The following is a 103,442-nucleotide window of genomic DNA, read 5'->3' on the forward strand; positions in this document are numbered from 1 at the left end:
TTAGTTTGCTAATTACAGCTGCAAATATATCAATGATGAATAATGACACAGATAAAGCTATAGATTTTCTCGAAAAATACGTTGATACTGCTCTTAATCCTAATATGTTTCCTATAAAACTTAAAAGTAACGACTTTTTCGACTCTTTAGATGACCTTTTTAATTCACTTGATTTGGGAACAACCCCTCCAAGGAATGATAAAGTCATAAAAGAAGATATAAAAAAACTGCTAATTGAACCTATTTTTGAACCCTTAAAATCGAATGAAAACTATATTAGATTAGTTAAAAGAATAAATAGAATTTAACACTGGAGGTGTTAAGCATGGAAAATATTTCACAGTATATCCCTTTTTTAATACCCATAGCAATAATCGAAATAGGCCTGGCTCTTGCCGCTGTAATCCACATTTTAAAGCATAGAAGTTTTAAGTTTGGTAACACTGCCCTATGGCTAGTAATAGTTATTGTTTTCGGAATCATAGGTCCAATCTTATACTTTACTTTTGGCAGAGGTGATGATTAATGAATATTTTAGAAATTAAACATTTGTCAAAAAGCTTCGGAAATTTAAACGTATTAGATGATATTAATTTTTCTGTCAAAGAACACTCTGTATTAGGCTTCATAGGAAAAAATGGCGCAGGTAAAACCACTACCATGAATATGATACTTGGTTTTTTAAAACCTACTCTAGGTGAAATTTATGTGTGCAATGAAAAAGTTATTTATGGTAATTCAAAAACCAATAAATATCTAGGGTATCTTCCAGATGTACCTGAGTACTATGGATACATGAATCCTTATGAATATTTAAAATTATGTGGAAAGATTTCTGGAGTAAAAGCTTCCGAAATAAAATCAAAAACAGAAGAGCTTCTAAATCTAGTAGGCCTATACAGCAATAAAAGAAAAATACGAGGTTTTTCAAGAGGTATGAAGCAACGACTTGGTATAGCTCAAGCTCTAATTAATAATCCAAAGCTTTTAATCTTAGATGAGCCTACTTCGGCCTTAGATCCCAGCGGAAGAAAGGAATTTATGGATATACTTTTAAATATAAAAAATAAAACAACAATCATATTCTCTACTCATATACTTTCAGACGTAGAGAGAATAGCTGATAGTATAGGGGTTTTAGACCACGGCAAACTGGTTCTACAAGGTAATTTATCTAATATAAAAAGCAGATACAGACATGATACTATTCTTATAGAAACAATCGATGAAAATTCTTTAAACTTACTTCAAGAAAAACTAAAAAACTTTCCTTCTATATATGACATAAAAGCGAAAGATAACTCACTTATCTTAAATGTAAATAATGTAGCTGCTACTGGCACTCAAATTATAGATTTAGTATCTAAAGAACAAATAGTATTACTAAAATATGAGGTTATGGAACCATCCTTAGAAAATGTATTTCTGGAGGTAACAAAATGAAAAATTTTATTTGTTTCACGCAAAAAGAACTTATAGAATACTTTAGAACCTATAAGTTTTTAATATTACTTTCTGTTTTCTTATTCTTTGGTATGATAAGCTCCCTTTCTGCAAAGCTTCTTCCAGATATCATATCAAATCTAAGTACCTCTTCAATAAAGATTTCAATGCCTAAACCCACAAGCATAGACGCCTACACTCAATTTTTTAAAAATCTCTCTCAGATGGGGCTTATAATTGTAATCCTAATTTTCGGAAACACGCTATCTTCTGAATTATCAAGAGGAACTTTAGTAAATATGCTTTCAAAAGGGCTTTTAAGACGTACTGTTATTTTATCAAAATACACAGCTGCACTTGCACTTTGGACTATAAGCTACACCCTTTCTGCACTTTTAAACTACGGCTATACTATTTATCTATTTGATAACAAACCGATAAAGAATCTGTTTCCTTCTCTTTTCTTTTTATGGTTATTTGGCAGCTTTTTAATATCCATAATAATTTTTTGTAACACAATAAGTACTGGAAGTTATCCTCCAATTTTATTATGTACTATTTTTTTAGGCATTCTCATTATAATAAATGTAATTCCTAAAGCAAAAAGCTTCAATCCCATTTCACTTTCTTCTAATAATGTTGAACTTCTAAAAGGATCTTTAAAATTAAGCACACTAAACTCTGCTTCTATAGTATGTGTTTTAGCCACCTTATTTCTTTTAACTGCATCTATTTTTATATTTAATAGAAGGAAGCTGTAAACTATCCACAGCTTCTTATTTTTTATCCTTAATTTATCCACATTACGTGTGCATACTCTGGATATTACTCTTCCTAACTTTAATATTTCTCTGCTTTATAATTTTCATTACAGTATATATGGCAAAAATAACAGTATACGAAGTTACTTTTATATTATCAATTCTACCATTAAGTAATACTAACATAATATGTACGTATATCAATAAATAAAATACATACGACAATCTATGAAGCTTCTTCCATTTAGATCCTTTAAGTTTTCTTTTTGCAAACTTAAAGGATGTTATAAATAAAGGAATCATAATGATAAAAGCAACTATTCCAATTAATATATAAGCTAAATATAGTGGTGAATTCATTTTACCCTGGAGTATTTTAGGGAGCTTCAAAATTAAAAATCTAACAAAATATACGATTCCGTGAGGTAATATTAATATAGAAGCTATAATAGAAAGTTCTGTTCTTACAGTCATTAATTTTCTTCCTACTATCTGTTTTGTACTTAATGCTCCCGCAAACATAACTAAAATAAAAAATGATACACCCACACTACCTGTTATAAAAGCTCTTTCAAAATTTAGCATCAAACCATTAAGCTTAGGGTGTGAAACAATTCTTAATATTTCATAAATACTTACCGCAATTGAAATAACACTAGCAAAAGTATAATATATTTTATAATTCTTCTTAATACTAGCTGTAAATGCAATAGATAAAATTGCCACAAAAATCATTGAATAAACAAAGATCATAGTTTTCCTCCTTTGGGTTCTACTAATTGATATTGAATATCGTTATCAATTATAGGGCAAAAGGAGAATTCTGTCAAGTAACATATGGGACTTGTTTTTAATTTAATTATCGAGATAAAATTTCCTGGTATTCAAAGAGATTTTAACGACAAAGAGGAAAAGCACCCATCTGACCAAAAATAGGGTTTTTCCCCCAATTAACCCGTAATTTAATTTATTCTATTCTTTACATATATTTACTACATTGATATACTATAGTAAGAATATTTTATTACCGTACTTAAAGGAAGTGATACAGCCACATGACCACGAATATACTACCTGTTGGAATTAAGATAAAGAAGTTAAGAGAAAAGTACCAGTTAAACCAAGATGATATAGTAGGTACAGAACTAACACGTAACTTAATTAGTCAGATAGAACATGGAAAAGCCAACTTAACAAAATCCACAGCAGAGCTAATTATCAGAAATACAAAGAAAATACTAAATAGGCGGTCAATTCCGTTAGACCCTAAATATAGTGTTGATTATCTGTTAGAAACAGAGGAGTCACAGGCTAAAACTGTATTGACAGTTTATATAAAGGAATTAAAAGAAGTTAGTGTATATAAAGGTAATAGTAGTTTTGCTGAATGTCTAGAAAAAATTGAAACCCTGTTATCACAATGGGAATTTGGAGATTTAAAAATTGAGGTATGTGAGATAGCAGGAGATTATTACGCAAATAACAATGAATATCTGAAAGCCTATATTTATTACGAAAACGTAAAATACCTTATAGCCTGTCAAACTGATATGAGCAGAGTGATATCTGTTTTTCGTAAATTATCAACTATCTATGTTTACAATGGTAAGTACAAAGAAGGTGTCAATACCTGTAAATATGCTTTAAGTAGATTCAAAATGGACAACGCCTATAAAGCGATATTTATGTTTAACATGAGTATGTATTACAATTATCTGAAAGAATACGAAAAGTCATTGGATGTAATATTAGAATCAGAAAGCCATATAAAACAAGCCTTTCCAGACAGGATTAACGATTTGCTACTACTAAAGGCGTCAAGTCTACATGGTGTAAAACATTATGCAGACGCTTTACGTACTTATACAGAGATACTGAACAATGCTGAAAAGGACGATTATAACCGCCTATGCGTATACTATAATAATATGGCTGAAATATACTGCTCAATGGGAAATACTGATACTGCTAAAAATTATGTACAGACAGTAAATTCGTATTTAGTTAAGGTTTCAGATGACTTCAAATATTTACCCCAAATATATTTAGGTTTGGGCAGGGTTTACATTATGTTAAAAGAGCAGGACAAGGGACTGAAATTGCTGTTAAAGGCATTAGAAACTTCCAAGTCATTCAAATATCACAGTGTTACAAAAGATATAATTAATGAGTTTACTGGTTTTAATAATGAAGTTACTGGCATAGATTTAAAGGAAGAGTTTGTAATACTTACCCAAATTATGGGTTTTATTGATAATAAACTGGTGTATAATATAATGGAATACTTTTCTAGGTTAAATAAAAATGATGAGTTAATTTCCATTTGTAAGTTCTGTAAAAAGATGGCTTAAAGCCACAAATTTGAGTAAAGTGAAAGAGGGGATTTTGTATATGAAGTTTAAAAAGTTTAAGTTAAAAAAGGTAGTTTGTGTGACATTATTAGCTTGTGTTGTTATTGGGTATTTATCTGTGGGAGGACATGCTTCTATTTTAGCTAATTTCCCTGGATTAACTTGGTAAAAAGAGTACCAAGGACAGTGGAATTTTTCCCTGTCCTTTTCCTAATCCTACTTTATACTCTTATCATTCTCTTTGTTAATTAAGTATACGATACATTTCATTTTAATCTAGGAAACTAACATCAATTAAAAATGGAGTGCATCAAAATTTAGTTTTGTAATAGACCTATTTCTTATTTATATAATATCAATTTTCTTTAAAAAATAAATATTGAATTTTAGATTTTTCATAACATGCTAAAACTATACGTTGCCAACTAAATGCTTCTCCTTAAAAGCATCTGTGATAACAGAACTTAGCTTTCATTATTATTTATTATAACTTTATCATCTATGGTTTTTATTCTTTTACTATTAATCAATTCACTATAAGCTACTTTCATTGAATCTATAATTTTTGTCCCTGATCTATTAAATCCGAATACTTTTGCTGTTATGCTAAGTAAATCATTCACCTCAATTCCAAAGCTTCTATCTATAATTGTTATCATTGCCTCCGATAATTCTTCTTTAGCAATATATTGTATTGGTCGTATATTTTCATCCTTTTCAGATGGTATTCTTACACACACATCTTCATTTCCTTTTAACCAACAGAAATCACTCTTCATTTCAATTAAATTATTAAGCATATAGTCAATCGCATTTTTTACACCTTTTTTCACTTTTATTGTAACCTTTTGATTCCCAAAAAGTGCAGCTACCCTTTTACATAATAAATCAAAATGTATAGGATATTCATTATTAACAACATGAACAATAACATCTGATAAATACTTATTATAATTAAAACTTTTTTCAACTTCATAAATATTTGTTTCTTTGTAGAATGTAAATCCAAATGGATTATCCTTTTTCAAATTCTCTTGATCTGTTTCCACTAAATAATCTGAATTATCCGATACTTTTTCATTGTTATTTTTTGACATGTATATATCTTCAAAATTATTATCATATTGAGCTATTGCCTTATCAATTGCTTCAATTAATTTATTCCCTTCTGTAGTTCTATCCTTTACCCAATCAGTAGACCATATTCTATAAATTTTCCATCCTATATTCTCCAAAACAGATTGTCTTAATCTATCACGTTCTCTTGCAGTTCTTGCTGAGTGATATGCTGCACCATCACACTCAATTCCAATTACAAAAATTCCATTCAATGTAGGATGCTTCACTGCTAAATCGATACGATAACCTGAACATCCTACTTGTGTAATTACATTATATCCTTTCATAACTAAAAAATCATATACTGATTCTTCAAAAGGTGATTCTAAACATATACTTTCAGAAACTGTTATTTCATTTTCTAAAGCATTTACACCTTGTATTGCAAACTCCATATAATTTTTTAACATCCTAACACCTTTGGAATTAGTTCTATCCAAATCTATATCTGTAGGCAAAATAGAACCCACTAATTTTATATTATATTTAGCCCTAGTTATTGCAACATTTAATCTTCTATAACCACCATTTCTACTTAATGGTCCAAGATTCATATACATCCTTCCATTTATATCTTTAGCATATCCTATACTAAAAATAATTGTATCTCTCTCATCACCTTGAACATTTTCAAGATTTTTAATAAAAAATGCATCTTCTTTATCTTCATTAAAAAATTCTTCGTATTTAGAATTACTTATCCTTAAATCATTAATTGCAATTTCTATAGCATGTTGTTGTGATTGACTAAAAGTAACCACTCCAAGTGAACGATTTGGGAATTTATTAATATGTTCAAATACCATTTCAGCAACTTTCTTCGCCTCTATAGAATTGCACTTCTTACCATTTCTTTCATATATCCCATCTTTAACATATATATATTCGACACCATTATCTTTCACTTTATCTACATTTGATGGGAAGGTAATTAAATTTCCACCATATATTTTTATATTTGAAAATGCAATAAGATGTTCATGCTTACTTCGATAATGCCATAATAAAGTTCGCTCTGGTAAAGCGCTTAATGCCTCATCTAAGACTGATTCATACGAATTGACATCATCAACATCTTCCTCCTCATCATCAAAATCTTCGTCTGAAATATTGGAATTAAAAAAATTTGTTGGTGGCAGTTGTTCCTTATCTCCTGCAATAATTACTTGCTTTCCTCTATAAATTGCACCTATAGCATCTTCTGTACATACCTGTGAAGCTTCATCAAATATAACCACATCAAAGTTGTATTCATCTGATTCTAAAAACATACTAACAGATAGAGGTGACATCATTAAACATGGTTTTAATGTCAAAATTAGTTCTGGAATACTTTTAAATAAATTTCTTAATGACATAATTTTTCTTTGCTTGTTTGCCTCTCTTTTTAATATTCCAACCTCATCTCTAGAAGAAGTAATTAAATTTGCGTCTGGTAGACTGTTAATTAATCTCTCTTTAATTCTATATTTTGCAATATCAAGTTGCTTTATATCTAACCTTGAGAAATTGCTTATTCTATCTTTTTGAATTCTACTTCTAAATTCAATTATAGCTGGCTTATTAGTTATCGCAGTATCCAACCATAATCTATAAAATCTTTTTAAAAATACTGGTACAATCATATTACTTTTAAATTTAGCATTTTCAATTTTATCAATATATTCTTCTAACCCAATTTCTATACATTTTTCTCGAGAGTTTCTATAATCTATCCACATCTCAAGCAATGCAATATTACTTAAACATAACTCAATTCTTCCTATCAAATCATTTAACTCTGCACCTATTAATTCTTCTTTCTTTTCAAAAAGATTAACAAACCATTGAAAATCAGCTTTTATATCATTATACTTTTCACATAAATTATCATGTTCTTCTCTAACTTTTTCAATAAACTTCTTATTACCACAAACTAATTTATTAAAATTTTCAGGTAATTCAAATTCTATAACTTTCTTTTTAAAATTTTCGAACCATTCTAATTTGTTTAATATTCCAACCCAATCACTATTAATTCCCTGATATAAAAATTCAAATTTATTTTTTATATCGTTCGATTTTTCACTAATTTCTAAACTTATATTTTGAATTTTTATTAGACTTGTCAAATCATTAATAGAATCACTATATTTGATATTTTTTGTGCTATATGTTTTTAATTTATTATATGCCTTCTCCAAAATATTAAAATCACATAAAATCTCTTGCAAAAACTTAACTCCTGAAATAATATCTAATTTATATATTATCTTTTCTGATTGAAGTATCTTTCCTAATTCATCAATATCCTTATTATTGACAATACATTTTTGAAACTTGTTGTATATATTCTCTACTTCCGTCATATTACTATTTATTAAAAGCTTTTTAATTATATCTGGTATTCCTTCATTACCATAATATTCTTTAATCTTTCTATAATCCCCTAATGATTTTTTTAATTCTTCATAATTCGTATATTCTTTTTTGAAATAATTACCAAAGAAAGTAACAAATTTTTGCTCATTATTTTTAAAGTATTCCTTCAAGTCATTAATATCTTTTATTTGATTTAATACTTCTACGCATGTTTTATCATCAATCTTTTTAATAACTTTATTTGAATATGATTTTAATATATTTTTATCATTTCTGTAATTTTTATTTAATTGCTTAAAAAATGATGTATACTTCGTTTTAAATTTTGATAATATTCTTTCAAAATCAATATCAAGTATTTTAATATCATAATTCTTTCTCAATTCTTCAATTTTCTTAGTAAGTTCAAAATATTTATGTTCCATTTCTAAAAATACTTTCTCAATTATTTCAAATTTATCATCTTCAAACCAAACTGGAATTGGTTTTGGATTTAGCATTAAAAGACTTAATAATTCACATTTGGCTCTAATATATTCTATAGTTAAAAATTTACTGTCTACTCCTAATATGTCGGATGTTTTTCTACTTACCTCTTCAACTTCTTCAAAATTATTAATAGTATTCTCTATAATAATTTTTATATTTGAGCACTCATTGATTATTTGATCATCTTTATCTTTATACGTCTCATAATTCAAAAACTTTTTTACGTTATTCAAAAATAATTCTAAATCATCATATGTTTTTTTTGCATCAATTAAAAAATAGCTTTTATCATATTTTTCTTCAATTTCACTTACTAAATCCAAATATTCATTTTTAGTTTTATTTAATTCATGAGCATATTGAGACAATTCTTTTATGTCTGTTTGATTAAACCAATTAAAAGGAACTATAGGCGATTTCATAGAAATTTCCAATATTAAAGATAATTCTTTAATATTAGAGATAGATATTGATATTGGTAATTTATATTTAGCTATAATTTCAAAACAAAAATTATTTATTTCCTTAAGTTTAGGTAACAAATCTTTTAAGTGCTTTTCAATATCATATCTTAGTTCATTTGAAACAATATGAATATTACTATTTCTCCATGGGTTCAATAGTAAATCATCTTTGTTCTCTCTCAATGCTTTCGAAAATTTTTCTAAATAATATTTATACTCATTAAACCTCTCATTATCTATTTCTGCTACATTTTCAATATTAAAAATTACACTTTCAACATCTAATAATCTTGATAAATAACCATTCACTTCATATATGCTCTTCTTAAAAGGTTCACATTTCATATGTAATTCTCTATCATATTCATTTAATTTATCTCTTTCAAATTTTAATGCATCTAGCTCATATAATGCCTCATCTTGCAATTTAACTTTATTTACATTAAGCATTTTAACTAATTGCTTTATTATTTCCTTTTTATTTGCCCTATAACTATGCAGCGTTAAACAAAAATCTCCCAAACCTGCCGCATCTAATCTTTTATAAACTACTTCAATTGCTGCCATTTTTTCTGATACAAACAATATCTTTTTTCCATCTGCCAAAGATTCAGATATTATATTGGTAATTGTTTGACTTTTTCCTGTTCCAGGTGGTCCTTGAAGTACAAAGCTAATACCTTTTTTAGCATATAAAATTGCATCTTGCTGACTTGCATCTGCATCTAATACTTGAAATAATTCTGAAGGTTTTGTTTTATTATCATGATCATAATTATTTAATGAACTGGATGGCTCTAGCAGTTGATTATCCTCACCTGAAATTGCTGTTATTATAGGATTAAGTTCTATCTTATCTCTATTTTTTTCTAAATCCTTATACATATTTATCTTCAAAAAAGATAATAATGATAAACTTGAATTTCTATCTACACTCCAATTATTATTAACAACTATTTCCTCAATAGTTTTAAAATAATTATTTAAATCCCCTTCATCAGTATCAAATTCTGGTAATGCTATTCCAAAATCATTTTCCAATTTAAACGCCAAAGTAGGATTTACAACTATTTCATCATCGTCTAAGCTTAATATAAAAGGTTCTGTTAATGATTCTAAAGTAATCTTTACAGGAATTAATATTATAGGTGATACTAATATTTGAGTTGAATTAAAATTTTCTTTCCAATTAAGAAAGCCTAATGATAAGTATAAAGTATTTATTCCTTGTTCTTCTTTTGCTAACCTTGACTTATTTCTTAGATTTGATAGAGTTTTCTGTTGTTCATATATCGTCTGATTTGTTTCAATATCTCCCTTTACAATACTATTTGTTTCCTCTATATCACTATCCTCTAAATTTTCCATGTAACTAGGCTTACTAAATTTCAACTTTTTTTCTTCTACTACTAGCTCCTTATATAGTTCATCTATACAAGGAGTTACTATTTTTAAAGTAGATCTTTTGTTTTCCTTATAATTAATCAGTTTATTTCTTTTTCCTAAATCAAGCAATTTCTTCTTCCAATTGTCAATTTTAATGTCAAGAACAGACATGATTACTCCTCCCAATTAATAAACATCATATAAAATATACATTTTTTTTGTATTTACACTGAATTTAATAGCAAAGAAAAAAGCACATATATTATATCTATTAAAATTATTGACCTATAATAACTACTTTATATTAAGTTTTAGTTTTTAGAAAATTAGTGATAAAAATTTTTCTCTACTACATAGTTAAATAATTCGTATTGTTGAGGTTATTAAATAATGAATAGTTAAATCATATCTAAAGCAATGCTACTGTATATAATTTAACTATTCACTGCTCTCACTTTTAACTACTCCCCAAACAATTCTCCCTTAAAAGCTCTCTGCATCAATGAATTAAAGTTATTCTCCATTTCTTCTAAGCTTTTCTGAATTTCAAATTTCAATTTGTCGATTTGATTAACGAAAGCTGCAAATTTGTTTTGGAGTTCTATTGGAGGATTAAAAATCTTAAATTTTTTAATCTCTACTAAATGTAAATCTGGGACTCCTATTCCTTTTACTTGCCTATCTGCTTGCCTTTTAACATCAGTACTTCTCATAGCTTCCTTTATATAAATAGGATTTACGATTTCCTTCTTCAACTTTAGCAAAGCTACACTAACATATAAGCTAAATTCTTTATCAGTATCTACTACTGCTGGAATTCCATAAGTTGCTCCAACTTTAGTATATAATACATCTCCTTTCTCAGGTTTGCATCTTTTTGCATAATTCTTATGAGCTTCTTCTGAGATATATTTACAATCATCAAATATCAAATTTCCACTATTAATATCTTTTACTGAAATAAATGGCACCCCTTCTGATATGTACTCTGGTTTAGAATGAACACCATCTGTAATTTTATCTGTAAGTTCTTCTAATCTAACAATTTTAAAATTATTCTGATTAATATTTAAATCCCCAAACATCTCGATAAATCTCGATTTAACTAATTCATCTAAAGCTTCTATTTGAGCTTTTCTTTTATCTATTAATTCTTGAGCTTTATCTAAGACTTGAGATATTCTTTTTTGCACTCCAAACTCTTCTGGTATGAATATTGGCATATTTTCTATTACTGATTTATTAATAGCTTTAAATGTACTTCCAGTAGCTTGTTCCTCAAATCTTTGTTTTATATTTGTAAGATAGTAATATACATATTTATAATCTATTTCATCTTTACATCGAATTGCTGATAATCCTCTTCCTATGCAACATTTTATATTTGATATATTCACATCTCCAACTGGTGCTCTTACAGATATTAATATATCATTTTTATCTGCTAATTTTGTAGGTCTTGAACAATACATTCTAATTGCAGGATTTATTTTGCCAAAATCTGCTTTCCCTTGAAAAAAAGGTATTCCTTCTGAATTTTCATTATATGTCTCAGAACTTGGTGACTGCCCCATTATTATTTCTGCTATTTCTGAAAATTTTTTCAAATTCATAATTTATCCCTCAATCATTCTTTCCAATTCATCTAATCCTTCAACTATTTCCTTTTCAAGTTTCTTAACTTTACTCAATATAACCCCCGGCTCCTCATACACAACTTCCTCATACTCAATCACCTTATACTTATTTATCGACAAATCATAATCATTACCCACTATCTCTTCCTTATTAACCCAGAACCACTTATCTTCCTTAGCTGGCTCCAAAGTATTATCTTTCTTTACAGCTCTCCACTTTTCAATAATATCTGGAATATCACCATCATTTTCAAGCTTATTTCTCTTATCATCTAGAGAATATCCGTCGCTTTGCATATCGTAGAACCAAACCTTATTTGTTTCTCCACCCTTTGTAAATAAAAGCACTGCTGTTGATACTCCTGCGTATGGTTTAAAAACTCCTGAAGGCATGGAAATTACACCTTCTAATGCATTTTCTTCAACTAAATCTTTTCTTATTTCCTTGTGAGCCTTTGTTGAACCGAATAAAACACCATCTGGAACTATGACTGCACATCTTCCTCCTAAATCTAGAATTCTATTTATAAGCTTCATAAATAAAAGTTCTGTTTTAGTAGTTTTAGCTCCCTTTACCAAAGTAGGGTTTATATCGCCTGCATCTATACTGCCTTTAAAAGGTGGATTTGCAAGTACTAAGGTATACTTATTTTCCTCGTCATATGCCTTAGACATAGAGTCACTTTGTTTTACATTTGGATTGTCTAAGCTGTGAAGCATTAAATTCATTGAAGCTATTCTAACCATTGAGGCATCAAAATCAAAGCCATGAAACATCTCTGTTCTAAAATTCTCCCATTCATCATCACGCATCATGTCTCCAATTTTATTGTGAAGATGTCCTTCTTCGTCGGTAAATACACTTTCTGGTCTTGTATATTTTTCAAGTATATACTCTAATGAACTAACCAAGAAACCCGCGGTACCACAGGCTGGGTCGCATATTTTGTCTTCGGTTGTTGGATCCATAAGCTCAACCATCATTCTTATAATGTGCCTTGGAGTTCTAAACTGACCATTTACTCCTGAGGTTGCAAGCTTTGATAAAAGATACTCATACAAATCACCCTTTGTATCCGAATCATCCATGTTTATTCCATCAATAAGTCTAACGGATTCTTGAAGAAGAGATGCTTTAGGTATCATAAATACAGCATCCTTCATTTCGGCTGTAAAGCTTGAGTCCTCGCCTCCCATGTTCTTTATAAATGGAAAAACCTCTTGTGATACTATATCAAACATATCATTTACATCTAAATGTTTAAATTCACTCCACTTCATTATTTCTTTTGGTAAAATAGAAGTATACTTCTTTCCTATTCTATTTGCTCTTTTTTCATTAGAGTTATCTATATCATCTAACCTCTTTATGAATAAAAGATACGATATTTGCTCAATTACTGTTAAAGGATTTGATATACCACCTGACCAAAAATTATTCCACAACTTATCTATTTTACTCTTTATATCTGCACTTAACATTTCTTTTGTTTCCTCCTAATTTAAGATATAACACTTACTCTAAATGGTGCTATTAAATCAAAAACCTCATCTGCCATTCTTCCAAATATTCCATCTACCCCGTTTGGATTAAAGGAAGTGTATGGTGCTGAAAATAATGCTGCAAAAGATATACCTTTATTCTTTGCAATATCATTCTTTATTATTTCTAAGGTTTTAATTTGAGTTGCATTCATTTTATTGTGATGCTTTTGAACAAATTCTTCAAATCTTTTATTAAGTTCAATTTCATCTATTCCAATGAACTTTCTAATTATACCAACTATATCTTCTTTGTCTATATCCGTTTTGGATGATAATTCATCTATGCTGTAAACAAAATTATCACTAAACATTGAGTAAATACCCTCAAGTTCAGTTTCAGAAAGTTTTTCACCTTTTCTAATTTTATGAATTACTATTTGATCCTTTAATTTTTCTTCAATCGCCGACTTAACTCTTTTTTCATAGGGTTCCATATTAGAACCATATAAAACAGAACCAGCACTAACTTCCTTTAATGATTCACCAGTATCCCTTATATCAAATACTATGAAAGTCGTTGCAATATCTCCCTTAAATTTCATCAAATCTCTCAAATCTATTCTTATTTGTTCAAGCTTTTCATAGCTTAAGTTTTGCCAGCCTGATGGTTTAAGTAAAGACTTTACAAGTTCCCTTTTTCCGTCAAATTGATTTATATTTGTCTTAAGTCTTGCTAGCTTTTCCATTGTGAAATTAATTTCTTTAGCTTGTCCATCCTTATTATCTTTTTCAAGGTTTTCAAGTATTCTATAAATGGAGTTATCAAATAAAATAGCGTCTAAATTTTCTTTTGCCTCAATCCACTGCGTTAAAGGTGCTATTTCGAGCTTCAATTTTTTAATAAAATCCTCACTTAAATGATTCCAGTAATCTTCATTTTTAGCCTGTTCTATTTTCTTTCTATTTTTCTTTATTTCTATACTCTCTTGTGGAAGACAATCAATATCATTTTTTAACTTTTCTATGAATTCACTACATATACTATCTTTATTTTTCTTTTTATATATTTCTAAAAACCTACACATAATTTCAAATCTAACTTGAATAGATGTTTTTTGATGTTTAGGAACAAATCCCTTTGGCTTCATCTCAAAAAATTGGAAGTTTTTATAACAATCAAAAATAACAAACTCCTTTTTATCCATTCCATCACCAAATAAATTCTCACATCTCCTAGTGCCTCTCCCTATCATCTGCCAGAACTTAACTTTAGAGTAGATAGGTTTTGCAAAGACTAAATTAACAATCTCTGGTACATCTATTCCTGTATCTAGTAAGTCTACTGATATAGCTATTCTTGGATAATCATTATACTTAAACTTTTCTATAAGCTTGTCTTTTTCCTTGATTCCAGAATATATTACAGTTGTTAATTTTCCCTTGTATTGAGGATACATTGCATTGAACAAGGAATCTAACAGATTGGCGTGACTTTTATTTTTAGCAAATATAATTGTTTTTCCTAAGTAATCACCAACCTTAATTCCATTTTCCATTAACATCTTTAATATGTATCTATTAGTAGCTTTATTGGTTATCTTCTTTTCAAGTTCATCCTTATTAAACTCAATTTGACTTCCATCATAGCCCTCATCATCCACTTGCTGTTTTTGTTCCTCTGTCATTTGACTATACTTTATTCCTCTTCTTAAAAAATCAGTACTCGTATCCAGTACTCGTGGTTCTATAAGATAAGGTGGGACATGGTTCCAAGCATCGTCTACTGAAAAATTAAAAGTAGGATCCTCATTATCACAGTTAAATAGATCGAAGGTATTTCTTTCTATAAAGTCAACCGGGGTAGCTGTAAGTCCTATAATGTGAGTGTCAAAGTACTCCAATATATCCCTATATGTTCTGTAAATACTTCTATGCGATTCATCACATATTATAAGGTCAAAAAATCCAACACTAAACTTGCTATAATGGTTAATCATAGTTTGATAAGTAGCAAAATATATTGTAGATTCTCTATCATCTGAATTTTTTCCAGTAAATCTACAAGCTATTTGTTCTGGCATAAAAGTCTTAAAGCTGTTTTTGTCTTCTTTAGCCTGCCTTACAAGCTCATCCCTATCAGCCAAAAAAAGCACTCTTTTAGCCCAATTTGCTTCAAGCATTCCTTTAGTTAAAGCAATAACCGTTCTAGTTTTTCCTGTTCCTGTTGCCATTACTAAAAGCGCTTTTCTATAGCCGCTTTCATACTTCTCGTATACTCTTTTAATACCCTCTATTTGATAAGGCCTACCTGCAATATTTTTGTCTATTTCAATTTTGTTCAAATCTTTGCTATATTTATGTTTAAAAAATAGTTCTTCTAAATCCTCTAAAGTATAAAATCCCCAAATTTGTCTTGGTTCACTGTATTTATCATCCCACATATATATTTCATATCCATTAGTATAAAATACTATTGGACGAATTTTGTAATCTCTCTCAATAGTATTTGCATATTCTACTGCTTGGTCTCTTCCTATTATTGGATCAACAGAAGATTTTTTAGCCTCCACAACTGCAACTGGTTTACCTTTTTTATTGAATAAAACATAATCCGCAAAACCATTTTTACCTGTTTTTTTGTGGTCTTTTAAAGGAAACTCTAATTTAACTAACTCCTTATTATTAATATCCCAGCCAGCTTCTTTTAACATTACATCTATAAGTCTTTTTCTAGTTTCCGCCTCATTAATATTTAATAAACTTTCAACCTCTGTTTCAAACTTTTTATCTTCTTTAGATTCTAAACCTGTTTTTATTTGCTTTTTAAAATTATCCAATTCTTCATTATGTTTATTCTTAATTTCATTCTTTTCTTTAGCATAATCTTCAATATTATATTCTGGTGTTTTAACTGTACTTGATTTAGGAATTTTATATATTAATGGCTTTATGGATGTGTCTTTTGTAACTTTAATATAAAACCATGCAGAAATCTTATACATAGAAATCAAACATTCTTTTGCATCTTCTTTACTATCATAATTTTCATGATTAGCTTTATTTCCTAAACGCCTTACTATATCAAACAAATCTGGTATATAACTATTTATTCTTGTTTTTCTTAAAAGTTTTATTTTTTCATCTTGACTTAAAAATTTATTAGTTTCAATTTTTAATCCTTTTAATAAATAATCTATAATTTGTTCTCCAAACATTCTCATCTTCAGCATAGTAGCATTACTATCTATATTAAAATAATTCTCTGCCTGTGTACCTAGTTTTGCTAAAGATGGCCACTTTTTATTTAAAAACATAAAGTTACTCATAAAATCCCCTCTTCTCCCAAGTATAAACATAATTTCATTATACTATCTTGAAATACTATTTTCCACTCAATAGCTTATCTAAATACACTGACTTCAACTGCTTACTTGCCATAGCCTTTTTAACTGGCGATAGCTTTAAAATAGCGGATAAAACTGCAGCCATAGCCCTGTGACTAAAAAGTGCCTTGTTATCAAAAATAAGTTCTTGAAGTTTACCCTTTTCAATGGCTTGAAGCACAATTCTATGTGTTGTATTTGCAGGGGTTATTATCTTATTTCCTCTATTTTTAAGGTATATTGCCTTTTTAGGACAGTTTCTAACGCAAACTCCACAACCAAGACATATATCTTCGTCATTTTTAGCCTTGTGCGTTACAGGATCAACCTTCATAGCATCTATAGGACATGCTTTTGAACATTTTCCACAGCCAACGCAACTTTCCTCAATAACTTTTGGTATAAATGGTGTGGTTTGAATAGGCATTAAATATCCAAAATTCTTAATAGCCTGCATACCTTCACAACAACAACCACAGCAATTACATAAAAATACAGAACCACTTCTAACATTCTCACCACATTGAACTAAGTTGTAATCATAAGCCATATTTAATATATCTAAAGCTTCTGCCGCTTCTATAGCTCTACCATAACCATGTTTACTCAAAGTATAAGCACTATTTCCAAAAGTCATACAAGTTTCCATAGGTGCATAACAATCCTTTCCTAGATGATGCATCTTATGCCTACAAAAGCACATACTTACTGTAATAAACCTAGCTTCTTTAATCATATTACTAGCTCTATCATATTCCATTATCTCAAGCTCATTTTGTCTTGAAAGAATTCCTTCTTGCACAAAAACCTTTCCAAACCTAGTTTCAGTACCTAAAAACAAATCTTTAATAAAATCTTCTTCCACATTTAAATACTGGAAGTAAAGCTCTGATAAGGTCTTCTGGTCAATATCCTCTCGTGTCCGCATAAGAGAAAATTCAAAAAATCCAATCATTGGTGGTGGAAGACAATATTCCTTTTTGTCATCATAGTCTATATCCATAAGAATTGCCTTCGAAGCTAATTTTTGAAGTATATTTTCCGTTTTAACTTCATCCATCTTCCAAATTGTACTAGCAACCTTTACAGTAAAAGGTTTTATAGGAAGCATTGCTACTAATTCTGCTTCCTTTTCAGAAAAAAGCATACTTAATATTTTATACAGTGTTTTTGATGGCGGTGCACCTTGTGGAAATCTATTAATTCTTTCCTCTAATCTTTTGTAAGCTTCTTTGTTTGAAATATGCGACATAATTATATCCTCTCTTTAAATAAAAAAATATATTTTAATTATATCATTTACGTATATAAAAAAATAATCTGGTTATCATATATGGTGTTGAAGGATTTAAAGTTGTTGAGCGAAGAGTAATTAGGGTTCTAAAGAGAGCTCGAAGTTATTCGACCTGCGATATGTATAGGATCAAAAACAAATCTAATTACTATTTTTAGTAGTTATATTATATATGTGGTTTTATACATGTTAATGGACGATTATTACAAGTGTCCATCAAGCTTAATATAGGTTAAACTATATATGGGTTCTAAGATATTTATAATAGTCAAGCAAAGATTTTTTAATGTGCCGTATGTTTTACGTGGCATTGTACCACTATTACTAAAGGTTATATTAATTGAAATATTAATATAGTTTTTAAGGTATGTTAATAGGTCGAATGAAGATTTATAAGTGTAATGAGATGCTTAAATAAAATTATAAAAGGGTTATTTGGGTGTGTAACTATGTTTATGAGTCGTAATGAGATGACTTTAAGTTCTAAACAATAGTGGCTGTTATACTTTTAAGTGTAACAGCCACTTACTATTTTATGAAGCGATTTCTTCTTCTTCATCTTCTTCTTTATCCACAAGTATTTTTGTATTTATGAAACCTAATATTTTAGTTAAGAATTTAGCAATCATTCCTACAATTAAAGCAGCAACAACTGTACCTTCTCTAACACCTGCAACTCTTCTAAACATTATTAGTGAAATTATAATAGATAAAACCACCAATGTTACATCAAAACAAACTTTAGTTGGTCCAAACTCTTTTTTTAATTTAGTTGAAATTGCACTTACAAATGCCTCTCCTGAAAGCATAACCACGTTTGCAATTACTTCTATACTAACTCCTAGTGCAAGAATACAGCAACCTATCAATAAAAATACAACCTTTAAAAAATATGTTGTTGGATTTAAAATTGAAAGAAGTGACATGGTAAAATCAATAAAATACCCAAAAAGAAGTGAAATAGGTATTTGCATCAACTGAATCTTTTTAAAATCCTTCTTTAAAAAGATTATTTGTCCTACTATTAAAAACATATTCAATATAAAAGTAAAAGTCCCCATTGTAAGTGGAAATCCCATGCTAAGGGTATATGGCACACTCGAAATCGGTGATGTTCCCAGCTGTGCCTTTGTAATAAAACTAACGCCCAGGGCGTTTACAAATAATCCTATAAGAAAAAAAATATATCTTTTGAATAATTCCTTTTTTGACATATGCTATAAAGTCCTCTCCTATCTACTTTTCTTCTGTTATGTTAGTATAAATTCTAAAAAACTTTTCAATAAAATCCCTTTTTTCTTCTTCTGAAAAACCATCAAGGGCTTTTTCTTCAAGCATGTTAAACACAAAGCTAACCTTATCTAAAGCTTTTCTTCCCTTTTCAGTAAGAAATACATAAAGAGAACGCCTGTTACCATTGAGCATTCTTCTCTCAATTAAACCTTCTCTCTCCATTCGCATTAAAAGACTAGTCACTGTAGAGGTCTCTATTTCACAAGCTACAGCAATATCCTTTTGCACGCACCCATCATTGTATTTTAAATAATCAAGTACTTTAGGTTGTCCTTGTGTAAGAGTTGTATCACTTAAATTAGAAAATACCTGCTTAAAAAAAGCTGACTGTGTGCTTAATAATAAATTATGTAATGTTTTTCTCATAATTCCTTCCTTTCTTATTAATTATTTCATTTGCAATTATTTCAATTCTAATTATTAGAATTGAAACTATTTCTAGTTTAATATATTTTATCTTGAATTGTCAATAAAAAAATAAGACAGGAGAACTATAAATTAAACTTATAGCTTGCCTATCTTATTTTTATAATTTAAATCTTTTAAGCTTTATTTCTTTCAAATACAACTCTTCCCGGACAGACTTTTGATTGAGCAAACCATGCACAACTTTTGCAATTCAAACACTTTCCGGTATCTTTGCCTGCCTTCGCATCATTGGCCCAATTAGGGTTTATAAGTGTTCCTCTAGCTATATCCACAAGATCAACTTTTGTTTTTTCTAATATTTCTTCTGCTAAATCAGCTGAGTTTATTCTATCAACTGCAAATACTGGAACAGACACATGTTTTTTTATTTCTTCAGCTGCATACACTGCATTAGAGTATTTATAGTCTTTCTTCACATTAATATCCATTTCATTTAAAAATCCATAAGAAACATCTAGAAAATCTATGCCCTTCTCTTCAAATATTTTTGCATACTTTATTCCATCTTCTATTGTTGGTTCAAAGCCTCCTAAACGAATTCCAACAATAAATTCCTTTGGCACTATTTTTCTTATTTCTTGTAATATTTCTAGCACAAAAATTTCTGGATTTTTACCATATTCATCTGTTCTCTTATTTACTCTATTGTTTAAAAATTGTGATATTAAATAGCCATGACATCCATGAAGTTCTATACCATCGTATCCCGCTTCATAAGCTCTTCTTGCAGCTTCAATATAATCCTTTTGTATTTTTTTTATATCATCTTTAGTCATCTCACGTCCAATAACAGTTCTTCCAATGCCTTCATATTTATAAGGACTTGGGCATATTGGTTCTTCGGATATTCCAACAACACCAGCATGATGTATTTGAACAAATATAGGACATCCTTCTTCGTGAACTGCATTAACTATATTTTTAAGTCCTTCAATTTGGTCATCTTTCCATATTCCAAGCTGCTTTTTTGCTAAAAGTCCATCTTCATTAATACAGGTAGCTTCTTGAATTATTAAACCTGCTCCACCTTTAGCTAATTCTTTATATCTTTCTACATTTGCAGTTGTTACATACCCCTCTTCTGCTAGTGGTACTACCATTGGTGGAATACAAATGCGATTTTTTATCTTTAAGTTTTTAATGTTAAATTCCGTAAATAAATTTTTCAAAAATATCACTCCTTAATTAACCTTTCATTTACACTTAACCTCATATATGGTATGTTAATATTATATTTTATTAAGAAACATATTATCAAGTACGCACATTTTTGTGCCTTAGTTTTGGAGGATTATAATGAGCGAAAATCAAAAAGAAAAAAACTGCCCATCTCATGAAATTTGCCCTTTAATTCATACCTTTGATGTTATAGGTGGAAAGTGGAGGATACCAATTATATGGCAGCTATATATAAATAAAAACATGCGTTACAATGAACTAAAACGAAGTTTACCTGAAATAACAAATATAATGTTAACTCGTTCTCTTCAAGCTTTAGAAAATTATGGTCTTGTAAAGAGAGTTGAATATAACATAATACCACCTCATGTGGAGTACTCCTTAACTGATTTATGTAATGATTTACTCCCTGGTCTTGTAATTATGAATGAGTGGAGTAAAAAAATGTTATCATAAATTCAATAAATATTTAGGAGGATTTTAATGCAGTCAATATCTAGAAAAGAAAGAGAACGAAAAGCGAGAGAACAAGATATATTAAATGCCGCGGAAAAAGTATTTAATAAAAAATCTTACACTGATACTTCAATGGAGGAAATTGCAAGAGAATGTGACTTTAGTAGAAAAACCTTATATCAGTATTTTAAAGATAAAGAAAGCTTATGTTATGCTGTCATTACTAGAGGTCTTGAAAGACTTTTAACCTACCTTGAAATGGAAGAAAAAAATGGCAGTACAGGCTTTCAAAAGCTACATAACTTATCTATTGGTTACTATAAATTTTATAAAGCTTATCCTAGTACTCTTAGTCTTATGAACCATGTTGGCTCAATAAAATTAAATAAAGAAAACACTACTGCTAGTGAAAGTTTTGTTAAAAGTACAAATAAAATAGCCTCAAAAATTGCCAATATTATTGATGAAGGAAAAAAAGATGGCAGCATACGCACGGATATTGATACCATGAAATTAGCTGTATCTTCCGAATTTTTAATAACCAGCTTTTTTAATATGCTTTCTATCTCTGGTAAAACGTTTATGAATCATTTTTCACTTGATGAAGAAGCTTTCATAAGTTTTACTCTTACACTTTTAAATGACGCTATTCGTAAAAATAATTAATATAAGAGATTTATAATGTTAAGCGCTATAAATCTCTTGCCACCTGTCCTCTCTTTTTATAGGCTTTCCATGTGCTGGACACACCCATTTAAACGGTACATCAGCTATATTTTTAATAGACTCCATAAGTTTTATTTCATCCCAATTCATGTTAGGATACGGCCCTATTTTTTCATCTTTAACCTTTACTAAATCCCCCACAAATAGCACGTCCTTATAAAGAGCACAAACATGCCCCGGTGTATGTCCTGGTGTAGCTATTACTTTTATATCTTTAATTTTTATACCTTTATTATATGGGATTATATTTTCTGGCTTCTTAACTCTAAATATAAATGAAAAAAGCCTTTTTATACCTGGTCTCATTTTATCCCCTATTATATATGGAATATCCTCACTGGAAGCCCACAACTTTGCTTTCGTTAACTTTTGAAGCATTGCTGCATTGCCTACATGGTCTAAATCATGATGGGTTAATAATATATTTTTTATCTCTTCTGCTTTTACATTCATAGACTGAAGTTCCTTCAATATAGCTTCTCCCTGCCACATTTGTCCTGTATCAATAAGAATATTTTCCTCTCCCTTTATTAAATATGAATAAGACCCTCTAGTACTATCTAATGCATAAACTTCATCAGTTACCTTCATTTAAATACCCTCCCAAATCCATTTTTATGTTACACTTTGTAACTCAAGTATACGCTCTGTATACTAACTTTGTCAATGATTTCCTATTATTTACACATTATTAATAAATTCGAAACCTAATTTACACTTTTACCAAGTAATATTAAAATATAATTTTTGTATTAATAAACTTTCATACTATTTTATAAACAATTTACAATTATATACCGATTTTATTACGGCATATATAGAAAGGTGGAATAGATGGAAAGCAATTATAATTAAATATCACATGACCAATATATCTTATTAAATTTAATTAATATTGATATGTTTTATAGGCGTAAAACTAATTACATTAGAAATACTCAATAATCTTAGTGAGGTGAAATTAATTGAATAAAAAAATAGAACTGACACGAGAAAATATTTTTCTTTCTCTTATTCTTCTGCTATCAGCAGTATTAAATTTTGCAAACATTGGTATAGAAGGCTATGCCAACACTTTTTACGCTGCTGGTGTTAAAAGTATGCTTATGAACTTTAAAAATTTCTTTTTTGCATCCTTTGACCCTTCTGGCTTTGTAACCATTGATAAACCACCATTAGGCTTTTGGATACAAACAATATTCGCAAAAATATTTGGTTTTAGTGGCTGGAGCATAATTCTACCACAAGCTATTGCCGGTGTACTTTCAGTTTTTCTTTTATACCATCTTGTTAAAAGATCCTTTGGCAAAACTGCTGGTCTTATCGCTGCACTATGTCTTGCTACTACCCCTATATTTGTAGCTGCAAGTAGAAATAATACTATCGACAACTTACTTGTTTTAGCATTAGTTTTGTCTTGTTTTCCTCTTTTTAAAGCCGCTGAAAATGGAAAGCTAAAATATCTTTTATTGAGTTTAGTCCTTGTTGGTATAGGCTTTAATATAAAAATGGTTGAGGCCTACATGATAGCACCAGCTATATATATAACCTATTTTCTTTCTGCCGCTCTGCCCTTTAAGAAGAAATTTCAACATCTTGTTTTAGGTACTGTGGTTCTTTTAGTGGTGTCCTTATCCTGGGCTGTTGTTACGGATTTAGTACCTACAAAAGATAGACCTTATATAGGAAGTAGTACTGATAATTCTGTTATACAACTTATAGTAGGTCATAATGGACTACAAAGAGTAGGCGTAAATGTAAATAGTATAGGCAGAAGAACCCCAAAACATAATTCTTATAAAAATAAATTTAGCACCAATAATATGAGAGCTTGGAACCCACCTAAAGGCTTTAATGATAAATTCGCTAAACGTAATATGGGTAATCAAATTTCAAAGGCTGGCATAACAAGATTGTTTTCTAAAAATAATATGTCTGATCAAATATCTTGGCTTTTACCTTTTGCCTTAATAGGCTTTGTTGTTGCAGCAATTCAGGAGAAATTAAAACTACCATTTGATAACAAAAGAAAGCTAGCCTTATTATTTTGGTTCACTTGGCTGTTACCTGAGTTTATATATTTCAGTTTTTCAAAAAGTGTAACCCACACTTACTACATGACTACAATGGCACCCCCTATAGCTGCTTTAACTGGAATTGGCCTTGTTAGTATGTGTCGTGAATTTAAAAAAGAAGGTATAAAAAAATGGATACTACCAGCTTCACTTATTGTAAATTCACTTATTGAAATTTTGATGCTTTCTTATAATTCTAGCTCCTCAAACGGATATAAAATGGTTATGCTTTTAACTGGAGTACTCGGAATTGCAGCATCAATAATTTTGATTTTACTTAGAAATAATTCTTTAAAAGACAATAATTTATCTTTAAGTAAAAATGTAATTGCTATTGCCTTTGCAGGGATTTTAATAGCTCCAACAGTTTGGTCTATAAGTCCTATGTTCCATAAAATGAACGGAAGTAGTCCTTCTGCCGGTTTAGAGCTTTTTAAAGATGGGCGTATTAGTAACTCAATAAACTATGCAAGTTCTACTAATTCTTCTAAATTAATAAAATTTTTGGATGCTCATGATACAAATGAAAAGTATTTTGTTGAAGTTCCTTCTGCTATGACCTATGGTTCTGATCTGATACTTAACTCAGGAAAACCAGTATTAACTCTAGGTGGCTTTAGTGGATCTGATCCTATACTTACTTTAGATCAATTCAAAAAATTAGTTAATGATGGTGATATTAGATATGCTATGGCAAGCACTAACTCTAGAGGAGGAATGGGCTTTGGTGGCGGCAGAAACTCTAATACTGCAATTATGGATTGGATTAAAACTCACGGAAAAATTGTTCCCTCTTCAGAGTGGATGAGTTCAGGAAAGAATTCTAAAAAACTCAGTTCTAATAGTCGAGAAGGTGCAATTAGATTATATGATTTAAAAGCGGAGAGTACTGCTCTTAAATAGAATTTAAATTTAGAAAAATAACTATACATGCTCCCTTACAATGATAGAATAAAAATATGTTTATAATAAATGGAACTATTATTATATCTTTTCAATAAAAGCTTAATCAGTTTTTCTTATAATTTGACTTAATACTTAACCAAGTGTAACATTTATACCAAATTGTATTATTATAACATATACGAACAGGATGTGCTTTAATTGAAAAGATATTCAAAATGCTTAGCGCTTATATTCATAGTTTGCTTAGCAATATTTATAAAGTTTATTTATGTTAACTCTCCTGAAAAAGCTATGTTTTTTTATGACAAAATAAATAATTATAGTAACAATAAAATATTAAAAAAGACAACCCTAAATCAAAATTCAAAATTATTTATTTTGATGAACAAACAAACTATATACATTTATATTATAAATAAAAATAGCTTAAATCATTGCAAAGTAACTAATATGGTTGGTGTTAATGATATATATAATCAAAAGAACAATAGTTGTGCAGTAACTACTTTAAATTATAATAGAAATATAAAATACAGCTTCATTTATTGGGGAGTAACCAATTTCACTAACATAAAAAAAATAACTATAAATAATGAAAAATGCAAAGTAGAGAAATTCAAACCGAATCTATATGTATGGTATCATTTCAGTAATAAGAATAACGGTTTAAATTTAAAAATCATAAACTAAATTAAAATGAGGGAATATAGTAGACTTGTGTAATTAACCCTACTATATTCCCTTAATATGTTTAACGGCATATCTTTTATTTACTAATCTCCACTAATACTATACACACTTGCTGCTGGAGAGTTTTTTATAATCACAATATATTTAAAATAATCTGTAGTGCTTCCCTTTAATCCTTTATATTTCATAAAATACATTGACTTATTAAAAGGAGACTTGTCCCCATCTAGTTTAAATATATTAATATCTGATTTTACATAATTACTTACAGCTTTATCATCGATTAGATACTTTACTTTTTCAGAAAAATACGGTGGTTTTGATGCCATATCTTGCGAATTTTTATAATAATATTCTATGGATAATACCTTACCCTTTACAGGAGACCCATTACCATTTAAATACATTGCAAGTCTTGGATCCTCTTTCTTATAAACTTCATCACTAAAACTACTTTGATAAACATGCTCTCCTCCGAATTGCCCAAAGTACTTTCCTTTTGGCAACTGTGCATGCAATATTTTAAAATTATTATAAATACACAGCTCTCTCTTTTTCTCAAATTTTTTAAATTGTGTTGAATTTGCTGAATTTGAAAAACTCGAATATGCATCAAAAGCATTAATCATATTATTTACAATAAATTCAAAATCGAAATAGTTATTTCCTAAATACTCTTCATAACACTTTTTACTTTTTTTCATATCTTTTTGAAGCTTTAAAACATTATTTTTCAAATCAGTATTATAAATAACATCTTTGTTGGTGATACTTTCATTTTTAGCTTGCTTTTTAATTTCATCAATGTCTGTTGCTATTTCATCTGGTGCTTTATCCTTAACTTCTATAATAGAATCTAAATACCTTATTGATGTAGGAATTTGATGCTCAATATCAATTCCTACAACTTTTATTTTCTTATCTTTTTCACGTGTTAAATTATAGTTTCTCAACTTAACTAAAAAATTATAAAAATCATCGCTATAGGAAGCTGTCTCTTTGAAATCCTTAAATATGTTGCTTAAATTTTCTTTGTTGCCTGACTCAAGATAAGCATTAATATAACAGGTCTCACTATAAGAATATTCCATTAAAACATAATTTACATTATAATTTTTATTTAAATATTCAATCAAATTGTTTTCCAATTTGTAATTATATTTAATTGCATGTCCTTCACCACATAAAATTACATCATTATTTTTCACATCACTATCGAGTATTTTAAAATCTTTAGAATTACTATCAATACTCTCATGATTTTTATCTAAATATGTATCCATTTCTCTACTAGAAGCATACCTACTATATCCTAAAATAGAAGCTATTAATACACCTATCAAAAAAAACGAAAATATCATTTTTTTATTCATATCTACCATCCTTTCGATTAGCATTTTACATTATATTTCACTATATGTAAATTATATTTTAAATTTGTTAACAATTCTACAATATTGATACGGTTCCATTTAAACCTAAAAGGTACTGCATTAACAATTTATTCAATATGTTAATGCAGTACCTTTTTTATCCTCTAACTACTCTATCCTAAACACATCACTGTGCTCTTCAATTTTCATATTTTGAGTAACAAATAAAGCAGAACTAATTGCTATAATTAAAGTTATTAAAATCATACTAAAAATTATAATAATATTAGGCTTATAGTTAAAGTATAACACTTTATTCATTATAAAAGAGCTTATTACTTCTTCCATTAACTCCGCCAAAACTCCAGAAATGAAACCGACTATGATTCCTTCCAATATTACAATTTTTCTTATATCCTTATTTTTAGCACCTACTACTTTTAAAATAAGAAACTCTTTTATTCTTTCATAATTAATAACTATAAGTATGTTGGATATTAAACATATTGCTGCAAATATACTTACAAAACAAATTACAACCACAGCAAAAACTAACTTTTGAAGGTAGTCCTTTAATTGATTTAGCTCCTCTGATATACTAAAAACCTCAGCATTCTTTAACCTTTTACTAAGATAAAAAATAAAATTCTTCTTATCCTTTAAAGGTTCTTTTACTAAATACTCAAGATTACTTTCCTCATCATTTAGTAAGTTATTATCTTTCATAACCTTTAAACTCATATATAAGTTCTTACCACCAGTAATAATGTTCTTTTTCATTATACCAATGACCCTTAATTTTAAAATTTTATTACCTACCTTGAACTTGATTTCATCATTCACATTAATACCCATGCCTGAAAATTCATTGCCTAGAACTACAGAATTACTATTTTTATCACTTCCATTTAAGCCCCTACCCTCTACAACTTCATATTTCATAACATTGCTACTTAAGTCAATTCCGTAAGCACTTAAATTACTAAATGTATCTATATATTCCCTTCCCATACCTCCACTAATATTAATATCCTTTAAAATATCCTCAAAACTTCTATTGTTATCACTTAATATTTTTGCTGTAGCTACTGCTCTTTTTACACCTTCTAATTTATCTTGCTTTAATACTTCCTTTATTTCATTTTCATCTTTATAGGCACTTTCAATAATAAAATTATAGCCATTATTATTAATTACATATTGATTCATTATGCTTGGAATAACTCCATAACATAAGTTAGCTATAACACCACATAAAATCATTACAGTAGTTAGTGCTGTACACTCCATCGCAAACTTCAACTTCTGTCTTTTTAAATTTCTAATTGAAAGTAAAAGATACTTGTTCTTATTCCCTTTGATCTTCACAACTAAATTGATTATAAAATAATTTACTGCCAAAATAATTGATATAAATAAAATAATAAGAAAAACATAAGTGCAACTCATAGACAGTGATTTTATATACAATGCAAAGCTTACTATAATAAGCACACAAGTTTTTAAAAACGGGCTAGACAAATTCCTCTTAAATTCAATTCCGCTTTTTCTTTCACGAAGTATATCGGTAGGATTAACTTTTTGGCTTATTTCTATAGCAAATAAAGTAAATATAATGGTTTCTGCAATAATAAATAAAATAGTCTCAATGATCTTAAAACCAGACGCTGAAATTATGGATATAAGATTAAGCTTTCCCACTATGGATTTTTGTGTAATTCCTATTATAATAAAACTTATTATTATTCCAATTATACTACCTAAAGTACTTATTATAAAAGTTTCGTATAAAGTAAGTTTCTTTAATAAATCTTCACTCATACCATAAATATTTAAAATAATATAGTCCTTTTTTCTTTTTAAGTTAAGCAAAATAACTGTAGTAGCTATGCTAACTCCACTTATTAATATAACAATTATTTCAAGTATATTTAGCACCTTATTTTCACTGTCTAAGGTTTGTTTATTGTGCTCTATTACATCCTTATAAGTGTTTATTTCGCAATCATTTTTAAAGACTTTACTAATTTTATTCTGTACATCCTCTAGCTTGTATTTATCATTTACCTTAATAAGTACATTAGATGTCAAAGCCCCTTCTTCCTTATTAATTAAATTTTTATTTATTGTAATTACTCCTACAATACCTTCATCACTCACATTAGAATTAACAATATCCGATATCTTTAATTTTAAATTTCTCTCTTTACCTTTAATTTGAAGGGATATAATGCTTCCTTTTCTTAAATTAAACTTATTCGCTACCTGACTACTTATAACAGCACAATTATTTTTAAGCTTTGTCCTATAATTATAACTAGAATCTGCTATAGGATAGCTACTAGGATCCACAAATTTTAAAAATATTGTACCAGAAACCCCACTAAGTGCTAGATTATTTTGAATTTTATATATTGTTGTATAGTTAATATATCCTTTAGCTTTGAGTGTATTTAATTCTTTGAATTGATTATTTGTAAGACTCCCCTGAAGTAAATTAATATTAATATCTCCATCATTGGAATTAACTGCATTATTATTTATGTAGGTATTATTAAGAGATAACATAAGCTCTATCGATAATAATATGGCCACTGATATGGCAATGGCAATAATGCTTAAAAACATTTGAAATTTATTCTTTTTCCAAGTACTAAAATTATAAACTTTAAATAATTGTTTTGTATTTATCATATTTCCTCCGCACTTTTTAAAGTCCCATCCTGCATGTACAATATTCTATCTGCTCTCTCTGCAACTTTTCTATCATGAGTTATCATTATAATAGTCATATTGTATTTTTCCCTGAATTTATCAAAGATATCTAAAACAACTTTGCCATTTTTACTGTCTAATGCTCCTGTCGGCTCATCTGCCAGTAAAATTTTAGGTTCTCCTGCTAGTGCCCTTGCTATAGCAATCCTTTGTTGTTCCCCTCCGGATAATTGATTAGGCAAAGATTTCTTTTTATCCTTTAATCCCACAATATCTATTAGTTCATTAACTTTACTTTTAGCATCAATTCCCTTTTTAGAAAAAAATAAAGGTATTTCAACATTTTCCTCTGCATTTAAAGTTGAAATTAAATTAAAGGATTGAAATACTATACCTATATTTTCATTTCTAAATTCGGTTAATTTGTTTTGATTTAGTTTCTTTATATCCACGTAATTAATCATGATTTTTCCTTTGCTTGCCTTGTCTATACAAGCTAATATACCTAGCAGCGTGCTTTTACCACTTCCACTAGGACCCATTATAGCCACATATTCTCCTCTTTCCACTTTAAAATTTATATCTTTTAAAATTTCAATTTTTTCATTCTCTAATCCTACAGATTTACAGATATTTTCTGCTTGTATTATATAATCTGGCATATGCTCACCCTTTCCTTACTAGATGTTATCTACATTATGATGCATAATTACATATATGTAAATAGTTGTATATCTATTGTGCTAATTTTGAGTATAATATTAGAAGGGCAGTAATTTAACCACCCTTCTAATAATCATTTTAAATTATTTATTCCTTTAATCCCTAGTCCATACCCTTCTGTTAATGCTATATTGCTATTATCATAGCTTGCCCCACCTAAAACGTCATCTCTACTACAAAGTACAGGACCGTCTAAATCAATTTTTGTTATTACACTTTTAGCTGCTGCTAAATGAACTGCGGCTGTAACACTAACTTTACCCTCAAGCATACACCCTAGCATACACTCCATTCCATAAACTTCAGCTAAGGAACATACCTTAAGTGCATTATGTATTCCCCCTGTTTTCATAAGCTTTATATTTATTAAATCAGCTGCTCTCATTTCCATAACCTTTGCTGCATCCTTAGGAGAAAATACACTCTCATCTGCCATAACAGGAATACTAACATTATCAGTTACCAGCTTTAAACCTTCTAAATCCCATGCCTTAACAGGCTGTTCTACTAGCTCTACTCTTAAACCTTCCTCGTAAAGCTCATTTAAAGTTCTTATAGCTTCTTTAGGTTGCCAGCCTTGATTGGCATCTATTCTTAGGTTTACCTCATAACCAACCGCCTTCCTTATTGCCCTCATTCTGTCCATATCAAGTCTTGAATCCTTACCAACTTTTATTTTTAAAGTTTTATATCCAAGCTTTATAGCCTCTATACTATCTCTAGCCATTTCCTCTGGCGAATTTACGCTTATTGTAATATCAGTTTTGAGCTTCTTTCTAAAGCCTCCTAAAAGTTTGTACAAAGGTGCTTTATATGCCTGTCCGTATAAATCATAAAGTGCAATATCAACGGCGGCTTTGGCACTGGTATTTCCTACTATTGAGTTGTCCAACTTTATAAAAATAGCTTCAAGATTTTCAATGTCCATACCTACTATACTCTTTTTTATGTAATTTTCTATTGCACCTTTTATAGACTCTGTTGTATCACCTGTAACTAATGCTGTTGAAGCCGCACTTCCAAAGCCCACACTTCCTGTATCTGTTACTATTTTTACTATTACGTCATCTACACTATTTACGCTTCTCACTGCTGTCTTAAATGGCTTTTTTAATGGTACAGATAAATGTCCTATGACTATATCTTTAATTACCATAATACTACACTTCCTATCTACTTAATTCTCTTTCCCTTTGTTGACTTCCTTGTGTTTTCAAGAAACGTCTTAACATCTTTTAACATACGACCTGCAACAGAGGTAAAGAGTATATCTATAACATTTAACTGAGCTATTCTTGAGGACATAGCACCACTCCTAAAGGTGATTTCTGGAGATAAAACAAATAAGTTTATATCACACAAATCACTTATAGAATTACTTCCAAACTTAGTTATACTTATAGTAGTTGCACCAGCTTCTTTTGCCACTTTAATGGATTCAAAGGTATCTCTAGTTTCTCCTGAATAGGAAATTGCAACAGCTACATCTCCTTTTCTAAGATTAGAAGCACATTCCACTTGAAGATGGGTATCTGAAGTGGCTCTTACATTTTTATTTATTCTCATAAACTTTTGAAATGCATCTAACGCTACTATATAAGAAGCTCCTATGCCATAAAAATCAATCCTATCTGCCTTTGAAATTACATTTACCGCGGTTTCGATCTCTTTAGCGGATAGCACCTCCATAGTATTATCTATAGACTTTTTGTTATTGTAGCTTATATTTTTTATTATAGTATCTAAATCATCCTTTGGATTTATATCCGTATACCTACTATCGCCCTCAACCTTTGATGCAGTATCCTTAGCTATCATTATTCTGAATTCTTTATAACCCTTGTAATTTAAAATTTTGCAAAGCCTGACTACTGCTGATTGTGAAGAGCCACTTTTATCTGCAAGATCCTTTATGGATAAATCTGAAATTTCCTTAGGCTTATTTAAAATATATTCTGCTATTTTCTTTTCTGATGGATTTAAATCATTGATTATTTCTCGTATACGAATTAAACTTCCGTACATTAACTTATCCTCACTTTTTAAAATTATTTTTCAGTAAAATTGTACTATAAATGAAATATTTTTTCAACATACTTAAAAAAGCTTACCTCCTTAATTTTTATCCTTATACACTATACTTGAAATTATATCCATTTTATGATAATTTTTATGTAAAGGCTTTTATAAAAAATAAAGTAGGTGATAAATTTGTACGATCTTAAAGCTTTAGATAATGCTATTAAAAATATTCTAGCTTTACGCTGTGAAGACATTTCATTGGTTTTTTTAGATTTGAATAACACTTCAAACTATATATATATTAATGAAAATAAAATATTTCCTTCTGCCAGCACTATAAAAGTACTAATACTAGCAGAAGCCTTAAATGAAGTTCTTAATGGGAAGCTTTCTTTAGATGCACCAATTGAAGTAAAAACCTCAGATAAAGTACCTTACAGTATATTAACCTCCCTTACTAATAATAAATACCCTCTTATAGATCTTTTAACTCTCATGATTATATCCAGTGACAATACTGCTTCAAACATTTTAATAGACCTTTTAACAATGGATTCTATAAACAACTATGGACAAAGCATCGGTTTAAAAAATACTTCTTTAAAAAGAAAAATGATGGATTCTAAAGCTGTACAAAGAGGAATGGACAACCTAACCAGTGCCTTTGATATGTTAACTTTATTTAAAAAAATATATAATCATGAGCTTCTAAATCCTAAAATGTGTAATTTAATACTAAAAATTTTAGGTGCTAATACTGATCAGGAGGTTCTTTTAAGATATTTAGAGGCGGATATACGCTGTGCACACAAAACTGGTGACCTTTCCAATTTAAATCATGACATTGGGGTATTTAAAACAAAAACCTCAGAATATATACTAGGAGTATTTGTTCGAAATGCTGATTTTAATTATGTGGCTAAAGACCTTATAGGTAAGGTTTCTAAAATAGTTTATGATTTTTTAACTTGTATTTAAAAAAGTGAAGGTATGAAAGCTATAATTAATGGGAAAATAATTATTGAAAAGGTAAGTATATCAATTGATAAAATTTCAATGTAAAAACCATAATTATAGGAGGTAAAATATTTGAAAATAGTAACTGTTGATGATTATAGTGAGATGAGCAAATTTGCTGCTAAAATAGTTGCAAGCCAAGTAATCTTAAAGGATAACAGTGTCCTTGGTTTAGCAACTGGCGACACACCTCTTCAGATGTATAGAGAACTTATAAATTTATATAATGAAGAGGAACTAGACTTTTCAAAAATAACTACTTTTAATCTTGATGAATATTACGGTATTTCAGAAGATAACCCTCACAGTTATCACTACTACATGAAGAATAATTTTTTTAAATTTATAAACATAGCTGATTCTAATATAAACATACTTGATGGAAAGACTAAAAATATTGAGGACGAATGTAAAGCCTATGACAATAAAATAGCAGCTGCTGGTGGCATTGACCTTCAAGTTTTGGGCATTGGAGTAAATGGTCATATAGGCTTCAACGAGCCGGATGTGAACTTTGAAGCAGAAACTCATTTAGTAAAATTAGATAAAAAAACTGTAGAATCCAATGCAAGATTTTTTGCATCAAAAGAAGATGTACCCATTTCTGCTTTAAGTATGGGAATAAAAACAATAATGCAATCTAGAAAAATACTATTACTGGCAAGTGGTCCTAAAAAAGCTGAGGCAGTTTTTAAAATGCTTAAGGAAAAAATATCTCCAGAGCTTCCCGCTTCAATACTTCAACTTCATAATGATACTACTGTAATTGTTGATAAGGCTGCAAGTAGTATGTTGTAGCTTTATCATGGTGTATTTCCTTATTTATCTATGACCAACCTTATTTCTTGCTGAATCAACCTACATTCTACACGAAAGTTCTCTTAAGGATTATTACATGAAAAAACGTAATACTGGTAAGCATCATTTAACTGTTATTGGTACTTTAGCTCATAAACTTACTAACATTATTTTTACTATTATTAGACCTTTTATTGTAGTTAAAGTAATTGAAAATTTTTTATTATTTAATGTCCTAATTGTATTGTAAATTCAAACGATTACACTAAACTAATGTTTTTATAATTCTGTTATACCTCTTTAAAAAATCTATTTTATGAGATGAATTTCTTCCTAAAATCACTTTTTAATAAAAGTAAATAATAATTTTTCTTTCAAGCAACTTCATACTTATTATTATAAATCTTTAAGCACTTCATCACCAGATACTACTTTATTAAACTCAGCGGAATCAAATAACACAATTCCCACATTTATCTTTCCTGCAATTGATGTTGGTATATCAACTTTTTTCACCTTAAAATTCAACTCATTTGTTGAACTTTTGACTATTATATTTTTTCCAGTAATATCAAGACTATATAAAGGAAATTTGTTATCAACTCCTCCAATAATAATACATCCTCTTTTTTCATCTTTAATGGTTAAGCCTACATTCATTATTTTTTTATAAACCATAAAATGCTCCTATCTTTCAAGAATATCTAGTGAATTTCTAACATCATTTATCTTTAAATTTCCATTTTTCAATCGATTGACAGCATCCCGTAAAAGGGTATACCTTTCACTTGAAGTTAAATTTGACGTAAATCTTGCTACCCTAATGCTAGCCTGCGCCTCATCTAATGCAGTATTATATTCATTTCTAACTGTCACATTATTGATGTATTTGTACTGTTTACCTCATCTATAACAAATATCTTATCCTCAGGGAAACCTAATTTTTTTGAATACTTTTTCTCCTTGAGTTTTAGATCCAGTTTTATCTCCTGTAAGCCAATCTTCAAAATTATCAAAATATCTTCACTTTTTTACATATTTATTAATAACTGATAAAAAACAACGAATCTGCTTACTTAATTTTCAGCTGATTCATTATTTTAAAATTATCCTTATTTATTGAAATACTCATATACTATTCTATCTAGTTTTTCATTTCCTTTTTCAGTCTCCGCTAAATATTCGATAAAAAATTCATTTATACAATGACTTTTAAAGTGACTTAAATATAAAAATTCTGTTTCCATGTTTTTATTAAGAGTCCATTCACTAAATTGCTTTTGGCATAGCTTAATAACATTTTCTATAAAACAATCATCATTGGTTTCCAATAACATTTTTAGTATAAAGTCTCTTTCATCTTCTTTATCTCTTTTTATTATTTCGTACATCTCTTGTTTACCCATCTCTGACATATATATATCTTTTTTAGCATTCCCAAAATCTTCTATAGAAGAACCTGCTTCATCATATAACATTGACCAAAATTTATTATAAGAGATAAACTTATGAGTAAATCTATACGTATTCTCTGATATATTTTTTTCAATATAATTAGTATTTTTATTTGAAATTATCTCAAAATACTTTGATTCATATGGAATTACACTGCCATAATCATCTTCAATCTTAAACATATAGTATTGTTTTTCTCCAACACTTATTGTAACCTCACCTTCATATACTGTATATACTTTGTTTATTGTTATATTAGGTAACTTATTGCTATTATTTATACATTTTATTCTCATTATTTCACCTCATTTTAGTAGGAATAAAATTTTTATCTAAATCTATAATCCAAAATAGATCTTTTGGATTCGATCTCAAATTTTTAGGTTTGGGTATTTTTATTTTACTATCAAAAGAACTTACTTCACCAGTCTTAAAATTTTCATAGTAATGTATCTTTCCTTCTTCAAACTCTGTATTATATAAATACTTTCACTCCATTTTCCACCACTCATTTATATTAGATCCATCTTTAGTCAATATATCCACAGCTTTTTGATCCCACAAATCTGCCCTGTTAATAATTTTTTAGAATTATTTATAATATCTTCTTTCATTAATACTTTTCTATATTGCTGATATGCATATAAATCATTTGGAACTGTATCATATACTTTATAGTTACTCTTCCCATTCTTCCCCACATTAACCACTGGCATTTCTTCGCTGTTTTCCATAACTTCATTTATTCTGTCCATGCTAGCAAGACCTCTATCACCAATTTCAAATTCACTTTGAAGTTCCATAGCAAAATTTTGATTACTAAATGCCATTTCTGTGTACTGTGCGGCTATTACTTCTTCACCTTGAGTTTTAGATCCAGGTTTATCTCCTGTAAGCCAATCTGCAAACTTATCAAAAATACATTGTTTATAATTTGCTTTCTTAGATTTAAAGCATCCATTATGTTTTGGCACATAATAAGTGATGCGGCTGATATGTAGGATACTTGGAGTGAAACTAATATCTTATTTAACAATTAAAGTCAAAGCTGTTTCAAAACCTTAAAGTCTTAAAACAGCCTTAATTTACTATTCATTAATTTTCCACTAACCCATATATAGAGTATTTATTTTTTAATTTAATGAACGCACTGCCTTCATTTTTCAACCTTTTATATATTCATTATCTGTAATATATTATATAATTTAGTTGCACTAATTTTACTCTTAACATTATCAATCACAAACTCTACGTTCTTAATATTATCTTTCTTAACTATCCAATATGATTTATTCTAAAAGCTTCTTTAAATAATCCTTTATACTCTATATTATATATGAGTCTTAGCTTTTAGATTTCTTATCTTAGTATATTCTTTTAATAACTGCTTTAAATTAATGATCTTCTTTAATATTATAAACTACGGAACCTATTTCTATATTAAATATATTAATTGAATTTCCTATGCAAATATTAATACTGCACTTTTTTCCTACTATTGATATAGGTATATCAACGCCCGTAACATTGTAGGTACTATAATTACCATTTTTCATGCACACAAATATCCTTTTACCTATTAAGGTTCTAATTTCATTTGGTGTTAATGATTTAAGTTCATCATTGTTCCCAATAATAACTACTCCTAACTTAGGTAATTCAAATATATCCTTAATTTCTATAATCTTTTCCATTGAATTCCTCTTTTAACGCTTCTCTATATATAATATATCTTTTACATCGCGAATTTTAATTCCTGCATTATTTAATAGGTTGCTAATATCTCGTAGAAGGGTAATTCTTTATGTTGAAATCAAATCAATCCCAAACCTTGCAACTATTATACTATCCTAGCCTTTATCTATAGCACTTATATGCTAATACTGCCCTTTTACTCATAATGAACCGAGTATAAATTTAATTTCAATCTGAAAGAATATCTATTCCTATATTTATTGTAGCAATATCAACCCTATATGAATTATTATTAAAACATAAGATACTTGGGTTTTGCCCAATTTCAGTAAATTAATTAGCTAAGTGTTCCATATCCTCTATTTCATTTGTGATTTATGAATTTATAGTTTTAAAGTATATACTTAATTTAGATAATACCAAAATTATATTTACCTTCATAATGCTTGCTAAAATTCCCAATATTCCTTAAATGGTTATTTTTTTCATTTTCAAAGATTATACTTTAGGATAACTCATCTTTATTTTTATCTACTGCTTCTTTTATCTTTTGTCCTAAAATTTATTTATTGATAAAAAATGTTGCCTTACCTATTTCCAATGAAATTAAAGCAAATCTCAGTTCACTTTCCTAAATAACAACACTTTAGTTTTTCCTTTATTTCGTTCGTCAATGAAATTATTGATGTTATATAAGTTATTAATTTTTCAAATTCAGACAACAATAAAATATAATTATAAAATACTATTATTGCATTAAAAAATTCACGTCCTTTTACAATATTAAATAATTGATTATTTTCTTTACAATAATTAACATCATAAAGTCCATCAAGATTCTCAATCATTATAGCTTTACTTTTAAATTCACCTATACTAAAGAATTCTTTATTAAATTCCTTTTCTAAAATCTTTGCAATAATATCTAACTCATCTTCATTACACTTACTAAGCTCACGCTTAACTGATAATTTTGTATTCGGATGTTCAAATATTTTTTTTATTAAAACATATATTCCACATATTGCAAAATTATAATCTTCAAATTCACAAATTTCAAAGCTTTCTCCGCGTTGAACTTCATACAAAGTCCAAGTACTACCATATTTTTTTATTTTGACATAAATTTCTTGGTACGCACCATAATTAGTTAAATGATAAACTTCTATTCCTAATTGATTTTCATTTATATAATATTCTTTACCTAAAATACTCTTTAATTTTTCTATCATTTTTCTAAACCTTTCTTAACCATATCAGTTATATCTTCAATTAAACCTTTGTCCATTAATTCGTTTATTGTGTAAATTTTCCCATCTTCGTTATATTTAATATATTGTTTTGCTCCCCCTGGACTTCCAAACCAAGGCGCTGCTTTACCAGATGTAACTTCAAAATCTTTTGTAGCTCTATAATAATAATGATTTGCAGTTTCACTATGTGGGGCTAATGCTCTTATTTCATAAGAGTCTGATGCTGGTGCAAAAAAATTTCCTGTAGGTTCACCATACCTATCCAATAATATACCTGAATTCAATATTTCATATCCGGGAAATTCATCAACGAACCCATTATTAGGTGGCCAATTAATATTTCCTGTAACCTGATTATAATACAAATCGTTATTATAAACATCTTTATACTTTAAATACAACTCATCATTAGGTGGCCATGACCAATTGGATAACTTTAACTTTTCATAATTGCTAATTGTATTCCTAGATGTCCACTCCACATTACCATTACCAAAAATACTTTTTAGTGCATCATAATGTTCTTGCCCTGATAAACTATATTTATTATTAATATTACTAATACCCTGATTCTTCCCCACATTAACCACTGGCATTTCTTCGCTGTTTTCCATAACTTCATTTATTCTGTCCATGCTAGCAAGACCTCTAGCACCAATTTCAAATTCACTTTGAAGTTCAGCTGCAAAATTTTGATTACTAAATGCCATTTCTGTGTACTGTGCGGCTATTACTTCTTCACCTTGAGTTCTAACCCTTGGTTTTTTTCCAGTAAACCAATACTCTACTTTATCAAATATATCTTCCTTAGCAGGCTTATTATACCACGCTTTTTTCTCTATTTCTTCTTCCTTTTCAAATTTATCAAATTCTTTTAAAAGACCATCAACTTCTTTTGTAGTTTTATCAGTTTCTTTTAATACTTTATTTAAATCCTCATCATCATTGCCTCTATATAGCACAGCCCCACTAGCCAATCCCATTGCAGCTGCTAAATCTTTATCAGAGTTTGCAAAGGCAACCTTCGCATCATTAAGCTTAATAGATAATTTATATATATTGTTTGTAATTTGCTTTCCTATCTTTAAAGAATCCGTTATGTTTTGACACATAATTAGTGATGCAGCTGATATGTATGATAATTCAAGTGAAACTAATATCTTATTTAAATCCTTTGTTATGTTATCTAAATTACCACCCATTTTACGAAATTCCGAGGTCATAGAATCCATAATCATATATTCCATTTTTATTTTGTCAGCCAAATTCAGTCCTTCTTCCTTAGTAAAAAAACTTTTCTACCTTTTTAATCTTATTCTATAATAGTATTTTTTTCACCTTTTTTCAATATAATTTTAATTTCATTAAAGTCATTATAAAAATAGTTAAAGTTAAAGCTGTTTCAAAACCTTAAAGTCTTAAAACAGCCTTAATTTACTATTCATTAATTTTTAGCTAAACCATATATAGAGTATTTATTTTTTAATTTAATGAACTCATCACTTTCACTCTTCCACCTTTTATATATATCCTCTGCTGAAATCTCAGCCTCTTTTATACTGCTATCTCCAATCAAACAATCAATACCATACTTTGTTATTCTTCCCCTACTTAAGCTAGTAAACTGAAAATACTCTCCGCTTTCTTGTCTTATAACTTCATAAAGAAAAAGCCCTACCTTAACTGGCTTATACACTTTTCTATCTGTCACATGGATTTGTACCCCATAGCAAAGACTTCCCATGTGTTTAGAAAACGTTGGCCTAAAAGCTACTTCTCTAAATTTAACCCCTTCAAAGCCAAAAGCATTCATTTTATCTGAAAGTCTTCCAGCATCAAGCCAAGGAGCTCCAATGATTTCAAAGGGCTTAGTAGTACCTCTCCCTTCTGAAATATTAGTTCCTTCAAAAATACAAGTTCCAGGGTACACTACTGCTGTATCAACTGTAGGCATATTGGGCGATGGCATAATCCAATTTAGTCCAGTATCTTCATAATACATGTCTCTTTGCCAACCTGTCATTTTTACAATATTAAGTGTGCAGCCTATGGAAAACTCCTCATTAAAAAGTCTAGCCATTTCTCCCATTGTAAGTCCATATCTCTGCGGTATAGAATAGCGTCCTACAAAAGATTTATACTTTAAGTCTAAAAGATTTCCCTCAACATCTACTCCGTTAATAGGATTAGGCCTATCTAGTACTACAAACTCTTTTCCAAACTCCTTGCAGCTTTCCATGGCATAGGACATAGTATAGAGATAAGTATAAAACCTAGCACCAACATCTTGAATATCAAACACAAGAACATCTATATCCTTTAGCACCTCTTTAGAAGGTTTTCTTTTTTTACCGTAAAGACTATAAATTTTTATTCCTGTTTTATAATCCACATCACCCTTAACCTTCTCACCGGCTTGAACTTCTCCCCTTATTCCGTGCTCAGGAGAATATAGTGCTTTTAAATCCGTTTTTTCATTGAAAATATCTATGGTACTTTTAAATTCACTGTTGTAACCCGTTGTATTAGTTATAAGCCCTACGCTTTTTCCTTTGAAAATGTCCATGTACTCACTTATGTTATCTATGCCTGTTTTAACCATTCTACTTCACCTCTTTAAATGCCTTCTTATACTCCTTCCAAGGCATAAAATTAAACTTACCATAAAAATTTATAATATCTCTTTCTGTCCAATCTATGACCATCTTTTCAACCTTTCGTTTTTTAAGGATTTCTAAGGATTTATATAACAAAAACATTCCAAGTCCACGATTTCTATATGCTTTATCCACTCCTATAGGTCCGAGCCCTCCATAATTTTCAGAGAGAAGACTACTCCAATAAATAGATGGACCTATAAAATTACTTTTATTATCATATATATGTGCAAACCCTATTACTTCATCACTATTCTTTACAATTACAATGTCTCTTTCTTCCATACCTATATTAAAGAACTCCATAAATTCCTCATACCATCTTCCACTAAAGCTTCTTTTCAAAAAATTAAAGAGCCCTTCTTTATCTTCAGTGTTCATTATCCTAACCTGAAAATTTCCTTTTACTAAAGGCACTTTTAGGTCAAGCTTTGATATATCACCTATAAGATCATAAAAGCTCTCATTTATTACAAAATTCCTACTTGAAAAAAAATTTTCTGAAGCTAAGCATTCTAAAGGTACCCCCGGAAAGAAATGGTAGGTATCACTTCCCAAACGAATGAGCTTCACCCCCTTTTCTGCAAGCTTTTTCTCAGCTATATCCATAAGCTTAGTCCCAATTCCATGATTTCTATAACTAATATCCACTATAATTGAATTTATATATCCTATTTCAGTATTTGCCTCAAGCTCACCACTTTTATGTGTCCACTGCTTATATATTACAAAGCCCACTAATTTCTCATCATCTAAAGCTCCTATTATTTTTTTCTTTTGAGGATCACTATAGTAATTTTGTTTAAACAGCTTAAGCTCCATAGGATATGCTACACCTAGATTTCTATTCCAAAGTTCTACAATTTCCTCTATGTTATCTATCTCCCTAAATTCCATCCAAAGCACCCCTTGCTGTGATTACAGCACCAAAAGCAGCATCATTTTTCATAGGAATCACTTTAATTTTAGGATAAGCTTTATTTACATTTTCTTTAAACTCATCATATAAATAGTTAATATTGGTTATAGCTCCACCTGTGGTAGTCAAAAACACTTCTTTTTCTTCCATGTTAAGGGCTGTTACTACCGCCTTAACACTTAAAAACAGTTCATTTGCAGCGTCCTTAAGTATTTTTTTAGAAACCTTGTCTCCCTTCAGACTAGCACTATTTACAACCCTTGTTAAGCTAGCTATTTCTTTTTTGGAAATCCCACTTCTGTATATAAAATATATCAAACTTTCATGGCACTTTAAATTTAAAAACTTTATAACCTCTTTTTCTAAAACTGTCTCTTCTCCTCTTTTGTCATAGCTTTTTAGCGCGGCTTTTATTGCTTTTATTCCTATATCATATCCACTACCCTCATCGCCTATAATATGTCCCCAGCCACCAGCACGAACACTTTTTCCGCTTTCATCTCTTCCGTAACATATAGAACCAGTTCCACTTATAACTATAATTCCTTCTCTCTTTTCCGTTCCCCCGGTTAAAGCTATTTCTGCATCATTTACAACTATAATTTTTCCTTTGTAGCCTAAGTTTTTTATCATACCTTCTATTATAGTCTTATCCTCTTCCCTATCTATCCCTGCTGCTCCAACACATATACACCTACATTCACTAAGTGGTTCTCCTAACTTTTCTATTCCTTCATATATTAGTTCTTTAAAGACCTTTTGAACCTCCTTAACTTCTGCTGCTTCTATATTAGACGGTCCCTTAACTCCCTCTACCATAATTTTGCATGAAAGAGAGGCTATTTTCATGTGTGTTTTAGTTCCTCCCCCATCTATTCCTATAACATATTTCATTTTATACCTCCTTAAAGCTCAATTGGCGATACTCCTAAAGCCTTTATCTCTCCTGCTAAAACCTTTATGACACTTTTAACTGACATACTAGTGTAATCATAAACATTTATATAAGTTGAAAAATCCTTAAAATATAAATAATCATAGGGATTTCTTAATGCAACTAAAACTATGTTAGGATTAACCTTATTTATTTCATGGACAAGTTCTCTTTGCCCACTATTATTACTTGCATTATAAAGCCCTATTACCACTCTATCTGCCTTTGTGCATTCTTTTACTATTCTATTTATCGAAGCTTTATTTGGATTTATTTGCATTTCAAACTTATTTCCACCAAATTTTTCATAAGCTTTACTAATAAAAATATTTTCTTCTTTTATCTTATCCTCCGCTCCTGTAAGAGCTGCTGCTTTTGTAGCTATAAAAATGCACTTTCCCTTTAATGGAATTAGCTTTTTATCATCCTTTAGAACTGTTATACTTCTATCACTTATTTTCTCTATAAAAAAATTATTATGGTTGTATTTATTTTTAGATATGCTTTCTGAAATGTGGTATTTTTCTTTTGTTTTAAGTATTCTTCTTACAGATTCGTTTATTCTTTGTTCTGAAATTTCTCCATTTTTTACTGCTGTTTTTATTGCATGAATGCAGGCTTTTTGTACTACTGCAGTATGTGATATACAAATTAAATCCGCTCCTGCCTTTATTGCCATAACTGCCGCTTTGTCACTTCCATAAACCTTAGCTATTGCATCCATTTCCATGCAATCTGTTATTATCATTCCCTCAAACCCAAGCTTACCTCTTAAAAGCCCTGTAAGCACTCTAAATGAAAGCGTAGAAGGAAGTCTATTTGGTTCTATAGCTTCAAAAAGCACATGAGCTGACATTATAGCATCTATCCCTTCCTTAATTGCCACCCTAAAAGGAAAAAGTTCAACTCTGTTAAGTCTATCAAGCTTATGTTTAACTGTAGGTAAATTCAAGTGCGAATCTACTTCTGTATCTCCATGTCCTGGGAAATGTTTTGCAACTGAAATCACTAAACTTTCTTTTAAGCCTTTTATCAAATCTACACCAAATTCAGCTACCTTCTTCGGATTATCTCCATAAGACCTAGTCCCTATAACTGGGTTCCTAGAATTACAGTTAACATCCATAACTGGTGCTAGATTCATATTTATCCCCAAAGCCCTAAGCTCTTTTCCTACAATTTTCCCTTCTTTAAAGGTGCTTCTAGCTTCTCTTGCTGCCGCAAAAGCCATATTACCAGGAAACATAAGGCTTGTCGTTTTAACTCTTGTAACTATTCCTCCTTCTTGATCTGTACTTATAATGCCTGGAATTTTAATGTACTTATTAATGCCCTTTTGCAAATTACTTGTAAGCTCTACTATCTGCTTTTCATTCTCTAGATTTTCTCCAAACAATATGAAATTACCTACTTTTTCATTTTTAATTAATTCCTCTATTTCAGAATCATAAACCCTTGAAGGAAAACCTGCCATTATCATTTGTCCTATTTTTATATCTAAAGGAAGCTTTTCAATATCTACCACACTATCACCCCTTTACAGACGCTAAAACAGCATTGCTAAAAATTCTTCTGAACCTTATTATGTTTGAGTTATTTCTTGTTGGATGAACTCTATTTGTTAGTAAAATAGCGTATACATCATTTTTAATGTCTACCCAAAGGGAAGTTCCTGTAAAGCCATTGTGTCCAAAGGTTTCCTTAAAGGCTATATCTCCCATAAATGAATTCCTATCTCCTTTAATACACCAGCCATATCCCCTGTTGTCTTCAAGCCCTATTGTATGATTAGTTGTCATTGCTCTAAAGGCGGCTTTTGATATAAAACCATTTCCTTCATTAATGAGCATGTGAGAAAATGTACATAAATCCTCTATATCTGAAAATAAACCTGCATGACCTGATATACCTCCAAAGAATCTTCCATTTTCATCATGACATATTCCAATTAAGGGCTTATTTGTATCTTTATCTACTTCCGTTGCCGCTATATTATTACCTTGAGGCTTAAAGGTTGTATTTCTCATATTAAGAGGTTTAAAAATATACCTTTCACACAAAGTATCCAGTCTCTCACCACCTATTTTTTCAAGAATATAAGCAAGTAAAATATAGCTAAAATCACTATAGCTGCATTTTTCTCCTGGCTTATATAAAAGTTCACTTTTACATATATAACTTATGGCATCCTCATAATCCTTGCAGATTTCATAAAGAGGTTCACAGGGAATAAAACCTGCTGTATGCGTTAAAAGATTAAATATGGTTATTTTATCCTTATCCTCCCCACTAAAATCTTTTAGATAGTAATCCACATTATCATAAACAGATATAAGACCTTTTTCTAAAAAAATCATGAAAAGTGTGTTAGTAGCTACAACTTTAGTTAAAGAAGCTAAATCAAACAGAGTATTTTTGTTCATACTTAGCTCTTTCTTGTATATGCATCTCTTTCCAAAGCTTTCTAACTTTATAATTCCTTCTTTATTCCCTACCGCTGCCACTACACCTGGAAAATATCCTTTTAAAACCCCTTCTTCTATAAGGTCAAAAGCCTTGTTAAGTCTATTTATATCAACACTCATTTTTTCACTTCCCTTTATTTTACCCACACCTTAACAATTAAAAATGCAAGCACCACAAAAATCAAAAAGATAACTATAAAAATAGGTAGTAAAACCTGAAAGGCCGCAATGCATAACGCTAAAAAATCCTTAAAATAAAGTTTTTCTTTGTTTTCATTAGACTCTTCTTTCATAATAAAACCACCTAACACAAGTGACAGGCAACAAAATGCCCCTTAGTTATTTCTCTATACTCCGGTACTTCTTTTGAACATCTTTCTGTAGCATAATTGCATCTGGTATGAAACTTACAACCACTTGGCGGATTTGCAGGACTTGGAATATCTCCTTTAAGAATTATCCTGTTTCTCTTAAGTGTAGGATCTGGAATTGGTACTGCTGAAAGAAGCGCCTTTGTGTAGGGATGAAGTGGATTTTTAAAAAGCTCCTCATTTCCTGCCATTTCTACCATACTTCCAAGGTACATAACTCCAATTTTCTGACATATATGCTGAACTACACTTAGGTCATGAGATATAAAAAGACAGGCGAAGCCCTTCTTCTTTTGAAGTTCAACAAGTAAGTTTATAACTTGTGCTTGCACAGAAACGTCCAGTGCCGAAACAGGTTTATCCGCAACTATAAATTTAGGATTTAATATTAAAGAGCGTGCTATACCTATTCTCTGCCTTTGTCCTCCTGAAAACTCGTGTGGAAATCTTCTCATGTGATAGGAAGAGAGTCCACAGGCAGTTATCATCTCTTCAACTCTTTTATTTACTTCTTCTTTTTTACACAAATTGTGATCTAAAAGTGCCTCCCCAACAATTTCTGCTACTGTCATTCTGGGATTTAAGGAACTATATGGATCTTGAAATATCATTTGAATTTCCGGTCTTAGTTTTCTAAGTTCATTTTTACCCAAAGAGAAAATATCTTTATTATTATATAAAACCTCTCCCTCTGTTTTTTCCATAAGTCTTAAAATAGTTCTTCCTGTAGTTGTTTTGCCACAACCTGATTCACCTACTAGTCCCATTATCTCGTTTTGACCTATATCAAAGGATACATCATCCACACTTTTCACATATCCTGTGGTCTTCCTAAAAAAACCAGTTTTAATTGGAAAATACTTCTTAAGGTGTCTTATCTTTAAAACAGCTTCTTCCATACTATTTTCCCTCCTCATAAAGCCAGCAGGCAACACTATGCCCATCTGAAAGCTTTCTTAAACTTGGCTGTTTTTCTCTGCATATATCCTTTGCCTTCTCACATCTTGGATTGAAATAACAACCCTTCGGCATGTCCAGTGGATTAGGGACCTGTCCCTTAATAGAATAAAGCTTGTCTTGAAGTCTATTTATAACTGGTTTTGACTTTAAAAGCCCTACAGTGTAAGGATGCTTCGGATTCTTATAAAGTTCAATTACTGGAGCTTTCTCAACTATCTTGCCTGCATACATTACAACCACATAGTCCGCCATCTCAGCAACAACTCCTAAATCATGAGTTATAAGTATTATTGAGGTTTTAACCTTCTCTTTAAGTTCCCTCATTATATCAAGTATTTGGGCTTGAATTGTAACATCTAACGCTGTTGTAGGTTCATCCGCTATTAAAAGCTCCGGCGTGCAAGATATCGCCATAGCTATCATAACTCTCTGCCTCATTCCTCCACTAAGTTCATGGGGATATGAATTAGCTACCTCTTCTGCTCTAGGTATTCTCACCATAGTAAGCATTTTTATAGTCTCTTCTTTTGCTTTCTTTTTATCTAGCTTTTTGTGAAGAATAATGGCTTCTTCTATTTGCTTTCCTACGGTAAACACAGGATTTAAGGAAGTCATAGGTTCTTGAAATATTAAAGAAATTTTATTTCCTCTTATATCTCTAATTTCATTCTTACTCATTTTAAGAATATCTTTTCCTTTAAATATTATTTCTCCACCTTCTATTTTCCCTGGTGGGCTTTCTACAAGTCTCATTATAGACATAGCAGTAATGCTTTTTCCGCAGCCCGACTCTCCAACTATAGCTAACGTCTCTTTTTCACGAACTTCAAAGCTTACATCATCTACAGCCTTTACTATTCCATCACTTGTATAAAAATAAGTTTTAAGCTTATTAACCTTAAGTAATTCCTCCGACATACTTCTTCCCCCTTATTTCTTCAGCTTAGGATCTAAGGCATCTCTTAATCCATCACCTAAAAGATTTATAGCCATAACCGTTATGAGTATACATATGCCCGCTGGCATCCAAAGCCATGGATAATGCTCAAGTTTATACAGGTCACTTACAGATTGAACCATATTACCCCAAGAAGGTGTAGGTGGAACAACTCCAAGCCCCAAAAAACTAAGAGAAGATTCTGTTAAAATTGCACTACCTATATTTAAAGTTGCTGCTACAATGATAGACGGAATTGTGTTTGGCAAAAGATGCTTAAATATCTTTTTTCTATCCTTAATTCCTAAAGCATTTGCAGCAATCATAAATTCTTGTTCTCTTAAAGTAAGTATTTGACCTCTTACAATACGACAAAGACCTGGCCAAGATAATATTCCTATTATAAACATTAAAAATGGCACCTTAAATTGAGATTTAATCTTAAGATCACTAAACAGTGCTGCAATTGTGATTAATATTGGAAAGAAAGGTATACACAAAAAAACATCTGCTATTCTCATAATTAATCCATCTATTATTCCGCCATAAAAACCAGAAACAGCACCCAACATACTACCAACTATTATTTCAACCACAACTGCCGCTATACCAACGGCTAAGGATATTCTTCCTGCATACATAAGTCTTGTAAGTACATCTCTACCAAGTTCATCAGTTCCTAGCAAATGATGTAAACATGGTCCTATAGTTGGACTACTGTAATCCATAGTATCTGTGGTATATGGCGATACTACCGGTCCTAGTATTGAAAATATAACCATAAAAATTAATATAAATAATCCTGCCACTGCAAGTTTATTCTTTTTTAACCTGCGCCATGCCATTACTTTAGGACTTACAATTTTACTACTATCATAAACCTTAGCGCTTGCTTTGTTTTCCATACTTTCACCCCTTATTTCTCCAGTCTAATTCTCGGATCAACAATACCATAGGCAACATCTGCAACTAAATTTCCAAGAAGAGTTAACACCGCTATTAACATATTAAACCCCATAAGAAGCGGATAATCTCTATGGCTAGCTGCCTGAAGTGTTACTCTTCCAATTCCCGGCCAAGAAAATATCTGCTCTGTTATTATAGCACCACAAAAAAGTCCTGGAAGCCACATTCCTAATACTGTTATTACTGGAATCAAGCTATTCTTAAGAGCATGCCTGTATATAACAACCTTTTCCCTAAGTCCTTTTGCTCTTGCGGTTCTTATATAATCCTGCCTTATGACTTCAAGCATACTGGTTCTCATATATCTCATGAGACTTGCCACGCTTTCAAAGGTTAACACCACAAAAGGTAAAAACATATGCCATAGTATATCTCCAACTTTTTTTATACCTACAGCATTACTTCCAGCTTGAGTCATACCTGATGAAGGAAATATCTTAATATCTATACAAAACCATTTCATAAGTAATAACCCCATAAAAAATGCAGGTATTGATATTCCTATAAGTGCTATAACCGTAAAGGTCGAATCAAAAGCTGAATATTGCTTTGTAGCAGATATAATTCCTATAGGTATTGCCAGAACTATTGCTGCTATAAAGGCCGCAAATGAAAGAATAAAAGAATTCCATATATAGCTTTTTATAACCGTACTAACAGGTTGTCTGTATTCTAAGGAATATCCAAAGTTTCCAGTAACCATATCCTTTAACCAATATAAATATTGCACCGGCCTTGATCTATCCAAATGATATAAGTGCCTTAACTGAGAAGCCTTAGCCGTTGTCATATGACTATTTACGCCCATGTTATCCACTATGTCTCCTGGTGCAAGTGAAAATATTATGAATATAACAATGGAGACACCTATTAGTATTGGGATCATTTGTAATAATCTTTTCACTATATATCTTAACATTTATATCTCTCCTCGTATAATAAGTTTATAGTCAATATATGTATAAAAAAAATAACACATTCCCCTGTGTGTACTTTAAATCTTATATACGCTCCAAAATACAACGTAAATTATACCTTGGAGCATATATTTTCATTACTTTATTTGTATTTTGTAAATATTGTGGCAGAAAGAGTTGTACGGCATAAACTTCACTCCAGTAACTCTTGAATTACTTGCCCATATAGTCTCTGGCTGATAAGTAAATATAAACGGTAAATCCTCGTTTATATCCTTATAAATCTTTTGTTCTATATCTGTTCTCTTTGCTTCATCTGCTTCCTTATAAGCTTGATCTATCAAATCATCTACCTTTGAATTTGAATAGGACATATTGTTGCTTGGTGCTCCTGTTTTAAAGTTTGCTGCTAAATTTGATGATAGAGCATCTGCACCTAATGATGTGCCCATTAAGTATGCTTCAAAATCTTTTTTATCAGACTTACTTAAAAGGGTATTAAGATCCATAAGCTCTGGTTCTACATCTATTCCGAGCTTCTTGTAATTTTCTTTTATAATAGGTATTTCAAGCTTATGTGCAGCATTAGTTGACGAAGACATCAAGTGAATTACAAACTTATTGCCATCCTTTTGTCTTATGCCATCAGAGCCCTTCTTCCAGCCGGCTGCATCTAGCATTCTATTTGCTTTGTTTAGATTATATTTATACTCATTAACCTCTTTAGTATAAGTCGGATGTGCTTTAGACTGAGGCTCATTTATTATATAGGCATTTCCCTTAAATACTGTTTTGGCCATTTCTTCTCTATTTAAGCCATATTGAAGTGCCTGACGAACATTTTTATCACTGAATTTTGGGTCCTTACAGTTAAGTCCAATATAAAATATACTGGATGAAGGGAAAGACGTTAAATCAAGAAAGCCCATTGATTTTAATTGATCTATATTTTCAGGAGTACCATCAAAGGTATCTATATCCGTTTCTCCTGACGTCAAATTTTGCATTTTATTCTCTTCGGTTGTAGCTTTAAAAATTACATTCTTAATCTTTGGCTTGCCTTTCCAATAGTATTCATTAGCCTTAAGATCTACTTCTTGTCCTGGAATATATTTAGTAACCTGATACTGTCCACAACCTACAGGTGTTTGAAGTTTAGCCTCAACCCCCTTTGTATTTCCAGGTGTATAATCCTTGCCAAAGTAATCCTTAGAAATAATCGTTGTACCTATAAGATATAATATTGAAGAGTTTGGCTTATCAAGAGTTACAGCTATAGTATGTGGATCTTTAACACTTATACCTTCAATATCCTTTGCAGTTCCCTTATTAAAAGCTTCTCCACCTTTAATTGGTATTGCTGAATGATCTACTGCCCCTGAAAAGCTAGGGTCAAACACTAACTCTAATGAAAATTTAACATCATCTGCTGTAAGAGGCTTGCCATCACTAAACTTAACATCATCTCTCAAATGAAAAGTATAAGTAAGTCCATCCTTTGATATATCCCACTTTTTAGCTATGCCTGGAATTGGACTACCTGAATCATCCCAATCCACCAAGCCATCTGTAATAGCATCACTAATATACGCATCTGTAAGAGTTTGAGCATAAAAACTTATAAAATTGCCACCTGGAACTCCTGTTCCTATTATAAGTGTATCTTTTTTACTTGATGAATCTGGCGCTTTACTTTTATCTGTTGCCTTAGTTACCTTTACCACATTATCCATTTTAGGTTCTGTGGCTGCATCCTTTACTGTATTACTTGAACCACATCCCGTAAATACCATTGCGGAAAACATAGCAGCAATTACAGAAATCGCAAGTATTTTTCTTTTCATTGTTGTTTCCCCCCCAAATTATAAATTTTCTATATCCTATTTAATTCTATAGCTTTAGTTACAAACCCCTCTGCACTTTTTAACAGCTTCTCTGCCTCTTCTCTTTCTGTTTTTGTCTTTATCATTACTATGGCAACCTTAGGTTTAAAATCTGACCTTTTTAAATAATCCTCAGCTTCTTTCCTTTCAACCTTTGTAGCACATTCTATTATCCTTATAGCCCTATCCACTAATTTTTCATTACTAAGCTGAAGGTCTACCATAAGATTTCCATATACCTTTCCCAGTTTTATCATAACAGCTGTACTTATCATGTTAAGAATAAGTTTTTGAGAAGTTCCTGCTTTCATTCTTGTAGACCCTGTTACAACCTCTGGACCTACTATTGGTGTTATTTTAATGTCTACCTCTTTATTGATAATTGAATCCTTATTATTACTTATGCCTATAGTTAAAATTCCTTTTTTTCTTGCTTCCTTTACAGCCCCAATTACAAAAGGTGTTCTACCACTTGCTGTTATACCTATTACAACATCCTTTGAATTTATATTTCTTTCATTTATAATTGATCTTCCCATTTCCTCATCGTCTTCTGCTCCTTCAACAGCTTTAAAAATTGCTTTCTCTCCTCCTGCTATAATACCTTGAACTACTTCAGGATTGGTATTATAAGTAGGTGGACATTCCGAAGCATCTAAAATCCCAAGTCTTCCACTAGTTCCTGCTCCAACATAAAAAAGCCTGCCATCATTTTTTAATTTTGCACTTATGCTATCTACTGCCTTAATTATATTAGGAAGTTCTCTTTTTACAGCTAGCGCCACCTTCATATCTTCATTATTTATACTACTTAGTATTTCTTCGGTACTCATAGTATCAATGCTTCTAGTATCCTTATTTATCTTTTCTGTAGTAAGGTTCTCCAAATGTGAATTCATTTTTACACCTCAAAATTTCATTGCATTATATAAAACTTTATTTCATATTTATAGTATCATCCATAAAATAAATTGTCAACGCCGTTTTGTGCATTTTTTTGATAATCTGTTATTATAATCCACTATAAGTTATTATATTTATATATAAGCACTTATTTAATTATATTTTTATCAATCATCCCTCACAGGTCTTTTTACGATAGCTATTTCAATATATTTAATTTTATGTATAATTATGTTATTATATTATAAAATAGGAGGTATTTATCTATGCATTCGAGATTATATTTTACTACTAGCATACTATTACTTTTATTCATGGGATTATTCTTCCTTCCTGTTAATGTTAACTTAAAAGATTTAACACTTAAAACACATAATTATAATTTTAATATAGGAAATATAGAATACATGGATAAACTTCTTGCTAATCAAAGATATATTTACTCAAACCACATTAATAGTTATTATGCAGCTATTATTACATATGATTTAAAAAATGCCTCCATAAAACAATATTTGGTTAATAACAATAGTTCTGTAAATTTAAATATACCTAATAAAAAAGCTTCTGTATTATCTTTGCCCCACTCCCCAGCAGTTGCCTGCAAATGGAACCTACAAAATCCTATGGACAATAATGTAATAAGATTATATAAAAAAACTAAAGTTTCAGTTCCAGTATTTACTTCTAGGCTTATTGGTGGAAACTCTGAACGCCAACTTTTTTATTTCTCTAACTTAAAAAAGGGTAAAGAAAAACTAATATTTCAGTATAAAAATTATCTAGATAATAAAATTTACTTTAAAACAACTCTTTATGTTAATGTTATAAATTAAATAAGTTTTAAGATAAAATAAACGACCATTTTAAACTGATGGTCGTTTATTTTATTAAATTTCTTTTTAGCCCCATTAAATACGCTTATAATCCCAATTTTATATTATAAAAATTCTGAAAAGAATTGTGATTAATTACTTATTCTATTGCATTTTTCTGAATTTATAGTATTATTAATAATAAAACAAGTATTTTTTAAACGGATTAATAATAAGTTTTTAAAAACTTTAACACTTTTATAATGATGGGGGTAATGCTATGAAAAATGTTTTTAAAACGAAATCTATTAGCTCATTAATCAATGAAACAAAAGGGGAAAAATCTCTAAAGAAAGTTTTAGGTGCTTTTGAACTTACTATGCTTGGAATCGGCGCAATAGTAGGTGCAGGTATTTTTGTTATAACCGGTGAAGCAGCGGCTAACTTTTCTGGACCAGCACTTATATTGTCATTTATAATATCTGCCTTTGCTTGTGGTTTTGCTGCACTTTGTTATGCCGAATTCTCTTCAATTATCCCAGTAGCAGGAAGTGCTTATACTTACGGATATGCCGCACTTGGTGAGATATGGGCATGGATTATAGGTTGGGATCTAGTTCTAGAATATACTGTTGCAATTGGTACTGTTGCTATTGGATGGTCTGGCTATGCTGATAGCATTTTAAAAAGCTTAGGTGTCAACTTACCAAATGCTTTATTGAAATCACCTTTTGAAGGTGGAGTTGTTAATTTGCCAGCTGTAATTGTGCTTTTAGCAATAGGATTACTTTTAATCAAGGGAGTAAGTGAAAGTGCAAAATTAAATAGCATAATAGTTGTTATAAAATTAGTGGTTATTGTGTTATTTATAGTTTTAGCAGCTGGCCATATAAAAACCTCTAACTGGCATCCATTTATGCCTAATGGCTGGGGTGGTGTATTTGCAGGAGCTGCATCTGTATTCTTTGCATATATTGGCTTTGATGCCGTTTCAACAGCTGCTGAAGAAGTTAAAGATGCAAAACGTGATCTTCCAAAAGGAATAATTTTTTCGTTACTAATATGTACAGTATTATATATTATAGTATCCTTGGTTTTAACAGGTGTTGTACCATACTTTAAGTTTAAAGGTGTTTCTGCACCAGTAGCCTTTGCACTTCAACAAATAGGAATTAATTGGGGAGCTGCTTTAGTTTCTGTAGGCGCACTCTTTGGTTTAACCTCGGTTTTACTTGTCATGATGTTCGGACAAACAAGAATATTCTTTGCCATGTCAAGAGATGGACTTCTTCCTAAGTTTTTAGGAGCTGTTAATACAAAGACAAAAACTCCAATAACAAGCACTGTAATAGTTTCTATAGCTGCAGCAATTATAGCTGGCTTCTTACCTATCGGAATAGTCTCAGAGCTTACCAATATTGGTACACTCGCAGCCTTTATAATAGTTTCTCTCGGTGTAATATTCTTAAGAAGAAAAAGACCTGATATAAAAAGACCTTTTAAATGTCCATTAGTTCCAGTAGTTCCAATTTTAGCAGCTTTATTTTGTGGATATTTAATATTACAACTTACTACAGCAACAAAAATTAGATTTGTGGTTTGGTTTGCATTAGGGTTAATTGTATATTTCTTATATGGATCAAAGCATAGCACCATGAATACTGAAGCTGAAGAACAGGCATCTTAAAAAAATAATTTACTAACACATAATGTCATTAAATTAAAATGTTAAAACCTAGAAGTATTTTAATCTTAAATACTTTTAGGTTTTATTTTTTTCAAAAAGTATTTGTTTTTCTATTACTCCATAATACATAATAACATATTATATACAAATATACCTTTTATAGTGTTAATAGTTGATTTATTATGAAATATATAGTATTATTACAAGGAATTTATTGTAAAAAATTTAATTGTATTTAGATTTACATATAAAAAGTAAAAATATAATTTTTAAAGTACAAGCTATATATCAGAGTCAAAACAAAGGACAACTAAGTTTACAACAGTTACTTAACCGCCTGTAAACTTATTATAATGGAGGACAACTATGAGTAATACAGAACTATATTATGATGCACTCACTGACCTTTCCGTTAGGATTGCAGCGGGAATTAAAAATCGTACACAGCCACTTGACGAATTGAATCAGGCAATGACTCAATTAAGTCAAACTGATGCCATAAAAGGGAATGCAGCTAATGCAATGAAAGCCTATATTAATGAAGTACATATGACCTTGATTCAAACACTTGAGCTGCTACTTAACAATTATGAAATGACACTTGGCAAGTATGTCAAAGGTTATTTAGAGGTGGATAGCAGCGAGAGCTTCAAGCTAGTTAAGGAAGATTTTGATGCTCATGTGCGTAATCTGAGCTCACACCGCTCTGATTTTACTTCTATTGGGGATAAATTAAAAGCTATTTCAGATGAAGCGGAGGATATTCTATCACTAGGAGGCGCAGGCAGCAAACGTCTCTTCAATGTTGTGAGTGAGATGGATTCCATGAAAAAAACGGTGAGTAATCTTGACGATAGCTGGAATAAATACGAAAATGGATACAAAGAGTTTGATCAAGTTCAAGATTTAATTGCACAAACAAAAGCTCTTTTAAAGAGTACACTTTCGGTTCCACGTGGCTATTCCTATAGTGCAGGAAGCTTTAGCAAGCTTATAAGTAAGGATTTTGTTAATGCTTTTGAGGCTAATGTCAAGTATGCACAAAATAAGGATAATCAGAAAGAGTTTAAGAAGGATTGGGATAGAATTTGTAAGGACTACACTACTGACCAAAAACGAATGACTGAAGAAAAACAGAAGGAAGCGAATCAGCATAAAGGTGCTTGGGAGGTTGTATTTGGAGTTGGTGCAGTGGTAATAGGAGCAGCTGCAATTATTCTAACAGCTGGTGCAGCAACTCCTCTTGTGGCGGTGGCGTGGACAGCTGGTTTGAGTGCTGGAGCCTATGGGGTATCCAATGTTTTTGAAGGAAGTCAAATCATGGTTACAGGTGCAGATAAAGCTTTCAATCCACTGCGTGATACCATTTTTCAAGGAAATCAAGGTGCTTATGATACCTTTGGAAATGTGGCTGTATTTGTAGCTGGTTCAGTAATTCCTGTTGGAGCTGCATTGAAAGCAGGACAAGCGGTACCTAGAGCAATCATCGCAGGTGTGGGGCGAACAACTGTAACAACAGCTGTTGGTGTAGGAACTAACTTTGTGGTTGCACCTATAGCAACAAGTCTTGCTAAATCTGCGGGTATTGACCCAGTGTGGGCGAATGACATTGGTACTGGGACTGGTTTTGCTACATCAATATTTACAGCTGGTAAGGTATATAAAGGCAGTGGTAATTTGGCTAAAGTTGTGGAAGTAAGCGATTATGAAAATACTTTAGAACCTAAATTAGGAAAATATGTTCAAGATTCATTTGAAGGTATAGGAAAAGAAGCACAAGATAATTTTAATAAATATCTTAGAGAAAATATTTGGTGTGATGAAACCTTATCTAATGCAGAAAAAATTGATATTATGAAAGCTAATTTTGATAAGTTAACACCAGAACAAAAAATAAATTTTAATGTTTCAAATGAAGTAAAAGTATTGAAAAATCCTAATTATTCTAATTGGGGTGAATGGCCAGATATTGATTGGCCAGATTTTCCTGGATTAAATAAAGATACTGCAAAGAGTGTATATAATGAGGCTACTGGAAAAATAGAAATTTCTAGTGATTTAGATAGACTTGGTAGTCCTTATGGCAATAATTTAGGAGTTGTAAAAGATGGCTATCATTGTACGCAGGATGAACGTTCTATTTGTTATATTGAAAATGAATATGCAAGAAATGGTTATAAATTTGATGGAACATATTATAAGGATGCAATCGATGCTATAAAAGACTTTGATATTGATAATCTAGAAAAGCCTGTTAACAAAATAAATTCTATTATTGAAATACAAAATAAAATAAACGGAACAAACTTGAGTAAAGTAGATGCCGGAGATATTGTTTTATGGAAAGATGATTATACTAAATTTCAAAACAACCCTAATTTGATTGAGTTATGTAAAGAAAAAGGGATAGATTCTACTTATGGTGTTATGGGAAAAGCTGAGAAATGGATGGTGAATGGAGAATTAATTACAAATGGTGGTGCAGAACAAATCAATACACCAGTTTCAGTAAAAACTTTAGAGGATATTGGTTTAATTAAAAATATTGGAGGATGGTAAGATGACATATACAGAATATTTAAGTAAAATTAAAGATATTGACGTAAATTTAGAAAGATTAAATATTGTGATTGGAAGAAAGACAAATATACCATATTCTAAAGGATGCTATGAAGAAAATGGTACTTGGTATTTCTATGATGTAAATGAAAGGCAAGATTTAGTTATTACTAAAACAGGAACAGAAGATGAAATCTTTGGTTATTTATTTTTGATTACTAAAGCATTATTAAAGCAATATAGAAGCTAAAAATATTGAATATATTTAAGTAGGTAATATGAAAATAAATGATTTAGGCGTAAATTATGAAAGTAAAGTTATACTGAGTTATATGCCTAAAGATGCCTATGACAATTTTGTTTTAGGATATGAAACAATAATAGGTAGGCCAGGAGAGAACGGTGGGCATAATTAAGCAAATTACTAAGGACAATGATACAGAATTATATAATACAATTATCAATAATGTAAAGAGATAATTTTAAAGTAGAGGATACTATAAGTAGATGAATGAGAAATTAAATAGGAGAGGACTATTACCTGCAATAAAAAGAAATGAGCTTGATGAATTTTTAAGCGTAAGTGAAATGTATATATTAGGATATAATCCTTACGCTCCTGGCAATACTATCTTAAATTTAATGCCTGCAATGTTAGCTATATATAGTTACTATATTGATGAACCTGAAAAAAGGGTGGATTTAAAATTAGAGGATACATTACTAGATTGGTTACCGTGGAAATCAGGTATTGGAGTATTTGCAGTATTTTCAGTTCTTAGTTATCAATCAAAAATGGAGTTGAATAATAAATTTCCATTTAAAATAAATAAAGATAAATTGAGAAAATGTACGGAATATTAAGGTGGGTCTTTAAAAGAAGGATTATGGGAGGCAATGCAGATTGAAAATAAAATTAAAGGATATACATTATCTGAAGAATCATATTCAACTTCTATTTTGCTTTTTCCATATAAGGTTATTGAACTTAATTCACTTCTTGATAACAATTTTACTTTCTATAACTTAGCACTGCATTTATCTCTCCTCCAAATATCACAATAACCGCCACCATAAATAACCAAGTTAAAAGGATTATTATGGCTCCTATACTTCCATAAATAACAGAATAATTGGCAAAATTATTTACATAATAAGCAAAGGCAAGAGATACAACTATTAGATTCAGGGTTGAAAACATAGCTCCTGGTAATACATCTATGAAATTAAGCCTTTTACAAGGGGCGTACCTATATAAATACGTAAAAATGAATATAGCAGTAGATACAAATATTAAATATCTAATAGCTATCCATAATGTTATGATATCATAAGAAAAGCCCAACTTATATGCTATGTAATTTAATATAATGCGACCTAATACTAATAAAAACATCATAGTAAGTATCACAAATGCCATTCCTATAGTACACATTATTGAAACAAGTCTAACCTTAATAAAATTTCTGGTTTCACGCACTCCATAAGCTTTATTTAGTCCCTTTATAACTGCATTAAAGCCGGCAGAGGCTGACCATATTGTGAGAAGTAGACTCAAGGACATAAGTTGACTATGCCTTGTAGTTATAACCTCTGAAATGGTTGCTTCTATAAGATTAAATGCACTCTCTGGCATTATTTTAGAAAGCGCCCCTACTATTTCGTTATTATTCAGAGAAGTATGTCCAACAAGTGTCATAAGAAAAATCACAAAAGGAAAAAATGCTAAAACCAAATCATAAGCTAATTGTGAACCCAAAGCCAAGACATCATCCTCATTAAATCTTGAAATCAAATTCAATAATAGTTTTTTCATACAAAAATGTCCTCTTCATTATTCCTTTAATTATATTGTGATTTTTTTTATTATATGTTAAAAACCCTATGAATTTTAAGTTTCCATAAGGTTCTTACTTGTAAAATTTCTATTTGCCATTTTTGTAGCTGCTGTCATTCACAGATAGGATTTCAAACTTTCCATCCTTATACTTAACCTTTGATACACTGCAATTCTCCATATCATAAATATGATTTTTATATCCTAAGTTACTAAGCACTATCCTAAGCATTCCACCATGTACTACCACAAGAATATTTCCGCCTCCATTTTTAGAAGCCTCTTCTCCTATTTCAGCTATAGCCTTATTTGTTCTTGCTACCAATGAATCATAATCCTCTGCTTCATTAGTCTCATCCATTGCAGCACAGCTATCTATATATGCTCGTCCAAAATCAGGGACTGTTTTAATCGCTTCTTCTATAGAACTTACTTTTAAATATGTTACTATATCTTTTAGCATTACTGTTTGAAGATCCCCTTCATACTTACCACAATATACCTCTCTTAAATCTGGGAGTTCCTTAAGCTCAAGCTTTTTGCTTTTTTTATTTTTACTTAATATAATTTTAGCAGTTTTAATAGCTCGTCCTAAATCACTGCTATATGCTGCCTTAAATTCAACATCACTAAGACCTTCCGCTACCTTCTCAGCTACCTCTATCCCTTCTTTAGTTAGTACTCCATCACACCAACCTTGAACTCTACCTGCTTTATTTATTATTGTTTCACCATGTCTCATTAAATACAATATAACTTCACCCATTTTAACTTCTCCTTAACCAATATTATTTTTTTATCCTATATACTTATATTATATAATGTAAGTATACTTCTATCTACTTATTTAACTTAACAATCCTTTCCTACACTTTACTCCATAAATTATCATATTATAAAATATAATACTTTTATAAAAACTGCTTAAAATAAACTATAGTGATTACTCTTATTTAGGAGGATAAATATGCATAGTAAAACTTTTGGCGACGTTTCTATAGACCAGATGGTATTGCGCATAAAAGATTTTATATTAAAAGATAAGACCCACAAATATAAAATTACTATAGGTACAGATTCCCAAAATAAAAACTTAACAAAAGTAGTGGTAGTTGTAGCAATCCACAGAATTGGCTTTGGTGGGATTTTCTTCTATGATATCAAACAAGTCCATAAAATTTCCAATGTAAGACAGAAAATATACTATGAAACAGCATTAAGCCTTGAACTAGCTTCCAAGGTATCTCATGCCTTTGCTGAAGCAAATATACAAGAAGATATTGAAATTCACGCTGATATAGGCACTAATAAAAAAGGTAAAACCTATCCCCTAATAAACGAAATTACAGGTTGGATATCAGGTGAAGGCTACAAATATCAAATTAAACCTTACTCCTACACCGCCTCCTGCATCGCTGATAGATTAAGCAAATAATAATTTTCTTCATTTTGTTGATTCTACTCTCCAAATTAATGTAATATGTAATTGTAATATAATGCGTTAAATACTTACATTTTGACCTATAAAATATTCCTGATGTGCTAGTCCTACCTTAGAATCTTTTATGGAGAAAAATGTTTTAGTATTTTCAGCATTATATCTTTATTAAATTATTATGTGAGGTAGACTTATGGAATCGATGTTATCTAAAATGAAAAAATTAAAATTTTTAAACAAACGTCTTTGTGGAATATGGCTTATTTGGATTGGCTTTATCATATTCTTGGGCACGCTTTTAGGTGGTAAATACCTAATAAATCCATTTATATTTTCAGTTGGATATGCACTAGGATACTTCTCCATTTTTTGCACACCACTTTTCAGAAAACATTTTTCTTATGGAAAACATTCAAAATTTCAAGCAAAGACGTCCAAGCTTTCTGTAATATTACTGTTTGTTCTCATGTGCCTATTTTCAGGTAGATATTTCGGAGTAAACAACTATAGACTAATATGGCTTGGAGCACTTTTGGCAACAGCTATTCATTTCATTCCATTTTCACTTGTTCATGGTAAACTATTATTAATTATGTCCATTCCCTTAATTCTAACTTCCTTATTAGGAATATTAGATTCAAATATAAGTTTTTGTTACTTAGCCTTCATAGATGCTGTCATTAAAATATTATTTGGAATCATTCTCTTTATATCTAAAAAGCCAACGGGAACAGTTTAAATTAAAATAAAAATATATTTTAGGAGAATACACATGAAAAAAATAGCGTTCATTACTTTAGCAATCTCTTTAGCTTTTACTTATGGCTGCACAAATTCAAGTGCTACAAAAGCAAAAAACACTTTAAATTCTTCGAATAAAACAACTTTAATTACGAAAAAAAAGAACACTAATAATAAAACTTCTGCACCAATGCCTCAGGCTCAGCCTAATAATACTAACCCTGCACCTAATAATAAAAGCAGTGTTACTAATCCTTTTTTCTTTAATAGTGGCACTTCGAACATAACTTATTCTGGAGATTTTCGATTTAGTGATCCCGAAAAAAAGAATGTACAATTGCATATTAATAAAATCGCTATACTTAAAAATGGAGATTTATACGATTTAAAGCTAGATCCCATTTATGGAGCATCTAGCGATCGTTTAGATTTGGGTTTTCTTTACGTTCAAGGTGATAAAATATATAAAATTACTCCTACTAATGATAATCTCAATATGTTAAAAACTAGCGATAAACTCCCAGCCGATAGTTTAATTGTTTGTCAGGATACTGAAATTAAAGATACATTAAAAGAGGATGAGAAAGGCATACATAGTTCCCTAAAAGTTGATGGGAATACACGTGAATTTAATACTTATAATAATAGAGTTGATACAGGCTATTATGAATACATCACCTTTGAAAAAAATAAAGGAATTACTTATTTTAAAAGTGGTTATGGTGCTGAAAGAGATCAACTTGAATTAAAGCTAGTTACTAATTAATAATTATGCCAAATTTAAAGCGGGCAATTACTTGCTCGCTTTTCTATTATTTTATATTATCCTTACCCCTCATAAATTCATCAAGATCTATGGAAAATGGATCAATATCTCCACCTCGCAGCAGATCCTCCATTGTAAAATTTCTAAGCACTTCTTTGTACTGCATTTCTGCATTATGGAATACTCCTATAGTTTTAAGCCCTTTAAATACAAAATCATCCTTATTAATTATTTTGACTTTATTCTGTAGTTCATGATTTTTAAAAAAAGATCCTTCTCCTTCAACTGCTTGAAAAATGTCTAAAAATGATATTTCCTTTAGTTCCTTTTCAATATAAACTCCTCCATTTTTGTTTGCAGATGATTTAAGAATACCTACGCGAACTAACTGACCTAAAATTTTTTTCAAGTAAGAATCCGAAACAGATAAAAGATTGCTTAAAGTTCTACTTTTCACTGGCATTCTATTTTTTTGATATGATAATATTACGATTACATATATAGCTTGTTCCATTGCTATTTTAGTCTGCATTGCGATTCCCCCCATTATTTACTAACCTAATAATAAAACGCAATACAGAAAATGTCAAAAAACTATTTGACATTTTCTGTATTAAGCTTTATAATATCCCAAGAGTAAAATTGTCTTAGGAAACAAATTTATAACAAAATAGCAAAAAATAGCATACTATAACAGCTTATTGTATATCAAAAATCGGCACATTCATGGATTGATTTTATTATATTTATATTAAGCTCATAACAAAGTTAATCCATTAATAATATTATTAAGAGGTGAGTAATAATGAATTATTATGTTGAAAAAAATCAAGAAAACTTTTGGAATTTATTAACTGAAAATGCATCTACCAATGGAAATAATGCTTGTTTCAGCTTTTATGATTATTCAAAAAAAGAGAGACAAATAATTGAATTAACAAGAAATGATTTAGTTGAAAAATCAGCATCTGTAGCAACTATGTTAAAAAATAATGGTGCAAAAAAAGGGGATAGAGTATTAATTTTTTCTACACAAACAGCTGATAACATATTATCAATTATAGGTTCAATCTTAGCTGGAACAATATTCACAATAATACCACTACCAGAAAACCACAGTAAAGTTATTAGATTTTTATCTGTTATAGAATCTTGTACTCCTAAATTTATATTGGCTGACACAATATTTAAAGATAAAATAAACACTATTTTAAGTGAATTAAAAGAGGACAAGCAGTATAAGTCATTAATAGAGAGCTTAAAAGTAATTTATGTAAACGAATATGAAACAAATAAAAGTTTCACACCAGAAAAGTTATCATTAGATGATATTGTATATATTCAATACTCTTCTGGATCAACAAGTGCTCCAAAAGGAGTTATGATATCCTATGGAAATATAATAAGTGCTATCAACTCAGCTTTATCCATATTAAGTAAAGGTAGAATTTTTGGATGGGCTCCTTTCTTCCATAACTTAGGGCTTGTAAATCTAGCTTTAGCACCTGTTATCAAAAAAAGTATATGTGCGGGAATTATGTCTCCTGAAGCGTTTTTAGAAAAACCTTTAAGATGGTTTGAATGTATAAGTGATTTCAAAGCAGAAATTACTATGGCGCCTAATTCTGTCTATGAAAGCTATCCTAAATTAGTTCCTGCAAAAAAATTAAATAACATTGATTTATCAAACTTAAAAACATTAATAAATGGTTCTGAAATAGTTAGCCACTCAACACTCGAAAAATTCGCTAATGAATATAAGGATTTTGGAATTACTATTGATAAATTCTTAGTAGGTTATGGTCTATCTGAAACCACATGTACTGCTACTTGCAGTGACCACTACTCAGAAGCTCAAAGAATGATACTTGATCTAGATGAATATCAAAATGGTAAATTAGTTTTTGCAAATGAAAATACAAAAAATACAATTGAATTTATAGGTAACGGTAAAGCTATAAATACTACAACTGCAAAAATTGTTAACCCAACAACTTTAAAAGAATGTTCAGAAAATGAATTTGGAGAACTATGGATTAAAGGGCCTTGTATTGCTCAAGGTTATTACAAGAATAAAAAAGCAACAGAAGAAACCTTTAAAGCTAAACTTGAAGGCTATGATGGAGAATTTCTTCGTACAGGTGATTTAGGAATTATAAAAGATGGTTATGCTTATATTACAGGTCGTATAAAAGAACTTATAATTATAAATGGTGTAAATATAATGCCAAATGATATAACTGTAAAGTTAAAGGACTCTATGCCTGAATTAAATAGTTCTGTCATTGTTCCATTCTCAATATTAAAAGATGATAAGGAAAAATTAGTTGTTATTTCTGAAATACCAAATACACTTATAAATGCTAATTTAGGTGTACTAAAAAATAGAATAAATTCTTGTTTGCTAGATTACTTTGAAATATCTGCACATTACATTGGTTTTGTAAAGAAGGGTGAACTTCCAAGAGCTGATAATGGCAAAATATCCATATTAAAAACAGCCAACCTATATAAACAAGGAAAATTAAATTTAATAAGCTTAGGTAATGAAAATACAGAAAAGAAAACTAATAAGGTTATACACTACAATACCGAAACAGAAAAAACTTTAGGTACTATTATTAGTAATGATTTTTCTTACAAGGTTACAAGGGATGAAAACCTACTAAATTTAGGAATGGATTCATTGCAAGTACTACAGCTTACAACAAATATTGAAAACACTTTTGATGTATCCATACCCGTAGCTTTTATTTTTGAGAATCCTACTCTTGATAAAATAGGTGAGTATATTGATAAATCACTAAAGGGTGAAGATGTAAGCCTTCTAGAAAAGGATAAAACTTATTTATACGATGAAGTTAAATTAGACGAGAATATTAAAGCCAAAGAATATGAAACTGAAAATCCTCCTATGGAAAATGTATTTGTAACTGGAACTACTGGCTTTGTTGGTGCTTACTTAATTTACAGCTTAATTAATCAAACTAAATCAAGAATTTATTGCCACGTTAGAGCTAAAAATAAAGAAGCCGGATTTACAAGATTAAAAGAAAATATGGAACATTACAAACTATGGAAGGATGAATATAGAGAATATATTGTTCCTGTTATAGGAAACTTGGAAGCTCCTCTACTTGGCATTGACGAAGAAGAGTACAAACATTTAACTGAAATTGTAGATACTGTATATCATAATGGTGCACTACTTAACTTCGTATATCCATATGAAAGATTAAAAACTACAAATGTACTAAGCACAGTAAAAACTATTGAATTTTCTTGTACAGGGAAACAAAAATTTTATAACTATGTATCCTCCTATAGTGCCTTTGATAATCCTAGTCACTTTGGCAAAGTAGTACCTGAAGATGATCCTCTTAAAGATTGTACAGGATATTTCTTACCATATAGTGAAACAAAATGGGTATCAGAAAACATAATACATGTTGCAAGAGAAAGAGGTTTAAAAGCTTCAATATTCCGTCCTGGTGAAATAACTGGAGATAACAAAAATGGAATTTGGAAATATGGTGATTCTGTTAGTAGGACAATTAAAGCTATGATCACAACAAAAACTTATCCTAACATTGATATGAAAGTACACATGACTCAAGTAGATTACATTGCAGATGCTATAGTCTACATCTCAAGACAAGGGAAATTATACGGAAAAGCATATAACTTATTAAATAATGTACACATACCTTCTAGGAAACTTGGAGAAATAATTAATGAATGTGGCTACGAAACAAAACCTTTAGATTACGCTGTTTGGAAGGAGAATTTATTAAAATCAGATAGTGAACATCCTTTAAAATTATTAGAATCTCTTTTCAAAAAAGCTAAGAAAAATCCAATGGAAAATATAGAATGTAGATATGGCGAAATGGAACCAATTTTAGAGACTTCAAATACCGATGAAGCCCTAAAGGGAACTGGCATTACTTGCCCACCTATAGATAAAGAATTGATAAGCAAATACCTTAAAAATTTTGTTTAAAACCTGCAAAAGAAAGCACCTTATAGAATGGTGCTTTCTTTTTACATTTTATTTTTATAAAATAATATTTCATTATTATTTAAAATTGAGATTTATCTACATAATTTCCTCGATATATGCCATTTAAACCAGCATATTTACCTATTTTAGATAACTCTTTTATAAGATTCTCTTCATTAGATGAAAATTTCAGCTTTTCTGTATAAGCTGTAAAATATATGTAGTTAACTAATCTATTCATTAAAGGAATATTTTTTTCATCAGATAAATCTAGTTTTACATAAACTTTTAACAATACTTCTTTAATATCCTCAAAACCATTTTTTTTTGATTGTGAAATACTATTATATAAAGAATGTACTAACTCCTTAGATGTACTCATTAATTTAATACGTACCCCCTAATATAAACTTAATTTTTGCGTCTATAAGTGTTGTTAAAACCTCCACTATTACGATTATAGTTAAAAATCAATATAATGTAAATATAAAGCAAAAAACAGCCAGTACAGGTAAACAAACTGACTATTATATACCAATCTATAATTATTCCAATTCCCAATCACTATAATCAATATCTGGAACTTTCATTTGAAATCCTCCTTAATCTTTATTAAGTATATTATTCCAAATGCACCACGAAGAAAAAATTATTTTATTTTTGCATGCTCTAGATGCTTTTCCAGCTGCAATCAGGGAAAATTCCTCCCACATCATCAACCAATTTATCAAGACCATAAATCCCTCTATTTTTTTCATAGTTTTGTTTAGCATCTCTAAGTGTTTTTTCCTTCTTAAGCTCAGTAATGTCGTTAATACTATCTCCATATTTTACTATTTTTTGCTATTATCACTGCCTTTTCCGCTGCTCCTTTATTTATTCCTTCTTTTCTAGCAGTTTTTAGTCTAATCATCTGGTCATGGATTACTGCTTCTCTTGCTTCATATGCCATTCTTGATTTTTGTCCTTTGTCTTTTCTCTGATATCTAAAATTCCTTTTTTGTCTTCTGCAAATTACCTTGGTAGTTCATTATTTATTATTTTTAAATCATTAGTAATGTATTTGTAAACTACCTATCGTTGTGTTAAGATACTTTAGTAATAAACTTTGAAGAATTTAAAGAATTGGAGTTAATATATGAAACTTTGCAAGGAATTTTTACCTATTAATAAAGAAGATTTAAAAAAAAGAAATATTGATCAGCTAGATTTTGTTATTGTTTCAGGTGATGCGTATGTAGATCATCCTTCCTTTGGAACTGCTATTATAGGTAGAACACTTGAAGCACAAGGCTTTACCGTTGGAGTTATAGCTCAGCCTAACTGGCATAACTGTGAAGACTTCAAAAAACTTGGTAAGCCTAAATATGGATTTTTAGTTAACTCAGGAAATATAGATTCTATGGTTAATCATTATACTGCTGCAAAGAAGACAAGACACGAAGATTTATACTCTCCTGGCGGTGAAGCAGGACATAGACCAGACAGAGCTCTTATTGTTTACTGTAATAGAATACGTGAAGCTTATAAAGATACTGCAATTGCAATCGGTGGAATAGAAGCAAGTCTTAGACGTTTTGCTCATTATGATTATTGGGATAATAAGGTGCGCCGCAGCATTCTTGTAGATTCAAAGGCTGACTTACTAATGTACGGCATGGGTGAAAAAACTGTTATCCAAATTGCGGACTTATTAAAATATGGAGCTAACATAAAAAATATCACTACTGTTCGTGGAACCTGTTATTTAACTCATGATATATCTAACATAAAAGATGCTGTTACTATTCCATCCTTTGAAGATGCATCAACTGATAAAAATGCCTATGGAGAAGCTTACAAATTAGAATATTATGAGCAGGATTCCATAAATGGAAGAACTATAATTCAAAAGCATGGCGATAGATATTTAGTCCAAAATCCGCCTCAAGAAAATTTAACTCAGGAAGAAATGGATTTAACCTATAACCTGCCATATACCAGAACATATCATCCAATATATGAAGCTAAGGGCGGAATACCAGCAATACAGGAAGTTAAATTTTCAATAACAAGCCATAGAGGCTGCTTTGGTTCATGTTCTTTTTGTGCCTTAACCTTTCATCAAGGAAGAGTTATTCAAAATAGAAGTCAGGAATCAATAATTGATGAAGCAAAGCTTTTAACTACTCTTTCTGATTTTAAAGGATATATTCACGATATTGGTGGCCCTACTGCAAACTTTAGACATAAAGCCTGCAAAAAGCAAATAGAGCACGGAACTTGTAAAAATAGACAATGTATGTTTCCTGCCCCTTGTAAAAACTTAATAATAGATCATACAGAATATCTTTCCCTGTTAAAAAAGGTTAGGAAGCTTCCTGGCATAAAAAAAGTATTTATTCGTTCAGGAATTAGATATGATTATTTGATACATGATAAAAATGATGCGTTTTTCAAAGAATTATGTGAACATCATATTAGCGGCCAGTTAAAGGTTGCTCCAGAGCATGTTGTTCCAAGAGTGTTAAATCAAATGGGAAAACCTACAAGAGAAGTTTATGATACATTTGTTAATAAATATTTTCAAATAAATAAAAAATTAGATAAAAAACAATTTTTAGTGCCTTATTTAATGTCTTCCCACCCTGGTTGTGACTTAAATGCTGCTATAGATCTTGCATTATATATAAAAGAAATGGGATATACACCAGAGCAGGTACAAGACTTCTACCCAACCCCTGGTAGTTTATCAACTACTATGTATTACACTGGTTTTAATCCTATAACTGGTGAAAAACTTTATATTCCAAAAACACCAGAAGAAAAGGAAATGCAAAGAGCCTTAATACAATTTGCTGTACCTAAAAATTATCAAAAGGTTAAAAAGGCTTTAATAAAAGCTCATAGAGAAGACTTAATTGGTAACGACAAAAGCTGTTTAATAGGCTTTGCTCCAAAAAAGATAGGCTATCAAGGTAAGCATAAAAATACTTCTAAGAAAGCTCCTGAGAATGAAGGAAAAAATATTAATGCAGCTTCAAATAGAAAATCTAAAGACCAGTCAAAGACTCAATTAAGTAATTCAAGAAATACTAAACCTTCTCGTAAGTCTGGAAATAAAAAAAGAAGAGTTCATTAGTGAAAAAACTGCCTTGTTAATAAAAGATTATAAGGCAGTTTTTTTATAGCAAAAATCAGCACACTATAGTTTAATTTTCCTGTATGATTCAATAAATTCTTTGCTTGCTGATGGTATCACTCTTATCCCTTTTAAAGGGAGGTGCTACATTAAAATTGTAATTAGAATATATTGTTGCTTTAAATTTCTCTGTTATTTTGCTGTAAACTCCATGTTCTTTATATTCTGTTGTAAATCTTTTTTGACTACTCACTAATAAACACATCCTTCTTGTTTGTTATTATACGTATTTTTTATGTGTCTATCAATTCAGGTATACACCAGTTCCATCTGTTTCGTAAGTTACCTTGTCACCATCTAGTGAAATCAGTAAAACTAAAATCCGTAGCTATACAAAAATAACTTGAAAATTATATACTTTATAGATTTTCTTTTAATTTTTCTATTAATTCTAGTCTACTTTCATATAATTCTAAGTTCTCTTCCTTTAGACATTCTAAATATTCACTTTCCTCTACTGATTTATCTAGTTCATTCTTTAACTTTTGTGACTTGAATCCATTTTCTACAACTAAAGTTGCTAAGGCTAATACCGCTGTGATGGCTTCATCAAGTCTTCAAAAGAATCTTCAAATTCTACCATCACATTATCAATTAACTCATTAATTTCTGCTTTACTGTTAAGCATTTCTTCAAAACTATATTTTATGTCTAATGCTAAATCGTCCTCAAATATTTCATTTCCAAAAGTACTCATAATCATTTACCTACCATTTCAATTCATTAATATCTTTTAAATTTCCTACAATACATATATTCTATTTTAAATTTATCATAATCATTTCAAAAACATCTTGAAGTTGCATTTTTATTTAGTATAAACTCAATTTTCATATTAAAAATTAAACAACATAGTTTTAACAAAAGAACACGATTGTATCAGGTTTTATTTTCATTAAAAATTCAAAGGAAATATTTTCTATAGGACATTCAATTCTACCTGAAAACACAATCCTCTCTAGTTCAAACCCATCACTACACATATGCCAAAACAAACCAAATTTATCCACTCTATATTTGATTTTTAATAATTTTATGACTTCAATCCACTTTAGTGCATCTTCTTTATAATTTTGCTTTCTCTCCTTATATTCATCAACAACAGATTGTGCAATTAACTTATTATCAATATATTTATATACTACAGAAATATCTTTATTATATAAATCATATGCACCAATACCAGTAAGACTATCACATCCACTTATAGTTGCTTGTAAAAACATTTCATCTTTCAAAAGCTGGCTTCTTACGTAGCTATTAAATATCGGAAAAAAACCTAAATTGTATTTTTTCTTGAATTCTTTTAATAATTGAAATTTATAATCCCTTGACATAATTATGCCTATTCTAACACTCATAGATTTTATCTCCTTCAGCTATTTTAGGAATCAGCTGTTATATTCCATTTACATTTCCAAATTATATCATACTTTTTTGTCGAATTATACGCACAAATGTTGTAAATTGCATATAAGGCACTTGCTGAGTTTTTTACCAATTCATTATTGCAAAAAAAGAACGTACTTGGAGTTTTTGTATCCAGGTACGTTCTTATATATTAAATATTCTCTAAAAAAATCTAAATCTATTCTTCTTTAATACCAATTTTCTATATACTCTGTAACAAATTAATCCTGTTAAACAGAATGCAATTAAAAATATTATAAGCATCATTATAAGCATACTACTTGAAAGCATATTTGCCTTTTTAAACATGATAAAAAATATTAATATATGAAATAAAGGCAGAGTAATGATTATAGCATAGTACAACTTAAATTCTTCCTTAATAATTTGTTTAATTTCTTTTGTGGTATAACCAATTAAAGCTAACTGATTAAATATTTGATTCTTCTTATCTGCTTCCATAATTGTTTTATATAAAATACTTGCAGAAATCAAAATTATTATAGTAACATAGGCGAACACACATATTGTCTTTACCCTTGGAGATTCAAATACTGCCATAGCGCATAAAACTCCCTCTACAGTAACCGCCAAAGTAACAAGTAAAAACTTTAAATTTTTAAGCGATACATATAAATTACTTAAGGATATCATTTTTATTTTATCATCTAAGTACTTTTCATTTTTTAGGCTAAGTATCTTTTTAGGAATTGAATGTGTTATAATCCCTTGTATACCATATATGCTTGGTAATATGGCAAAAATCTCTCCCACGGAAACCGGAACATATTTAGGACATAGAAACGGAAAAATTATTGGGATAAAGTAACCTATTAAACACAAATCAATGGATTTATTAAAAAGCTTCACCTTAGAACGCGTCTTTTCCTTATCCTTTCTCATATATACTATATCAATTATTTCTTTAAGTGATAAATACTTTTTAGCTTTAGGGCGTGACCTTTTGTTGTATTCTATTAAATCTATAATTTCCCTAGTAGAAGCATAACTGTAATCTCCCATTGTTGCATAAACTAGCTGAAGAAATAGTATGGCAAAGGTTCCTCCAATTGAATAATTTGATATTACGAACAAACTGCCGCTTTTCCCTATTATATTGTACATAACTAACAGAAAAATAGGCATTATTGCCATTCCAACAAGTATTCCAAGAACGCAGCCCACTAACTCTATTAAAGTGTTTTGAAACAAAAGCATTCTAGCCATTTTTCCTGGCCAAATACCACTTAACTCTGCAATTCCCATTTCTTTTGATTTTCCCATAACAAAATAAGAATTTGCATAAAAAGTGAATACACAAACAAGTAATACTAGTAAAAATATTATATCCGCAGCAATATCATTCTTTCTCCCAGCTACCTCGTCCGCAAAAAAATTAGCATTGTTAATAACATTTAAAAGATTAAATATAAGTGCCATAGGAAATATTATTGATATTAAGTATATTAAATTACTCTTAACATTCTTTTTAAGCATTTTAAAAGCATAAATATATGCACCCATTAAAATTCCTCCTTCCCCTACATCTTGTCAAATAGACTTTGAGATTCCTTAGAGGCTATGTCTACAATTTTATAGAAAAATTCTTTTTGAGTTAATTCTCCTCTTTCAAGCTGTTCATCAATTTTTCCATCTCTTAAGAATATAAGTTTTCTTGAGTAGCTTGCTATCATAGAATCATGAGTGACCATAAGTATTGCCGTTCCATTCTTTATATTACGCTCTTCTAATATTTTTAAAAGCTCATGAGAATTCTTCGTATCAAGGCTTCCTGTTGGTTCGTCTGCAACAATTAACTTTGGATTAGTAACAAGTGCTCTAGCTGCTGCTGCTCTCTGTCTTTGTCCTCCTGAACATTCATTTGGAAACTTATCTAAGGTTTCAAAAATATTAAGACTTTTTGCAGTTTCATCAGTTTTTTCCCTTATTTCTTTCGCTTTTACCCCTGCTAGCATAAGAGGCACCGATATATTCTCTCTTATTGTCATAGACTCAATAAGATTAAAATCCTGAAAAATGAAGCCTATATTTTCATATCTAAATTCGCCCACTCGAGATTCTGTCATTTCATATACATTTTGATTATTTATCTTTACTACTCCTTTACTAGGTCTGTCCACTGTTGACAATACATTTAAAAATGTGGATTTTCCCGAACCAGATGGCCCCATTATACATATAAAATCCCCTTCATTAACTTCTAAACTAACATTGTTTAAAACTCTAGTTTTATTTTCATCCCCATAGACTTTAATAATATCTTTTGCAGTTATTATATTTTTCAAGTTAAGTCCCCCTTACATCAAATTTATTGATAGCGTTTTCAGTAGCGCTTTATTTAAATATATGACCCGTGCTTAATCTCCTATTATAATTATATAACAAAGTTACTATTAAAGTATATATTTTACTTTATATAAAATAATAATCCTATGATACATTTAATAACAATAAAATAGAGGGATACACTTTACTTTCTATTTAAATTGAAATGTATAGCCCTCTATCTTATTTAAATATATTCCTATTTAATTTACAGATATACTTGGATCCCACTCAAAATATCCAAATAAATTTTGAGTTTCTCCATCACCGTCCAAAGTATATAATGCAAATTGAATATGAAAACCTTCTTCTCCTTTCGCTTTTACTTGTGCACAATAACTTACAAAATTCAAAGTAATATTTTCTGCTACTATATTGTTATCTTTATATCTAGCTTTACCAAAATGTAAATTAGGTACTGCTGCTCCTTTTCTCTGTACTAAACTTGGTTCAAAATCATTAAATACACCATCATCATTAGGATCAGGATTAATTGGAGTTATCCCATATATTATTATTGCATCATCTGAATTTCCATAAATGGAGGTTCCTCTAAAATGTACATTATCTCCTGGATTAGCTGAAAAAGCCAAGTCTGCAGTTCCTTGTCCTGTAACACCTCTTTTACCATTACAAACCATATACTCACAATTGTGATCTATTTGACTTGGATTATTGGGATCTTGACTTGGATTTTTACAGTTTTTTCTTATATAATCTGTATCAATTACCACCATTATATCAATATTCTCACTACTATCAAGTTGTTGCGTATTCATAATATCTTCCCCTTTAAAATAAATTTTGGTTACTTTAATTAATATTCTAAATGGGGCAAAATATTCCACAATGTTTAAATAAAATTTAATTTTCGTCTTACCAGCTAATATATATCACCCTTGGATTCCCTTTAGTTCATTTTATTTTTGTATCATAACTAATATTTCTTATATAATGTACCATAATTGCTTTTATACTTCTTAATTTCATACCCTTATTTAAAAAGATACGCCACCTCATCTAATTCAACTCCGCCTTTAACCGCTTCCTTTTTATCTACTAACCTTCCGCCCAAATTCTCATAGAACTTACAGGCTGTATTTTCTTTAAAAGCCCAAACTATCATATCTTTTGCGCCCTCACTCTTAAGCCTATTCCACACTACTTCAAATAATTTTCTACCAATTCCTTGTCCTTGATATTCCTTTAAAATATAAATTGTGTATAAAATACTATCGTGCTTTTCCCTCTCTGGATTCATTTCTCCTGATGCAAAGCCAACAACTTGCCTTCTATCATTTTCAGCCACATACATAAACTCTTTTGCACTTTTATTATCAAATAACCTATCAAGCCACTTTTGTTCCTGCCATTCATAGGTACGTTTTTTAAGGTAATCTTCCTTTATAAATTTAGAATACGAAGTTTTCCAAGTATCAACATGAACTCTAGCAATATCATTAACATCTTTAATATTTGCTTCTCGTATAATCATTTATTTCACCTTTCTTCATTATAAAACTTTAAGTATTTCTCCATATTAGATTTTATATACCCACCACTGTGATTTCCTATAAATATATAATTCTCACAATTAACCTTCTTTTCCTCTAATATTTTGTATAAAATAGAACATCCCTTATAAAATTCGCCCTCGTCTTTATCTCCTGCATCAAGATAAACCTTCATATTAAAAATATCATTATTACTAGCTATGTATATAGGATTGTATTTATTCCATACATTTTCATCACTATAATAGGCTTTATCCTCCTCTTCAAGCCTAAGCTCCAATGCAGGCATATGACCTCCAACCTTTGAAAACATATTTTGATGCCTAAAAGCATTATGAAGTGCTGCATAGCCACCTGCGGATATTCCACCTATATATCTTCCTCTCCTATCTTTTATGGTATTAAAGGTTTTGTCTATAAAAGGCACCACCTCTTTTATAAAATAATCCTCATACCTTCCCAAATTCATTATCCTACCACTGTCGCCAGGCTCAAGCAGCTCTTTGTAACTGAAAGATGAGTTTACACCATGGCTATTATCAATTCTTGGACATACAATTATTAGGGGCTCTATTTCTCCTTTTTCTATAAGCTTGTCGGCCTTAATTCTTATATCCATCTCCTCCATAATATTTTCATTTTGACTTCTTCCATGAAGAAAATATAATACAGGTAAAGTCTCAATATCCTCATATTCTTTAGGTAAATACACCTTAATTGCCATTTCCTTTGAAAGCACTTCACTATTAAAATTTATTGTCTCAACTTTTGATTTCTGCATTTTTACACCTCATTTAAATTCTTTTATAGTATTATTTTGTTATTTACAATTAAATTTGTTATCTTTATAATATCAATATAAGACCTAATTATCATGAATATTATTGCTTTTTATTAGGATTATCTTGCTATTATAGGAGGCAAACATGCGAAATCCATCAAATTATTATTATAAAAAAATGCCTAATGAAAACTTTTTTGTAGATATATTTCAAAATTATCATACTGAGCTTGGATCTACTCTTTATAGTCATTGGCATGAACATCTTCAATTTTTTTACTACACCAGTGGGACTGCTATCCTAAATTGCAATCATAAAGAAATAAAAGTAGCAACAGATGATTTGATAATAGTAAACAGCAATGAGCTGCACGATTGTATAAATACCTGTACAAATTTAAGTTACTATGTCATACGAGTAGATTTAAGTTTTCTTTTTAGTAATCAAACAGACTGCTGCCAAGCCAAATTTTTAACGCCACTAGCTGAAAATCTCATACTCTTCAAAAACTTAATTAGGAATGATACCACTGCAAACAATTATATAAAAGAAATTATTAAAGAATATTTCGAGAAAAATTTAGGATACGAGCTGTATATAAAGGGGCTTTTTTATGAGCTTATTGTTTATTTAATGAGAAATTACATAGAAAAAATTTTAACTAAAAAACAATTTGATATGCGTGTAAATAATTTGACTCGTTTTAGCAAAACCATTAAATACATAGAAGATAACTACTGCTCTAAGATAGATTTGAACACTCTTGCAAAAATCACCAATATGAGCACCTACCATTTTTGTAGATCCTTTAAAGCACTTACTGGCAATTCACCTATAAACTATATAAATAAGCTTAAAATAAATAAAGCCTTGTCCCTTTTGAGGAAAGGTGAACTTAATGTAACAGAGGTGGCTCTAAATTGCGGTTTTAATGATATTAACTATTTTAGTAGATTGTTTAAAAAATACAATAATATATCCCCAAGGGAGGTAAAAAAGGGCTCTTAAGCATTAATAAAAAAGCCACATAAGCTCACAAACTGTGATACCCTGCAGCCGCTATACATGTTAATATATTAATTATTGTTATATAAATCTTCAAGAAAGGTTAAACAGCCTCTATAGCCTGCATAACCTTTGTTTATTATAAATGCACCTGTTGCTGGATAACTTACTAGCGTAGTAAATATATCCAGTTCATTACCAATTTCTCTATCTAAGCTACTGCCCATTAACAATGTAGCTTCATCCTTATATTCTTTAACAAGTTCCCCTATTTTCCATTTATCATTTTCAAATACTACTCTAGGTTTTCTACCATATTCTAAATTTTGAACTTCCTCTTCAATTTTCTTACGATAACTAACTGGAATATCATCTGTCACTATAGCAAGCAAGGGTACTTGACTATAGTCATTTACTAAAAACTTAGTTACTCCTATTACAGTATTTGCATCCCCTACAATAATAAATCTATAATTTGATACAACCCCTATATTCTTTTCAAAATGACTATATACATAGTCTTCCTCTTCTTCGATTACATTATTTACTAATTCTTCTTCTATTTCAAGTTTTTTGGCTAACTCTATTACAAATCTTGAGGTGTCTGTCGGTCCTATAGGAATTCCATTATATCTAAAGGTTTCAACTCCAAATTGCTCATAAAAATTCTTTGAAAATTTGTCTAAAAGCCAAGGTGATAATATTATATTTAATGCCGCACTTGATGCCGTCTTTATATTATTTATATTTTGATGTGCTGTAAAAAAAGTATTTACCTTAAGCCCAAGTTTATTTAATATTCTTACAATTTCTTCAAAGTTACCTTCCCAAAATATATCCTGATGAGGTACTATTCCGAATAAATTAACAACCCTCTTTTCTTTAGGCTGCTTTGCAACAATTGCCTTGAATATCCCTTCTATTGCGACCTCATATCCATAATATGTATCCCCCTTAAAGCCTGAAGTTTCAATACTTAATATAGGAACCCCTTTATCCTTAAATTTATTAACAACACCATCTACATCATCACCTATTATTCCAGAAGTACATCCCGTTAATACTACATAATAGTCCCCTTCCATTACTTCTAAAGATCCCTCTATAGTTTCCTTTAACCTCTTACTTCCACCAAATATAACCTCTTTTTCAAACATGTTAGTGCTTGGGCAACCTATACCTCCTATATAACCAGTTTTTTGTCCTATAGAGGTTTGAAGTCCACAGCCTGGTCCTGCATGAAAAATTGGTATAAACCTTTCGATTGCCGTTGCCACTCCAAGTGCTCCCCCTAAAGCACAAGAACTTCTTGGATTTTCTACACATTTACTCATAAGTCATTGCCCACCTCCTTAAAATATTTAAATGCATTTTCAGAGTACCATTGTTTTTTATATGGCAGCTTTTTACGCTTTGCAAGCTTTATATTAAAACTTGGATTTTCAACTGCATTTTCAATTTTTCTTCCTAAATATATTAATCCGTTATATCCAAAGGTTGGTCGTTTTGCCTCTAAAATATGAGTTGTTGGTATACCAAGCTTTGATACCCATGTAGATATACCTATAAATAAATCAGGCTTTAACTTATTCACAAGATTTGACTGTTCAAAGGGCTGCATATTTGCAATATCAATAATAAAATTATCCCCATGTATTTTTTCCAGCTCTTCAAAGTTTTCAATCAGTGCCTCTTCGTAAGTAGGCGTTTGAATTCCTATCAGCTTCATTCCAAAATCCTCAATCAAGGTAGCCGCTGCTATGCCTCTTCCTGTTCCTGCACATATAAAAACTTTCTTTCCCTTTATACGTTCCTTAATTTCATTTATTTTAGGAAGTATTCTCTTGTGCTCCTCTTCAATATACTTTAAAGCAATCTCTTCTTTTCCTACCATTCTTGCCACACTTAAAAACCAATTATCTGTGCTTCTTATACCTATAGGCATACCTGTCTTAGAATATGGAATATCATATTCATTTTTTAAGTATTCCATAAACTCATCCGCAAATACCTGGCATACCGCTACTGAATATTCCGCTGCAGGTATCTTTTTTAATTTTTCTACATTTGAATAAAAGGGTATATAATTGACGTGCAAACCCAACACTTTAAGAAGCTTTTCCATTTCCATTTGATCTTTATAGCCAATACTTGTTGTAGCAAATATATTTATTAAGCCCTTTTCCTTCTTTGGTCTTTCCCCTTTAATTATATATTTTCCTATAGCCTTAAATACTGTATCAAAGCCTGTAGCTGGAACCTTTGATTTAAAGCCTTCGCAATGTATCGGTATTACAATAGCCCTAACTTCTTCTTGAACATTTTTTACTACGGCATCAATATCATCTCCAATAATTCCTGAAGAGCAAGACGTAAATACAAATATTACATTGGGATCATATCTCCTTTGAAGCTCAAGTACTGCATTTCTAACCTTTTTTTCTCCACCTAAAACAATATCTCTTTCATCTACATTTGTTACAATATACCTTGCGTTTCTTATATGTTTTATTCCTCTATGATATTGTCCTACCTTAAAATTATCATTTATAAATGAAACACAGCCCACACATCCATTAGGTGCATGTACTACAAAAGCTGCATCTTCCATTGAAAGCAAAGCAGCTATACTGTTCGTCTCTTGGCATTGAGTAGCCTGAGCAAAAGTTCTATCTGCATTTTTTAAACATCGCCTTTTAAATTTGTGAGAAAGCTTTCCACTTGCCCCTCCACCGTCAGTTAGTGCATATTGTCTATCTTCACGATTTTTTGCTATAATACCACCCATATGTTAATCTCCTTTCTTAGATTTAAATAGTATAACTCCATTCTGGAACTATTCTCTTTAAAAATTTTCGTGTTCTTTCCTCTTTTGCATTTCTAAATATCTCATTTGGTGTACCTTCTTCTACAACAACTCCATCCTCCATAAACACAATTTTATTTGCAATGTCATAGGCAAAGGACATTTCATGAGTAACTACAATCATTGTTATTCCTTCTTTAGCCACTTTTTTCATAACCTCCAGCACATCTCCTACAAGCTCTGGATCTAATGCTGAGGTTGGTTCGTCAAATAATATAACCTCTGGGTTCAAGGCTAATGCCCTTGCTATTCCAACTCTCTGCTGCTGACCTCCAGACAGCTCTGATGGATAAAAGTCATATTTTTCAGCTAGTCCAACTTTATTCAATACCTCTTTACTTATTTTCTCAGCTTCCTTTTTGGGAATCCTTCTTGCAGTTACAAGGCCTTCCATTACATTGTCTATTACTGTTTTATTATTAAAGAGATTATAATTTTGAAATACCATGGCAGTTTTTTTTCTCACCTTCAAAATATCTTTTTTAGATGCATGTCTTAATTTTATTGTATCTTTACCTATAGTAAGTTCACCTTCATCTGCCTTTTCCAAAAAATTTATGCACCTTAGTAACGTTGTCTTTCCAGATCCACTTGGACCTAATATTACAACTACATCACCTTTACTGACCTTTATATCCACACCCTTTAACACATGGTTTTTACCAAAGGTCTTATTAATTCCCTTTAATTCTATCAACTTATTCCCCTCCTACTGCATAGTGCTAATTTTCTCTCTAATACACCTGAAATTCCCTCAATAACAATTGTAAGTCCCCAATATATTATTGCTGCTGCCACATATACCTCCAAAAATTTGTAGTTTGCATTAGCTGTTATTATTGCTGCATTTAAAAGATCAATTACTGCCACCATATAAGCTAATGATGACCCCTTTATAAGCCCTATTACCGTACTACATAAAGTAGGAAGTGCTATGGGTAATGCTTGTGGTATTATTATTCTCCTTACAGTTTGTATTCTTGTAAGTCCAACTGAATAACTAGCTTCAAATTGACCTTTCCCTACAGATAAAAATGCTCCTCTTACTACTTCTTCTATTGCTGCTATAGCATAAAGTGACAATGCTACGTATGCTATGTATATTGTATTTATATCTTTAAATCTAATTTTTAGATGTAACCTTTTCCCAAAAACATCTATAATTTGATTTGTGGAAAAGTAGACTATCAATAATAACAAAACTATTGGTATACCTCTAATTATGACTACATATATCTGTGATATTTTCGCTAATACCTTAATTTTAAATATTCTAAAAACAGCTAGCAGTGTTCCAAAAATAAGTCCAATTATAAACGGAACTATAGTTAATAGTAACGTAGTTGGAGTCGCCTTAAGTGCCGCTCTTAATGCCACTAACATAAAACTAAAATCAAAATTCATCTTCTCACCTACAATCAGCTTTGTTTTCTTATTATTAATCGTCTTTCAACACTGCTAAACAATTTTTCTATTATTGTAGCTAATATAACAAATATTATTGCCGCATCCACATATCCTTCGATGGTTCTTCGTGTATTTGCTGCAATCGCTTGTACCTCACCCATTACATCAATTATCCCTAAAGTAAATGCTATAGAGGTATCCTGCAATAATCCAACTAGTGTAGTACCTAAGCTTGGTAGAGCTGTTATTATTGCTTGCGGAAATACTATTCTCGTAAATGCTTGGATTTTATTCAATCCTACTGAGTAAGCAGCTTCTGTTTGTCCTATTGGTACACTTCCAATTGATGCCCTAAATATTTCTGCTAAAAAGGCCGCTGAATTTAAGGCATAGGTTACAATTACAAAATATAGTTTGTCCCATCTATTTATATCAATATTAAATGAGTTCAGAACTAAAGGTAGTCCGTAAAATACTATAAACATTTGTACTATTATTGGTGTTCCACGAACAAATGATATATAAACTATTGATAATTGATTAAGTACAGGTACCTTATATAGTCTAAAGATAGACAATACTATTCCTAAAACTGCACCCAATATAATTGAAGCTGACACAATTAATAAAGTAATATTTAAATGTGCTAATATTTTAGGAAAATACTGAAACATAGCATTTGCGTCAAATAGTTTTCCCATTTTATCTCCCCTCCCTTTATGCTCTAATCATTTTTTGTATAATCTGCACCTAAATCTTTTATTGAAAGCTTTGATAATGTTCCGTCAGTTTTTATTTCCTTCAATGCCTTTTCAAAGTCAGCTTCCAATTGTGTATTCTTCTTATTAAATACATGGTAAGCAGAAGATGAAGCAACTATTGGTCCTACAATTTGAAGCTTATTTCCAAACTGCTTATTGTAATCAGCTACAGATCTTTTAATGTCTAAAAATGCATCATACTTTCCATTAGAAACGTTATTTACTAGTGTTGCTGAATCCTCTGAAGAGTAAACTATCTTAAATAAGTTGTTATGTGCTTTATTATAAGAGTCTAATACATATGCCGAATTGCTTCCTGATACTGTTTCAACCGTCTTTCCCTTTAAATCTGCTAATGAATTTATATCCGTTCTACCATTTTTAACAACAAGTCTTAAATTATATATATCTGTTGGAACCTTTGAATATAAGAATAATTTTTCTCTATCTTGGTTTTTTTCTATCTGATGAGCTCCCACATCTGCCTTTCCAGATTCCACACTGATTAAAACATCTTTAAAATCATATTGATCATATTCAAATTTATATTGTGGTAATTTTTTATTTATTGCATTTAATACGTCCACTTCATAACCAACAAGTTTTCCTTTACTATCTAAATAGCAATACGGTTTGTAGGCATTACCTATAGCTATAACTACTTTCTTTGGATTAGACGCTGATGCTGAACTGTTATTTTTAGCAGAACAACCTGTAGCTACCATTCCTACTACAATTCCTAAAACAAGAACTCTTAACACTTTCAATTTCTTCATTAAAACAACCCCCTATTTTTAAATTCTTTCTTTATATCATGTACAGCTGCTACAACTATTAGTATTTGTGCTAATTTCATAAAAGTCATTTACAATTCTAAACTTATAATTATTTATATTAAAAACTTCCCCCGTATTACCGAATTTAACCCTATCCCCTAAAAACTCAACCTTATATGGTACAACCTCTAGCTTATCTTCCCTAAACAAACTAGATTTTAACTTAGGTTTAATTGATCTTATATACTCACCTACATTATTATATATTTCTATTTTATCTGTAGAGGTAATTAGTGATTTGATTTCACCATTCCCGTAAAAACAAAGAGAATTTTTATCACCACTAATTCCAATAGCGTTTATATCATATGCTAAAATAGTTCCAATAGGTGTCTTTACTCTAATTTTACTCAAAGGTTCTAACGATTTTATTTCACCATTTTTATATAACGCAAGGCCCATTCTAACCTCAACTATTCCAATAGGTGTTTTTAATTTCACTCTATCTTTGCGCCAAAATGTGATACTTTTCAACTTTTTAGACTCGTAAAAACTTAATGCCACAACTTTAGTTTTTATCTGTCCTATTTTAAGTTTCAACTCTATTATTTCTGCCAATTCATATTCATTTTGTTCAGTCCAAAAAGCTGTTATTTTCCCGTTCACAGGAAATACCTTTTTTATATTTCCATTTTCATAAAAGGTTATTAATTCCGATTTTATATTTCCAATAGGAGTAACTACCATTTCTCTTGAATTTAAAGCAACGCTCTTCAATTTTCCACTTCTATAAAATGCTACAGTACTTGTACTTTTAGTTCGTATACCATCCTCTTCAAATCTTGGTACAAAGCTTCCTATTTCAGTTTTTAGCTCGCAATATTCCTTTAGTGTGCATTCACTAATTTCTCCAGTTGTATAATATTGTGCTATACTTACACCTTTTAAAATCCCATAATTTGTCATAACATCTACCATATTAGTACCTCTTAACCATGTGAAAATGTTTCTAAATCTAATCTCGTTCCATATAACTGATTTGACAAATCTCTCTGACCTGGTATACCACATGCATCTGCACGGCAGTGTTTGCAATGTCTAAATACATCTAGATATTTCTCCGCTTTAGCTCTGGCACTATCAAGTTCCATGCAGGTTGGTGCTGGAATATGGCTTAAATCATGTTGTGGAATTAATGGTATTATATTGTAAAGTTTGGCACCAGCCTCTTTAACGGTCTTTGCTATTTCTTCAATATGTTTATCATTAATTGTTGGTATTAATACTGTATTTACCTTCACAATAACTCCTAATTCACTTATCTTTCTTATGCCTCTAAGCTGAGCATCTATAAGTATTTTAGCTGCTTCTTCTCCATAATAAATCTTTTTATCTAATATTATGTGTGATATTATTTGACTTTGAATTTTATGATCTACTGCATTAACCGTTACTGTTATAGTACTTACTCCAACCTTATATAGTTCCTCTGCATACCTTTCTAATAGCAATCCGTTTGTACTTAAGCACTTTATTAAATCTGGATATTCTTCATTTACATATTTAAAAGTTTCTATAGCATTTTCTGTAGCTAATGTATCTCCTGGACCTGCAATGCCTACTACTGTAATTTCAGGGCATAGCTCTAATGCTCTTTTAACTGTGCTAACTGAATCTTTAGGTGCTAGTATTCCATTAGCTACCCCTGGTCTATCTTCATTATTATTGCAATCTCTTTTGCAGAACTTACATTGAATATTACATGTAGGACTTACGGGAAGATGAAGCCTTCCAAATTTGGAATGTGCCTCTCCTCCAAGACATGGATGTAAATTAGATAAATGTTTATATTTTTCTTCTCTATCGAACGGACCTGTATTTGCCATTTTTCCACCCCTTAACTTTAGTTAAATCTAGTTAGAACTACAGAATATATGTCTTCAAGTAATTTAAGTCCTCCTGCATAACCAACATAAGAACTGTTAATTACTAGTCTTTCATTCAGTGGCCAAGACACCGCTAAAAAATGTGCCTTTGTCTCCTTGGCTACCTTTTTTTCCCAAGAGCTTCCTATTATTAATGGATACCCATGAAAATCTGTATTTTTTATATTGTTATGAATTTCATTACCATCAGTTAAAAATTCAACTTCTGCTTCAATATCATAATTTAAATCTTTAAAGTATCCTTCAACTTCACTTCTATATTTTTCTGGCGTGTCATCAATTATATACTGCTTGTCTGGAAACAACCCAAAATCATTAGTAAGAAATTTAGTAAATGCTAAAGTATATTGAGCATCTGACACAACAACAAATCTTCTAGACATTACCCTTGTCTCTAAAAATACATCGGCAAATCTTTCAATGTAGTAGTAATATTCATCTTCATGTTTTTTAATTATTTCCTCTACTTTATCTTTAGAGACTCCAGCAAATTTCCCCACTTCCCTTAAAAATTTACTCGTTTCTGCTGCTCCTATTGGAATACTAGGAAATTTCATATAAGGTGTTCCAAACTTCTTCTCCAATTGTTTAACATTACTCAATCCCAGCCATGGTGAAACTAGCAAATTAAATTCTGCTTCTGGAATTTTATTTATATTTTTTATACCTCTGTCATGACCAAATATAGTGTTTGGTATCAATCCAAGTTCCCCAACAAGTTTTTCAAGTTCTCTTAAATTGCCAAGCCAAAAAGGATCGTGTTGTGGAACTCCTGCCCATATATTTACTAATCCTTTTGTAATTTTATCTGCTGGCTTCAAATATTGATCTATTATTGCACTTACTACCCATTCATGTCCAACATAGTTATTTCCCTTAAAACCTGGTGTTGAAGCATATATAACAGGCTTACCTGTATCGCTAAAACTTCTAACCACCTCCCCCGCATCATCTCCAATAACTTCTGAAGTACAACTTGTTAATACTATATATAACTCTGCATCTACTACTTTTAGTGCATTTTCAATAGTCTCTTTTAGTTTCTTCTCTCCACCAAATACAACTTCTTTTTCACTTATACTTGTACAGGGAAATATATGAAAAGAAAAGTGACCTGAGCTTCCAAAATCACTATGAAGTTTCCCTCCACAACCAGGTCCAGAATGCAGTATAGGAATTGCTCCTTGTATTGCATGAACTGTTTGCATAGCTGTTAATGCACATTTATATCTAGGCTGATCTAAAATTTTTGCCATTTATTTAGCCTCCCCCTTCAAGAATTTTGAATTATCCTGCTTATACCACCAATCTGTGTATGGAAGTGTAACCCTTGCCGCTAAATTCTTTTCAAAACTTCTATTTTTTATAGTATCCAGAACTGTATATGCAAAATCCAAAGTTCCTTTATAGCCAAATATCATATATTCATCATTTACACAAAGTGCTGACACTCCCTGCTTTATTGCCCAAACAGTAGTCCCTGGATGTCTTGAAAAATATATATCTGGTTTATATTCATTAATAATGTTTAATATTTCATAGTTTTGCTGATCTGCCACACTAACTTTAAAATTGTATGGGGAATTTTCCCCCAAATACTCAAGTGGTGCTGGAATTTTACCACTATCATGCTTCTTGTCATGATGCCATGATGCCGCCCACACAACTTCCATATCTAGTTCTTGCAATACACGGGCTACTTCATAAGTATATCCAGGTCCCATACCTAAAATTGCCCTAAGTCCTTTAAGCTCTTTTTTAACTTCTTCAATTTTAGGTATGTACTTTGCTCTTTCTCTTTCTATATAAGCTTCCACTTCTTTTTGTTTATTAATTACTCTTCCAATCTCTCTAAGCCAAGTTTCAAAGCCTGCAATACCTAAAGGATTTATTGTATTTACAAATGGAACTCCATACTTTTCCTTCAGTCCATTTCCAAGATAACTTCCAAGCACTCCACAAATACTTACCGTTGCTAACGCTTCTGATAAATGTGATAATTCCTCAATTGTAGAATTTTGATATAAAAATACTGGTTCTACATCAAACTCCTTAAACATTTTTATTATATTTTCTCTTTCACTTTCAAAAAAATTCTTAAAGTTTATAGTATTTCTTTTTTCAACTGGCGGCTTTACAATACTATTAAGCACAGCATGATCACTAGCGTCAAAACCCGTTGCCCAAATTCTTGATCTAAAACCCTCACAGTGGACTGCTGCTATTGGTACCGGTATTTCTTCTTTAAGTTCTTCAACAACACTATCCACATCTTCACCTATTATCCCAGATAAACAAGAGGTTCCTATAAAAATTGCCTTAGGCTTGTATCTCTTATATGTCTCTACTACAATCTTCTTTAAACTTTTTGCTGAACCAAATACAGTATCCTTTTCATTCATATCTGTTCCTACAAATACTGTAGAATTTTGAATTCCTCTTTTTGTTGCTAGTTGAGAATTTACTACATCTACTCCAGATGCCATAGCTGTACACCCTGAAGGTGCATGATTTATTACTGCTACATCTCTAATTCCTGCTAACTGTGCTAATGCACATCCTGCATTACACGAACTAGACTGACTAAAACATCTCTCTCTATTTTTTAAAGTTCCACACTTAGATTTATTTACAACATCACGCAAATCACCATTATAACCTGTTATTGACCCAAGTCTATTCTCCCTTGTTGGAACTGCTCCTAATTTCAAATTAATCGGCATTAAATCCACCTCCTACAAATCTGTTAATCCATATTCTGTTAATATTTCTTCTAATCTTTCCTGTGTCATGGGCTTTGGAACAACAAACATGTCGTTATTATCTATATTTTTAGCCAATATTCTGTACTCATCTGCCTGCTCCGCCTTTGGATCAAATTCAATCACCGTTTGTTTATTGATTTCTGCCTTAGTAACCATTGGACTTCTAGGGACAAAATGAATTAGTTGACTTCCTAGTTCTTTTGCAAAAGCATCTAAAAGCTCATACTCATTGGATACTTTTCTACTGTTACAAATAATCCCCCCAAGTCTTACTCCACCAGTATTTGCATATTTTCTTATACCTTTAGCAATATTATTGGCAGCATATAGGGCCATCATTTCTCCAGAAGCAACTATGTAAATTTCTTGTGCTTTTCCTTCACGTATTGGCATTGCGAAACCACCACATACAACATCGCCAAGTACATCATAAAATACATAATCTAAATCATCTGTATATGCGCCTAACTGCTCTAACATATTTATTGATGTTATAATTCCTCTTCCTGCACAACCAACTCCTGGTTCTGGTCCACCTGATTCAACACATTTTATATTTCCATAACCAACTCTCAAAATATTATTTAAATCTACGTCTTCACCCTCCTCACGAAGCGTATCTAGTACTGACTTTTGATTTAAACCTCCTAATAATAATCTAGTTGAATCTGCTTTTGGATCACATCCTACCACCATTATATTTTTTTTTAGTTCTGCTAACCCTGCTGTAAGATTTTGTGTTGTAGTTGATTTTCCTATTCCACCTTTTCCATAAATAGCTACTTGTCTCATTGATTCTTCCTCCTCTGCATTTAAGCTTGTCTTTCATAATATTGAATAAGTTTTTCTAATGCTACATCTATAGCTTCATGTATATCATATACATCTATTCCATGTGATCTAACTATATTTTCAGCTCCAGGTCCAATCTTTCCTATTAACAATGCTCTACAATCACTTATTTTCTCTATTAATGGTTTAAATTTATTCTTATGAAAATCACTGCATGGGCAATTTGTTATATTTTTTCTAGTTTCAATAAAATTATAATCTTTATCCTTAACTTCAAATATGAAAAATTGTAGTGCTGTTGCAAAATGTTGATCTACATAAACCCCATCTCCACTACCCACTGCTATTTTATAGCTCATATAAATCCACCTCCTTTATAAAAAAAGCTACATTTAGATAAGACTAAATGAAGCTTTTGCTTGCACTAGCCTTATCTTTCAGGTACACCTGCTGGAATTAGCACCTTATATGCAAACGAAACATACTGGTTGCTGAAGCTTCATTGGGCCAGTCCCTCAGCTTCTCTCGATAAGCACTATAAATATTAAATTAAATAAAAAGGCCGCGTTTACACTATTTCTCAATAATAGCGTAAACACAGCCTCTAGTTTTTCTAGTCAACTTTGTATTCCAAGTATTCCTATTTGTTTTATTGAATATCATTATATCAGTATGTCTTTTTATTGTCAAATACTTTTTCTCATAATATAAATTATCTGCTACCTCAAAAAGTGCCTTAAATCTCATGGGATGCTTACATAAAACTTTTTATACATTTGCCTTAAATGCTCATACTCTCCCGCTTTTTGTAGTTCTTGAGCTAAAATCAATTCACTCTCAACATATCTATAATTCATGTTAAAAAGCACTTCCCTTACTAATAATTAATTATAATATAATTCTTATAATGTATGTAATGTATTGACTGAAATGGTTATATTTTGTATCATAATAATAGACATAAAACAATAATTTATACTTTGTAAAATAACAACTTTAAGGGGGTGTGCTCATAAACAAGCTAGCTGACACAAATAAAATTATAATTTTAATATGGAGATGAGTATATTTTGTGTAAACGTTTAAAAATAAAAATTCTATCACTTTCTGTGATGTTTACATTAATTGGGTATAATTGTGCATTTAATTCAATTAAGGTGAACGCAAAAATAATGACCCATGGAACAACTTCAAAAAATATTAAAAATGGTGTTATACTTCATGCTTTCGATTGGTCGTTTAACAACATAAAAAAGGAACTTCCTAATATTTCAGCTGCAGGTTATACTTCTGTTCAAGTATCTCCAGTTCAGGGAACAAAAAATAGTAGTATAAATAGTTCCGATTGGTGGCTTTTATATCAACCAACAAATCAATCCATAGGAAACTCTCAACTTGGAAGTTATAAGGATTTTAAAGATCTCTGCAGTGAAGCAAAAAACTATGGCATATCCATAATTGTGGATGCTGTAATGAATCATATGGCTAATAACGGAAATAAAGATGAACTTGCTCCTGAAGTAGATTCAAGTTTCAAAGATCCAAGTTTTTATCATCATAATGGACAGTGCAATGATTGGAATAATAGAGAAGACATAACCCAAAAAGGTGTGGGAATGCCTGATTTAAATACTCAAAATCCCGCAGTTCAGGGGAAAGCAATTAACTTTCTAAACCAATGTATAGATGCTGGTGCAAGCGGTTTCCGTTTTGATTCTGCTAAACACATAGAAACAGACTTAGGATTAGACGCCAATACCCCATGGGCGAGCAACTATTGGGAAAATGTTTTAGGAAGCCTCCACAATAAATCAGATCTATATATTTATGGTGAAGTCCTTCAAGATGGAAAAGTAGATAATATTTCAGCCTATGAAAGCCTTATGAATGTTGAAGCAAGCAGCTATGATGCATCTCTTCGAAAAGCAGTTAAATTGGGAGATTTTACTGATGCGAAAGGTATGGGTGGACTTGATAATAATAAATGTGTAGATTTTGTTGAAACCCATGATGAATACGAAAATGGTACAAGTAAAGACCTAACAGACTGGCAGCGAAAAGCTGGTTGGGCAATAGCAGCTTCACGATCTGGCTCTGTCCCTTTATTTTTTGATAGACCAACAGAAAGTATAGGAAGTGAAGGTGATAATCTTTGGAACGATTCTGACGTTGTAGCTATCAATGATTTTCATAATGCAATGGCTGGGCAAAATGAAAACTTGACTTTGGAAAATAACAACAAAGCAATGCTTATAGAAAGAGGTGATAACGGCACCGTTATTGTAAATGATGGCGATAGTTTTAATTTAAATTCCCCAACTAATTTAAATGATGGACAATACAACAACCATGGCTCTAAAGCGGCTTCTCTTGTTGCCTCTGGTAGAATATTAACAGGAACAGTACCTGCAAATTCAATTATAATACTCTACAATAATGGATCTGTTACGAACTATATCCCCCACGCAGATTACAAAATCGATTACGATAGCAGTAATTTAGTTAAAGGACATACTTTCACAATTTACTATAACGGAAGCCTAACAAACTCATCAAATGTATCTTTGCACTTAGGTATTAATGGCTGGAACAACACACAAAACTTATCTATGATAAAGGACTCAAATGGTTTTTGGGAAACTAGTATAACTATACCTAATTCAGCAAATACATTAAATTTCTGTTTTACCAATGGAACTAACTGGGATAACAACAGCAACAATAATTGGACTTTAAATGTATGCAATAATATTCCTAATGTACAAGTATCCCCAGCACCACAGTCAAGTAAAGAAATATCTATTTATTACAATGGAACTTTAGCCTCCTCATCCTCCAGTATAACATTGCATTGGGGATATAATGGATTTATAGCTCCTCAAGATGTAACTATGACAAAACAAAATGACGGACGATGGCTTGCAAAAATAACACTTCCTTCTGGGTGCTATGCTGTTAATATGGTATTTAAAAATCAGTCAGGTACCTGGGACAATAATAATTCTAATAATTACAACTTTTCCTCAACTAAAAATTGACACTTAATATATGAAAACTTATAAATACTGTGAAATAGTTATCTGATATATAGTTCAAAAAATTCTTATAGTATTAGTTTATTTTATTGTAAATTAAAAACTACACATATAAGTACTCCTAATTCACAAATCGAAAATAATTGAGCACAAAAATAAGTTCTATAAAAATCATCGAACTTTCGCTTCTCAATTAAATATATAAAAAATATCATTAATGAACCTATAATCCCCATAATCAAAGCAAATATGTCTTCATTTTTAACCGAAAACCAAATACCATTTTTCATTCCATATTTCGCAAAATAATAAGCGAATTTGGGAATAGCAATTATGTTCGTTGGTATGAATACTTTCAATTTAATAAATGGTGAAATTAATGCTAAAAAGAATGCTGCACCTAGCATAATAAGGAACGACAAGATATCTTTAAAAGGAAACCCTATAACCTTTCTTGTCTTTTCTTTATTACTTCCCTTAACGATTTTCTCACAATAAATTGCTTTATGAGTTTGAGTTAGATAGCCTATTTTGTAAAAATTATATTTATTTACACCAGATGAAAAGAAAAATTCAACCTCTTCTCATGTAGACAGATAAACATAGTTTGTTGGAGCTTTGCTATAATGTTTTATTTCCACTACTTCCCCAGTAACATAATTTAGTTCTCCAATTATTAATTGAGGAATATCAAGGAAGCTAGGTTTAAGAAAGTAAATTATATATCCCTCTTGTTTGATTTAACAATATTTTTACTATTATACAAGCCCAAATTAATCTTATCATATACTGTAAATATTTCAATAAACTCCTCCAAGGGTACATCATTATCTAGATGCAAACAACTTGAAAACTTAGTATTTACATCTGTCTATTATATATAAATACTATAATGTTAGGGGACCACATATAATAAAATAAAAAGCCACATACTCTCCTTAAATTGAGAATATGTGACTTTGCTCTACTATTCATTAAATTTTGCCATATAATACATTTATCATGTATTATATTATTTTCACTTTTTATGCAATTTTATTCCAAATGATGCAGCTTTGTTATAAAGTCATAAAAATTGTTGGTTTGGAATAAAGTTTGAGCAAATTTTAAGAATATTATGTATTAAATTTACTATAAATTATTTTTATACTATAAACTATACTTATTTTCATAATAATCTAAAAATAATCTCAGCTAAAACATATACTAACGGAAATAATATAAATATAATTCCTAAAATTATTGAACTTGTATTAAATAAAGATTTTGTTACTCTATTTTGAGTTTTCATCTGCTTCAAGTATATTTTATTCATTGCTATACCTGTACCACCAAGAATTATAAGACACGTTCCTATAAAACAAATAAGAGCAATAATAATTCCAATTATAGCTAAAACAAATGGCAAAGCAATCAAAAATGGCATTTAGAATTACCTCCTTTATAAATTATTCAAAATCAATACTCCTGCAATCAAATAACACGAAGTTATTATAATTCCCACCCACATATGTATGGCTGAAAGTAGCCAATAACTAAATTTTATTTTTTTATTAGATGTATCAAAACTTTTACTCATCTTCATACCACTATATCCTCGTACTATTGCAATAACCGCAAAAACTAAAGCCATTATAAGTGCTAAAAGAATAAGTGTATTCCCTAGTTTTATCAATCTTTTTCACCTTACCCTTGAAAATTAATTTTTACAATATATTTATGTTACATAACCTATATTATAAAAGCAGCTATTTGAAATATAAAATTTATTCAAATCCTGTGCCAATATAAATAGATTACCTACAACTGCTGTTATTCCCTGATAACTATAATAAAAAGCTTCCTTAACCTCCTTTGTTAGTGAGTTTTTATCTTGAAATCCTTGAAATCCTTGAAATTCCCACAAAGTTTCCAAGAAAAGCCCCCATTTTTCACTTTCTTTATCCATTCTATCACACATTATTTAACCTTGCTAACTGCTTTTCTAGGGCTTTTTTAGAACCATAATACAATCTGAATATTCTAAAATATAAAAATAATTTTTTTCTATATCATAAAGAACTTCATGCTTCCTTCCCTTTTTTATTCCTTTTAGTCTAGTACTTCTCTCAAGACACAGAGCACCCTAAATTCTAGTCCAAGATTTATAATCATAAACAATAAGCTACTCTTGATTCCTTGTAGGCGTATTGCAGACAAAATTCACCCTAAAGTGAAAGATGGTGAAAAGTAGATATCTTACTCACTTTAAGCCATTTTATTGAATTGATTTCATAAGCTCAAAGAAATATTTTGACTCTTGGGTTTTATAAAGCTTGTACCAGGAATCTAAAGTTTGCGGTAAGAATACATCTAGAATTTTCAATATATGCAAAGCAAATTCAAGGGGCGCTATTCCAGAAGCAGTAATCAAACTTCTATCAGTTACTACACATTCCTGCTTATAATACTTTTCTCCATGATAGCTTGAGCAGATCGTTTTAAGATACCCCAGATCATTGCTTGTATGAGCCCTGTTGTTCAATACTCCCTCTATAGCAAGTCCTATTGTAGCCCCACAAATTGCCCCTACAACAATACCTTTCTCTAAATATTTTTCAGCCATTTTTATAATGGGAGCATGAATTACTTCTGTCCATGTATTACCACCAGGTAGAATCAAAGCAGCAGTATTTTTAACGCTACACTCCTTAATTTCAATTTCTGGCAATATTGTAAGGCCTCCCATTGTAGTAATAGGTGCCTTAGTAATTCCTACAGTTACTACTTTTAGCGGCATTACCCCCTTTTTATAGTACCTTCCCGAATTGATTTCAGTGCTTAAATAACCTATTTCCCAGTCTGCCATTGTATCAAATACATAAAGATATACTATATTCTTCATTTTCTATTCCTCCACATTCATTTTATTGTTACAGGATGGTGTCAAACTCCATTTAGATTATTATATATTATCTTCACTGACAAATTCAGTCAGTGAAGATAATGGGCCATCAAATCTTTAAGAATTGCTACCATAGCATCTTTAAAACTATCTGGTTTAAGCACCTTTATCGCTTTACCATATTGAAGTAGAATATGAGGAACATAGGTATGAATTGATTTCTCATCCATTAAAAATTTCCCTATGCATTCAGTTCGTTCTATCATATGATATCCTAAAAACCAATGTGAGCAAAGGTCATTCAATGCTTCTGACTTGCCCTCAATTACTAAAGTGCAAAGTCCTACTTCGCTTTCCACATTCGATAATAGGTTTTTTATAAAAAACTCACGTGCCGAAAAAGCTTCAGGACGTTTAAACATATTTTTAGTGCTTATAATATTTACTATCCTATCTACCCTAAAGCTGTGGATTTTATTCCTAAGATGGCAAAATGTAATAAAATACCATTTATCATTCCAGTAAAGCATCCCATAAGGGTCAACAACCCTGTGCTTAGGGTGACCTTCATAACCTGTACAGTATTCAATTTCCATAGAGCATTCATTAGCAACAGCTTGCTCAATTTCCATTAATATAGGTTTTACGTCTGAATCACAAATACGGCTCACTACTTCAAATCCCACTAAATGACGATTGAGAACTTTTTCTTGTTCTTCATTGGAGAACATCTTTAACTTTGATGTTGCACTATTTAGTGCTTCCTTAAAAGGATATCCTGCTTCTATTGCAAAAGTGATTTTTTCTCTTCAAGATCAAAAAACAGTGGTGCTTTGGTAAAATTGTTAAGCAGACTATATCCACCGTTATGACCAGGCTCCGATATTATTGGCACTCCACTAAGACACAATGCATCCATATAACGATAAACTGACCTTATGTTTATTTCTAACCTTTCAGATATTTGCTTTGCAGTTATTTTTGTACCTGAATTCAGAATCCATAAAATTGCTAGCATATTATCATTTTTTGACATAATGTGCCTCACTCCCCTAGATTTTTAATAGTATCATTTAATTATAAATATTAGAATAACATTTCGACCCATCATTATCTAGATACAAACAACATGAAGAATTAATATTCAAAACATTTTCCCTCTGTCTAGGTGTTGGCAGAATCTATATATATCTAATGTATGATTAAAAGACAAAATAATATAGCAAAGCCGCATACTCTCCTTAAATTAAGAATTGTTGGTTTTGAATAAAGTTTGATCAGAATATGTGGCACAAATAACTTAATTTCATTAAATTTAAAATTAATTTTTGAAACAAAGTTTGATCAAAACTGCGGAATTTTAAAATTTAACACATTAAGTTTTTATAATAAAGTTTGATCAAAATTTAAGAAGAATGCGAATCAACTTAATTTTATACTATGCTCATTTACTTTACTATTTAAATTAGAATTTGAAGGAGAGTAGTTGGTAATATAAAAGGAATAATTTGTTATAACATCAATATAAATTATTAGTTAGCGATTCTTTTAATGCTTCAACCAATTAAAAAAATAAATGTGTACAATAGAAAATACTTTCTGATTCCTGTCGGAAACCAAAAAGTATTTTCTATATAAATCAAATTAGAACTTGACTATAATTATTTATCTATGTGTTGGTAATTTACTCTGACGTTCACATCCATATTTTGTTTCAGTTTCACCCCATGCCCAGTATGAATCTACCTCACGTGTCTCTCCAACACGCTTCATTCGTCCTTCCTGTTGTGGAGTAGGCGGATATTTTTTCAGCATTGCTGGCATTTTACCCCTTGGATCAGGAGTGAACTCCCATTTTTCTCCGTCTATAGTAAGTTCAATAGCTTCTGAAAAAGTATTATCTGCATTTGGAGTAACTTTGCCTTCTATGTTTTGTGTTGCTGTTACAGTCTTTCCATCGGTAAACACTGCAAAACCAAGACGATCATGTCCAAGGATGAAGTGACCTCCTTCTACTGACCCATCTTTATATTTGTTACCCCAGGTATACCATATGATATGCCCAAAGTTTTGCATCATTATATCTCTGTTACCATACAATGTACCGCCTTCTGCCATATATATCTGGTCGAAAGCTACAAATCCTTTTGCTTTAACTCCTTGGAACTCACCTATTAATTCAAACATATGTGAAACATAATAAGTTCCTTCATCTCTTCCTGGAAGATACCAATGTAATCCAGGTTTGATCATTGGACCTTCTAAAGAAAACAAATTTTCTTCCTTCCAAACAAAGTAATCTTCACTAACACGCATTTCAAAATTTTTTCCAGATACGCCAGCAGCTTTACGCCAAACAGCTTCATTACCTTCCTGAACGCCAACTGCCCCTTCTGCTGAAGCGCATTCTTTAGTTAATTCAGTGTCAAATATCAAATTCTTTCCGTCAATTTTTGTTGATTGGATAACTAATCCCATATAAGCTTTTTTACCATGTTTGCTTTTTAAATCTGGGTTTAAATTACGAAGTAACTCATACATTTCTCCATCTTCTGTACGAATGTTTCCATAAATAGCTGTAAGGTTAGGAACAAGACCGAAATAACCTCTATCAGACAATAAATCATCTACGCTTGGTTTATGAGCACCAGAAAGTTGTTGAAAAAAATTACCACGTTCATATACGTCTCCCAATTTTGGCATAATAAAGACTCCTTTCAAAATTATCAAAATATATTGTTAATTACTTTACACCTATATAATAATTGTAATATTATAAAAAGAGAAACACTTTATCAATACATATTAACACCTAAATCATACATAATAGAGGAGAAAGCCATGGAATTAAGACAATTACAATACTTTTTAGTTCTTTCCGATACTCTGCATTATGGTAAGGCTGCCGAGTATTTACATATTGCGCAACAACCACTTAGTTTTCAAATAAAAAAATTAGAGAGTGAACTGGGATATAAATTATTTGAGCGAACAACCCGTTCCGTAGCACTTACACCTGCAGGCGAAGTATTGAAGAAAAAGGTTTTTGAGGGTATAAGAACTATAGAACAAGGAGTGGAACAGGCAGGAAGCGTTGCTAGAGGGGAAGCGGGGAAGATACGCATTGCATATAACAGCATGACTCTACACAATGTTATGCCACAGATTGTATGTAAATTTAGAGAAAGATTTCCTCAGATTGAAGTCATTCTATCGGAGGAAAACTCTCCCGAGTTAGAACAAAACATCATAAATGATGAAGCAGATGTGGGAATTGTTGCTCTTTATGGAATCATGCTTGATGAACTAAAATATGAAATCATCTATACTGATCCAGCATCAATTGCATTACCCAAAAGTCATCCACTGACAAAAAATAAGGCAATTAAACTTTCTGAACTACAGAAAGAATCATTTTTAGTATATTCAAGAAAAACAAGGGCAAAATCCCACGACGATTTGATTTCGGTTTGTTACTTGGCAGGCTTTACACCCAATATTATACAAGAGGCAGAAACTGATATGGCATTACTTGGACTTGTGGCAACAGGATTAGGAGTTGCATTAGTTCCTGGTAGTTTTAATGATATACTGTCATATCTCATTGAGTATAGGATAATAAAAGAACCTGCGATAAATTTAAATGTAGCAATGGTTTGGAGAGAGGGAAATAATTCATTAATGATACAACAATTGTTAGAAATTTCAAAGTCTTTGAATAATCCTTCAATATAAAAAGATTTTAATGAATCTGAACACGAGATTTATATATTAAGCTTTGTTACTTCAGCATATTGGAAACACAAATATCCTTATGTAAATTACTATTTATAATGTATACAACAAATAACTTTTGTGTCACAATTTTTTACAAATTCCAATTAATCTTATCATATAATAACACCATTTACTTGTAAACATCGGAAGAATATTTCGTCAAATACCTATCATTATCTAGATACAAACAACATGAAAACTTACTATTTAAACCACTCTCCTTCTGTTTATACGATAATGTTGACGTAAGCCCTATATCTACATATGAGTAAAAGACAAAATAAATAAAAAGCCACATACTCTCTTTAAATTGAAAATACGCGGCTTTACTATATTATTTATTAAATTTTGTCATATAATACACTTATCATGTATAATATCTCTTTATTTTTTATACAAACTTTATTTAAAATGATACAACTTTATTCTAAAGCTACAAGAATATGCGGCTTAATTTTATTTATTATTCTACAGTAACTGACTTGGCCAAATTTCTTGGCTTATCAACATCGCATCCTTTTATAATTGCAATGTAATATGATAAAAGTTGAAGCGGTATTACTGTTGCAATAGGTGCAAGTACTGGATTTACCCTTGGAAGATATATAACTTCGTCTGATGTATCCTCTATTGCAGTCTTCCCTTCCATGGCTACTGAGATAACATATGCACCTCTTGTTTTAACTTCTTTTATATTACTTACCATTTTCTCAAATAGACTTTCTTGGGATGCTAAAGCTATTACAACTGTTCCATCCTCAATAAGTGCTATAGGTCCATGTTTTAATTCTCCACCTGCATATGCCTCCGAGTGAATATATGATATTTCTTTAAGCTTTAAAGATCCTTCCATTGCTACCGCATAGTCAAATCCACGTCCAAGATAGAACACATCATTCTCTTTTGATACTTTTTCAGCATGTTTCTTAATTTTTTCAGCATTTTTTAGTATCTCTTCCTCTTTTTCTGGAAGTTCAATAAGTGCCTTCTTTAATTCTTCTATCTCACTATTTGATATTGTCTTCATGTGCTGTGCAAGATATAACGCTATTATATACATCGCTACAAGTTGAGTTGTATATGCTTTTGTTGATGCAACAGCTATTTCAGGACCTGCCCATGTATAAAATACATCATCCGCTTCCCTTGAAACTGTACTTCCAACAACGTTTGTTACAGCTATAACCCTAGCACCTTTTTTCTTTGCAAGTCTCATTGCTGCAAGTGTATCTGCTGTTTCCCCTGATTGACTTATAACAATCAAAAGAGTTTTTTCATTTATAAGAGGATCTCTATATCTGAATTCTGAAGCTATATCAACTTCTACAGAAATTTTTGCAAGTTTTTCGATTGCATATTTTCCTATAAGTCCTGCATGGTAAGCAGTTCCACAAGCTACTATATAGATCTTACTAAAGCTTTTTATTTGCTCCGTAGTAAGGTTTATTTTATCCAATGTTATATCTTCGCCTAAAGCTATTCTTGAAGTCATAGTATCTCTAGTTACCTTAGGTTGTTCAAATATCTCTTTTAACATGAAATGATCATATCCACCCTTTTCAGCAGCATCTGCATTCCAAGTTACATGATATACATCTCTATTAACTTCCTTACCATCCTCCGTTAAAATTTTCACTGAATCTTTTGTTAGAACTACAATTTCATCATCTTCAATAAAATATACATCTCTTGTCTCATTTAAAACTGCTGGTATATCAGAAGCTATAAAATTTCCACCTTCTTTTAATCCAACTATAAGTGGACAATCTTTTCTTACAGCTACAAGCTTATCTGGTTCATCAACTGATATTACACCAAATGCATATCCGCCCCTTAATTTCTTTGTAGCCTCTGTAACAGCCTCAACAAGATCTCCATTATAATAAAAATCTATTAAATTAGGTATTACCTCTGTATCCGTATCTGTAATAAATTCATATCCATTTTCACGTAAGAACTTTCTAAGTTCCATATAATTTTCAATTATTCCATTATGCACAACAGCTATTGTCTTCTTAGTATTCAAATGTGGATGTGAATTAAGCTTTGATGGAACACCATGTGTAGCCCATCTTGTATGCCCAATTCCTATAACTCCACTTAATCCATCTATTTCAAGTTCCTTTTCTAGATTAGCAAGTCTACCTTTAGCTTTTGCAATTTGTAATTTATTATCACTGTTAATTACAGCAACTCCAGCAGAATCATAACCCCTATATTCTAACTTTTTTAATCCTTCAACAATAAGAGGTGTTGCCTCTCTATTTCCTATATATCCAACTATTCCGCACATAAAATTTCTTCCTTTCGATTTCAAATAATATTTTATATATCATATTTAATACAGAACTTAAGAAAAGCTATTTTTATCTTTAAAAAAGCTCCTTACAGCATATAATAAAGGTTTTAACACCAGATTGAGTTTGTAACAGAAATCACTTTCTGCCTTTACCAATCGTTAACGGTAGTGCGTTTTACCGTGGGGCATCCGCCGAAGATTCGATACTCCCCATCCTCGTCAACTTAAATGCTTTCCACTTAAGTTCGGGCGCTTTAACTATAATTTTATATTTCACCTCCATTTATTAACCAATATAACTGCAATTATACTATTGATATTAGCTACTTGTCAACAAATATGAAAATGGTACATTATACTATTAACTATTTATATAAGTATATTATGCATTTCATTCTTATAAGTTTATTGAAAATATGAGCTTTTTTATAAAATCATCAAAAATCTTTTTAGATTTAATAGCTAATTTTATTGCTATTCTTCTACAAATTTAATTATATCTTTAATATTTTCTTTATCAAATGCATCCACAATAATGTCTGATGCTTCTATATTCTGTATACCAGAATTTAAATTTCTGAACCCTACACACTTCATTTTTGCAGCTTTTGCTGCCCTAACACCGTTTCTAGTATCCTCAATTACAACGCAATCCGTAATATCAGCATTAAGCTTATCTGCCGCTTTTAGAAATATCTCTGGATTAGGTTTTCCCTTTTGCACCTCACTACCACTTATTATATAATCAAAATATTTAATAAGCTTCGTTTTTGCAAGAATAACTTCTACATTTTCTTTACGTGATGACGATGCAACACAAATTTTAATACCTCTATCTTTTAAACTTAAAATCAACTCATCTATTCCTTTAATTTTAGGTATTTCATTTTCCTTGTTAGCTAGATATTCATACTTAATGCCAGATGACATTTTTCCCAATTCTTCAATAGATTGCTTAAGATTAAACCTGTTTCTTAAGCTTGTCCATTTATCTTTGGATACACTGCCAGCAAAAGCATACTGTTCTTCCTCTGTTAATTCTATTCCCAATCTTTTATATAATTCTTCACTTAATCTTCTGTAGACAGGCTCCGTATCAACTAACACTCCATCCATATCAAATATTACCACTTTATTACTCATATAACATTCTCCTAAAATTATTTGTTTTAACGTTAATAAAAAAAACGCTTTAAAATCAAAATTTTAAAGCGTTTCATAAAATTGGTGGCTTATCGGGGAGTCGAACCCCGGACACCATGATTAAAAGTCATGTGCTCTACCAACTGAGCTAATAAACCAAATTACCTGGCAATGACCTACCCTCCCACAGAGCCTCCCCTGCAGTACTATCGGCGTTCTGGTTCTTAACCTTCGTGTTCGGTATGGGAACGGGTGTTACAACCATGCTATGATCACCAGATCTATTTAAATGTAGAAAGTACTTTGTACTTTCAAGATTGCATAGTAATTATCATATATTTATTTATTAATTGGTCAAGCCCTCGACCTATTAGTATCAGTCAGCTTAAAATGTTACCATTCTTACACCTCTGACCTATCACCTGTTGTTCTTACAGGGGTCTTACTAACTTATGTTATGGGAAATCTAATCTTGAGGTGGGCTTCACGCTTAGATGCCTTCAGCGTTTATCCCTTCCCGACATAGCTACCCAGCCGTGCCTTTGGCAAGACAACTGGTACACCAGAGGTCAGTCCATCCCGGTCCTCTCGTACTAAGGACAGCTCCTCTCAAATTTCCTTCGCCCGCGACGGATAGGGACCGAACTGTCTCACGACGTTCTGAACCCAGCTCGCGTGCCGCTTTAATGGGCGAACAGCCCAACCCTTGGGACCTACTTCAGCCCCAGGATGCGACGAGCCGACATCGAGGTGCCAAACCTCCCCGTCGATGTGGACTCTTGGGGGAGATCAGCCTGTTATCCCCGAGGTAGCTTTTATCCGTTGAGCGATGACCCTCCCACGAGGAGTCACCGGATCACTAAGCCCGACTTTCGTCTCTGCTCCACTTGTTTGTGTCGCAGTCAGGCTCCCTTCTGCCTTTGCACTCTACGCGCGGTTTCCAACCGCGCTGAGGGAACCTTTGGGCGCCTCCGTTACTTTTTAGGAGGCGACCGCCCCAGTCAAACTGCCCTCCTAGCTATGTCCCGTGACCAGTTTCATGGCCTCCGGTTAGAACCTCAGTACTGTCAGGGTGGTATCCCAAAGACGACTCCACAATTCCTGACGGAACTGCTTCCAAGTCTCCCACCTATTCTGTACAGACAATACCGAAATTCAATGCTAAGATACAGTAAAGCTCTACGGGGTCTTTCCGTCCAATCGCGGGTAGCAAGCATCTTCACTTGCACTACAATTTCGCCGGATTTGCTGTTGAGACAGTGCCCAAATCATTACGCCATTCGTGCGGGTCGGAACTTACCCGACAAGGAATTTCGCTACCTTAGGACCGTTATAGTTACGGCCGCCGTTTACTGGGGCTTAAGTTCATGCCTTCGCTTGCGCTAAGCATTCCCCTTAACCTTCCAGCACCGGGCAGGCGTCAGCTCCTATACTTCAGCTTTCGCTTTAGCAGAAACCTGTGTTTTTGATAAACAGTTGCTTGGGCCTATTCTCTGCGACCTACTCTCGTAGGCACCCCTTCTCCCGAAGTTACGGGGTCAATTTGCCGAGTTCCTTAACAGCAATTCTTCCGATGGTCTTAGGATTCTCTCCTCACCTACCTGTGTCGGTTTGCGGTACGGGCACAGAGCTCCTGGATAGAGACTTTTCTTGGCAGTATGAAATCAGATATTTCGGTAGTAAACTACCTCACCATTACACCCCAAGCTTAAGGAAGACGGATTTTCCTATCTTCCACTCTCAGTGCTTAGACGTACTTCCAATAACGTACGCATATCCTATCCTTCTGCGTCATCCCATTTCTCATAACGTTACTCTGCGGTATCGGAATATCAACCGATTGTCCATCACCTACGCCTTTCGGCCTCGGCTTAGGTCCCGACTTACCCTGGGCGGACGAACCTTCCCCAGGAAACCTTAGGTTTTCGACCACTAAGATTCTCACTTAGTTCTCGCTACTTATGCCAACATACTCTCTCCTGTACAGTCCACCGCTCCTTTCGGTACGACTTCAGCC

95 protein-coding genes, 1 tRNA gene, 2 rRNA genes, 1 pseudogene and 1 riboswitch (2 of these 100 cut by a window edge) are annotated in these 103,442 nt (G+C 30.9%); of the genes and pseudogenes, 26 read left to right on the forward strand and 73 right to left on the reverse strand.

Annotated features, from left to right (window positions below):
• The 4 genes in view from CLFE_RS21895 to CLFE_RS21910 are tightly spaced (at most 17 nt apart) and all read left to right on the forward strand, a layout consistent with a single transcriptional unit that may run on beyond the window.
• Nucleotides 1-308: the final stretch of a helix-turn-helix domain-containing protein gene (locus tag CLFE_RS21895; protein WP_077894481.1), read on the forward strand. It extends 787 nt beyond the left edge of the window; 308 of the gene's 1,095 nt are visible here — the last part of the coding sequence; its start codon lies beyond the left edge, outside the window; it ends in the stop codon at nucleotides 306-308.
• A 17-nt stretch (nucleotides 309-325) separates the two neighbouring features.
• A complete protein-coding gene (locus CLFE_RS21900) occupies nucleotides 326-526 on the forward strand; it encodes a PLD nuclease N-terminal domain-containing protein (protein WP_077850675.1) in 201 nt (66 codons plus the stop codon).
• A complete protein-coding gene (locus tag CLFE_RS21905) occupies nucleotides 526-1,443 on the forward strand; it encodes an ABC transporter ATP-binding protein (RefSeq protein ID WP_077894482.1) in 918 nt (305 codons plus the stop codon). The genes CLFE_RS21900 and CLFE_RS21905 overlap by 1 nt, the downstream gene beginning before the upstream one ends.
• A complete protein-coding gene (locus tag CLFE_RS21910) occupies nucleotides 1,440-2,204 on the forward strand; it encodes an ABC transporter permease (RefSeq protein ID WP_139356196.1) in 765 nt (254 codons plus the stop codon). Before CLFE_RS21905 ends, CLFE_RS21910 begins: the two co-directional genes overlap by 4 nt.
• 42 nt (nucleotides 2,205-2,246) lie before the next feature.
• Here CLFE_RS21910 and CLFE_RS21915 read toward each other — a convergent pair whose 3' ends face one another.
• Nucleotides 2,247-2,957 (reverse strand): protein-methionine-sulfoxide reductase heme-binding subunit MsrQ, encoded by a 711-nt coding sequence (locus tag CLFE_RS21915; protein WP_077894484.1) that lies wholly within the window; start codon nucleotides 2,955-2,957, stop codon nucleotides 2,247-2,249.
• Nucleotides 2,958-3,259: 302 nt separating this feature from the next.
• Here CLFE_RS21915 and CLFE_RS21920 point away from each other — a divergent pair, with 302 nt between their 5' ends.
• Both CLFE_RS21920 and CLFE_RS24330 read left to right on the forward strand, forming a co-directional pair.
• On the forward strand, nucleotides 3,260-4,555 hold the full coding sequence (locus CLFE_RS21920) for a helix-turn-helix domain-containing protein (RefSeq protein WP_077894485.1): 1,296 nt from the start codon (nucleotides 3,260-3,262) through the stop codon (nucleotides 4,553-4,555).
• Between the two features lie 40 nt (nucleotides 4,556-4,595).
• On the forward strand, nucleotides 4,596-4,724 hold the full coding sequence (locus CLFE_RS24330; RefSeq protein WP_284738945.1) for a hypothetical protein: 129 nt from the start codon (nucleotides 4,596-4,598) through the stop codon (nucleotides 4,722-4,724).
• Between the two features lie 295 nt (nucleotides 4,725-5,019).
• On the opposite strand, the gene CLFE_RS21925 is transcribed toward CLFE_RS24330, so the two are convergent.
• The 8 genes from CLFE_RS21925 to CLFE_RS21960 all read right to left on the reverse strand — a co-directional run bounded on the left by CLFE_RS21925 (nucleotide 5,020) and on the right by CLFE_RS21960 (nucleotide 21,064).
• On the reverse strand, nucleotides 5,020-10,545 hold the full coding sequence (locus tag CLFE_RS21925) for a DUF3320 domain-containing protein (protein WP_077894486.1): 5,526 nt from the start codon (nucleotides 10,543-10,545) through the stop codon (nucleotides 5,020-5,022).
• Nucleotides 10,546-10,835: 290 nt separating this feature from the next.
• Nucleotides 10,836-11,987: a restriction endonuclease subunit S gene (locus tag CLFE_RS21930; protein WP_077894487.1), complete on the reverse strand. Its 1,152-nt coding sequence runs from the start codon at nucleotides 11,985-11,987 to the stop codon at nucleotides 10,836-10,838.
• Between the two features lie 3 nt (nucleotides 11,988-11,990).
• Nucleotides 11,991-13,493, reverse strand: a complete 1,503-nt coding sequence (locus CLFE_RS21935; protein ID WP_077894488.1) for a type I restriction-modification system subunit M — start codon at nucleotides 13,491-13,493, stop codon at nucleotides 11,991-11,993.
• Nucleotides 13,494-13,513: 20 nt separating this feature from the next.
• Nucleotides 13,514-16,822 (reverse strand): DEAD/DEAH box helicase family protein, encoded by a 3,309-nt coding sequence (locus CLFE_RS21940; RefSeq protein WP_077894489.1) that lies wholly within the window; start codon nucleotides 16,820-16,822, stop codon nucleotides 13,514-13,516.
• Between the two features lie 55 nt (nucleotides 16,823-16,877).
• A complete protein-coding gene (locus tag CLFE_RS21945) occupies nucleotides 16,878-18,131 on the reverse strand; it encodes a 4Fe-4S dicluster domain-containing protein (RefSeq protein ID WP_077894490.1) in 1,254 nt (417 codons plus the stop codon).
• Nucleotides 18,132-18,706: 575 nt separating this feature from the next.
• Nucleotides 18,707-19,387: a YczE/YyaS/YitT family protein gene (locus CLFE_RS21950; protein WP_077894491.1), complete on the reverse strand. Its 681-nt coding sequence runs from the start codon at nucleotides 19,385-19,387 to the stop codon at nucleotides 18,707-18,709.
• 22 nt (nucleotides 19,388-19,409) lie between these two features.
• The gene (locus tag CLFE_RS21955; RefSeq protein ID WP_077894492.1) at nucleotides 19,410-19,832 is read right to left on the reverse strand and encodes a MarR family winged helix-turn-helix transcriptional regulator; all 423 of its coding nucleotides are present in this window, start codon (nucleotides 19,830-19,832) and stop codon (nucleotides 19,410-19,412) included.
• Between the two features lie 176 nt (nucleotides 19,833-20,008).
• Complete coding sequence (locus tag CLFE_RS21960) at nucleotides 20,009-21,064, reverse strand: NADH:flavin oxidoreductase (protein WP_077894493.1); 1,056 nt, start codon at nucleotides 21,062-21,064, stop codon at nucleotides 20,009-20,011.
• Nucleotides 21,065-21,191: 127 nt separating this feature from the next.
• On the opposite strand from CLFE_RS21960, the gene CLFE_RS21965 reads away from it, so the two are divergent.
• Together CLFE_RS21965 and CLFE_RS21970 are read left to right on the forward strand one after the other, a co-directional pair.
• A complete protein-coding gene (locus tag CLFE_RS21965; RefSeq protein WP_077894494.1) occupies nucleotides 21,192-21,530 on the forward strand; it encodes a winged helix-turn-helix transcriptional regulator in 339 nt (112 codons plus the stop codon).
• Nucleotides 21,531-21,557: 27 nt separating this feature from the next.
• Nucleotides 21,558-22,196, forward strand: coding sequence for a TetR/AcrR family transcriptional regulator (locus CLFE_RS21970; RefSeq protein WP_077894495.1), 639 nt, complete (start codon nucleotides 21,558-21,560; stop codon nucleotides 22,194-22,196).
• Nucleotides 22,197-22,214: 18 nt separating this feature from the next.
• Here the strand turns inward: CLFE_RS21970 and CLFE_RS21975 are convergent, their stop codons facing one another.
• Complete coding sequence (locus tag CLFE_RS21975; protein WP_077894496.1) at nucleotides 22,215-22,847, reverse strand: MBL fold metallo-hydrolase; 633 nt, start codon at nucleotides 22,845-22,847, stop codon at nucleotides 22,215-22,217.
• A 374-nt stretch (nucleotides 22,848-23,221) separates the two neighbouring features.
• Here CLFE_RS21975 and CLFE_RS21980 point away from each other — a divergent pair, with 374 nt between their 5' ends.
• Together CLFE_RS21980 and CLFE_RS21985 are read left to right on the forward strand one after the other, a co-directional pair.
• Nucleotides 23,222-25,234: a glycosyltransferase family 39 protein gene (locus CLFE_RS21980; protein ID WP_077894497.1), complete on the forward strand. Its 2,013-nt coding sequence runs from the start codon at nucleotides 23,222-23,224 to the stop codon at nucleotides 25,232-25,234.
• Between the two features lie 201 nt (nucleotides 25,235-25,435).
• Entirely contained in the window at nucleotides 25,436-25,927 is a 492-nt protein-coding gene (locus tag CLFE_RS21985; RefSeq protein ID WP_077894498.1) for a hypothetical protein, read from the forward strand.
• Nucleotides 25,928-26,010: 83 nt separating this feature from the next.
• Here CLFE_RS21985 and CLFE_RS21990 read toward each other — a convergent pair whose 3' ends face one another.
• The 5 genes from CLFE_RS21990 to CLFE_RS22010 form a co-directional block, all read right to left on the reverse strand.
• On the reverse strand, nucleotides 26,011-27,300 hold the full coding sequence (locus tag CLFE_RS21990; RefSeq protein WP_077894499.1) for an erythromycin esterase family protein: 1,290 nt from the start codon (nucleotides 27,298-27,300) through the stop codon (nucleotides 26,011-26,013).
• A 168-nt stretch (nucleotides 27,301-27,468) separates the two neighbouring features.
• Nucleotides 27,469-29,994, reverse strand: coding sequence for an ABC transporter permease (locus CLFE_RS21995; protein WP_077894500.1), 2,526 nt, complete (start codon nucleotides 29,992-29,994; stop codon nucleotides 27,469-27,471).
• Nucleotides 29,991-30,677: an ABC transporter ATP-binding protein gene (locus tag CLFE_RS22000; protein WP_077894501.1), complete on the reverse strand. Its 687-nt coding sequence runs from the start codon at nucleotides 30,675-30,677 to the stop codon at nucleotides 29,991-29,993. The genes CLFE_RS21995 and CLFE_RS22000 overlap by 4 nt, the downstream gene beginning before the upstream one ends.
• 134 nt (nucleotides 30,678-30,811) lie before the next feature.
• A complete protein-coding gene (locus tag CLFE_RS22005) occupies nucleotides 30,812-31,894 on the reverse strand; it encodes a dipeptide epimerase (protein ID WP_077894502.1) in 1,083 nt (360 codons plus the stop codon).
• A 17-nt stretch (nucleotides 31,895-31,911) separates the two neighbouring features.
• Nucleotides 31,912-32,763 carry a MurR/RpiR family transcriptional regulator gene (locus tag CLFE_RS22010; protein WP_077894503.1) on the reverse strand — a complete coding sequence of 284 codons (852 nt, stop codon included), beginning with the start codon at nucleotides 32,761-32,763 and terminating at the stop codon, nucleotides 31,912-31,914.
• A gap of 186 nt (nucleotides 32,764-32,949) precedes the next feature.
• Between CLFE_RS22010 and CLFE_RS22015 the strand changes: the two genes are divergently transcribed.
• Nucleotides 32,950-33,738, forward strand: a complete 789-nt coding sequence (locus CLFE_RS22015) for a serine hydrolase (protein ID WP_077894504.1) — start codon at nucleotides 32,950-32,952, stop codon at nucleotides 33,736-33,738.
• A 111-nt stretch (nucleotides 33,739-33,849) separates the two neighbouring features.
• Entirely contained in the window at nucleotides 33,850-34,575 is a 726-nt protein-coding gene (gene nagB / locus CLFE_RS22020) for a glucosamine-6-phosphate deaminase (RefSeq protein WP_077894505.1), read from the forward strand.
• 396 nt (nucleotides 34,576-34,971) lie between these two features.
• Here the strand turns inward: nagB and CLFE_RS22025 are convergent, their stop codons facing one another.
• The 20 genes from CLFE_RS22025 to murQ all read right to left on the reverse strand — a co-directional run bounded on the left by CLFE_RS22025 (nucleotide 34,972) and on the right by murQ (nucleotide 52,886).
• The gene (locus tag CLFE_RS22025) at nucleotides 34,972-35,253 is read right to left on the reverse strand and encodes a hypothetical protein (protein WP_077851019.1); all 282 of its coding nucleotides are present in this window, start codon (nucleotides 35,251-35,253) and stop codon (nucleotides 34,972-34,974) included.
• 9 nt (nucleotides 35,254-35,262) lie between these two features.
• Nucleotides 35,263-35,451 carry a hypothetical protein gene (locus tag CLFE_RS22030; RefSeq protein WP_207651405.1) on the reverse strand — a complete coding sequence of 63 codons (189 nt, stop codon included), beginning with the start codon at nucleotides 35,449-35,451 and terminating at the stop codon, nucleotides 35,263-35,265.
• Nucleotides 35,448-35,582, reverse strand: a complete 135-nt coding sequence (locus tag CLFE_RS24335; RefSeq protein ID WP_284738946.1) for a hypothetical protein — start codon at nucleotides 35,580-35,582, stop codon at nucleotides 35,448-35,450. Before CLFE_RS24335 ends, CLFE_RS22030 begins: the two co-directional genes overlap by 4 nt.
• Nucleotides 35,583-35,687: 105 nt before the next feature.
• Entirely contained in the window at nucleotides 35,688-36,326 is a 639-nt protein-coding gene (locus CLFE_RS22035) for a hypothetical protein (RefSeq protein WP_077894507.1), read from the reverse strand.
• Nucleotides 36,327-36,563: 237 nt separating this feature from the next.
• A complete protein-coding gene (locus CLFE_RS22040) occupies nucleotides 36,564-37,004 on the reverse strand; it encodes a hypothetical protein (RefSeq protein WP_077894508.1) in 441 nt (146 codons plus the stop codon).
• Nucleotides 37,005-37,424: 420 nt separating this feature from the next.
• Complete coding sequence (locus CLFE_RS22045; RefSeq protein WP_077894509.1) at nucleotides 37,425-37,724, reverse strand: hypothetical protein; 300 nt, start codon at nucleotides 37,722-37,724, stop codon at nucleotides 37,425-37,427.
• A 624-nt stretch (nucleotides 37,725-38,348) separates the two neighbouring features.
• A complete protein-coding gene (locus CLFE_RS22050) occupies nucleotides 38,349-38,957 on the reverse strand; it encodes a hypothetical protein (protein ID WP_242951674.1) in 609 nt (202 codons plus the stop codon).
• On the reverse strand, nucleotides 38,954-40,243 hold the full coding sequence (locus CLFE_RS22055) for a TNT domain-containing protein (RefSeq protein ID WP_242951675.1): 1,290 nt from the start codon (nucleotides 40,241-40,243) through the stop codon (nucleotides 38,954-38,956). The genes CLFE_RS22050 and CLFE_RS22055 overlap by 4 nt, the downstream gene beginning before the upstream one ends.
• Before the next feature lie 179 nt (nucleotides 40,244-40,422).
• Nucleotides 40,423-41,580: an exo-beta-N-acetylmuramidase NamZ family protein gene (locus tag CLFE_RS22060; RefSeq protein ID WP_077894510.1), complete on the reverse strand. Its 1,158-nt coding sequence runs from the start codon at nucleotides 41,578-41,580 to the stop codon at nucleotides 40,423-40,425.
• A 1-nt stretch (nucleotide 41,581) separates the two neighbouring features.
• A complete protein-coding gene (locus tag CLFE_RS22065) occupies nucleotides 41,582-42,532 on the reverse strand; it encodes a GNAT family N-acetyltransferase (protein ID WP_077894511.1) in 951 nt (316 codons plus the stop codon).
• Nucleotides 42,522-43,448, reverse strand: a complete 927-nt coding sequence (locus CLFE_RS22070) for an N-acetylglucosamine kinase (RefSeq protein ID WP_077894512.1) — start codon at nucleotides 43,446-43,448, stop codon at nucleotides 42,522-42,524. Before CLFE_RS22070 ends, CLFE_RS22065 begins: the two co-directional genes overlap by 11 nt.
• A gap of 11 nt (nucleotides 43,449-43,459) precedes the next feature.
• Nucleotides 43,460-45,013 carry a glycoside hydrolase family 3 protein gene (locus CLFE_RS22075; RefSeq protein ID WP_077894513.1) on the reverse strand — a complete coding sequence of 518 codons (1,554 nt, stop codon included), beginning with the start codon at nucleotides 45,011-45,013 and terminating at the stop codon, nucleotides 43,460-43,462.
• 4 nt (nucleotides 45,014-45,017) lie between these two features.
• On the reverse strand, nucleotides 45,018-46,073 hold the full coding sequence (locus CLFE_RS22080) for a serine hydrolase domain-containing protein (protein ID WP_077894514.1): 1,056 nt from the start codon (nucleotides 46,071-46,073) through the stop codon (nucleotides 45,018-45,020).
• A gap of 14 nt (nucleotides 46,074-46,087) precedes the next feature.
• Nucleotides 46,088-46,246 carry a hypothetical protein gene (locus tag CLFE_RS22085; RefSeq protein WP_169850988.1) on the reverse strand — a complete coding sequence of 53 codons (159 nt, stop codon included), beginning with the start codon at nucleotides 46,244-46,246 and terminating at the stop codon, nucleotides 46,088-46,090.
• 11 nt (nucleotides 46,247-46,257) lie between these two features.
• Nucleotides 46,258-47,223, reverse strand: coding sequence for an ABC transporter ATP-binding protein (locus tag CLFE_RS22090; protein WP_077894515.1), 966 nt, complete (start codon nucleotides 47,221-47,223; stop codon nucleotides 46,258-46,260).
• Nucleotide 47,224: 1 nt separating this feature from the next.
• Complete coding sequence (locus CLFE_RS22095) at nucleotides 47,225-48,202, reverse strand: ABC transporter ATP-binding protein (protein ID WP_077850588.1); 978 nt, start codon at nucleotides 48,200-48,202, stop codon at nucleotides 47,225-47,227.
• A gap of 12 nt (nucleotides 48,203-48,214) precedes the next feature.
• Nucleotides 48,215-49,126, reverse strand: a complete 912-nt coding sequence (gene opp4C / locus CLFE_RS22100; protein WP_077850589.1) for an oligopeptide ABC transporter permease — start codon at nucleotides 49,124-49,126, stop codon at nucleotides 48,215-48,217.
• A gap of 11 nt (nucleotides 49,127-49,137) precedes the next feature.
• The gene (locus CLFE_RS22105) at nucleotides 49,138-50,106 is read right to left on the reverse strand and encodes an ABC transporter permease (RefSeq protein WP_077850590.1); all 969 of its coding nucleotides are present in this window, start codon (nucleotides 50,104-50,106) and stop codon (nucleotides 49,138-49,140) included.
• 135 nt (nucleotides 50,107-50,241) lie between these two features.
• Nucleotides 50,242-51,948: an ABC transporter substrate-binding protein gene (locus CLFE_RS22110; RefSeq protein ID WP_077894516.1), complete on the reverse strand. Its 1,707-nt coding sequence runs from the start codon at nucleotides 51,946-51,948 to the stop codon at nucleotides 50,242-50,244.
• A gap of 29 nt (nucleotides 51,949-51,977) precedes the next feature.
• A complete protein-coding gene (murQ, locus tag CLFE_RS22115; RefSeq protein WP_077894517.1) occupies nucleotides 51,978-52,886 on the reverse strand; it encodes an N-acetylmuramic acid 6-phosphate etherase in 909 nt (302 codons plus the stop codon).
• Between the two features lie 270 nt (nucleotides 52,887-53,156).
• Here murQ and CLFE_RS22120 point away from each other — a divergent pair, with 270 nt between their 5' ends.
• The 6 genes from CLFE_RS22120 (at nucleotide 53,157) to CLFE_RS22145 (ending at nucleotide 58,815) form a co-directional block, all read left to right on the forward strand.
• Nucleotides 53,157-53,726, forward strand: a complete 570-nt coding sequence (locus CLFE_RS22120; protein ID WP_077894518.1) for a hypothetical protein — start codon at nucleotides 53,157-53,159, stop codon at nucleotides 53,724-53,726.
• Between the two features lie 259 nt (nucleotides 53,727-53,985).
• Complete coding sequence (bcaP, locus tag CLFE_RS22125) at nucleotides 53,986-55,392, forward strand: branched-chain amino acid transporter BcaP (protein ID WP_077894519.1); 1,407 nt, start codon at nucleotides 53,986-53,988, stop codon at nucleotides 55,390-55,392.
• Between the two features lie 366 nt (nucleotides 55,393-55,758).
• Entirely contained in the window at nucleotides 55,759-57,951 is a 2,193-nt protein-coding gene (locus CLFE_RS22130) for a T7SS effector LXG polymorphic toxin (protein ID WP_250944691.1), read from the forward strand.
• Nucleotide 57,952: 1 nt separating this feature from the next.
• Complete coding sequence (locus CLFE_RS22135; protein ID WP_077895215.1) at nucleotides 57,953-58,201, forward strand: hypothetical protein; 249 nt, start codon at nucleotides 57,953-57,955, stop codon at nucleotides 58,199-58,201.
• A 28-nt stretch (nucleotides 58,202-58,229) separates the two neighbouring features.
• A complete protein-coding gene (locus CLFE_RS22140) occupies nucleotides 58,230-58,367 on the forward strand; it encodes a hypothetical protein (protein ID WP_169851022.1) in 138 nt (45 codons plus the stop codon).
• Between the two features lie 91 nt (nucleotides 58,368-58,458).
• Complete coding sequence (locus CLFE_RS22145; RefSeq protein ID WP_207651421.1) at nucleotides 58,459-58,815, forward strand: hypothetical protein; 357 nt, start codon at nucleotides 58,459-58,461, stop codon at nucleotides 58,813-58,815.
• 148 nt (nucleotides 58,816-58,963) lie between these two features.
• Here CLFE_RS22145 and CLFE_RS22150 read toward each other — a convergent pair whose 3' ends face one another.
• Nucleotides 58,964-59,767 (reverse strand): YihY/virulence factor BrkB family protein, encoded by an 804-nt coding sequence (locus CLFE_RS22150; RefSeq protein WP_077850597.1) that lies wholly within the window; start codon nucleotides 59,765-59,767, stop codon nucleotides 58,964-58,966.
• A gap of 109 nt (nucleotides 59,768-59,876) precedes the next feature.
• Entirely contained in the window at nucleotides 59,877-60,554 is a 678-nt protein-coding gene (locus CLFE_RS22155) for a histidine phosphatase family protein (RefSeq protein ID WP_077895214.1), read from the reverse strand.
• Nucleotides 60,555-60,755: 201 nt separating this feature from the next.
• On the opposite strand from CLFE_RS22155, the gene CLFE_RS22160 reads away from it, so the two are divergent.
• The 3 genes from CLFE_RS22160 to CLFE_RS22170 all read left to right on the forward strand — a co-directional run bounded on the left by CLFE_RS22160 (nucleotide 60,756) and on the right by CLFE_RS22170 (nucleotide 62,733).
• Nucleotides 60,756-61,223 carry a ribonuclease H-like YkuK family protein gene (locus CLFE_RS22160; RefSeq protein ID WP_077895213.1) on the forward strand — a complete coding sequence of 156 codons (468 nt, stop codon included), beginning with the start codon at nucleotides 60,756-60,758 and terminating at the stop codon, nucleotides 61,221-61,223.
• 196 nt (nucleotides 61,224-61,419) lie between these two features.
• Entirely contained in the window at nucleotides 61,420-61,965 is a 546-nt protein-coding gene (locus tag CLFE_RS22165; RefSeq protein ID WP_139356232.1) for a DUF6609 family protein, read from the forward strand.
• Nucleotides 61,966-61,998: 33 nt separating this feature from the next.
• Nucleotides 61,999-62,733 carry a hypothetical protein gene (locus tag CLFE_RS22170; RefSeq protein WP_207651420.1) on the forward strand — a complete coding sequence of 245 codons (735 nt, stop codon included), beginning with the start codon at nucleotides 61,999-62,001 and terminating at the stop codon, nucleotides 62,731-62,733.
• 46 nt (nucleotides 62,734-62,779) lie between these two features.
• On the opposite strand, the gene CLFE_RS22175 is transcribed toward CLFE_RS22170, so the two are convergent.
• Nucleotides 62,780-63,265: an RrF2 family transcriptional regulator gene (locus tag CLFE_RS22175; RefSeq protein WP_169851021.1), complete on the reverse strand. Its 486-nt coding sequence runs from the start codon at nucleotides 63,263-63,265 to the stop codon at nucleotides 62,780-62,782.
• 273 nt (nucleotides 63,266-63,538) lie between these two features.
• Between CLFE_RS22175 and CLFE_RS22180 the strand changes: the two genes are divergently transcribed.
• A complete protein-coding gene (locus CLFE_RS22180) occupies nucleotides 63,539-66,736 on the forward strand; it encodes a thioester reductase domain-containing protein (protein ID WP_077895212.1) in 3,198 nt (1,065 codons plus the stop codon).
• Nucleotides 66,737-66,815: 79 nt separating this feature from the next.
• Here the strand turns inward: CLFE_RS22180 and CLFE_RS22185 are convergent, their stop codons facing one another.
• The 3 genes from CLFE_RS22185 to CLFE_RS24340 form a co-directional block, all read right to left on the reverse strand.
• Nucleotides 66,816-67,118: a bacteriocin immunity protein gene (locus CLFE_RS22185; RefSeq protein ID WP_077895211.1), complete on the reverse strand. Its 303-nt coding sequence runs from the start codon at nucleotides 67,116-67,118 to the stop codon at nucleotides 66,816-66,818.
• 220 nt (nucleotides 67,119-67,338) lie between these two features.
• Entirely contained in the window at nucleotides 67,339-67,509 is a 171-nt protein-coding gene (locus CLFE_RS22190; RefSeq protein ID WP_250944694.1) for a hypothetical protein, read from the reverse strand.
• 44 nt (nucleotides 67,510-67,553) lie between these two features.
• Nucleotides 67,554-67,688 carry a hypothetical protein gene (locus CLFE_RS24340; protein WP_284738947.1) on the reverse strand — a complete coding sequence of 45 codons (135 nt, stop codon included), beginning with the start codon at nucleotides 67,686-67,688 and terminating at the stop codon, nucleotides 67,554-67,556.
• A gap of 186 nt (nucleotides 67,689-67,874) precedes the next feature.
• Between CLFE_RS24340 and CLFE_RS22195 the strand changes: the two genes are divergently transcribed.
• Nucleotides 67,875-69,857, forward strand: coding sequence for a YgiQ family radical SAM protein (locus CLFE_RS22195; RefSeq protein ID WP_077895210.1), 1,983 nt, complete (start codon nucleotides 67,875-67,877; stop codon nucleotides 69,855-69,857).
• Nucleotides 69,858-69,945: 88 nt separating this feature from the next.
• Here the strand turns inward: CLFE_RS22195 and CLFE_RS22200 are convergent, their stop codons facing one another.
• The 8 genes from CLFE_RS22200 to CLFE_RS22235 form a co-directional block, all read right to left on the reverse strand.
• Complete coding sequence (locus CLFE_RS22200; RefSeq protein WP_169851020.1) at nucleotides 69,946-70,110, reverse strand: hypothetical protein; 165 nt, start codon at nucleotides 70,108-70,110, stop codon at nucleotides 69,946-69,948.
• Between the two features lie 333 nt (nucleotides 70,111-70,443).
• A complete protein-coding gene (locus CLFE_RS22205; protein WP_169851019.1) occupies nucleotides 70,444-70,614 on the reverse strand; it encodes a hypothetical protein in 171 nt (56 codons plus the stop codon).
• Between the two features lie 160 nt (nucleotides 70,615-70,774).
• Nucleotides 70,775-71,278: a hypothetical protein gene (locus CLFE_RS22210; RefSeq protein WP_077895209.1), complete on the reverse strand. Its 504-nt coding sequence runs from the start codon at nucleotides 71,276-71,278 to the stop codon at nucleotides 70,775-70,777.
• A 211-nt stretch (nucleotides 71,279-71,489) separates the two neighbouring features.
• Complete coding sequence (locus CLFE_RS22215; RefSeq protein WP_077895208.1) at nucleotides 71,490-72,851, reverse strand: FtsX-like permease family protein; 1,362 nt, start codon at nucleotides 72,849-72,851, stop codon at nucleotides 71,490-71,492.
• Nucleotides 72,852-72,868: 17 nt separating this feature from the next.
• A complete protein-coding gene (locus tag CLFE_RS22220) occupies nucleotides 72,869-73,633 on the reverse strand; it encodes an ABC transporter ATP-binding protein (protein ID WP_077895207.1) in 765 nt (254 codons plus the stop codon).
• Nucleotides 73,634-73,876: 243 nt separating this feature from the next.
• Nucleotides 73,877-74,452: an inclusion body family protein gene (locus tag CLFE_RS22225; RefSeq protein WP_077895206.1), complete on the reverse strand. Its 576-nt coding sequence runs from the start codon at nucleotides 74,450-74,452 to the stop codon at nucleotides 73,877-73,879.
• Nucleotides 74,453-74,667: 215 nt separating this feature from the next.
• Complete coding sequence (locus CLFE_RS22230) at nucleotides 74,668-75,168, reverse strand: GNAT family N-acetyltransferase (RefSeq protein ID WP_077895205.1); 501 nt, start codon at nucleotides 75,166-75,168, stop codon at nucleotides 74,668-74,670.
• Between the two features lie 5 nt (nucleotides 75,169-75,173).
• Nucleotides 75,174-75,968 (reverse strand): alpha/beta hydrolase, encoded by a 795-nt coding sequence (locus tag CLFE_RS22235; RefSeq protein ID WP_077895204.1) that lies wholly within the window; start codon nucleotides 75,966-75,968, stop codon nucleotides 75,174-75,176.
• Nucleotides 75,969-76,113: 145 nt separating this feature from the next.
• Here CLFE_RS22235 and CLFE_RS22240 point away from each other — a divergent pair, with 145 nt between their 5' ends.
• A complete protein-coding gene (locus CLFE_RS22240) occupies nucleotides 76,114-76,977 on the forward strand; it encodes an AraC family transcriptional regulator (RefSeq protein WP_077895203.1) in 864 nt (287 codons plus the stop codon).
• A 68-nt stretch (nucleotides 76,978-77,045) separates the two neighbouring features.
• Here CLFE_RS22240 and CLFE_RS22245 read toward each other — a convergent pair whose 3' ends face one another.
• From CLFE_RS22245 to CLFE_RS22300, 12 genes are read right to left on the reverse strand one after another with little or no spacing between them, the layout of a single operon-like run.
• Nucleotides 77,046-78,308 carry a nitrogenase component 1 gene (locus CLFE_RS22245; RefSeq protein WP_077895202.1) on the reverse strand — a complete coding sequence of 421 codons (1,263 nt, stop codon included), beginning with the start codon at nucleotides 78,306-78,308 and terminating at the stop codon, nucleotides 77,046-77,048.
• A complete protein-coding gene (locus CLFE_RS22250; protein ID WP_077895201.1) occupies nucleotides 78,305-79,762 on the reverse strand; it encodes a nitrogenase component 1 in 1,458 nt (485 codons plus the stop codon). The genes CLFE_RS22245 and CLFE_RS22250 overlap by 4 nt, the downstream gene beginning before the upstream one ends.
• Nucleotides 79,763-79,784: 22 nt before the next feature.
• The gene (locus CLFE_RS22255; protein ID WP_077895200.1) at nucleotides 79,785-80,537 is read right to left on the reverse strand and encodes an amino acid ABC transporter ATP-binding protein; all 753 of its coding nucleotides are present in this window, start codon (nucleotides 80,535-80,537) and stop codon (nucleotides 79,785-79,787) included.
• Complete coding sequence (locus CLFE_RS22260; RefSeq protein WP_077895199.1) at nucleotides 80,534-81,244, reverse strand: amino acid ABC transporter permease; 711 nt, start codon at nucleotides 81,242-81,244, stop codon at nucleotides 80,534-80,536. Before CLFE_RS22260 ends, CLFE_RS22255 begins: the two co-directional genes overlap by 4 nt.
• Nucleotides 81,245-81,258: 14 nt before the next feature.
• Nucleotides 81,259-81,948 carry an amino acid ABC transporter permease gene (locus CLFE_RS22265; RefSeq protein WP_077895198.1) on the reverse strand — a complete coding sequence of 230 codons (690 nt, stop codon included), beginning with the start codon at nucleotides 81,946-81,948 and terminating at the stop codon, nucleotides 81,259-81,261.
• A gap of 23 nt (nucleotides 81,949-81,971) precedes the next feature.
• Nucleotides 81,972-82,784, reverse strand: coding sequence for a transporter substrate-binding domain-containing protein (locus tag CLFE_RS22270; RefSeq protein WP_077895197.1), 813 nt, complete (start codon nucleotides 82,782-82,784; stop codon nucleotides 81,972-81,974).
• Nucleotides 82,785-82,820: 36 nt separating this feature from the next.
• Entirely contained in the window at nucleotides 82,821-83,762 is a 942-nt protein-coding gene (locus CLFE_RS22275) for a hypothetical protein (RefSeq protein WP_077895196.1), read from the reverse strand.
• 11 nt (nucleotides 83,763-83,773) lie between these two features.
• Nucleotides 83,774-84,670, reverse strand: coding sequence for a radical SAM protein (locus CLFE_RS22280; protein WP_077895195.1), 897 nt, complete (start codon nucleotides 84,668-84,670; stop codon nucleotides 83,774-83,776).
• Nucleotides 84,671-84,687: 17 nt separating this feature from the next.
• Complete coding sequence (locus CLFE_RS22285) at nucleotides 84,688-85,986, reverse strand: nitrogenase component 1 (RefSeq protein WP_077895194.1); 1,299 nt, start codon at nucleotides 85,984-85,986, stop codon at nucleotides 84,688-84,690.
• Nucleotides 85,987-87,453, reverse strand: coding sequence for a nitrogenase component 1 (locus tag CLFE_RS22290; RefSeq protein ID WP_077895193.1), 1,467 nt, complete (start codon nucleotides 87,451-87,453; stop codon nucleotides 85,987-85,989). It lies immediately after the preceding gene.
• 12 nt (nucleotides 87,454-87,465) lie between these two features.
• Entirely contained in the window at nucleotides 87,466-88,287 is an 822-nt protein-coding gene (nifH, locus tag CLFE_RS22295; protein ID WP_077895192.1) for a nitrogenase iron protein, read from the reverse strand.
• Between the two features lie 20 nt (nucleotides 88,288-88,307).
• A complete protein-coding gene (locus CLFE_RS22300; RefSeq protein ID WP_077895191.1) occupies nucleotides 88,308-88,646 on the reverse strand; it encodes a NifB/NifX family molybdenum-iron cluster-binding protein in 339 nt (112 codons plus the stop codon).
• 68 nt (nucleotides 88,647-88,714) lie between these two features.
• Nucleotides 88,715-88,822: riboswitch (SAM riboswitch) on the reverse strand.
• A gap of 577 nt (nucleotides 88,823-89,399) precedes the next feature.
• Between CLFE_RS22300 and CLFE_RS22305 the strand changes: the two genes are divergently transcribed.
• A complete protein-coding gene (locus tag CLFE_RS22305; protein WP_077895216.1) occupies nucleotides 89,400-91,325 on the forward strand; it encodes a carbohydrate-binding protein in 1,926 nt (641 codons plus the stop codon).
• Nucleotides 91,326-91,408: 83 nt separating this feature from the next.
• Here CLFE_RS22305 and CLFE_RS22310 read toward each other — a convergent pair whose 3' ends face one another.
• The 7 genes and pseudogenes from CLFE_RS22310 to CLFE_RS22340 all read right to left on the reverse strand — a co-directional run bounded on the left by CLFE_RS22310 (nucleotide 91,409) and on the right by CLFE_RS22340 (nucleotide 96,909).
• Complete coding sequence (locus tag CLFE_RS22310) at nucleotides 91,409-91,729, reverse strand: hypothetical protein (RefSeq protein ID WP_077895190.1); 321 nt, start codon at nucleotides 91,727-91,729, stop codon at nucleotides 91,409-91,411.
• Between the two features lie 761 nt (nucleotides 91,730-92,490).
• Nucleotides 92,491-92,748: a hypothetical protein gene (locus tag CLFE_RS22315; protein WP_077895189.1), complete on the reverse strand. Its 258-nt coding sequence runs from the start codon at nucleotides 92,746-92,748 to the stop codon at nucleotides 92,491-92,493.
• A gap of 15 nt (nucleotides 92,749-92,763) precedes the next feature.
• The gene (locus CLFE_RS22320; protein ID WP_176091557.1) at nucleotides 92,764-92,997 is read right to left on the reverse strand and encodes a hypothetical protein; all 234 of its coding nucleotides are present in this window, start codon (nucleotides 92,995-92,997) and stop codon (nucleotides 92,764-92,766) included.
• 42 nt (nucleotides 92,998-93,039) lie between these two features.
• A complete protein-coding gene (locus CLFE_RS22325) occupies nucleotides 93,040-93,237 on the reverse strand; it encodes a hypothetical protein (protein WP_139356231.1) in 198 nt (65 codons plus the stop codon).
• 342 nt (nucleotides 93,238-93,579) lie between these two features.
• Nucleotides 93,580-94,206, reverse strand: a complete 627-nt coding sequence (locus CLFE_RS22330) for a type 1 glutamine amidotransferase family protein (protein WP_077895187.1) — start codon at nucleotides 94,204-94,206, stop codon at nucleotides 93,580-93,582.
• Nucleotides 94,207-94,295: 89 nt separating this feature from the next.
• Nucleotides 94,296-95,242, reverse strand: a pseudogene (locus CLFE_RS22335) (helix-turn-helix transcriptional regulator).
• A gap of 629 nt (nucleotides 95,243-95,871) precedes the next feature.
• On the reverse strand, nucleotides 95,872-96,909 hold the full coding sequence (locus CLFE_RS22340) for a hypothetical protein (protein ID WP_077895186.1): 1,038 nt from the start codon (nucleotides 96,907-96,909) through the stop codon (nucleotides 95,872-95,874).
• Nucleotides 96,910-97,047: 138 nt separating this feature from the next.
• Here CLFE_RS22340 and CLFE_RS22345 point away from each other — a divergent pair, with 138 nt between their 5' ends.
• Nucleotides 97,048-97,941 (forward strand): LysR family transcriptional regulator, encoded by an 894-nt coding sequence (locus tag CLFE_RS22345; protein WP_169851018.1) that lies wholly within the window; start codon nucleotides 97,048-97,050, stop codon nucleotides 97,939-97,941.
• 505 nt (nucleotides 97,942-98,446) lie between these two features.
• Here CLFE_RS22345 and glmS read toward each other — a convergent pair.
• The 5 genes from glmS to CLFE_RS22370 all read right to left on the reverse strand — a co-directional run.
• Nucleotides 98,447-100,276 (reverse strand): glutamine--fructose-6-phosphate transaminase (isomerizing), encoded by a 1,830-nt coding sequence (gene glmS, locus CLFE_RS22350; protein WP_077895184.1) that lies wholly within the window; start codon nucleotides 100,274-100,276, stop codon nucleotides 98,447-98,449.
• A gap of 480 nt (nucleotides 100,277-100,756) precedes the next feature.
• On the reverse strand, nucleotides 100,757-101,425 hold the full coding sequence (locus CLFE_RS22355; protein ID WP_077895183.1) for an HAD family hydrolase: 669 nt from the start codon (nucleotides 101,423-101,425) through the stop codon (nucleotides 100,757-100,759).
• Between the two features lie 82 nt (nucleotides 101,426-101,507).
• Nucleotides 101,508-101,583 (reverse strand) — tRNA-Lys (locus CLFE_RS22360).
• Between the two features lie 5 nt (nucleotides 101,584-101,588).
• Nucleotides 101,589-101,705 (reverse strand): 5S ribosomal RNA (gene rrf, locus CLFE_RS22365).
• Between the two features lie 70 nt (nucleotides 101,706-101,775).
• Nucleotides 101,776-103,442: ribosomal RNA gene (locus CLFE_RS22370) — 23S ribosomal RNA — on the reverse strand (it continues 1,238 nt past the right edge of the window).

It is taken from the genome of Clostridium felsineum DSM 794 (assembly GCF_002006355.2).
Taxonomy (GTDB): domain Bacteria; phylum Bacillota; class Clostridia; order Clostridiales; family Clostridiaceae; genus Clostridium_S; species Clostridium_S felsineum.

Excerpts from the sequence above, each read along its gene's own strand:
- CLFE_RS22345 (WP_169851018.1), top strand. The coding sequence starts at position 97,048 with ATGGAATTAAGACAATTACAATACTTTTTAGTTCTTTCCGATACTCTG.
- CLFE_RS21945 (WP_077894490.1), bottom strand. The coding sequence starts at position 18,131 with ATGTCGCATATTTCAAACAAAGAAGCTTACAAAAGATTAGAGGAAAGA.
- CLFE_RS22095 (WP_077850588.1), bottom strand. The coding sequence starts at position 48,202 with ATGTCGGAGGAATTACTTAAGGTTAATAAGCTTAAAACTTATTTTTAT.
- CLFE_RS22165 (WP_139356232.1), top strand. The coding sequence starts at position 61,420 with ATGGAATCGATGTTATCTAAAATGAAAAAATTAAAATTTTTAAACAAA.
- CLFE_RS22155 (WP_077895214.1), bottom strand. The coding sequence starts at position 60,554 with ATGGGTGAAGTTATATTGTATTTAATGAGACATGGTGAAACAATAATA.
- CLFE_RS22000 (WP_077894501.1), bottom strand. The coding sequence starts at position 30,677 with ATGCCAGATTATATAATACAAGCAGAAAATATCTGTAAATCTGTAGGA.
- CLFE_RS22080 (WP_077894514.1), bottom strand. The coding sequence starts at position 46,073 with ATGAGTGTTGATATAAATAGACTTAACAAGGCTTTTGACCTTATAGAA.
- CLFE_RS22340 (WP_077895186.1), bottom strand. The coding sequence starts at position 96,909 with ATGCCAAAATTGGGAGACGTATATGAACGTGGTAATTTTTTTCAACAA.
- CLFE_RS22205 (WP_169851019.1), bottom strand. The coding sequence starts at position 70,614 with ATGAGTACTTTTGGAAATGAAATATTTGAGGACGATTTAGCATTAGAC.
- CLFE_RS22110 (WP_077894516.1), bottom strand. The coding sequence starts at position 51,948 with ATGAAAAGAAAAATACTTGCGATTTCTGTAATTGCTGCTATGTTTTCC.
- CLFE_RS24340 (WP_284738947.1), bottom strand. The coding sequence starts at position 67,688 with ATGGCATATGAAGCAAGAGAAGCAGTAATCCATGACCAGATGATTAGA.
- CLFE_RS22120 (WP_077894518.1), top strand. The coding sequence starts at position 53,157 with ATGCATTCGAGATTATATTTTACTACTAGCATACTATTACTTTTATTC.
- CLFE_RS21930 (WP_077894487.1), bottom strand. The coding sequence starts at position 11,987 with ATGAATTTGAAAAAATTTTCAGAAATAGCAGAAATAATAATGGGGCAG.
- CLFE_RS22225 (WP_077895206.1), bottom strand. The coding sequence starts at position 74,452 with ATGAATACGCAACAACTTGATAGTAGTGAGAATATTGATATAATGGTG.
- CLFE_RS22245 (WP_077895202.1), bottom strand. The coding sequence starts at position 78,308 with ATGAGTAAATGTGTAGAAAATCCAAGAAGTTCTTGTGCTTTAGGGGGA.
- CLFE_RS22260 (WP_077895199.1), bottom strand. The coding sequence starts at position 81,244 with ATGAATTTTGATTTTAGTTTTATGTTAGTGGCATTAAGAGCGGCACTT.
- CLFE_RS22085 (WP_169850988.1), bottom strand. The coding sequence starts at position 46,246 with ATGAAAGAAGAGTCTAATGAAAACAAAGAAAAACTTTATTTTAAGGAT.
- CLFE_RS22265 (WP_077895198.1), bottom strand. The coding sequence starts at position 81,948 with ATGGGAAAACTATTTGACGCAAATGCTATGTTTCAGTATTTTCCTAAA.
- CLFE_RS22275 (WP_077895196.1), bottom strand. The coding sequence starts at position 83,762 with ATGGTAGATGTTATGACAAATTATGGGATTTTAAAAGGTGTAAGTATA.
- CLFE_RS21970 (WP_077894495.1), top strand. The coding sequence starts at position 21,558 with ATGCAGTCAATATCTAGAAAAGAAAGAGAACGAAAAGCGAGAGAACAA.
- glmS (WP_077895184.1), bottom strand. The coding sequence starts at position 100,276 with ATGTGCGGAATAGTTGGATATATAGGAAATAGAGAGGCAACACCTCTT.
- CLFE_RS22005 (WP_077894502.1), bottom strand. The coding sequence starts at position 31,894 with ATGGTAATTAAAGATATAGTCATAGGACATTTATCTGTACCATTAAAA.
- CLFE_RS21975 (WP_077894496.1), bottom strand. The coding sequence starts at position 22,847 with ATGAAGGTAACTGATGAAGTTTATGCATTAGATAGTACTAGAGGGTCT.
- CLFE_RS22240 (WP_077895203.1), top strand. The coding sequence starts at position 76,114 with ATGCGAAATCCATCAAATTATTATTATAAAAAAATGCCTAATGAAAAC.
- CLFE_RS22170 (WP_207651420.1), top strand. The coding sequence starts at position 61,999 with ATGAAAAAAATAGCGTTCATTACTTTAGCAATCTCTTTAGCTTTTACT.
- CLFE_RS22250 (WP_077895201.1), bottom strand. The coding sequence starts at position 79,762 with ATGGGTGGTATTATAGCAAAAAATCGTGAAGATAGACAATATGCACTA.
- CLFE_RS22310 (WP_077895190.1), bottom strand. The coding sequence starts at position 91,729 with ATGCTAGGTGCAGCATTCTTTTTAGCATTAATTTCACCATTTATTAAA.
- CLFE_RS21900 (WP_077850675.1), top strand. The coding sequence starts at position 326 with ATGGAAAATATTTCACAGTATATCCCTTTTTTAATACCCATAGCAATA.
- CLFE_RS21940 (WP_077894489.1), bottom strand. The coding sequence starts at position 16,822 with ATGAGTAACTTTATGTTTTTAAATAAAAAGTGGCCATCTTTAGCAAAA.
- CLFE_RS22135 (WP_077895215.1), top strand. The coding sequence starts at position 57,953 with ATGACATATACAGAATATTTAAGTAAAATTAAAGATATTGACGTAAAT.
- CLFE_RS22160 (WP_077895213.1), top strand. The coding sequence starts at position 60,756 with ATGCATAGTAAAACTTTTGGCGACGTTTCTATAGACCAGATGGTATTG.
- CLFE_RS22300 (WP_077895191.1), bottom strand. The coding sequence starts at position 88,646 with ATGAGCTATAAAATAGCAGTGGGTAGTGGAGATGGGGTTTATGTAGAT.
- CLFE_RS21990 (WP_077894499.1), bottom strand. The coding sequence starts at position 27,300 with ATGAATAAAAAAATGATATTTTCGTTTTTTTTGATAGGTGTATTAATA.
- CLFE_RS22315 (WP_077895189.1), bottom strand. The coding sequence starts at position 92,748 with ATGCCATTTTTGATTGCTTTGCCATTTGTTTTAGCTATAATTGGAATT.
- CLFE_RS22065 (WP_077894511.1), bottom strand. The coding sequence starts at position 42,532 with ATGGAATTTAGGGAGATAGATAACATAGAGGAAATTGTAGAACTTTGG.
- CLFE_RS21935 (WP_077894488.1), bottom strand. The coding sequence starts at position 13,493 with ATGTTAAGTGCAGATATAAAGAGTAAAATAGATAAGTTGTGGAATAAT.
- CLFE_RS22025 (WP_077851019.1), bottom strand. The coding sequence starts at position 35,253 with ATGGTTTATAAAAAAATAATGAATGTAGGCTTAACCATTAAAGATGAA.
- CLFE_RS22045 (WP_077894509.1), bottom strand. The coding sequence starts at position 37,724 with ATGGAAAAGATTATAGAAATTAAGGATATATTTGAATTACCTAAGTTA.
- CLFE_RS22210 (WP_077895209.1), bottom strand. The coding sequence starts at position 71,278 with ATGAGTGTTAGAATAGGCATAATTATGTCAAGGGATTATAAATTTCAA.
- CLFE_RS21910 (WP_139356196.1), top strand. The coding sequence starts at position 1,440 with ATGAAAAATTTTATTTGTTTCACGCAAAAAGAACTTATAGAATACTTT.
- CLFE_RS22010 (WP_077894503.1), bottom strand. The coding sequence starts at position 32,763 with ATGTACGGAAGTTTAATTCGTATACGAGAAATAATCAATGATTTAAAT.
- bcaP (WP_077894519.1), top strand. The coding sequence starts at position 53,986 with ATGAAAAATGTTTTTAAAACGAAATCTATTAGCTCATTAATCAATGAA.
- CLFE_RS22050 (WP_242951674.1), bottom strand. The coding sequence starts at position 38,957 with ATGATAGAAAAATTAAAGAGTATTTTAGGTAAAGAATATTATATAAAT.
- CLFE_RS22090 (WP_077894515.1), bottom strand. The coding sequence starts at position 47,223 with ATGGAAGAAGCTGTTTTAAAGATAAGACACCTTAAGAAGTATTTTCCA.
- CLFE_RS21905 (WP_077894482.1), top strand. The coding sequence starts at position 526 with ATGAATATTTTAGAAATTAAACATTTGTCAAAAAGCTTCGGAAATTTA.
- CLFE_RS22280 (WP_077895195.1), bottom strand. The coding sequence starts at position 84,670 with ATGGCAAATACAGGTCCGTTCGATAGAGAAGAAAAATATAAACATTTA.
- CLFE_RS22355 (WP_077895183.1), bottom strand. The coding sequence starts at position 101,425 with ATGAGTAATAAAGTGGTAATATTTGATATGGATGGAGTGTTAGTTGAT.
- CLFE_RS22285 (WP_077895194.1), bottom strand. The coding sequence starts at position 85,986 with ATGGCAAAAATTTTAGATCAGCCTAGATATAAATGTGCATTAACAGCT.
- CLFE_RS24330 (WP_284738945.1), top strand. The coding sequence starts at position 4,596 with ATGAAGTTTAAAAAGTTTAAGTTAAAAAAGGTAGTTTGTGTGACATTA.
- CLFE_RS22230 (WP_077895205.1), bottom strand. The coding sequence starts at position 75,168 with ATGATTATACGAGAAGCAAATATTAAAGATGTTAATGATATTGCTAGA.
- CLFE_RS22330 (WP_077895187.1), bottom strand. The coding sequence starts at position 94,206 with ATGAAGAATATAGTATATCTTTATGTATTTGATACAATGGCAGACTGG.
- CLFE_RS22150 (WP_077850597.1), bottom strand. The coding sequence starts at position 59,767 with ATGAAAAAACTATTATTGAATTTGATTTCAAGATTTAATGAGGATGAT.
- CLFE_RS21965 (WP_077894494.1), top strand. The coding sequence starts at position 21,192 with ATGAGCGAAAATCAAAAAGAAAAAAACTGCCCATCTCATGAAATTTGC.
- murQ (WP_077894517.1), bottom strand. The coding sequence starts at position 52,886 with ATGAATTCACATTTGGAGAACCTTACTACAGAAAAGATAAATAAGGAT.
- CLFE_RS22305 (WP_077895216.1), top strand. The coding sequence starts at position 89,400 with ATGTTTACATTAATTGGGTATAATTGTGCATTTAATTCAATTAAGGTG.
- nifH (WP_077895192.1), bottom strand. The coding sequence starts at position 88,287 with ATGAGACAAGTAGCTATTTATGGAAAAGGTGGAATAGGAAAATCAACT.
- CLFE_RS21950 (WP_077894491.1), bottom strand. The coding sequence starts at position 19,387 with ATGTCAAAAAAGGAATTATTCAAAAGATATATTTTTTTTCTTATAGGA.
- opp4C (WP_077850589.1), bottom strand. The coding sequence starts at position 49,126 with ATGGAAAACAAAGCAAGCGCTAAGGTTTATGATAGTAGTAAAATTGTA.
- CLFE_RS22175 (WP_169851021.1), bottom strand. The coding sequence starts at position 63,265 with ATGCAGACTAAAATAGCAATGGAACAAGCTATATATGTAATCGTAATA.
- CLFE_RS22145 (WP_207651421.1), top strand. The coding sequence starts at position 58,459 with ATGAATGAGAAATTAAATAGGAGAGGACTATTACCTGCAATAAAAAGA.
- CLFE_RS22235 (WP_077895204.1), bottom strand. The coding sequence starts at position 75,968 with ATGCAGAAATCAAAAGTTGAGACAATAAATTTTAATAGTGAAGTGCTT.
- CLFE_RS22270 (WP_077895197.1), bottom strand. The coding sequence starts at position 82,784 with ATGAAGAAATTGAAAGTGTTAAGAGTTCTTGTTTTAGGAATTGTAGTA.
- CLFE_RS22215 (WP_077895208.1), bottom strand. The coding sequence starts at position 72,851 with ATGGGTGCATATATTTATGCTTTTAAAATGCTTAAAAAGAATGTTAAG.
- CLFE_RS21915 (WP_077894484.1), bottom strand. The coding sequence starts at position 2,957 with ATGATCTTTGTTTATTCAATGATTTTTGTGGCAATTTTATCTATTGCA.
- CLFE_RS22140 (WP_169851022.1), top strand. The coding sequence starts at position 58,230 with ATGAAAATAAATGATTTAGGCGTAAATTATGAAAGTAAAGTTATACTG.
- CLFE_RS21995 (WP_077894500.1), bottom strand. The coding sequence starts at position 29,994 with ATGATAAATACAAAACAATTATTTAAAGTTTATAATTTTAGTACTTGG.
- CLFE_RS21955 (WP_077894492.1), bottom strand. The coding sequence starts at position 19,832 with ATGAGAAAAACATTACATAATTTATTATTAAGCACACAGTCAGCTTTT.
- CLFE_RS22105 (WP_077850590.1), bottom strand. The coding sequence starts at position 50,106 with ATGTTAAGATATATAGTGAAAAGATTATTACAAATGATCCCAATACTA.
- CLFE_RS22290 (WP_077895193.1), bottom strand. The coding sequence starts at position 87,453 with ATGCCGATTAATTTGAAATTAGGAGCAGTTCCAACAAGGGAGAATAGA.
- CLFE_RS22060 (WP_077894510.1), bottom strand. The coding sequence starts at position 41,580 with ATGGTTAAAACAGGCATAGATAACATAAGTGAGTACATGGACATTTTC.
- CLFE_RS22070 (WP_077894512.1), bottom strand. The coding sequence starts at position 43,448 with ATGAAATATGTTATAGGAATAGATGGGGGAGGAACTAAAACACACATG.
- CLFE_RS21920 (WP_077894485.1), top strand. The coding sequence starts at position 3,260 with ATGACCACGAATATACTACCTGTTGGAATTAAGATAAAGAAGTTAAGA.
- CLFE_RS22190 (WP_250944694.1), bottom strand. The coding sequence starts at position 67,509 with ATGCTAAACAAAACTATGAAAAAAATAGAGGGATTTATGGTCTTGATA.
- CLFE_RS22035 (WP_077894507.1), bottom strand. The coding sequence starts at position 36,326 with ATGAGAATAAAATGTATAAATAATAGCAATAAGTTACCTAATATAACA.
- CLFE_RS22185 (WP_077895211.1), bottom strand. The coding sequence starts at position 67,118 with ATGAGTACATCTAAGGAGTTAGTACATTCTTTATATAATAGTATTTCA.
- CLFE_RS21925 (WP_077894486.1), bottom strand. The coding sequence starts at position 10,545 with ATGTCTGTTCTTGACATTAAAATTGACAATTGGAAGAAGAAATTGCTT.
- CLFE_RS22195 (WP_077895210.1), top strand. The coding sequence starts at position 67,875 with ATGAAACTTTGCAAGGAATTTTTACCTATTAATAAAGAAGATTTAAAA.
- CLFE_RS22180 (WP_077895212.1), top strand. The coding sequence starts at position 63,539 with ATGAATTATTATGTTGAAAAAAATCAAGAAAACTTTTGGAATTTATTA.
- CLFE_RS22130 (WP_250944691.1), top strand. The coding sequence starts at position 55,759 with ATGAGTAATACAGAACTATATTATGATGCACTCACTGACCTTTCCGTT.